Below are 100,627 nucleotides of genomic sequence, written 5' to 3' on the forward strand. Positions count from 1 at the left end.
GCCGCGCACCAGCCCGCCGACGATCCCGCCGCCCGCGCCGCGCGAGCTTCCGAAGATCGCCTTGGACACTTCGTTCGCCACCGCGCGGCCCGCCGCCGAGGAAGCGGAGCGGGTGGCCGAGTTGATCGCGCGGTTCCAGGGATTGTTCGCCGCCTCGCGCTCGGCCTGGCGCTGGGCCTGGGCGTCGAGCCGGGCCTGGCGATCGGCGTCGCGCTGATCGGCGAGGCGCTGGCGCTCGGCCTCCTTGGCGACCCGCGCATCCTCCTTGGCCTGGGCGGCGGCTGCCTTTTCCGCCGCGTCCTTGGCCTGGGCCTCGGCCGCCGCCGCCGCGGCTTCGGCCGATTTGGCGGCGAGCAGCTCCTCGGCGGATTCGCGGTTGACCAAAGTGTCGTACTTGGTGCCGATCGCGTCGGTCTGGATCAGGATCTTGCGCTCGTCGGGCGTGACCGGGCCGACGCGCGAGGCCGGCGGGCGGATCAGCGTGCGCTCGACCGGGCTCGGCGCGCCGTCCTCCTGCAGCAGCGAGACCAGCGCCTCGCCCACCTTGAGCTCGGTGATCGCAGTGGTCACGTCGACCCCGGGATTGGCGCGGAAGGTGGTGGCCGCCGCCTTCACCGCCTGCTGGTCGCGCGGGGTGAAGGCACGCAGCGCGTGCTGGACGCGGTTGCCCAGCTGGCCGGCGATCGTGTCGGGCACGTCGATCGGGTTCTGGGTGATGAAATAGACGCCGACGCCCTTGGAGCGGATCAGGCGGACGACCTGCTCGATCTTGTCGAGCAGCGCCTTGGGGGCATCGTCGAACAGCAGGTGCGCCTCGTCGAAGAAGAAGGCGAGCTTGGGCTTGTCGGGATCGCCCACTTCGGGAAGCGATTCGAACAGGGCGGAGAGCAGCCAGAGCAGGAACGTGGCGTAGAGCTTGGGGCTGGCCATCAGCTTGTCGGCGGCGAGGATGTTGACCAGGCCGCGGCCCTTGTCGTCGGTGCCCAGGAAATCCTGGATCGCCAGCGCCGGCTCGCCGAAGAAATTGGCGCCGCCCTGGCTGCGCAGCTGGAGCAGCGAGCGCTGGATCGCGCCGACCGACTGCTTCGAGACATTGCCATAGGTGGCGGTCAGCTCGTCCGCCCGCTCGGCGCAGTGGGCGAGCATGGCCTGGAGGTCGTCCAGGTCGAGCAGCAGCAGCCCGTCCTTGTCGGCGACGGTGAAGGCGATGGTGAGCACGCCTTCCTGCACGTCGTTGAGGTCCATCAGCCGGGCGAGCAGCAGCGGGCCCATCTCCGAGATGGTGGTGCGGATCGGATGGCCCTGCTCGCCGTACAGGTCCCAGAACTGCACCGGCGCATCGGCATAGGCCCAGTCGGCCAGGCCGATCTCGGCGGCGCGCGCCTTGAAGATCTCGTGCGTCTTGGCGGTGGGCGAGCCGGCCATGGCGAGGCCGGACAGGTCGCCCTTCACGTCCGCCACGAAACAGGGGACGCCGGCGTTGGACAGGCCCTCGATGATGCCCTGGATCGTCACGGTCTTGCCGGTGCCGGTCGCGCCGGCGATCAGCCCGTGCCGGTTGGCGCGCTTGAGGACCAGGGACTGCGGGTTCGCCCCGCCGGCGCCCGCCCCAATGAAGATGCCCGTCTCTCCCGCCATCCTTCGACTCCTAGCTTGGGAGTCTCGGGATAGAGGAGAAACGGGCATTCGTCAGCCCGAAGGGCCCGGTTTTAGTTGATGCCCACCGAGACGAAGCGGCCGACCGCGCGGCGCTGGACCCAGAGCAGGACATTGTTCTTGCCCGCGCTCTTCGCCGCCTGGACCTGCCGGGCGACATCGGCCGCGCTGGTCACCGGCTGGCGGTTGACCGTGGTGATCACGTCGCCGCGCTGCAGGCCCTTGCCCGCCGCGTCGCTCGCCTGGCTCACCTGGAGCACGACCACGCCGGTGGTGCTCGGGTTGACGCCGACGCTCTGGGCGATCTGCGGGGTGAGCGGCGCCACCTGCACGCCGAGCGAGGCCGCGGCCATCGTCTCCGTGTCGCTGCCGCCCGGGCCCGAATTATCGTCGTTCGGATCGAACTGGGCGAGCTGCTCCTCGGGCGGGCGGGTGCCGACCGTGATGCTCAGCGTCTGGCGCTTGCCGTCGCGGTAGAGCTCGAGCGGCACGCGCGTGCCCGGCTTCACGTTCGCGACGAGATAGGACAGCGTCTGGTCGGGCGTGACGTCCTTGCCGTCGACCTTGACGATCACGTCGCCCTGCTTGAGCCCGGCCTTCTCCGCCGGCTGGCCCGGCTCGACACGGGCGACGACGGTGCCCCGGCCCTTGGGCACGCCCAGGCCGTCGGCGATGTCGTCGGTCAGGTCCTGCATGCCGATGCCGAGATAGCCGCGGGCGATCTTGCCGCCCTTCATCAGCGTGTCGATCACCGGCTTGGCCTCTTCCGCGGGGATCGCGAAGCCGATGCCGACATTGCCGCCGGTGGGCGACAGGATCTGCGAGTTGATGCCGATGACGTTGCCGTTCAGGTCGAACATCGGGCCGCCCGAATTGCCGCGGTTGATCGAGGCGTCGGTCTGGATGAAGCGGTCATAGGCGCCGCCCTGGCCGGTGACGCGGTGCAGCGCCGAGACGATGCCGGCGGTGACCGAGCCGCCCAGCCCGAACGGATTGCCGATCGCGACGACCCAGTCGCCCACCCGGGCGCTCGTCGAATCGCCGAACTTCACGAAGGGCAGGTTGGTGCCCTCGATCTTGAGCACGGCGAGGTCCGACTGGGCGTCGTTGCCGATCAGCTTGGCCTTGAACTCGCGCTTGTCGGGCAGGGTGACCGTGATCGATTCGACGGTGGCGCCGCGCGCGCCCGCCGAGATGACGTGGTTGTTGGTCACGACATAGCCATCGGCCGAGATCAGGAAGCCCGAGCCGAGCGATTCGGCCTGGCGGGTGACCGGCTGGTTGCCGCCGCCGAACGCCTCGAACGGCGTGCCCGCGAACGGGTTGGCGTTCATCGTCACGCGCTGGGTGGTCGAGATGTTGACGACCGCCGGCTGCAGCTTGGCGACCATGTCGGCGAAGCTCATCGGCGCGCCGGCCTTGGGCGCGGCCGCCTGGATGGCGCCGGGCTCGTTCTGCGCGGTCTGCGCTCCGGCCGGCTGGTTGAGCGTCATCGTCGCGGCGGCGCCGCTCAGGAGGATGGCGGTAGTGAGAGCGTAAGCGTAACGCACGTGAGTCGGTCCTCTCAGACGAAGGAAAAGCGTTCGAACGGAATATTTGCGCCGAAATGCTGAACGGCGATTGAATATGAACGGATCGAAAGGCTCATCGTTGCCCCATGAATTCCTTCAGATAGGAATTGTTCGGCGACAGGATGATCGACGTATCGCCCTTGGCCGGATCGGTATTCAGGAACGTCGTCCGATATGAGCGCATCGCCCGCCAGAAATCGTAGAATTCCGGATCCTTGTTGAAGGCCTGGGCATAGATCTGCGCGGCCTGGGCATCGGCGTTGGCGCGGATGATCTGCGCGTCCTTCATGCCCTGGGCCTCGATCGTCTTGGCTTCCTGGTAGCGCGCCGTCTTCATCCGCTCGAACGCGCTGTCGAGCGGCGAGCCCGAGGGAAGCTCGGTCTGCTTGATCCGCACATCGACGATCGAGACGCCATATTGCGCAGCGAGCTGCTGGAGCGCGCCCTGGATATTGTCCATCACCTGGCCGCGCTCCGGGCTGAGCAGCACCGCGGAGGGCCGCTTGCCGAGCTCGTTGCGCAGCGCCGAGCGGAACAGCGGCTGGAGCTGGTCGCGCGCGCGCTCCTCGGTGCCGATGGAGACGACCATCTTGAGCGGATCGGTGACGCGGAAGCGGGCATAGGCATCGATCTGGAGCCGCAGCTGATCGGTGGAGAGCACCGGCTCGTTGGGCAGGTCGACCGAGAGCACGCGCTTGTCGACCCAGACGATCCGGTCGACGAACGGAATGCGGAAGATCGGCCCGGCATTGGTGCGGCCGAACGTCTCGCCCGAGCGCCAGGCATTGACCACGCGCTGGGGCTGTTCGAGCCGCAGGATCACCGCCTGCTTGGTCTCGGGCACGATCGCGACGGTGCTCATCACCACGATCACCGCGACGATGAGCGCGACGGCGATGCCGATGGGGCTGCGCAGCCAGGTCATTTCTGGTCTCCCTGCTGGGCCTTGCCGGCATCGGGGCGGATCCCCGGCAGCGGCAGATAGGGGGTGACGCCGGGCGCCTCGACGATGGTCTTGTTGGTGCGCGCCAGCACCTGCTCCATCGTCTCGTAATAGAGGCGGCGGCGCGTGACCTGGGGCGCGGTCTTGTACTGTTCGTAGATCTTGTCGAACTCGGCGGCCTCGCCCTGCGCGACGGCGATCACCTGCTGGGCATAGCCATTGGCGTTGTTGCGTGCGCCCTGGGCGCCCTGCTGCGCGGCCTGGACCGCCTTGAAGGCGTCGTCCACCTGTTCGGGCGCCGCCGCCTTGGTGAGCGCGACGCTCTGGATGCGGATGCCCGCATGATATTCGTCGAGGATCTTCTGCATCGCCGCCTGCACGTCGGACGAGATGCGGCCCTGGCCCTCGCCGATCGCCTCGGTGAGGGTGGTGGTAGCGATCACCGCGCGCATCGCGCTCTCGGCGGTGTCCTTCACCGTTTCCTTCGGATCCTTGATCTGGAAGGAATAGTCGGCGGCATCGGTGATGTACCAGTTCACCGAATAGGCGAGGTCGACGATGTTCTGATCGCCGGTGAGCATCAGGTTGGCGCCGCTCTCGGGGAATTTCTCGGTCCGCACGCTGCCGACATCGACGACATCGACCATCTGGATCGGCGCCGGCAGGGTGAACTTCACGCCGGAATCGAGCGTGCCGGTGTAGCGGCCGAGCGTGGTGACGACGCCGCGCTCGCGCGGGCCGATCGTGTGGAAGCTGGTGAAGATCACCCAGATCAGCAACAGGCCGACGATCACCAGCGTCCACAGCCGGGCGCCGCCCGGCGCGCCGGGAAAGCCGCCGCCGCCGCGCGCGCGGCGGAACAGCTCCTCGAACAGGCCGCCGCCTCCGCCGCCATTGCCGCCGCCGGGACGGGGGCGCCGGCCCTCGGGCGGGAAGGACCAGGGGTTGCGCGGGCCGCCGCCGGAGCCGCCCTTGCCGTCGCCCGAGCCGCCGCCATTTCCACTGCCGCCGCCGGAGCCCCAGGGGCTCTTGGGGGCTTCGTTCTGCAGAATGCCGGCCTTGCCCAGCCAGCTCATCAGGTTTGCCATTGCGCCTTTATAGGGGCGTGCGCGCGGATTTACAGTGGCGCGCGGCGATTGTGCGCCTATCTGGCACGCGATGACCGACAATGAAGCTCTTGCAGCCGCGCTCGAACCCGTCTCCGCCGGCCGCGCCACTGCCCGTCTCGAAGGGGCCCGCGCCAGCATCGTGCTCGACGTGACCGGCCTGGGCGAAGCCGCGCGCGCGGAGCTGGAGGCCGATGTCCGCGCCGCCGCCGCCGCCCTGCCGGGGGTCGACGCGGTGCGGGTGCTGATGACCAGCGAGCGCCGCACCCGGCGGCTGGTCGCGGTGGCGAGCGGCAAGGGCGGAGTGGGCAAGTCCACCATCGCCGCCAATCTCGCCATCGCGCTGCATGCGCGCGGGCGCCGCGTCGGGCTGGTCGACGCCGATATCTACGGCCCCTCGCAGCCGCGGCTGCTGGGCGTGGAGGGCGTGCGGCCCCAGGCGCGTGAAAAAGTGTTGCTGCCGGTCGAGACCCGTTTCGGCGTGCCGATGCTGTCGATGGGCGGGCTGGTGGCCGAGGGACAGGCGATCGCCTGGCGCGGGCCGATGGCGGGCGGCGCGCTCGGCCAGCTGGTCGACGCCGATTGGGGCGATGCCGAGCTGCTGGTGCTCGATCTGCCGCCGGGCACCGGCGACGTGCAGCTCACCATGATCCAGAAGCACAAGCCGGCGGGCGCGGTGATCGTCTCCACGCCGCAGGACCTGGCGCTGATCGACGCGACTCGCGCGATCGATCTGTTCAACAAGGCGGGCGTGCCGGTGATCGGCCTGATCGAGAACATGTCGGGCTATGCCTGCCCGCATTGCGGCGAGCTTTCCGACCCGTTCGGCGCGGGCGGCGCCGAGGCGGCGGCGGCGAAGCTCGGCATTCCGTTCCTGGGCCGCGTGCCGCTCGAAATGGCGATCCGCGCCGCTTCCGATGCGGGCGAGCCGCCCGCGGCGGGGAACGGACCCGCGGCCCAGCTGTTTGCCGGATTGGCGGGGCGGGTGGACGACTGGCTGAAAGGATGAAGCGATGCCGCTGACGCGGGACGAGGACATCAGGGCGCTGCTGGAAGGCGTGCGCACCATCGCGATGATCGGCGCATCCGACCGGCCCGACCGGCCGAGCTATGGCGTGATGGCCTTCCTCCAGCGCCAGGGCTACCGGGTGATCCCGGTCAATCCGCAGATCACCGGCGAGCATGTGCACGGCGAGTTCGTCTTCCGCGCGCTCTCGCAGATCGGCGAGCCGATCGACCTGGTCGACATCTTCCGCCGGCCCCAGGCCGCGGGCGAGGCGGTGGACGAGGCGATCGCAGCCGGGGCCCGGGCGGTGTGGATGCAGCTCGGCGTGATCAACGCGGAAGCCGCCGCGCGCGCCGAGGCGGCGGGGCTCCAGGTGGTGATGGATCGCTGCCCGGCGATCGAGATTCCCCGGCTGGGGATTCAGCCCGTCGCCTGATAGTCGGGCCGGACGCCCGCCGCTTTCCAGTAGCGGATCAGCCCGATCTCCCCGGCAAGGCGCGGGAAGCGCGGATCGGCGCGCATCGCGACGGTCGAGGGCAGGAACAGCATATGGGTGCGCCGGGCGGTGCGCCGGGTATAGGTGCCCTGCTCGGTGGAGAAGCGCAGCTCGCCCGGATCGAAGCCGCGGGCGAAATAATAGGCATTGGCGACGGCAAAGGCATCGTCGAGCCGGCCAAGCGCGGACAGGAACTGCATGCCGTTCTCGGCGAAGCCCGCGCCGCGGCGCGCGCCTTCGAGCGTGATGGCTACGGCCGCGTCGATATCGCGCGGCGCCCGGCTGAGCATCGCGCGCGCCACGGTGAGCACCTGCTCGAAATTCCAGTCCGGGATGCCGGTGGGGCGCGTCTCGCGATTCTCGCCCAGCGCGATCGCCTCGCGCATGCGGCCGGTGTACATCAGCAGGTAGAAGCGCGTGAACCATACCGCGAAATGGGTGGGGAACAGCGCGACCGCATCGTCCATCGCCTTGTCGGCCTCGTCGAGCCGGCCCGTGGCCCATAGGGACTGGACACGCGTATAGGCCAGCCCCGGATTGGGCGGGATGCGCTTCCAGATCCCGTCGAGCATGCCGGCGGCTTCGGCACAGCGGCCCACGCCGAGCATCAGGCCGGCCAGCGCGCCGATCAGCATCTCGTTGCCGGGATGCGGGACGAGGCTGGCGCGCAGCCCGCGCTCGGCGGCGAGCCAGTTGCCGAGCACCGGCTTGCCCAGCCCTTCCGCGGCGCGGGCATAGGCATTGCCGGGATCGAGCGCCAGGGCGCGGCGGCGCGCTTCCTCGGCGCGGGTGCGCATGTCCGCCTCGAACCGTTGCGGGCGGCCCACCGCCGCCGCCGAATAGGACAAGGCGAGCAGGCCCCAGCCATCGGCATAGTCGGGCCGCAGCATCACCACGCGGCGCAGCAGCCCGATCGACTGGTTGCTGCCCTCGACCGTGCCCTGGGTCATCGCCATCTGCGCCTGGATCATCAGCGGCGCGATGTCGTCGGGCGGCTTGCGCTGCGCGGGCGCGGGCGGCGGTGCCCCGAAGCGGCGCCAGGCGAGGAACCCGCCGCTCGCGGCCAGCGCCAGGCCGGCGCCGGTGACCATCGCGCGCCGGTCGAGCTTCAGGCGGTGCAGCTCGGTGCGCATTCCCTCCAGCGCGGCGTCGCGCGACGCGGGAAGCCCGGCGCCATCGTCGGCGCGCACCAGCCGATAGCCTACCTTGGTGACCGTCTCGATCCGGAAGCCGCGCTGGCCGATCCCCTCGGCCGCGCGGCGCAGGCGCGAGATCACGCGGTTGATCGCGTCCTCGCCGACGACGCGCCCCTCCCAGCAGGAGCGGGTCAGGTCGTCGCGGCTCAGGATCGCGCCGTCGGCCCTGGCGAGCGCGACGAGCACCTGCATCACTCGCGGCTCGAGCACTTCCTCGGCGCCGTCGTCGCGGGCGAGCTGGCGCAGCGCCGGGCGCACGTCGAGCGCGCCCAGCCGGAACCCTGCCTCATGTGCCAGATCGATGCGGCCCTCCACGGCCCTTCCATCTCCGTAATTCGCGTCGCGCGCCACCCTATCGGCGAATCATCGGCATTTCATCAGCTCTTCATCGGCTCGTCATCCTCTCCGCCGGGCGGTTTCCGGGCGATCAGGTCGAGGTCCCGGCACATGCCGGCAATTCCCTCGGAAAGGAGCCAGACATGCCCAAGTTCATCGCCGCCCTCGCCGCCGCCACGCTGATCGCCGCCCCGGCCCTGGCCGATGGCCGGCCGGACCGGAGCGTCACTGTCCGCCATGCCGATCTCGACCTGGGCAGCGCCGCCGGGCGCGCCGCGTTCAACCATCGCCTCGCCGCGGCGACCGAGCAGGTCTGCGGTTCCTATGCGGGGGCCGATCAGGACGATGTGCGCCGGATCCAGCGTTGCCGCGCCACCGTCGAGCGCGATGTCGGCCGCCAGCTGGCCGCCCGCTGGGGCGCCGCGCGGGTCGCCCGTCGCTGAGTTCCCTCACGGCCGGGCAGGGCCGCGCATTGCCCGCCCGGCCGCTTTTTCTAGCGGAGCCCGGCAAGCGCCTCGATCAGCTGCGCCACGTCGCGCGCGTCCTGATAGAGGCCGAAGCCGATGCGCAGCACGTCGCCGCGCACGTCGGTGATCACGTCCTCGGCCTCCAGCGCGGCCTTCCAGCGCTGGGCGTCCGGCGAGCGGAGCGCGAGGAAGCGCGCGGGGCTGCCCGGGTTGAGCAGCTCGGCCGCGATCGGCAGGCCGGCGAGCAGCTGCGCGCGCAGGCTATCGACATGCGCCGCGATCGCCGCGGTGGTCAGCCCTTCCTGGCGCAGCATGTCGCGCACCGCGACGAAGCGGTAGATGCCCGAGGGGTCGAAGGTCGCGCCCAGGAAGCGGCGGCCGTCCGGGGCATAGCCGATGCTGCCCGGCGGCAGCGACAGGTCCTCGAACTCGGCATACCAGCCGGTGACTTCCGGCCGCGGGCCGAAGCCGGGCGGCGCGTGGAGGAACGCGCAGCCTTCCCCGGCCATGGCGTATTTATAGCCGCCGGCGAGATAGAACACCCGGCCGGCCACCGCCGACAGGTCGGTCTCCAGCGCCATGAAGCCGTGATAGCCGTCGATCACCACCCAGGGGCCGTCGGGCCGGGCGAGCGCGGCGAGCTCGGCGATGCCCTCCAGCACATGGCCGGTGCCGAACTGGACCTGGCTGACGAAGATCAGGTCGTGCCCGCCCGCTCTGGCCCGCTCGGCGATCCGGTCGAGCGGCGCGCGCTCGACGATCGCCGTGCCCGCTTCCTCCCAGCGCGCGGCCTGGCGGCGGAAGCTGTGGAACTCGCCGTCGCTGGCGAGGATGCGCAGCGGCCGGCGCGGCAGCGCCGAGGCGATGGCGAGCAGCAGCGTGTGGGTGTTGGGGGCGAACACCAGCGTGCCGGGATCGGGCAGGCCAAGCTCGGCGGCGACATGCGCCTGGGCCGCGGGCCAGATCTCGCCCATCACCCGCTCCCATTTGCGGTCGGCGAGGCGCACGCCGTCCTCCCAGGCGGCGAGCTGGCCGACATAGGAGGCATCGGGCCAGAGATGGTGCGAATGCGCCGCGAAGTGCAGCCGCTCGGGCGCCGCCGCCAGCGCGCGCTGGAACAGGTGCTTGTAGCTGGTCACAACTGGGTCCGCAGCGTCCAGAGCTCGGGAAAGGCGCGCTTGGCCAGGGTCGATTCGAGATAGGGCACGCCGGGCGTGCCGCCGGTGCCGGGCTTCATGCCGATCACCCGGCTCACCGTGATGACGTGCTTGTGCCGCCAGGTGGCGAGCGCATCGTCGATGTCGACCAGCTTCTCGGCGAGCTGGTACAGTTCCCACCAGCGCGTCGTGTCGCGATAGACTTCGGCCCAGGCATCCTCGACTGCCTTGCTCGGCACATAGGGCGCGCGCCAGTCGCGCGCCAGCGCCTCGGCCGGCACGGCGAAGCCGGCGCGGGCCAGCGCGGCATTCGCTTCGTCCCACAGGCTGGGCAGCGCCGCGACCTGGGTGGTGAGCGGCCCCGGCACTCCGCCGCCGCGCAGGCCCAGCATCGTCTCGACCGCGCGGAACTGGTCCGACTGGAAGCCCGAGCTGGTGCCCAGCACTTCGCGGAAGCGCGTATAGTCGCTGGGCGTCATCGTCGCGAGCACGTCCCAGCTGAGCGTCATCACCGCCTGGATCCGGCTGACCCGGGCCAGCGACTTGTACGCCTCTACCGGCTTGTCCGCGCGGACCAGGTCGAGCGCGGCGCGCAGCTCGGCGATCATCTGCTTGAGCCAGAGTTCCTTGGTCTGGTGGATGATGATGAAGAGCAGCTCGTCATGCCGGTCCGACAGCGGATGCTGGGCCGCGAGCAGCTGGTCGAGGGCGAGATAGCGCCCATAGGTCATGCTTTCGGTCATGCCCCGGCATATCGCCTGGCGCAGGCCCCTGCATCCGTTTTCGTGGCTTTTGCGATTGAGCGGGGAAGGCGCGCTCCATAGCCTTTCCCGGCCGCCGATCCGCGGCGGGAAAAGGGGGCTTCATGTTTCGCTTCGGTGCCGCGCTGGCCGGCGCATTGCTGCTTTCCGCCTGCTGGGCGGACGATCGCGACGGCACCGTGACGGTGCGCCCCTCGGCCGATGCGCCGGGCGGATTCCGGCTCGTCTCCACCCTGGCCACCCCGACCTATCCCAAGTTCGCCGACCTGACCGGGGATCGCAGCTTCGTCTCGAGCTGCGCGAAGCAGATTCTCAACACCATGCCGCCCACCTATGGCGCGGCGACGCTGCCCGACCAGGGCCTCGCCTTCGCCTATACCGACGCGACCCAGGTCTGGGCGGTGACCGGCGACGGGCTGGGCCTTTCCTTCGGTCCGGCGAACGTCGACACCAGCCTGCCGGCGGGCTTCCAGGCCTGGGCCAAGCCCGGCATCGGCAGCTTCACCGACCGGCTGCGCTACCAGACGGTGGGCATCGTCGGCATCGGGCCGTTCGAATATATGCGGACGGCGCAGGTGATCACCAATGCGAGCGGCGCGTCGACCACCTATAACTGCATCATCGGCGTGCCGACCGAAGTGAGCGATGTGCCGGCGACTTCGCTCGTGACCTACCAGGCGGTCTATGGCGGCAGCGGCTACCGGACGATCACGGGCGGCGCGACCAGCCCCTTTCCGCTCGGCAGAAGCACCGTGGCGCTCCAGGCCGATCTGCTGACCGGCACGGTGACCACCACGATCCATTTCATCGGCACGCCCGCCTCGGGCCCCGATGTCGATCTCGGCACGGTGACCGGCACGGCTGCGATCGATCCGCTGACCGGCGCCTATTACGGCACCAGCTGGTCGAGCGCCGACATGACCGGCGTCACCGGCCAGTTCAGCGGGCGCTTCTACGGCCCCCAGGGCAAGGAGACGGCGTTCGTGCTCACGCTCGCCGCCAATTCGGCCGCCGCCAGCCCAGCCTACACGCTGCGCACGGCGGCAACCGTGATCGGCACCCAGTGAGGATCAGTCGCGCAGCAGCTCGTTGATCCCGGTCTTCGAGCGGGTCTGCGCGTCCACCGTCTTGACGATCACCGCGCAATAGAGGCCGGGCTTGCCCGCCTCGCCCGGGACCGTGCCCGGCACGACCACCGAATAGGGCGGCACATGGCCGCGATGGACCTCGCCGGTCGCGCGGTCGATGATCTTGGTCGAGGCGCCGAGATAGACGCCCATCGAGAGTACCGCGCCCTCGCCGACGCGCACGCCCTCGGCCACTTCGGCGCGCGCGCCGATAAAGGCGCCGTCGCCGATGATCACGGGGTCGGCCTGGAGCGGCTCGAGCACGCCGCCGATGCCGACGCCGCCCGACAGGTGCACGTTCCGGCCGATCTGCGCGCAGCTGCCCACGGTCGCCCAGGTATCGACCATCGTGCCCTCGCCGACATGGGCGCCGATATTGACGAAGCTGGGCATCAGCACCGCGCCCCTGGCGATATACGCGCCATGGCGGACCACCGAGCCGGGCACGGCGCGGAAACCGGCCTGGCGGAACGCGTCCTCGCCCCAGTTCGCGAACTTCGACGGCACCTTGTCGAACCAGTTGGCGCCGCCCGGGCCCTGGATCACCTGATTGTCGTTGAGGCGGAAGCTGAGCAGCACCGCCTTTTTCAGCCATTGGTTGACCTGCCAGCCGCCCGCGATCGGCTCGGCGACGCGCGCCCCGCCGCGGTCGAGCAGGTTCAGCGCCTCGGCCACCGCCTCGCGCACCGCGCCCTCGGTGCCGAAGCCCAGATTGGCGCGGTCTTCCCAGGCGGCGTCGATGGTCGTCTGCAGGTCGGTCATGCGGAAGTCTCCAGGATGCTGTGGAGCCACGCTCCGAGATCGTTGACGGTATAGTCGATGAAGCCGCGATCCATGTCGGGCGCCTGTTCGGAGCCGTTGTCGATCCATACCGTGGTCATGCCGATCGCCTTGGCGGGCTTCAGGTTGCGCGCCATGTCCTCGACGAACAGGCTGTGCGCCGGGTCCAGGCCATAGGCGTCGCACAGGCCCCGATAGGCCAGCGGGTCCGGCTTGGGGCGATATCCCGTGGCATGGACGTCATGGATCGCCTCGAAGGTGGCGCCGAGGCCGAGCCGGTCGAGCACCCGCGTCGCATAGGGTGCGTCGCCATTGGTGAAGACGAGCTTGCGGCCGGGCAGGCGGGCGAGCGCCGCGACCAGCACCTCGTTCACTTCGAGCACGCCCATGTCGACGTCGTGCACATTCGCCAGATAATGGTGCGGATCGGTGCCATGCTCGGCCATCAGCCCGGCCAGCGTGGTGCCGTGCGCGTGGAAATAGCCCTTCTGCACCTTGTGCGCCTCGGCCGCGTCGAGCCCGAGCAGATCCTGGACATATTGCCCGATCCGCGCGTCGATCATCGCGAACAGGTTGGCGCTCACCGGGTAGAGCGTGTTGTCCAGATCGAAGATCCAGTTGCGGATGTGCGACAGGGCGGGGTCCATGTCGGGGCGTCTAGGCAGTGGCGCGGGGGGAGGCAATGCCCCCTGTCGTCATCCTGGCTTTCGCCGGGATGACGGATATGGGCCGGAGCGACGGATGATTGCTTCGGCCCCGACGACGAAAACTTTATGGCGGACGCGGAGGGGCCTCCCCATCTGGCCGGTCATGACCGCCTATTCGCTGCTCGACCTCGTGCCCATCGTCCAGGGCGGAAATGCCGCCCAGGCGCTTGCCAATGCCGCCGATCTCGCCGCCCATGTCGAGGGGCTCGGCTATACCCGCTACTGGGTGGCCGAGCATCACGGGATGGACGGGATCGCCAGCGCCGCGACCGCGGTGGTGATCGCGCATGTCGGCCAGGCGACTTCGACGATCCGCATCGGCGCGGGCGGGATCATGCTGCCCAATCATGCGCCGCTGCAGGTGGCCGAGCAGTTCGGCACGCTGGACGCGCTCTTCCCCGGCCGCGTCGATCTCGGCCTTGGCCGCGCGCCGGGATCGGACCAGCGCGTCTCCGCCGCGATTCGCCGGGGGCTGGACAGCGACGGCAGTGAATTCCCGCGCGACGTGGCGGAGCTGCAGAGCTATTTCGCCGATGACGGCCGCACCGGCATCCGCGCCACGCCGGGGGCGGGGGCGAAGGTGGATATCTGGATCCTCGGCTCCAGCCTGTTCGGCGCCCAGCTCGCGGCGATGCTGGGGCTGCCCTATGCCTTTGCCTCGCATTTCGCGCCCGGCCTGCTCGACGAGGCGATGGACATGTATCGCCGCAACTTCCGCCCTTCGGCGGCGCTGGAGAAGCCGCATCTGATGCTGGGCTTCAACGTGTTCGCCGCCGATACCGATGCGGAGGCGGAATATCTCGCCAGCTCGCAGCAACAGGCCTTTGTCGCGATCCGGACCACCGGCAAGGGCATCCAGCTGCCGCCGCCGGTGCAGGGCTATCGCGAGAGCCTGGGCGGGCATGGCAATGCGATGCTCGATCAGGTGCTGTCGGCCAGCGCGATCGGCGGGCCGGACAAGGTGCGCGCGCAACTCGCCGCCTTCATTGCCCGTACCGGCGCCGACGAGCTGATGCTCACCAGCGCGATGTTCGATCACCAGGCCCGCAGGAAGAGCCTGTCGCTCGCCGCCGAGGCGATGCGGGGGCTGTGATCCCCGATATTCGCCGCCTGGTGTGGTGGCTCTGGTTGTGGGGCGCTAACCTCACGCCTGCCGGTCGATCACCCGGCCGGTCGCCGGGCCGCCACTGCCGTTCGTCCGAGCGTTGCCGCCATAAGTGGCCGAGCCTGACGCGGCGGCGTCGCGCAGCTTCTGGAGGAAGGCCGTCATCGCGTCGAGCTGGCGCGCTGCGGCTTCGCTGATCGGCGTGCCGGCCTCGTCGCCGGCGCGATCGCCGGCCGATGGCGGCGGGCCGCCGGAACCGCTATCGGGCCCCTGGGCGAAGAAGCGCCTCAGCTCGGCCGCCTGGCCGTCGCTGAGCGCGCCGCTTTTCGCCTGCGCGTCGATCAACCCGTCGATCCGGCGCTTCATGTCGCCCGGGTTGCCGCCGGCACCATCGGAGGCGGGGCCCGCCGAGGCGAGGCTGGAATCGATCGCGTCGAGCGCGCCACGCAGCGCATCGCGGTCGTCGGCGCTGATCGCGCCGGCCGAAGCCGCCGCCGCGATCCGTGCGTCCAGCCGGGCGCGCGGATCCATCCGCTGCGGTGTCGAGGAAATGGAAGTCATCGCTGATCCTTCGCGTCTGCAATCCCCGCCCGGAGCCTGGCATACGGAAGCTAATATATTGTAAATAAAGGATTATATCGCTTGGGATCGCGATTGGGCGGCGCCGGCCCCAGAAACCGGCGCCGCCACGTGACCCGACGGACAAAAGAGGGCAATCCGCGAGTTCGCGAACGCTTTGCGTCCAGTTCGTCGCAGTCGAATTTCAGTTTGTTGCAATCGCTTCAGCTGGCGGCGGGCAGGCGCAGGCGCACGAGCAGGCCGCCCAGATCCTCGCTTTCCTCGAGGCTGACGGTGCCGTCATAGATCTCGGCGACGTCGCGCACGATGGCGAGGCCCAGGCCGGTGCCGGGCTTGCCGCTGTCGAGCCGCACGCCGCGATCGAAAATGCGGATACGATCCGCCTCGGGGATGCCGCGGCCGTCGTCCTCGACAAGGATCTCGACGAACCCGGCCTGGACCCCGGCAGTGATGAACACGCTGCCGCCGCCATATTTGGCGGCGTTCTCGACCAGGTTGCCGAGCAGGTCGTCCAGGTCCTGCCGCTCGATATGGGCGACCAGGTCCTTCTGCCCGTCAATGTCGATGCGGACATTGGGATAGAGCCGGGCGACGGCGCGCTCGACCGCTTCGATCGACGGCCAGACCTGGGCGCGGCTGTGCGCCGAGCCGCGGCGGCCGACGGCGCGGGCGCGGGCGAGATGGTGGTCGATCTGCCGGCGCATCGTGCGCGCCTCGCGGATCACTGCCTGGGCGAGATCGGGCTGGCCGGCGGCCGCGGCGTTCATGATCACGCTCAGCGGCGTCTTCAGCGCATGGGCGAGGTTGCCGGCGTGGCGCCGCGCTTCCTCGGCCTGGCGGTCGTTATGCTCGACCAGCGCGTTGAGCTCCTCGACCATCGGCGCGACTTCGGCGGGCATCGCGCCTTCGACGCGGGTCGATTCGCCGGCGCGCAGCCGGGCGATCTCCTGGCGCACCCGGCGCAGCGGCAGCAGCCCGTACCAGGTCTGCAGCGCCACCATGATGATCAGGCCGAGCCCGAGCAGCACGAAGCTGCGCACCAGGGTGCGGCGCAGCTGGGCGATCTGCCCGTCCAGCGTCTCGCGGCTCTGCGCCACCTGGAAGCGCCAGCGCACGTTCGATCCCGGCAGCACCGCGTCGCGCTCGGCGACGCGCAGCAGCTGGCCGGGAAGCTGGCGGCTGTCATAGACATGGACGTTGGTGTCGCTGTGCTGCTGGTCGACCTTCAGCTTCTGGTCCCAGAGCGAGCGCGACGGAAAGGCTTCATGGCCCCTGCCGCTGATCTGCCAATAGGCGCCGGAATTATATTCGAGGAAGCGCTGGTCGGCGAGCTCGCGATTGAGCATCACGTCGCCATTCTGGTCGAGCTCGGCGGAGAAGATCATCGCCTTGAGCAGATAGTCGAGCTGGTCGTCGAAATTCTTGGTGACGGTGGTCACCAGCACCCGGTCGAGCGCAATGCCGCCGCCGACGAGCAGCAGCATGATCCAGGCGGTCGCGACCAGCAGCATGCGCCGGCTGACTGACCCGGTGGTGCGCACATAGTGGCGCGGCGGCACTTCGCCCGGCGCGACGGGCTCCGGCTCGGTGAGGGGCCGACCGAACAGGCGCCGGCGCAGCCCGCCTAGAGTCTGGGCGAGCCGTGCCATCCGCTCAGGCGTCGGCCGGCTCTTCCAGGCTGTAGCCCAGGCCGCGGATGGTGGTGATCACATCGGCGCCCAGCTTCTTGCGGATGCGCGTGACGAAGACTTCGATCGTGTTCGAATCGCGATCGAAATCCTGGTCGTAGATATGCTCGATCAGCTCGGTGCGGCTCACCACCTTGCCCTTGTGGTGGAGGAGATAGCTGAGCAGCTTATATTCCTGGGCGGTCAGCTTCACCGGCTCGCCGCCGCGGGTGACCTTGCCCGAGCGGGTGTCGAGCCGGATGTCGCCGGCGGTCAGCTCGGCCGAGGCATTGCCCGAGGCGCGGCGGATCAGGGCGCGCAGCCGGGCGATCAGCTCCTCGGTCTGGAACGGCTTGGCGACATAATCGTCGGCGCCGGCATCGAGGCCCGCCACCTTGTCCGACCAGCTGTCGCGCGCGGTGAGCACCAGGACCGGGGTGGTCTTGCCTTCCTTGCGCCAGCGGTCGAGCACCGTCAGCCCGTCGATCTCGGGCAGGCCGAGATCGAGGATGATCGCGTCATATTGCTCGTTGGAGCCGAGATAGAGGCCTTCCTCGCCATCGGTGGCGAGATCCACCGCATAGCCCGCGCCTTCCAGCGCATTGCGGAGCTGCTGCCCCAGGTTCGGCTCATCCTCGACGATCAGCAGTCGCATGTCATTCCCCTCGCCGGGCCCTAATCGCCCGTTTTGCGGACGATCGCGCCGGACCGGCCATCGACGTCCACCCAGATCACCGATCCATTGCGCAGGAACTTCAGCGTGTAAACTTCCGTTGCGGGATCATAGTCGAAACCGAGATATTGGGCCCCGGGCAGCCGCGGCACCACGCGCCGCTCGATCTCGCGTACCGAGAGCGGCGGCCCGGCCTGGCGGCGGGGCGAGCGGCCGTCCGAATCCTGGTGCCCGTCCGGCCGCGCAGCCGCGGCCCCGGCGGGCGCGAACGCCGCCAGGCAGGCGCAAAGGATGGGCGTTACCAACATCTTCATGGCAGATGGCATAGGGTCCGGGCATTGAATAGCCCCTGAACGCGCGCTTCAGCCGGCGGTAACTTGCCGGGCGGGCTCGCCACCCCTAGGTGGAGCCCATTGCGACGGCACCGGCCCACTCCCCACCCGGCCACCCATGGGATATTAACGTTGGGCGGCCGGGTGGGGAGTGGGCCGGTGCCGCAACCGATCAAAGGCACCATGGCTGCACCTGTCCTCGCTTATGAAAATCTCGGTCTCGTCCAGGGCCATGGCTGGCTGTTCCGCGGACTGAACCTCTATGTCGGCGAGCGCGACCGGCTGGCGCTGATCGGCCGCAACGGCGCGGGCAAGACGACCCTGCTCAAGCTGATCGCCGGCAGCATCGACGGCGACGAGGGCCGCCGCACCATCGTGCCGGGCACCCGGGCCGTGCTGCTCGAGCAGGAGCCGCGGATGGAGGGCTGCGCGACTCTGCTCGACTATGTGCTCTCGGGCAGCGACGCGCCGCCCCGGCACGAGGCGGAGGCCATCGCCGACCAGCTCGGCATCGACCTGGGCCGCGAGGCGAAGACCGCCTCGGGCGGCGAGCGCCGCCGCGCGGCGATCGCGCGGGCATTGGCGCAGAACCCCGATGTGCTGCTGCTCGACGAGCCGACCAACCATCTCGACCTCGCCGCGATCGAGTGGCTGGAGGACTGGCTGAGCCGCTTCACCGGCGCGTTCATCGTGATCAGCCATGACCGTACCTTCCTCACGCGCCTCACCCGCTCGACCCTGTGGCTCGACCGCGGCACGATTCGCCGCGCCGAGGTGGGCTTTGGCGGGTTCGAGGCCTGGACCGACCAAGTCTATGCCGAGGAGGAGCGCAACGCCCAGCGGCTCGACGCCAAGCTCAAGATCGAGGAGCATTGGCTCCAGCGCGGCGTCACCGGCCGGCGCCGGCGCAACCAGGGCCGCCTCGAGAAGCTCAAGGAAATGCGCGCCACCCGCGCCGCGATGATGGGGCCGCAGGGCGCCGCCAAGCTCGTCACCGCCGCCGACGACAGCAACACCAAGGTGGTGATCGACGCCAAGCACGTCACCAAGCGCTTCGGCGCCGGGGACGATCAGCGCACGATCATCAAGGACCTGACCTTCCGCGTCACCAAGGGCGACCGGATCGGCATCGTCGGCGCCAATGGCGCGGGCAAGTCGACCCTGCTCAAGCTCCTGACCGGCGAGATCCAGCCCGACGAAGGCACGGTCAAGCTCTCCAACACGCTGAACGGCGTGATCATCGACCAGCAGCGCAGCCTGATGGACCCCGCCAAGTCGGTGCGCGACGTGCTGGCGGACGGCGGCGACTGGATCGAGGTGCTGGGCGTGAAGAAGCATGTCCATGGCTATCTCAAGGAGTTCCTGTTCGACCCCTCGATCGCCGAGGCCAGGATCGCCACGCTTTCGGGCGGCGAGCGTTCGCGCCTGCTGCTGGCGCGCGAGTTCGCCCGCCATTCCAACCTGCTGGTGCTCGACGAGCCGACCAACGACCTCGACCTCGAGACGCTGGACCTGCTCCAGGAAGTGATCGCCGATTATGAGGGCACGGTGCTGATCGTCAGCCACGACCGCGACTTTCTCGATCGCACGGTGACGGTGACGCTCGGGCTCGACGGATCGGGCATGGTCGACGTCGTGGTCGGCGGCTATGCCGATTGGGAGGCCAAGCGCCGGCCCAGGCAGGAGGCGAGAAAGGCCGCGCCAAGGGCCGCGCCGGCGGCCGAAGCGCCGAAAAAGGCGACCAAGCTCAGCTACAAGGACCAGCGCGACTACGACCTGTTGCCCAAGCGGATCGAGGAGATCGAGGCGCAGATCGCCCGGGACGAGACCGCGCTGGCCGATCCGGACCTCTATGCCAGGGATCCGGGCAGATTCTCGAAGCTGAGCGACGGCATCTCGAAGCTGCGCGACGAGAAGGATGCGGCGGAGATGCGCTGGCTGGAGCTGGCGGAGATGGTCGAGACGCTGGGCTGAGCCGGAACGCGTCCGGACTTCGCCATTCCTGCCGCCGGATTATTTGAGCGGCCGGATTATTTGAGCGGGATGACCGTGAAGCCGTTGAGCGGCACGACGAAGGCGCGGCGCACACTTGTCTCGACCTTCACGTTCGTGCGGTTGCCGGCGGGGTCATAGCTGTAGTTCGCCCTGGTATCGCCCCTGGCGCTGCTTTCGGTCGTCACCTTCACCAGGCGACCGAGCGCATCATATTCATATTTGGTCTGTTCCGGCGCGGTCTGCGCAATGGCCGGCATAGAAAGTACGAACGGAATCACGGAAATAAGTTCACGTCTCATGGCATATCCGTGATCTGTGATGGAATTTACCTCTTGCGGGCCAATGTCCGACATGGCCGGCGATAATCAAGTGTGAAAAATGCATCCGGGAATGTCCGGGGGGTTGCATCGGAAACGGTGCTTGTTTCTTGCCCGTTGCAATATTTTAAATTGCGATAGGGCGTGACGCCAAGCATTCCCCGCACGAATCCTCAAGGCGGATGGGGCTCATGAAAATCATCGCAAAGCTGCTCGCACTTTCGACAACACTCGTCCTCGGGCTGAGCGGCGCCTCCGCCTCCGACCAGTCCGCCGGCCTCGTGACATCGGTCCAGCAGACCGGCAGCCGGTTCTTCTTCTACACCACGGGCGCGCGAACCGCGCGGCCGGGATGCGATTGCTGCGGTCGCTGGGAAATCGATCCGTCGACCAATGCGGGCCAGTCCCAGGTCGCGATCGTGCTCACGGCATATGCGACCCAGCGTCCGGTGGCCGTGGCGGGGACCGGCAGCTGTGTCGGTGGCGCGAACGATACCGAAGGCGTCAACCTGCTTATCGCCAACTGACGCGCGGGGCGCGCGGGCCGGTCGAGCCGATCCGCCCCTTCAGGCCTCCAGCACCACCGTGACCACCGTGCCGTCCGGCCCGGTCTCCGTCGTTGTCGTGCCGCGCGCCTGCCGGACGAAGCCGTCGATCAGCTTCTGGCCGAGCCCGCCGTCCCTGCGCGGCCGGGCGTTGGCGGGCATGCCGACGCCATCGTCGCGCACCACCAGCTTCCAGCCCGACGGGATGGCCGCGAATCGCACTTCGATCCGCCCGCTGTCGCGCCCCGCAAAGGCGTGCTTGGCGGCATTGGTGACGAGTTCGTTGACGATCAGCCCGATCGAGACGGCCCGGTCGCGCGGCATCGCGCCATGGTCGCACGCGCATTCGAGCGTGATCGCCCCGCGCAGGAACAGCGCCTCGGCCAGCGCCGCGCTCAGCTCGTCGAGATAGACCGCCATGTCGACGGCGCCCGGCGAGGATGCCGCGCCGCGATAGAGGTGCCGGTGGGCCCGCGCGATGCTCTCCACCCGGGCCAGCGCCGAGGACAGCGCCACCTGGGTCTCCGCGTCCCGCGCGCGGCGGCGCTGCATGTCGAGCAGCGCGGCGACCAGCGTGAAGTTGTTCTTCACCCGGTGATCGAATTCCTCGAGGAACAGGTCGCGCTCCGATATCTCGCGATCGCGCTCGTCCGAGGCGCGGCGCACGGCGCGGCGGAACAGCTCGGCGATCACGATCACCGCCAGATAATTCACTGCGGCGAGCACCAGCCGGGCGGTTTCGTCCGGCGACTTGAGCGCCATCGAGTGCCGCACCGGCAGCACGAAATACCAGCTGTAGAGCAGCGTGAGCACGCCGGTCAGCAGCCCCGCCTGCCACCGCCCGAACAGCGTCGCCATCAGGATGGCGGGAAAGCCGAGCACGAACGGCCCGGCGGCGGGGGCGACGCTGTCGATCGCGGTGCGCAGCCCGATGGCCAGCGCGGTGGCGAGCAGCCCCAGGCCCAGCTGCACGATCCATGTGCCGCGCCCGTTCGGCGCCAGCCGGTCGAGAAGATCGGTTTCGCCTATCCGCCCCATGGCGCGAGGAGGGACTGGCCGCCGACCAGAGTCAAGCGTCCTCGCCGGTCTTTTTGATCTGGATCAGTGCAATTACAGGTTGCGCCCCGATCTTCCCGCAAGATCAACCACATATTGCCATGCGACGCGCCCCGAGCGGCTGCCGCGCCGCGTCGCCCAGCCGATCGCATCGACCGGATCGAAGCCAAGGCCGTGCGCATCGGCATAGGCGCGGACGATGTCGACATAAGTGTCCTGGTCGACGACGTGAAAGCCGAGGCTGAGCCCGAACCGGTCGGCCAGCGCCAGCCCGTCGTCCGCCGAGTCGCGCGGATTGATCGCGCTCGATTGCTCGGCGATGTCGCGGACGACCAGATGGCGGCGGTTCGAAGTGACGAGCAGCCGCGCATTGTTCGGCCGCGCCTCGGCCCCGCCCTGGAGCAGCGAGCGCAACGCCCGGGCATCGCCCACGCCGTCGAAGCCGAGATCGTCGAGGAACACGGCAAAGGGACGGTCGGTCGCGCCGAGCAGTCCGAACAGCTCGGGCAGGGTGGCGAGCTCGGTGGTCACCGCCTCGACCAAGGCGAGGCGCCCGCCCTGCGCCTGCACCGCGGCGACCGCGCTCTTCACCAGCGCCGACTTGCCGGTGCCGCGCGCGCCCCAGAGCAGCACGTCCTGCGCCGCATGGCCGTCGGAAAGCCGGGTGAGGTTCGCCACCAGCGCCTCGCGCTGCGAATCCACGCCGCGCAGGATATCGATCGGAAGCGGATCGAACACGCGCGCGGGGGCCAGGCCGTGCCCGCGCCACACATAGGCGGGATGCGCCTCGAGATCGGCGGGTGGCGGCGGCGGCGGGGCCAGCCGGTCGAGCGCATCGGCGATGCGGGCGAGGATCTCTTCGTTCATGGGGGCGCTATAGCGAGGCACCGTCGCCGGCTCACCCCCAACTTCGCTATCAGCGCCTATGCGTGCGGCTTGTCGGGCATTGGCGGAGCCCGGCGCAATGCCGGGGTGCCGGCCTTCCCTTTCTCCCTCGACCGCACCCGCAACAGGGGCTCGTGCGCGCGGAAAGATCGATCCCCCGTAGCGTAAGCTTCCGCGGCCGGACGCCGCCGGTCAGCCGTTCGCCATCGCCTGTGCCGCCGCCCGGTCGGTGAAGCCCGGATCGGCCAGCGCGGCCTGGGCGTGCTGCTTCGCCTCTGCCTTGCGGCCCAGCGCCGCATAGACCTGGGCCAGGTGCCAGCGCAGGCCCGGATGCCGGGGGGCGAGGATCACCGCTTTCTGGAGCAGCTCGAGCGCGCCGTCCTTGTCGCCGCCGCGGAACAGCGCCCAGCCATAGGCGTCGACCACGGCGGGATTGGCCGGGGCGAGGCCATAGGCGGCTTCGCCGAAATCGACCGCGGTTCCGGTCTCGCCCGCGCCGGCATAGGCGGCGGCCAGCTCGGCGTTGAGCACGGCGTCGCCATCCCCGATGCGGGCACGGATGTCCTCCAGCGAATCGATCGCCGCGTCATAGTCTCCCGCGGCGAGCTGCCAGTGCGCCGAAAGGCGCAGCGCCGGGATGCTCACCGGATTCTGCGACAGGAACAGCGCGAGCGCGTTCGCCGCATCCTCGCGCCGGCCGGCGCGATCGAGCGCGTCGACCAGGCGGAGCAGGGTCGGCTCGTCGAAGCGCAGATCGGCGGCGCGGCGATAGGCGGCGGCGGCATCGGCCGGGCGGCCGAGCAGCATCAGCATGTCGCCCAGCACCACCTGCGCGCCGGCGGCGCCGGGGTTGCGGGCGGCAATGTCCTGGGCGCGGGCCAGGGCGCCGGCCCTGTCGCCGCCGGCGATCAGCGCGCGGATCAGCGGCAGCGTCGCCGCCGGGTCGCTCGGCCGCCGCGCCGCATCGGCGGCGAGCGTGGCGGTGCTGTCGTCGGCGCTGAACGCCGTCGCCTCGCCCGTTGCCGGGAAGGCGGCGCGGTCGAGGAAGCGGGCGGCGCTGTCGCGGTCGCCGATCCGCTCGAAGCCGCGCGCTGCCAGGGTCAGCGCATAGCTGTCGGCATCGGCGCGGGCGACCACCGGGCTCAGCATGTCGATCGCGTTGCGGGCGCGATCGGTGCGCAGCAGGGCGACGGCGAGCAGCTTGCGCGCGGTGATGTTCATCGGCTGCATGCCGACCAGGTCGGTCAGCTTCTCGATTGCCTGCTCGTAATCGCCCTTCTCCAGGTCGAGCGTGCCGCCGAGCAGCATCGCGCCGGGAAGCTCGTCGATCGCGCCGCCGGTCTTGTCGAGGATCGAGCGGGCGAGATCGAAACTGCCGGCCCGTGCGGCGATCACCGCCTGGAGGTAGAGCGCCTGCGGGCTGCCCGGCCGGGCGGCGAGCGCGCGGCGGGTGGCGGCGAGCGCGTCGACGGCGCGGCCGGCATCGCCCAGGGTCGCGGCATATTCGATCAGCGCGGCGTGGCGGGCGGGGTCGCGCTTCAGCGCCTGCTCGAACCAGGGCAGGGCGGCGACCAGCCCATATTGGCTGCGCACGACCTCGCCGCGCACGACCAGCGCATCGACCGAGCCGGGCGCGAGCTTGACAGCGCGGTCCGAAGCCTCGGCGGCGCCGAGAAGGTCGCCGGCGGCGAAGCGGAAGCGGGCAATCTCGGTCCACACGCCGGCGTCGTCGGGGGCGAGGTGCAGGGCCTGGTCGAGGGCGTTCTGGGCGCCGGCATAGTCGCCCGTCGCGGTCAGCGCGCGCGCGCGGATGCGCAGCCCATAGGGGCGCAGCTTTTGCGGCGCCTTGTCGGCTTCGGCGGGCGCCTTGTCGGTCTTGCCCTGGAGTATCCATGCCTCGGCGCGCCATTGCGGCACGGCGGCGGCGTCATAGCCGGCATCGACCGCGCGCTGGATCTCGCCCTCGGCGCCGACGCCGTCCTGCAGCGCGAGCAGCGCACGGGCGAGGACGATATGGGCGTTCTCATTGTCGGGATCGCCGCGCACCGCCTCCGCCGCGAGGTCGCGCGCGCCGGTGGCGTTGTCGGCCTTGAGCAGCGCCTCGGCGCGTGCGGTCGCCTCGGCGGCTTCGGCCCTGCCCATCCGGCCGGGGGCCAGCGTGAACCAGCCGATCAGCACGGCGAGCAGCACTGCCAGCGCGCCGCCGATTACCAGCACGCCGCGCACGCCGAAGCCCGAGGATCTGGCGCGGGCGCGCCTATGGCTGGAGGTCATAGGCCTTCATCAGGTCATAGAGGGTGGGGCGGCTGATGCCGAGCAGCCGGGCGGTGCCGGAGATATTGCCTTCGGCGCGGGCCAGCGCGTGGCGGATCGCCTTGCGATCGGCGAGCTCGCGCGCGGCCTTCAGGTTGACCGGCTCGGTGCCCGCCTGGGCGTCGAGGTCGAGATCCCCGGCGGTGACGTGCTTGCCCTCGGCCATGATCGCCGCGCGCTTCACGCGGTTCTCCAGCTCGCGGACATTGCCGGGCCAGCCCCAGGCGTCGATCGCGGCGAGCGCGTCGGGCGCGAAGCTGCGGGCGGCGGTGTTCATCTGCGCGGCGTATTTCCGCAGGAAGTGGCGCGCGAGCAGCCCGGCATCGCCCGGCCGCTCGGCCAGGCTGGGGATGCGCACGACGATCTCGGCGAGGCGGTAGTATAGATCCTCGCGGAAGCGATTGTCGGCGACCATCGCGTCGATGTCCTGGTGCGTCGCGCAGACGATCCGGGTGTCCACCGCGATCGCCTGGCGCCCGCCGACGCGCTCGATCACCCGCTCCTGGAGGAAGCGCAGCAGCTTGACCTGGAGCGGCAGCGGCACGTCGCCGATCTCGTCGAGGAACAGGGTGCCGCCCTGGGCCAGCTCGATCTTGCCCTCGGTCGTCTTCACTGCGCCGGTGAAGGCGCCCTTCTCGTGGCCGAACAGCTCGCTCTCGAGCAGCGTGTCGGGGATCGCCGCGCAGTTGATCGCGACGAAGCGGCCCTTGCGCCCGCTCTTGTCGTGCAGCCCGCGGGCGAGCAGTTCCTTGCCGGTACCGCTGGCGCCGAGCAGCATCACCGAGACGTCGGCGCTGGCGACCCGCTCGATCGTGCGGGTGACCTTGAGCATCTCGGGCGCGCCGGTGAGCATGCCGCCCAGCACCGCGCCGGCCTCGACCCGCTCGGCCAGGCGCCGGTTCTCCGCTTCCAGCGCATGGACGTGGAAGGCGCGGGCGACGATCAGGCCCAGCGCGTCGATGTCGATGGGCTTCTGGTAGAAGTCCCAGGCGCCGAGCGAGATCGCGCGCAGCATCGATTCGTGCGCGCCGTGCCCGGAGGCGACGATCACCTTGGTATCGGGGCGGAGCGACAGGATCGTCTCCAGCGTCGCGAAGCCCTCGGTGGTGCCGTCGGGATCGGGCGGCAGGCCGAGATCGAGCGTGACCACCGGCGGCTCCTCGGCGCGCAGCACGGTGATCGCTTCCTCGCGGGTGGAGGCAGTGAAGATCTCATAGCCGTCATAGGCCCAGCGCAGCTGGCGCTGGAGCCCGGCATCGTCCTCGACGATGAGCAGCTTCGGCAGCGACCTGGACAAAGCGGGAGCGTCGCTCATGCGGCCCTCCCCATGCCCAGGTCCGCGGGATGCGCGGCCCTCAGGATCACGCGGAAGCGCGTGCCCTTGCCTTCGCGCGACGTCACTTCGATGCGGCCCTCCATGGCATGCGCGAGCTGGCGGGCCTCGAAGGCGCCGATGCCGAACCCGCCTTCCTTCGACGAGACGAAGGGCTTGAACAATTTGTCGCGGATGAAGGCGGGCGACATGCCGGTCCCGAGATCGATCACGTCGATCGCCACCCGCTCGCCATCGGCCAGGACCGCGAGCGTCACCGGCTCGTTCGCCGGGCTCGCCTCGATCGCGTTCTGGACGAGATGGCCGAGCAGCTGCTCGAGGCTCGCCGGATCCGCATGGGCGATCGCGCTGCGCACGCCCGAAGTGACCACCGGATGCTGGCCCCGGCGCTGGGCGGCGACCCGTTCGACCAGTGCGACGATCTCGATCGCATGCGGCGCTTCGGAGCGGCCGCGATGATGCTGGGAGAGGCGGGCGAGCAACCCGTTCATCCGCTCGGCAGAGCTCTGCAGCGTCGCCACCATGTCGGCGCGGAACTCGGGCTTGTCGGCGTGGCGCTCGGCGTTGCGCGCCGTGAGGGTCAGCTGGCTCACCAGGTTCTTGATGTCGTGCAGGATGAAGGCGAAGCGGCGGTTGAACTCGTCGAAGCGCTGCGCCTCGGCGAGCGCCTCCTGCGCGCGGGCCTCGGCGAGATAGGAGGCGACCTGGCGGCCGGCCACCTTCAGCAGGTCGAAATCCTCCCAGTCGAGCGCGCGGTCGAGCGGCGGGCGCGCGAGCAGGATCGCGCCCGCGAGCTCGGCCAGATGCGGCAGCGGCACGATCACCCAGGCCTCGGACAGGTCGAGCATCCATTGCGGCACGACGGAAGCGTCGCGATGATCCTCGCTGCGGCGGACGGCGTCGAGCTCGATGATCCGCCCGGTCGCCCGGAGGTGCTCGCCCAGCGCCGTGTCGCTGGCGATCGGCAGCGTCGTGCGATCCCAGTTCCAGCTCGCGCCGACGCCGAGCCCGCCCGCATCGGGGACGAGCAGCACGCCCGCCGGGCTCTCGGTCAGGTCGGCGATCGCCTTGACGATGCGCTCGTCGAGCGCGGCGCCGCCCTGCGGATTGCCGAGCGTCTCGGTGAAGCGCATCCATTCGGTGCGATAATCATAGCGATGGCGGAAGAGATGCTTGGCGAGCTTGACCTTCAGCCAGGCACGCAGCCAGCTATTGGCGACCAGCGTGAGGATCGCCGCGGTCGAGCCCAGCACGAAGGCGGTCTGAAGGATGCGGGCATTGGGGCCGCCCACGGTGGCGATCGCGGAAGTGGCGAGGGCCAGCAGCGCGAAATAGACGCCCACCGCGACCAGCGAGAGCGACTGGTAGGTGACGGCGCGCGACACCTCTATCCTCCATTCGCCCTTGCGCTGGAGCGCGGCGCCGATCGCGAGCGCGATGGCGAGATAGGCGAGGCCGCGCAGCACCAGCGGCTCGGTCCGCCACTCGGCGGCGAGATAGGCGGTCGTGTAGAGCCCGAGCTCGGCGCACCAGATGCCGGCGAGCGCCAGCGCCAGCGTGCGCAGCGGCCCGCCCGCGGCCGGGCTCAGCGCCGACCAGAGCGCCTGGACCAGCACCAGCGCCGCGACGGTGACGAGCATGCGCAACAGCACGGCGGCGTTGGCGGTCTGCACGGCCACGATCGGCTCGGGATCGGCATAGGCGATGAGCGTGAGCCCCAGCGCGCCGATCTGCACCAGTGCGACGACGCCATAGACCGTGCCCAGCGCGATCGGCGGGCGCGTCTGCGCGTCGCGGCGGTGGAGCACCAGCATGAAGCCCAGCCAGGCCAGATTGCGCAGCGTCTCGGCGAACCAGCTGGCGACGTCCGTCGATCCGATGCCGGCGATGGCGAGCGCCCAGAGCGCGGTGGCGGCCAGCGCGAAGGCAAGCGGACGGCGCGGCAGCCCGGCCAGGTCGGCGCGCCAGGCCCAGAGCGCGAGTGCGCCGAACAGCAGCGCCGCGAGCGCATGCAGCCAGAGCAGCAGCGCGCCCATCTAGCGCGCGCCTTCGGGGAACAGCACGACGCGGATGGTCTGGAGCAGGATCAGCACGTCGAGGAACGGCGAATAATTCTTCGCGTAGTAGAGGTCGTATTCAAGCTTCTGGCGCGAATCCTCGATCGATGCGCCATAGGGATAGTTGATCTGCGCCCAGCCGGTGATGCCCGGCTTCACCATGTGGCGCTCGGCATAATAAGGCAGCTTGGTCTCGAGGTCCTCGACGAACTGGGGGCGCTCGGGGCGGGGGCCGACAAAGCTCATCTCGCCCTTGAGCACGCTCCAGCATTGCGGCAGCTCGTCGATCCGCGTCTTGCGGATGATGCGGCCGACGCGGGTGATGCGCGGATCGTCCTTCTCCGCCCACACGGCCTTGCCCCCGGCCTCGGCGTCCTGGCGCATCGAGCGCAATTTGATCACGTCGAAGCCGGTGCCGTACAGGCCGACGCGGCGCTGACGGTAAAAGGCGGGGCCCCGGCTCTCCAGCTTCACCAGGATGGCGGTGAGCAGGATGATCGGCAGCATCAGCGTGAGCAGCACCAGGCTGGCGCCGATGTCGAACAGCCGCTTGAACATGCTCGACAGCATGCGGCCCGAGGAGAAGCCGTCGGAGAAGATCAGCCAGCTGGGATTGACGCTGTCCAGGTCGACGCGGCCGGTCTCGCGCTCGAGGAAGGTCGAGATCTCGTTGACGTGCACGCCGGTGGTCTTGATCCGCAGCAGGTCCTTGAGCGGCAGCGCGTTGCGTCGCTCCTCCAGCGCGAGCACGACTTCGCTGGCGTTGAGCACCACGACATGGTCGGCGAGATTGTAGATCGCGTCGCGGGCGATCGCCTCGGGGATCACCCGATTGGCCTCGCTCATCGCGACATAGCCGACCACGACGAAGCCCGCGCCGGGGGTCTTGGAGAGATCCTTGAGGCGCTGTGCCCGCGCGCCGGCGCCGAGCACGACGATGCGGCGCTTGAACGCCTGGCTGCCCAGCGCCTTGCCGAGCAGGATGCGCAGGGCGATCAGCGACGCGATCGAGCAGCCCATCGCGTAGAGCAGGTTCGAGCGCCAGAAGCCGATCTCGGGGATCAGGAAATAGAGCACGCTCAAGCCGATCACGCCCAGCGAGATCGCCACGATCAGTCGGGCCATCGCATAGCGCAGCGACTGGAGCGAATCGGCGCCGTAGACGCCGACCGCGACCATCGCGATCTCGAGGAACAGCGCATAGCTGACGAGCTGCGGCCAGCGCTCCTGCATCAGCGGCAGGCCGATGCCGAGCTGATGGGCGCGCAGCATCCAGCCGAGCTCGCCCGACATCGCCAGCAGCAGGATGTCGAGAAAGCCGAGCAGCAGCACCGCGTTGGGCACGTAATGCTTGAACAGCCGGATCATGGAGACCCGCTGTAATGCGGAAGTGTAAACAAATCCGACATGGCGCCGCCTCGGGGCTCGCGGAAAAATCTCCGCCGTTCCGGCACCAATGCCGCGGCCCATGTGTTTGACCCGGGGGGCAAATCGCCGCATTGCGAAATCTTCAGGAGGTTCGAAGCACATGCCGGATTCGAAGCCGATCGTTCCTGTCATCCTGTCGGGAGGATCGGGCACCCGCCTCTGGCCGATGTCGCGGGCGGAGAAACCCAAGCAGCTCCTGTCGCTGACCGCCGAGGAGACGATGCTCCAGCTCACGGCGCGCCGCGCCGCCGGGGAGCGGTTCGGCCGGCCGATCGTCGTCGCCAACGCGCATCATGCCGACATGGTGGAGGAACAGCTCGCCGCCGCGGACAGCGCCGCGCGCGCGCTGGTGCTCGAGCCGATGGGGCGCAACACCGCGCCGGCCATCGCGCTCGCCGCGATCGCGGCGGGGGGCGGCGCCGAGCCGCTGCTGGTGATGCCGTCCGACCATGTGATCGCCGATGTCGATGCCTTTCACCTGGCGATCGAGGCCGCGCTCCCGCTGGTGGAGGAGGGGTGGCTGATCACCTTCGGCATCACGCCCGACGCGGCCGAGACTGGCTATGGCTGGATCAAGGTGGGCGAAGTGCTGGCCGACGGGGTGCACCGCGTCGAGCGTTTCGTCGAGAAGCCGGCGCGCGACCGGGCCGAGGCGATGCTCGCGGAGGGCGGGCATACCTGGAACGGCGGCATCTTCCTGTTCCGCGCCGATGCCTATCTGGGGGCGCTGGCCAGCTATGCGCCCGACATGCTGCACGCGGCGCAGCAGGCGATGGCGAAGGGCCGGCGCGAGGGCGCCCGGATCTGGCCCGATGCTGACAGCTTCGCCGCCAGCCCGTCGGACTCGATCGACTATGCCGTGATGGAGAAGGCGCCGCGCGTGGCGGTGGTGCCGGTCACGATGGGCTGGAGCGACGTCGGCAGCTGGGACGCGCTCCATGCGATCAGCCACGCCGATGACGGCGGCAACGTCGTGCGCGGCGACGCGGTGGTGATCGAATCGAGCAACTGCCTGGTCCGCGCCGAGCCGGGCAAGCGGGTGGCGCTGGTCGGCGTCGAGGATCTGATCGTGGTCGCCTCGGGCGATGACGTGCTCGTCCTGCCGCGCGGGCGCAGCCAGGAAGTGAAGAAGATCATCGAGGCGATGCAGAAGGGCGGCTAGGGCAGAAGGGCGGCTAGGCCGCGGTGCGCCGGGCCTCGAGCGCGTTGAAGACCGGAGCGAGATATTGCGCGGCGATGGCGCGGAGCTCGGCATCGGCCTCGCGCTGCTTGGCCTCGCCATCGGCCTGGAAGCGTGCCGCCGGGGCCTTGGAATGGCGACCCGCCACCATGGCCATGGAGTCCCGCGCCGCCGCGTCGGGGACGATGCCGAAATGAGGGAGGATCTGGTCGAAAAGCGCCTCGGGCAGCTGGGCGTAGTTGATCAGCAGCCCCTTGTCCGTACCATGCTCGGTCACCGCGCCGCAGGTCCGTTCGAGGATCCGGGCGATGAAGGCGCGCTCGGGAAGATGCGCATCCTCGGCGGTCAGGCCGAACCATTCGAGCGGCACCACGCCGGGAACGGTCTGCACGCCGCGCAGGCGCAGTTGCGAAACCAGCACTTCCACGGGATCGCGGTAGAGGAAGATCCACGGCGTCTCGGGAAAGGCGCGGCGCAGCAGCGGCAGCGCCCGGGTGTGCCAGCTGTCGAGCTTGACGAAGAGATGCTCGGCGCCGCGGCCATAGGCATGGACCAGCCCGCGCAACGCGTCGGCATGCATTTCGGGATCGGGGAAGCGATGCTGGATCATCGCGTCGAGCGGCGGCGCTTCGGAGATCGAGACGTGCCCCGGGGCGGCGCCGAGCATCTGCGAGACCAGGGTGGAGCCGCAGCGGGACATATGGAAGATGAAGCCCGAAGGCGCGCGGAGATCGGTACGGCCCAGGAAGCTGGCGAGCGGCGTGGCGGTGCGGAACAGGCGGTTGAACGGCCGGCCCGCCGCCTCGCGCACGGCATCCTCGAAAAAGGGCGTGTTCGGGGAGATGCCGGCGAAGTTGAACCATTGGACCGCCGGCTCGGGCGCGGCCGGGAAACTTATCGGCAGCCAGTCCCGGCACGGCCAGTCGTGCCGGGTGACCGGCGCCGGGAGAAAGCGGTGCATCCCGACGGGATCGGGGCGGCCGCCCTCGATCAGATCGGCCGCGGCGAGCGATAGGCCGCGCGCCGCGGCCCAGGCGAGCGCGCGCGCCTCGAAGATCGCGGGATCCTGGGGCTCGGCGAGATGCGCCTGCGCCGGCGGATCGGCCAGCACGGCGGCGCGGAACTGGTCGAGCGGGGTCGGTGGCATTGCAATCATCGGGGACCGGGATAGGCTCGAGGCGGAGGAAGGAGCAGGCTAATATGGCGACCGCATCCGCACAATCCGCCTGGCCCGATCGGGCGCGGCTGCCCCTTGTCTTCGATCCCGGGCCGCTGGCCGCCGATCTCGCCGCGCTCGAGCGCGGCGACTGGACCGCGCATTTCGTGCAGCAGAACTATGAGGGCGACTGGAGCGTGCTGCCGCTGCGCGCGCAGGCCGGCGCCATGCATCCGATCCAGATGATCTACTCGGCGCCGGGCGCCACTGCGTTCGTCGACACGCCGTGGCGGGCGCGGATGCCGGCGCTGTCGGCGGTGATCGACGCCTTCGCCTGCCCGGTCCTCGCGGTGCGGCTGATGCGGCTCGCGGCCGGATCGGTGATCAAGGAACATGCGGATTTCGATCTCGACGCCGCCGATGGCCTGGCCCGGATCCATGTGCCGATACAGACCAACGCGGATGTCGATTTCCGGCTGAACGGGACCCGGGTGGCCATGGCGCCGGGCGAGGCCTGGTATCTGCGGCTCGCGGACCCGCACAGCGTGGCGAACCGGGGCCGCGCCGCGCGCATCCATCTGGTGCTCGACCTGGTGGTGAACGACTGGCTGATGCGCCAGCTCGAAGGATGAGCGGGCGCGTCCGGCGCAAGCAGGTCGCGGCGGCGATGGAAGCCGTCGCGACCGCGCCGCTGCCCGAGGCCTGCGCGCTTTGCGGCCGCCCGCTCGGCCGGCGGACCGAATGGCATCATGTGCTGCCCAGGAGCGAGGGCGGCCGGGAGACCGTGCCGCTCCACCCGATCTGCCACCGGACGATCCATGCCAGCGCGAGCAATGCCGAGCTGGCGCGGCTCTATCCCACGCTCGAAGCGCTGCGCGAGCGCGAGGACATCCGCCGCTTCGTCGCCTGGATCGCGGACAAGCCGCCCGATTTCCATGCGCCGACGCGGAAGCATCGTTAGGCGGGACCAGCCCGCTCCCCCCCACCCGGCCACCCATGGAATATTGCCGTTGGGTGGCCGGGTGGGGGGGCGGGCTGGTCCCGCCGACAAGCTAGCCGACCAGCGCCTCGGCCTGGTCGAGCACGTTCTTGAAGTCCGCGATCAGCGCCTGGTACGGGGCCGGGCTGGCCATATCGAGGCCGGCGCGCTTCAGGATCTCGGTCGGATAGTCCGATCCGCCCGCCTTCAGCACCGACAGATAATTGTCGCGCTCCTTCGGGCCGCCCTTCAGGATCGACTGGGCGAAGAAGGTCGCCGCCGAGATGCAGGTGGCATATTGGTAGACGTAGAAGCTGTTGTAGAAATGGGGGATATAGGCCCATTCGTTGGCATATTCGGGCGCCAGGATCAGGTTCGGCCCGTGATAGGTGCGCAGCAGCTCGCCATAGACCTTGGTGAACTTCTCGCCCGACAGGCCCTCGCCCGCTTCCGCCATGTCGTGCGCCTTCAGCTCGAACTCGGCGAACATGGTCTGGCGGAAGAAGGTACCGCGATAATTCTCCATCTGCTGGCCAAGGTAGAAGAGCTTCTCTTCCCTGGTCTTCGCGTTCTTCATCAGGTGCGCGAACAGCAGCTGCTCGTTCAGGGTCGAGGCGATCTCGGCGAGGAAGATCGGATAATCGGCCTTGTCATAGGGCTGGGCCGAATTGGCGAGCAGCGAATGGAGCGCATGGCCCCATTCGTGCGCATAGGTGCTCATCCCGTCATATTTGTCGCTCAGGTTGAGCAGCAGATAGGGATGCACGTCGAACGCGCCGGGGTTCATGTACGCGCCCGGCCGCTTGCCCTCGCGGGGCCACGGATCCATCCACTTGGCCGCGGTCGCCTTGGCGATGCGCGCCTGATAGTCGGGGCCGAGCGGCTTCACCGCTTCCAGCGTGGTCGCGCGCATCTGGTCGAGCGTGTAGCTGCGGTCCATCGAGACGAGCGGCGGATAGATGTCGTAATAGCCGATGTCCGGCAGCTTGAGCATCTTGCGGCGCAGCTCGAAATAGCGGTGGAGCTGGGGCAGGCCCTTGTTCGCCTCGGCCACCAGCGTGCGGTACACCGTCTCGGGCACGTTGTTGCCGGAGAGCGCGCGGGCCAGCGAGGTCGGGTATTTCCGCGCCTTGGCGTAGAAGATGTCGCCGCGAACCTTGGCGCCATAGGTCGCGCCGAACGAGTTCTGGAACTTGCCGTGCGCGGTCCAGAAGGCGTTGAACACCGCCTTGCGGTCCTCGCGGTTGGGCGCGTCGCGGTTGAGCGAATAGCCCTGCGAATCGAGGCGCACCTGCTTGCCGGTCGACAGGGTGATCGTCGGCCAGGGAATGTCCGACGAGCGCAGCTGGCCCGAGATCTCGCCCGGCGCGGCCAGCGGCGATCCGGCGCTGGCGAGGATCGCCTCGCCCTCGGGCGAGAGCGTGTGCTCGGCCTGGCGCAGCGTGTCCGCCAGCGCGAAGTCGAAGCGGGTGCGCAGCGTCGCATTGGCGGCGAGGAAGGCGTCGATCTTCGCCTTGCCCAGCGTCAGCAGCTCGGGCGAGGTCCAGGAACAGGCCTCGCCGAACGCCGTGTAGAGGTCGCGCGCCTGCGCCAGCTTCTCCTGGTTGGCCGAGATGCGGACATCCTCGTCGCCCTTCAGGCTGGCATAGGTATAGATGCGGCCGATCGTGCGGCCGAGATCCGACTGGAGCACCAGTGCCTGGGCGAGCATGTCGGCGCTTTCGCCGAGCCGGCCCTTGAACCGGGCGACGGCCGGAATCGCGGCGAGCGCCTGCTTGCGGGCATCCTCCCAGGCGGCGTCGCCGGCATAGAGCTCGCTCAGGTCCCATTGCGCCCCGGCGGCGGGCGCGGCGGCCTGGCGTGCCCATGCGGGCAGGGCGGCGACGGCGCCGGCGAACGCGGCGGCGGCCAATGCCTCGCGGCGAGAAAGTTCGGTCATGTTCCAGTTCCCCGAGAGCGCGCCTGTAGGCCGGCGCTGTGGTGAGGCGGCCAATCTGTCGCGGTTTCGAGGGGAAAGGAAGTGCTTTGTCGACCTATGACGCCAGCACGCTTCGCTTCAGCGGGCGCCCTTGGGCGTGACGATCCAGTCGCGCTTGGCGCGCCGCGTCATGTGTACGCCGCAATACCGACACTTACTGACGAACTTCTCGACCTCGCCTACGCGTTGCACATGCTTTTCGGAACGCTCGTGTCGACCCCCGACGCAACGGATGCGCCCGGCAATCCAATTATACACCTAACCACCCCCATTGGCTGACCCATCGCTACCTCTTCCATCCTCAAAATGGGGTCAAGCAGGTAACCGCGCGAATTCGCGAAAATCGGAAATGTTCCGGAAACGATACGGATATGTTTCGCGCCCGTGCCGCGGGCTCCCGACGGACGAAAGGCCGGGGATCGCTCCCCGGCCTTCCTGGTTCCGGCGGGACGGAAGGACTTAGAAGTCCATGCCGCCCATGCCGCCCATGCCGCCACCCATGGGGGGCATGGCGGGCTTGTCTTCCGGCAGCTCGCTCACCGCCGCTTCGGTGGTGATGAGCAGGCCGGCGACCGAAGCCGCGTCCTGGAGCGCGGTGCGGACGACCTTGGTCGGGTCGATCACGCCGGCGGTGACCAGGTTCTCGTACACGTCGGTCGCGGCGTTGAAGCCGAGCGAGGTGTCGGTGCCCTCGATCAGCTTGCCCGCGACGACGGCGCCGTCATGGCCGGCATTCTGCGCGATCTGCTTGAGCGGCGCGGTGATCGCCTTGCGGATGATGTCGACGCCGCGGGTCTGGTCGTCGTTCGCGCCCTTCAGGCCCTCGAGCGCCTTGGTGGCATAGAGCAGCGCGGTGCCGCCGCCCGGAACGATGCCCTCTTCCACGGCCGCGCGAGTCGCGTGGAGCGCGTCGTCGACGCGGTCCTTGCGCTCCTTCACCTCGACCTCGGTGGCGCCGCCGACCTTGATCACGGCCACGCCGCCGGCGAGCTTGGCGAGACGCTCCTGGAGCTTCTCGCGGTCGTAATCGCTGGTGGTGACTTCGATCTGCTGGCGGATCGCGTCGGTGCGGCCCTTGATCGCATCGGCTTCACCGGCGCCATCGACGATGGTGGTGTTGTCCTTGTCGATCGTGACGCGCTTGGCGGTGCCGAGCATGCCCAGGGTAACCGACTCGAGCTTGATGCCCAGGTCTTCCGAGATGACTTCGCCCTTGGTGAGGATCGCGATGTCCTCGAGCATCGCCTTGCGGCGATCGCCGAAGCCCGGCGCCTTGACGGCCGCGACCTTCAGGCCGCCGCGCAGCTTGTTGACCACCAGCGTGGCCAGCGCCTCGCCCTCGATGTCCTCGGCGATGATCAGCAGCGGACGGCCCGACTGCACGACCGCCTCGAGGATCGGCAGCATCGACTGGAGGTTCGACAGCTTCTTCTCGTGGATCAGGATGTACGGATCGGCGAGCTCGACCGACATCTTCTCCGGGTTGGTGATGAAGTACGGGCTCAGATAGCCGCGGTCGAACTGCATGCCCTCGACGACGTCGAGCTCGAACTCGAGACCCTTCGCCTCTTCGACGGTGATCACGCCTTCCTTGCCGACCTTCTCCATCGCCTCGGCGATCTTCTGGCCGACTTCGACGTCGCCATTGGCCGAGATGATGCCGACCTGGGCGACTTCATTGGTGCCGGCGACCGGCTTCGAGCGCGACTTCACGTCCTCGACCACCTTGGTCACGGCGAGATCGATGCCGCGCTTCAGGTCCATCGGGTTCATGCCGGCCGCGACCGACTTCATGCCCTCGCGCACGATCGCCTGGGCGAGCACGGTGGCAGTGGTGGTGCCGTCGCCCGCAGTGTCGTTCGCCTTCGAGGCGACTTCGCGGATCATCTGGGCGCCCATGTTCTCGAACTTGTCCTTGAGTTCGATTTCCTTGGCGACGGTGACGCCGTCCTTGGTGATGCGCGGCGCGCCGAAGCTCTTCTCGATCACGACGTTGCGGCCCTTCGGGCCCAGGGTCACCTTCACCGCATCGGCGAGGATGTCGACGCCGCGCAGAATGCGCTCACGGGCGTCACGCGAAAACTTGACGTCTTTCGCAGCCATTGTTCCTACCTCTCAAAATTCGTTCAGAAAGTCATAAAAGCCACGACCCCATCGCACGCGGCGGGGCCGGAAACCGGATTCAGCCGATGATGCCGAGGATGTCCGATTCCTTCATGATCAGCAGGTCTTCGCCATTGACCTTGACCTCGGTGCCCGACCATTTGCCGAACAGGATGCGGTCGCCGGCCTTGACGTCGAGCGGAGTGATCTCGCCCTTCTCGTTCTTCGCACCCGAACCGGCGGCGACGACTTCGCCTTCCTGCGGCTTTTCCTGGGCGGTGTCGGGGATGATGATGCCGCCGGCGGTCTTGGCTTCGGCCTCGACGCGGCGGACGAGCACGCGGTCGTGCAACGGACGGAAGTTCATTGCCTGATCCTTACTTCAGGGTTGATCTCGGATTTGGCACTCGCTCAGGTCGAGTGCCAGCGGCCGCGATATGCGAAGCCGATCCGCCCGCGTCAACCGGCGCGCGCCATGCCGTTGCAAATTTAGGCGGCATCGACCCCGGCGCCCGGCCCCGCGCGGCATGCCGGCAAGGCTCTCGCTGCGAGACAGATGGTCGTGCTTCCGGAATGGCACGGGCATTTACGCGTCCGCCGCGATACTCTAGCACCACGGGCATATTCCTTCGCATGGGAGCGGCACGTGAAGCTTGTTCGGGGCGCCTGGAAGATCCTGGTGGGGATCAAGGACTTTCTGGTCCTGGTCTTCATGCTGCTGTTCTTCACGATGCTGTTCGCCGCATTGTCCGCCAAGCCCAATCCGGGATCGATCCGCGACGGCGCGCTGCTGGTGGCGCTCGACGGCGCGCTGGTGGAACAGCCCGAGGAAGTCGATCCCTTTTCCCGGCTCGGCGGCGGCGGCGCGGTGAAGCAGCAGCGGCTGCGCGACGTGGTGCGCGCGCTCGACGCCGCGAAGACCGACAGCCATGTGAAGGCCGTGGTGCTCGATCTCGATCGCTTCACCGGCGGCTATCCGGCCGCGATCAGCGAAGTCGCCGCGGCCATCGGCAAGGTGCGCGCGGCCGGCAAGCCGGTGCTCGCCTATGCGACCGCCTATGCCGATGACAGCTACGCGCTCGCCGCCAATGCGAGCGAGATCTGGGTGAACCCGCTGGGCGGCGCGATGTTCGCGGGCCCGGGCGGCACCCGGCTCTACTATAAGGGGCTGATCGACAAGCTCGGCGTCAATGCGCACATCTACCGCGTCGGCAAGTTCAAGTCGGCGGTCGAGCCCTATATGCGCAGCGACATGTCGCCCGAGGCCAAGGAAGCCGATCTGGCGATGTACCAGCAGATCCTCGACCAGTGGCGGCAGGAGATCGCCAAGGCGCGGCCCAAGGCGCGCATCGCCGACTATCTGGCGAAGCCCGCGGAGACGGTGACGGCGGCCAAGGGCGACATCGGTAAGGCGAACCTGGCGATGGGCATCGTCGACAAGCTGGGCGACCGGCTGGCCTTCGGCAAGCGCGTCGCCGAGATCGCCGGCGCGCCGAGCGGCAAGCCGGCGGGCAATTTCAACCGGATCAAGCTGGCCGACTTCGTCGCCGCGCACCCGCTGCCCACCGGCGGCGACGCGATCGGCGTGATCACCGTCGCCGGCGAGATCGTCGACGGCAAGGCCGGCCCCGGCAAGGCGGCGGGCGACACGGTGAGCGCGGCGCTGCTCAAGGGCCTGGCGGGCAAGAACCTGAAGGCGCTGGTGGTCCGCGTCGATTCGCCGGGCGGCTCGGCGCTCGCCTCGGAGCAGATCCGCCAGGCGATCCTCCAGGCCAAGGCCCAGGGGCTGCCGGTGGTGGTCTCGATGGGCAGCCTGGCGGCGAGCGGCGGCTATTGGGTGTCGACCGCGGGCGACACGATATTCGCCGAGCCCAACACGATCACCGGCTCGATCGGCATCTTCGGCGTGATCCCCACCTTCGAGAAGACGCTCGCCAAGATCGGCGTGGGCACCGACGGCGTGAAGACGACTCCGCTCAGCGGCCAGCCCGACATTTATGGCGGCACCAATGCCGAGACCGACGCGCTGCTCCAGTCGGCGATCGAGGCGGGCTATGCGCGCTTCGTCGGGCTGGTCGCCGGCGCCCGCAAGCTGACGCCGGAGCGCGTCAACGAGATCGCCCAGGGCCGGGTCTGGATCGGCGGCACCGCGCATCAGATCGGGCTGGTCGACCGGTTCGGCGGGATCGACGATGCGATCGCCGAGGCGGCGCGGCGCGCCAAGCTCGATCCGGGCAAGGTCCATGCCGTCTATCTCGAAAAGGCGCCTTCGGGCTGGGCCAGGCTGATCGCCAGCTTCACCGACGACAAGGACGAGGATGGCGACTGGGCCGATCAGCCGGCGGGCGCGGACCTGTTCGCCCGGGCCGCGATCGCCCAGCGCGCGCTGCTCGCCCAGGCGCTGGGCGATGCCAGGCGGCTGGCCACCGGCGGCTCGGTCCAGGCGCGCTGCCTGGAATGCGGGGGCTTCGGCCCGGCGACCGGCAGCCTCGACGACGCGCGCCTGTTCGATGCGATCGCGGCGCGGCTCGGCCTGTGATCGGCATCCGCGCAGCCACGCCGGACGATGCCGGCGCGATCGCGGCGATCTATGCGCCGCACGTGCTTACCGGCACCGCCTCGTTCGAGATCGAGCCGCCGGAGAAGGCGGAGATGCGCAAGCGCATGCACGCGAGCGAGGGCCTTTATCCCTGGATCGTCGCGACGACGGGCGGGGCCAGCGCCAATGATCCGGACGCGGGCGTGATCGGCTATGCCTATGCGGGCAAGTTCCGCGATCGCCCGGCCTATCGCTATGTCTGCGAGACCTCGATCTACCTGACCGACGCGTCGAGCGGTTCCGGTGTCGGCCGGCTGCTCTACGAAGCGCTGGTCGGCACGCTCCGGGCCCAGGGCTTCATCCATGCGATCGGCACGATCACCCTGCCCAACGACCGCTCGATCCGCCTGCACGAGGCGGTCGGCTTTCGCCGCCAGGGCGTCTATCGCGAAGTGGGCTTCAAGCACGGCCAGTGGATCGATGTCGGCTTCTGGCAGTGCGAGCTGAACGAACCGCGCGTGCCCCCGGTCGAGCCGCGGAAATTCGCCGATATGGGGATCGTGCGGGATTGAGGGTATCGGAGGCCGGCGGGTGTCGGCGCGGCCTCCCAGTGAACGAGTGCTCCGGTCGCCTATGCCTCACTCCGTTTCCCACAGCATCGCGTTCGATGCCGCCCGCAAGCTCCTCGATCTGCGGATCGGCGGGCTGGTTTCGCCCGAGGACGCGGCCTGGATCGGCGAGGAGCTGCGCGCCGCGATCCGCGCGCTGGGCCCCGATGTCGGCAAGCATGTGACGCTCTACGACGCCAGCGGGGTGCATGTGGTGCCGCAGGAGACCGTCGAGCTGATCAAGAGCACGCTCGACAATCCCGCGGTTCGTGCGCTGTGGGCGCGCAAGGTCGCCTTCGTGGTGAGCACCGCGCTGGCCCGGCTGCAGGCGCAGCGCCTGCGCGAGGTGCGAGCGGATATCGGCATCTTCGACGATCGCGCCGAAGCGATTGCCTGGCTGATGGAGGAATAGGGCCAAGGCCGCGGCTTGATCCGCAAACTCAGTCATCCCCGCCTGCGCGGGGATGACGATCATTCGCGGGGATGACGATCGAAGGCGGATGGCATGGCCGGATGCTTGTTCGGGTTCCTGCCCTAGCCGGCGAGCGCCGCGAGCTGCCGGTCGGCCTCGGCCACGCCGGTGTTTCCGCCGGGGAACAGGGGGCCGAGCGCGGCATAGAGGCCGCGGGCGTCGATCCAATAGGTGCGCGCCGCCTCGCGTTCGCCCAGTGCCGTCGCGAGGAGCGCCACGCCGCGCAGCATGTTGGCCATGGCGAGCGGCGGCGTCTCGGGATCGGCGCGATACAGGTCGAGCGCCTCGTGCAGGCATGCCGCGGCATTGGCCAGCCGATCCTGTTCGAGGAACATCTCGCCGGCATGGCGCAAGGCATGCGCGAGCCCGGGGCCGTCGCCCGCGCGCCGATGCAGCGCGATCGCCTCGACCTGGTCGTGCAGCGCCCAGTCGAGATCGCCGGCATCCCGCGCGATCTGCGCCTGGCGGCCGAGCGCCCGTGCCGCGCCCGAAAGGTCGCCCTCCCTGCGGAACAGCGCGAGCGCCTCGCCAAAGGCGGTGCGTGCCAGCGCGGGCTGCCCGCCGCGACGGGCAGCCTCGCCGCGCTCCAGCGCGTCCCGGCCGCGACTCGATTGCTCCATGCCGCCATCCTATGCCGCAAGCGGCGACGGGCAAAGGCTCAGCGCCGGCCCCGATAGGCGGGCAGGCCGAGCTTCCACACGATCGCCGCGGCGCGCAGGCCGAAGCCGGCACCGGCGGCGAGCAGTCCGGCGGCGAAGACCGGCAGTCCGGCCTGCGCCAGCACCACCTGGAGCATCGCGGTGAGCGCGGCGGCGGTGACATAGAGTTCGGGGCGCATCAGGATCGAGGGCTCGCCCGCCAGCACGTCGCGGATGATGCCGCCCGCGCAGGCGGTGACCACGCCCATCACCGCGGCCGGCACCGGCGGAATGCCATATCCCAGCGCCTTGGCGGCGCCGAACGCGGCATAGGCGGCCAGGCCCAGCGCATCGAGCCAGGCGAAGGTGGCGTCGTTCCACCAGCGCTGGGGCGTGCTCCATACGAGCACCGCCACGGCGAGGATCAGCGCCGCGACGGTCGCGTCGTGCACCCAGAAGACCGGCGCGCCGATCAGCAGGTCGCGGATCGTGCCGCCGCCCACGCCGGTGACCAGCGCGAAGAAGGCGGCGGTGACGAAGGTCTGGGCCCGGTGCGCGGCGGCGAGCGCGCCGGTCGCGGCGAACAGCGCGATGCCGAACATGTCGAGCCAGGGCAGGATCGGCCCGATGCGGGCGGCGGCGAGAGCGGCGTCCATCCGTCTTGTTTCTCTCCGGCAACGGCTTGCTGTCAAACGCGCATCCGGGGCATGAGTGCGGCCATGCAGCGTACCGAGTCTCCGCTAGTCGTCATCGCCATCTGCCTTGCCGCGCTGGCCGGCTTCGTCGATGCCCTGGCCTTTACCAGCCTGGGCGGCTTCTTCGCCTCGTTCATGAGCGGCAACAGCACGCGGCTGGGCGTGGGGCTGGGGGCCGGCCTGCCCGGCGATGCGGCGGTGGCCGGCGGGCTGGTGATGAGCTTCGTCAGCGGCGTGATCATCGCCAGCGTGGTGACGCGCTGGCGCCAGGCGCGGTTCCGCGAGAGCCTGATGCTGGTGGTGACGGCGCTGCTCGCCGCCGCGGCCACGCTCGCCAGCCTGTCGCCCGGGCCGCTCGTGCTGATCTTCCTCGCCATGGCGATGGGGTGCGAGAACGGCATCCTCCACCGCGAGGGCGAAGTGACGGTGGGCGTCACCTACATGACCGGATCGCTGGTCAAGCTGGGGCAGAAGCTGGCGGACGCGCTGATGGGCGAGCCCGATCGCTGGGCCTGGACGCGCTACCTGTTCCTCTGGCTCGGCTTCATCGCCGGCGCGGTGATGGGGGCGGCGAGCCATGTCCGCTGGGGCTGGACGGCGCTGTGGCTGGCGCCGATCGCCAGCGCGGCGCTCACCTTCGCGCTGGTGCGGATCCGGCCGAAGCTGAGCGGGCCCTGGGCGGTGCGGTGATGGAGGGGTGCTGCGGGCGGCGATGATGGCGGCCCGAGGCCCTATTTCCGCACTCCCTTCTGGTCGCGCCCGTTCTGGTGCAGCACCGCGCCGGTGACCTTGCCCGATGCGTCGCGCGTGAAGTCGATCTGCGCATCGACCGCGCGGTAGAAGAAGCGGTCCTGCGCTTCCGGGAACAGATCCAGCGGTCCCTGGCCCGTCGCCTGGGCGATCAACCGGTCGCCCTCGGCGCGGATGGTGATGCCGAAGCTCGGGTTTATTTCGTAGGTGCCTTCATAGGATTTGAGGATCGCGGGTGCGAGCTTCACCGCCTGGCGTTCGCTGGGCAACGTGACCGTGCCGCCGCGCGCCAGCGTCATCATCGCGCGGCCCAGCGTGCTTGCGCCATTGCCGTTGATATTGGCGAGCGCCACCACGGTGATCTTGCGATCCGGATCATAGCCGAGCCAGGTGTTGAAACCGTCGATCCCGCCGCTGTGCGAGATCGTGGTCGCGCCATCCCTGGTCACCGCGCCGATGCCGAATGCGTAATTGTTCTTGTACGGCGTGCGCATGGCCGCGAGCGATTCGGGCTTGAGCAGCTTGCCGCCGAACAGCCCGGTCTCCCATTTCAGCAGGTCGTGGGTGGTCGAATAGAGCGCTCCCGCGCCTTGGGGGATCGACATGTCGATATAGTCGGCATTGACCACCACGCCCTGGCGCGGGCTGTAGCCCGAGGCGCGATGCGGAATCACCCGCGCATGATCGTCATAGCCGCTGTCCGCCATGCCGAGCGGCTTGAAGAGGTTCTCCGCGACGAAGCTCGCATAGGACTGGCCGCCTGCCTTCTCGACGATCGCGGTGAGCAGGACATAGCCCGAATTCGAATATTTGAACTGCGTGCCCGGCTCGAAATCGAGCGGCTTGTCGCTGAACCGCGCGATCAGTTCGGGCAGCGTCACCGGCAGCGTCTTGGTCTTCTCGTAATTCTCGAACCCGGTGAAGTTGGGCACGCCAGCGCTGTGGGTGAGCAGGTGGAACACGGTCACCTTGTCCCAGGCCGCCGGCGCATCGGGCAGGTAGGTCTTTATCGGGGTATCGAGGCGCAGCTTGCCGCGTTCCTGAAGCAGCAGGATCGAAGCGGCGGTGAATTGCTTGGTCAGGGAACCGAGGCGAAACCGGGTTTCGCCGTCGTTCGGGATCTTCCATTCGAGATTGGCCGAGCCATAGCCCTTGTCGAACAGGATCTTTCCGTCCTGGGCGACGAGGATAGCCCCCATGAAGCCGTTCCTGTCGGCTTCGGCGCTGGCGGCCTTGTCCATGCGCGCCGCATCCTGGGAGAAGGCGGGCGCGGCGAGGGCGGTCGCCGCCAGCAGGCCGAACAGGATGTGACGCATGAAGAACTCCCCTATGTGTATTGTTTGAGTAACACGCACAGGGGAGAGCTGCAAGGGGTCGGATACCGGATGGTTGGCCGCAGCCTGCGCCGCCGCCGTCTCGGCTCAGATGTGGATCGGCTTGCCCTGCACCGCCATCGCGGCTTCCTTGAACGCTTCCGAATGGGTCGGGTGGGCGTGGCAGGTATAGGCGATGTCCTCGCTGGTCGCGCCGAACTCCATCGCCTGGGCGGCCTGGGCGATCATCGTGCCGGCGACCGAGGCGATCATCCACACGCCGAGCACGCGGTCGCTCTTGGCATCGGCGATCACCTTCACCCAGCCGTCCGGCTCATGGTTGGTCTTGGCGCGGCTGTTGGCGATCATCGGGAACTTGCCGACCTTCACCTCGGTGCGCTCCTTGGCCTGCTCCTCGGTCAGGCCGACGCCGGCGATCTCGGGCCAGGTGTAGACCACGCTCGGAATCACGTCATGGTTCACGATGCCGGTGAGGCCGGCGATGTTCTCCGCCACCGCGATGCCTTCGTCCTCGGCCTTGTGGGCGAGCATCGGGCCCGGCACGACGTCGCCGATCGCCCAGATGCCGGGAACCGAAGTGCGGAAGTCATGGTCGATCTCGATCTGGCCGCGCTGGTTGGTCGAGAGGCCGGCGGCCTCCAGGCCCAGGCCCGACGTGTTCGGGCGGCGGCCGATCGACACCAGCACCGCGTCCGCCTCGATCGTCTCGGCGGCGCCGCCGGCCGAGGGTTCGACGGTGAGCATGGCCTTGTCGCCATTGACCTGCACGCCGGTAACCTTGGTGGAGAGCTTCAGCTCCATGCCCTGCTTCTTGAACAGCTTGCCCGCTTCCTTGCGGACCTCGCCGTCCATGCCGGGCAGCAGCTGGTCGAGATACTCGACCACGGTGACCCTGGCGCCGACGCGGCGCCACACCGAGCCGAGCTCCAGGCCGATCACGCCGCCGCCGATGACGACGAGATGCTCGGGGACCTTGGGCAGCTCGAGCGCGCCGGTGCTGTCGACCACGACCTTCTGGTCGATCTCGACGCCGGGCAGCGGAGTGACCGAGGAGCCGGTGGCGATGACGATGTTCTTCGCCCGCACCTCGCGGTCGCCGACCTTGACCGAATCCTTGCCGGTGAAGCTGGCATGGCCCTTCAGCCACTCGACCTTGTTCTTCTTGAACAGGAACTCGATGCCGCCGGTCAGGCCCTTCACCGCGTCGACGCGCTGGGCGTGCATCGCGTCGAGGTCGAGCTCGACCGTCGGGGTCTTGATGCCGAGCTTGGCGAGCTTGCCGCTGGCGGCTTCCTCATAGAGCTCGGAGGCGTGGAGCAGCGCCTTGGAGGGGATGCAGCCGACATTGAGGCAGGTGCCGCCCAGCGTCGCGCGGCTCTCGGCGCACGCGGTCTTGAGGCCCAGCTGCGCCGCGCGGATCGCCGCGACATAGCCGCCCGGGCCCGAACCGATCACCAGCACGTCGAAATCATAGTCGGCCATTTGCTTCTCTTTCGTCTCTGCGACGGGAACTGGCGGCGGCGCGGGCGGAAGGGTCTCCGCGGGTGCCGGGGCCGGCTCGATCATCGGGGAGGCTGCTTCTTCCCGCCTCCGCTTGCGCTTCCACAACCACATAGGATGACCCGCCCCGCCTGCAACCCATGAGGGTTAGTGGCGGAGCAAGTCAGTTTTACGACCGCCTTACAGGTCGATCAGCAGCCGGGTCGGATCCTCGATCGCGTTCTTCAGCGCGACGAGGAAGGTCACTGCCTCGCGGCCGTCGACCAGGCGGTGGTCGTAGCTGAGCGCGAGGTACATCATCGGACGGATCACGATCTGGCCGTCGCGGACCACCGGGCGGTCCTCGATACGGTGCAGGCCGAGCACGGCCGACTGGGGCGGGTTGATGATCGGGGTCGACATCAGCGAGCCGAACACGCCGCCGTTCGAGATGGTGAAGGTGCCGCCCTTCATTTCTTCCATCTTCAGCGTGCCGTCCTTGGCGCGCTTGCCGAAATCGCCGATCGTCCGCTCGATGCCGGCGACCGACAGCGTCTCGGCGTCGCGGATCACCGGCACGACCAGGCCCTGCGGAGCCGAGACGGCGACCGAGATGTCGCAATAATCGTGATAGACGATCTCGTCGCCCTCGATCGAGCCGTTGACGCCGGGGATGTCCTTGAGTGCCATGCAGGCGGCCTTCACGAAGAAGCCCATGAAGCCGAGGCGGACGCCGTGCTTCTTCTCGAACAGATCCTTGTACTTGGCGCGCGCCTCGATCACCGCGGTCATGTCCACGTCGTTGAACGTGGTGAGCATCGCGGCGGTGTTCTGCGCTTCCTTCAGGCGCTTGGCGACGGTCTGGCGCAGGCGCGTCATCTTGACGCGCTCTTCCTTGCGGCCATTGGCCGAGGAAGCGGCCGGCGCGGCGGCGGGCGCCGGAGTCGCGGCCGGGGCCGGCTTGGCGCTGGCGGCGGCGATCACATCGTCCTTGGTCAGGCGGCCGTCCTTGCCCGTGCCCTGCACGGTCGAGGGGTCGACGCCGGTCTCAAGCACCGCGCGGCGCACCGAGGGCGAGAGCGCGGCAGCCTCGGTCGCGGGCGCGGCGGCCGGAGCGGGCGCCGGGGCCGGCGCCGCGGCGGGAGCCGGGCTCGGCGCGGTGGCGGCACCGCCTTCGCTCACCACGGCGATCACCGCGCCGACCTCCACCGTGTCGCCCACCTTGACGAGCTGCTCGCCCATCACGCCGGCGACCGGGCTGCCCACTTCCACGGAGACCTTGTCGGTCTCCAGGCTCGCGATCGGCTCGTCGAGCTGCACGGGATCACCCGGGTTCTTCAGCCATTCGCCGAGCGTGGCTTCGGTGATCGATTCACCCAGCGTCGGGACTTTAACGTCTGCCATTGTCTTTCCTCGTTCCCTGGGGACGGTCTCAGTTGTTGCGGGTGCGACGGATCTCGTCGCGGACATTGTGGCCAAGGGCATCGGCGATCAGCGCGCCCTGCTCGGCCTGGTGGCGCTTCATCAGGCCGGTGGCGACCGCAGCGGCCGGCGCGCGGCCGGCATAGCGCGGACGCCGCACCTTGCACTTCGCCTCGGCCAGGCTGGCCTCGATGAAGGGCTCGACAAAGGTCCAATAGCCGTTGTTCTTCGGCTCTTCCTGCGCCCAGATCACTTCCTCGACATTGGCCATGCGCGCGATGCGCTTGGCCAGCGCCTCGCCCGGGAAGGGATAGAGCTGCTCGATGCGGACGATCGCGGTGTTCTGGTCGCCGGCCGCGTCGCGCGCCTCGATCAGGTCATAGGCGACCTTGCCGGTGCACAGCACCAGCCGCTTCACATCGGCATCGGCCGGCGCGCGCGGATCCGACAGGATGCGCATGAAGTGGCTGTCGCCCAGGAAATCCTCGGCCCTGGACACCGCCATCTTGTGGCGCAGCAGCGACTTGGGCGTCATCTGCACCAGCGGCTTGCGGAAGTTGCGGTGCATCTGGCGGCGCAGCAGGTGGAAATAGTTGGCCGGCGTCGTGATGTTGACGACCTGCATATTGTCTTCCGCGCAGAGCTGGAGATAGCGCTCCGGGCGCGCCGAGCTGTGCTCGGGGCCCTGGCCCTCATAGCCGTGCGGCAGCAGCATCACCAGGCCGTTGGCGCGCAGCCACTTGGCCTCGCCGGCGGCGATGAACTGGTCGATCATGATCTGCGCGCCGTTGGCGAAGTCGCCGAACTGCGCTTCCCACAGCACCAGCGTCTTCGGATCCGCGAGCGCATAGCCATATTCGAAGCCGAGCACGCCATATTCCGAGAGCGGGCTGTCGAGCACTTCGAACGTGCCGTGCGGGATGGTGCTGAGCGGGATGTAGCGATGCTCGTCCCGCTGGTCGACCCAGACGGCGTGGCGCTGCGAGAAGGTGCCGCGGCCCGAATCCTGGCCGGACAGGCGCACGCCATAGCCTTCCGACAGCAGCGCGCCAAAGGCCAGCGCCTCGCCGGTCGCCCAGTCGAAATTCTCGCCGGAGGTGAACATCGCGCGCTTGGCATCGAGGACGCGGCCCAGCGTCTTGTGGATCTCGAGATCGGCGGGAACCTCGGTCAGCGTGCGGCCCAGGCTGTCGAACAGCTTCTTCTCGATGCCGGTGTCGACCGAGCGCCGCGCATTCTCGGTATCGGCAGGCGCCGACAGGCCCGACCAGCGGCCGCCGAACCAGTCCGCCTTGTTGGGGAGGTACGACTTGCCGGCCTCGAACTCGCCTTCGAGCAGCAGGTTGAACTGCCTGGTGCGCTCGTCGACAAAGCCCTGGTCGATCACGCCCTCGCCGATCAGCTTGCGCGCATAGACCACGCTCACCGACGGATGCTGGCGGATCGCCTTGTACATCAGCGGCTGGGTGAACGAGGGCTCGTCGCCTTCATTGTGGCCGAAGCGGCGATAGCACCACATGTCGATCACGACGTCGCGCTTGAAGGTCTGGCGGAACTCGATCGCCATCTTGCAGGCGAAGGTGACCGCTTCGGGATCGTCGCCATTGACGTGGAAGATCGGCGCCTGGACGCCCTTGGCGACGTCCGAAGGATAGGGCGAGGAGCGCGCGAATTGCGGGCTCGTCGTGAAGCCGATCTGGTTGTTGATCACGAAGTGCAGGCAGCCGCCGGTATTGTAGCCGCGAATGCCCGAGAAGCCGAGGCACTCCCACACGATGCCCTGGCCGGCAAAGGCCGCGTCGCCGTGCAGCAGCACGGGCAGCGAGCCGGTGTGCTGCTCCAGGTCGTTGGCGATCGTCTGGATCGCGCGGGTCTTGCCGAGCACCACCGGATCGGCGGCCTCCAGGTGCGAGGGATTGGCGACCAGCGACATATGGACGCTGATCCCGTCGAACTCGCGATCGGTGCTGGTGCCGAGGTGGTATTTCACGTCGCCCGAGCCGCCAACGTCATCCGGGTTGGACGAGCCGCCCGAGAATTCGTGGAAGATCGCGCGGTACGGCTTCGACATCACATTGGCGAGCATGTTGAGCCGGCCGCGATGGGCCATGCCGTAGACGATCTCGCGCACGCCGAGCTGGCCGCCATATTTGATGATGGCTTCCATCGCCGGGATCATCGCTTCGCCGCCGTCGAGGCCGAAGCGCTTGGTGCCGACATATTTCTTGCCGCAGAACTTCTCCCACTCCTCGGCCTCGATGACCTTGGAGAGGATCGCCTTCTTGCCGTCCGGCGTGAACTGGATGGCCTTGTCCTTGCCTTCCATCCGGTCCTGGAGGAAGCGGCGCTCCTCGACATCGGCGATGTGCATGTATTCCAGGCCGACATTGCCGCAATAGTTCGCGCGCAGGATGTCGACGATCTCGCGGACGGTGGCCTTTTCCAGGCCGAGCGCGCCGCCGAGATAGATCGGGCGATCGAGATCGGCGCCGGTGAAGCCGTGATATTCGGGCGTCAGGTCGGCCGGCACGTCCTGGCGGGCCAGGCCGAGCGGATCGAGCGTGGCGGCGAGGTGGCCGCGGACCCGGTAGGTGCGGATCAGCAGCATCGCGCGGATCGAATCGCCGGCGGCGCGGGCGATGTCGGCTTCCGACGCGGCCGGGCCGGCGGGCTTGGCGGCAGGCGCGGCGCCGCCTTTGGCGGGCTTGGGCGCCGGCTCCATCTGGGTCGGGTCGAGACCGGCGGTGAGGGCATCCGTATCGGCGAGCGGCCAGCGCGGGTTCGCCCAGCTGGGGCCCGAGGCAGTGTTCTCGAGGCCCTCGAAGAATTGCTGCCACTGCGGCTCGATGCCCGTGGGATCCGCCTTGTAGCGGCGGTACAGCGTTTCAACGAAGGCGGGGCTCACCCCACCGGCAACCTGCTCGAAATCCAGGCCCTCATAGCCCATCGTCAATTCCTCAATCGTCACCCCGGCGAAAGCCGGGGTCCCAGGCCGATTGCACGGCCTAACCGCACGAGATCCGGCCCGGACCGGGTCCGGGGCCGGATGACGGCCTAGTTGTTAACCCTTGAGCACTTCCACAAGGGTCGAGCCCAGCTCGGACGGGCTGGCCGCGACGCGGATGCCCGCCTCTTCCATCTTGGCGATCTTCTCCTCGGCGCCGCCCTGGCCGCCCGAGACGATGGCGCCGGCATGGCCCATGCGGCGGCCCGGAGGCGCCGTGCGGCCCGCGATGAAGCCGGCCATCGGCTTCTTGCGGCCACGCTTGGCCTCGTCGATCAGGAACTGCGCGGCTTCCTCTTCGGCCGAGCCGCCGATCTCGCCGATCATGATCATCGACTGGGTCGCGTCGTCCGCGAGGAACAGCTCGAGCACGTCGATGAAGTTGGTGCCGTTGACGGGGTCGCCGCCGATGCCCACCGCGGTGGTCTGGCCCAGGCCGGCATTGGTGGTCTGGAACACCGCCTCATAAGTGAGGGTGCCCGAGCGCGAGACGACGCCCACCGAGCCCTTGGAGAAGATCGAGCCCGGCATGATGCCGATCTTGCACTCGCCCGGGGTCAGCAGGCCGGGGCAGTTCGGGCCGATCAGGCGCGACTTGGAACCCGAAAGTGCGCGCTTCACCTTGACCATGTCGAGCACCGGAATGCCTTCGGTGATGCAGACGATCAGCGGCACTTCGGCGTCGATCGCCTCGAGGATCGAGTCGGCGGCGAAGGGCGGCGGCACGTAGATGACCGAGGCGTCGGCGCCGGTCTTGGTGACGGCCTCGGCGACGGTGTCGAACACGGGCAGGCCGATATGCTCGGTGCCGCCCTTGCCGGGGGTCACGCCGCCGACCATCTGCGTCCCATAGGCGAGCGCCTGCTGGGTGTGGAAGGTGCCGGTCTCACCGGTCATCCCCTGGGTGATGACCTTGGTGTTCTTGTTGATCAGGATGCTCATGCGTTCACTGGGCTCCAGGCGCTTTGGATTCGGTTGGGGAGGAGGAGCGCAGCACGACCCAGCCGCCATAGGCGGCGGCGGTCAGGCGAACGCTGTCTCGTGCGGAAGTGGCGACCGACGCGCCGACCGCGCTGGCGGTCGGCCGGGCGGTGAGGGGCACGCTATCCTCATTGGGGAGGACGACCTTGCGCGCGGCGAAATAATCGTCGTCGGACAGCGCGTGCCACAGCACGATGCAGCTGTCCCCGATCGGCACGCCGCTGGGCGCGGCGGTGGGCGGCATCAGATAGAGCTGGCCGCCGGCGATCCGGTAGATGGCGTTGGGCACCTGCGCGGCGGCGGGCGCGGGCAGCTTCTCCGCCTCGCCGCGCGTGGCGACCGTGCTGGCGCCGAGCGCGCGCCGCGCGGCGGCGGGGAGCGCGGCGAAGCCGACCGACTCCGCGACGCTCTTGCTCAGCCGCACCGCGCCGTTGACGCAGGCCGCCTGGAACAGCGGCACCGGCTCGGCCGGCGCGGTGGGCGTAGCCTCCTGCGCGGCGGCGGGGGCGGCGGCGAGGGCGAGCAGGCCAGTCAGGACCCGCATCCTTTTCATGCGCTGGCTCATTGCGCTCCTTGCAGCGGCAATTGGGTCGATCTGGTCCCGATGGTGATATCGAGCGCGCCTTCCAAGTGCTTGTCCCTGTGAAGGAGCAGGACGATGCCGCCTATCGCCCAAAGGGTATCGCCATCCTTCTCGTGAACGGGCTGGCTCTTCAGGGCATCAATCAGCGCGGCGCGAGCCGCCGCCTGATCGGTTCCCGCAACCAATTTGGCAACGACCACGCAGCCATGCGGTTTACCCGAAGGGCCGATTGCGGCCAGTATCACGCCATCGCCACGGCTGAATAGCGGGACCCAATCGCGGAAGGGACGTTCGGGCAGTTCTGCGGCACTATGACGGCTCCAGCCTTCTGCGACCAGCCCGTCCGGGTCGAACCTATCGATGGCCAGATGCCGCAGGCAGGCCGTTGCCGCCCCGGCAAACAGCTTCGGATCGGCGTCGCGCAACAAAGGCGATGCCGTCTGAGGTGCGAGCGCGAGCGCGACGAAGGCGATCGCGTTAAGCAAGGCTCTCGTCGATCGCCTTGCAGGCCACCAGCAGTTCCTTGACCGCGTCGACCGAGACCGTGAGGTTGGCCTTGGCTTCGTCGGTCAGGTTGATCTCGATGATCTTCTCCACGCCGTCCTTGCCGATGATGATCGGCACGCCGACGTACAGATCGTCGACGCCGTACTGGCCGGTCAGGTGCGCGGCGGCCGGCAGGACGCGCTTCTTGTCGTAGAGATAGCTCTCGGCCATCGCGATCGCCGAAGTGGCGGGCGCGTAGAAGGCCGAGCCGGTCTTGAGCAGGCCGACGATCTCGCCGCCGCCCGAGCGGGTGCGCTGCACGATCGCGTCGATGCGCTCCTTGGTCGAGAAGCCCATCGCGATCAGGTCGCTGACCGGGATGCCCGAGACGGTCGAATATTCGAGGACCGGGACCATGGTGTCGCCGTGCCCGCCGAGCACGAAGCTGTTCACGTCCTTCACCGAGACCTGGAATTCCTCGGCGAGGAAGTGGCTGAAGCGCGCCGAGTCGAGCACGCCGGCCATGCCGACCACCTTGGTGTGCGGGAGCCCCGAGAATTCGCGCAGCGCCCAGACCATGGCGTCGAGCGGGTTGGTGATGCAGATCACGAATGCATCCGGCGCATTGGCGGCGATGCCCTCGCCCACGGCCTTCATGACCTTGAGGTTGATGCCGAGCAGGTCGTCGCGGCTCATGCCCGGCTTGCGGGCGACGCCGGCGGTCACGATGATCACATCGGCGCCCGCAATGTCCGCATAGTCGTTCGAGCCGGTGATCCTGGCGTCGAAGCCTTCGACTGGGCCGCACTGGCTCAGGTCGAGCGCCTTGCCCTGGGGCACGCCCTCGACCACGTCGAACAGGACGATGTCGCCCAGGCCCTTGAGTGCGGCGAGGTGGGCGAGCGTACCGCCGATGTTGCCGGCGCCGATCAGCGCGATCTTCTTGCGGGCCATGGAAACTCCCTATGGGTCTGGTTCAACCGGACACAGACGCGCGTACCGGCGCGCCGGTGAAAGCGGTGGCGGCTTAGGCCCATAATAGGAGAGTCGCAACCCATGAAAGCGGAGGGCCGCGGAATATCTTTGCAACTAATTCGCAAGTGCAATAAGCAACTTACGCCTCTTCGCGGGCATCGACATAGCGCCGTTCGCCCGTGGCGGGATTGAACCATACGACCACGAGCCGGCCACTCTCCTCGTCGAGAAAGCGTTCCGCGGTGGGCTGCCAGCCGGCCGCGTCGGGCGGCGTGCCGGCGCCGCGATAATGGAAGCGTTCGAACAGCGTGCCGAGCAGCAGCAGCCCGGCGGCGACCAGCATCGGCCAGGCGGTGGCGTCCCACAGCGTCATCGCGACGGCGGCGGCGAACCAGAGCGCGGCCGCGACCGTCACGATCAGGCGGAGCATCCCGATCAGTCCAGCGGGGCCGGGTCGAGCACCACCGCCGTGCCATAGGCGACGACTTCGTTCATCGCCTGGGCGATCTCGCCCGAGTCGAAGCGCATCATCACGATCGCATTGGCGCCCATCGCATGGGCGTTGGCGACCATCCGGTCGATCGCGTGGCGACGGGCATCCTCGACCAGCCGCGTATATTCGGGGATCTCGCCGCCGACGATCGAGCGCAGCGAGGCGCTGATGTTGCCGCCGATGCCGCGGCTGCGGACGACGACGCCGAACACCTGCCCCAGGGTGCGGACGACGCTGTGGCCCGGAATATTCTCGGTAGTGGTGACGATCATGGTTCTACCCCGTGAGTCGGTGGCGCCATCCTGCCGGTGCGCGGACGGATTGCCAAGCGCCGCGCCATGCTGATAGCTCTCCGCCCCGAACAGGGGGGCGGGATGCACGGGAAGATCGATTTTTCGGTGCTCAAGGTGACGGCGGCGACTTCGGCGGCGCTGCTGGCGAGCGGCTGCGGGGGCGGCCAGCTGGTTGCGAACCAGCCGACCCAGCTGTGCGTCGACGCCGGCGGCCGGCGCATCGCCGATGCGAGCTGCGGCGGCGGGCGCGGCGGCGGCGGTGGCCTGGGCGGGGGGCATGCCTATTATGTCGGCCGCGGCCAGCGCGTGCCCGAGATGGGCGAGGTCGCCCGGGGCGGCTCGATCCGGCCGAGCGCCGGCGTCTCCTATTCGAGCGCGAGCAGGGGCTCGGTGTCGCGCGGCGGCTTCGGGCGCTCGGCCGGCTTCCATGGCGGCTTCGGAGGCGGGTGATGCGGCGCACCCCGGTCGCCCCGCGGCCGGACTGGCAGGCTCGGGTCGAGGCGCTGGGCCTCGTCTGGCACAGCATGGACGGCCGCCCCTATTGGGACGAAAGCGCCTGCTATCGCTTCAGCCTGAGGGAAATCGAGGAGATCGAGGCGGCGACGGCCGAGCTCTACCGGCTGTTCCTGGCGGCGGGCGAGCATGTCCTTGCCAGCGACCTGCTCGGCAGCTTCGGCATTCCCGAGCCGGCCTGGGCCGCGATCCGGCGGGCCTGGGACGAAGAGCCGCCCGCGCTCAATTTCGGCCGCTTCGATCTCGGCTATGCCGGCGACGGCCCGCCCAAGCTGTTCGAGTTCAACTGCGACACGCCGACCAGCCTGGTCGAGGCCGCGGTGATCCAGTGGGACTGGAAGGAAGCCGTCTTCCCGGCGCTGGACCAGTATAACGGCCTGCACGAGAAGCTGGTCGCGCGATGGCGCGACATCGCGCCGCTGCTCCCGGGCGGCCATGTTCATTTCGCCCATGTCGCGGACGCTGCCGGCGAGGACACGGTCACCATCGCCTATCTGCGCGACACGGCGCAGGCGGCCGGGCTCGCCACCGCCGCGATCCGCATGGAGGATATCGGCTGGAACCATGACGCGCGGCGCTTCGTCGACCTGCGGGACCAGGTGATCGAGAACTGCTTTCACCTCTATCCCTGGGAATGGCTCCTCGCCGAGGACTTCGCGCCGGCATTGCTGGAGAGCCTGGGCGGCACGCGCTGGATCGAGCCGATCTGGAAGATGATCTGGAGCAACAAGGCGATCCTGCCGGTGCTCTGGGAGCTGTTCCCCGGCCATCCGAACCTGCTCCCCGCCGGCCGGCGCCGGCTGCCCGGCGGCGACCAGGTCGCCAAGCCGCTGCTCGGGCGCGAGGGCGCGAACGTCTCGATCCTGCGTGGCGGCGAAGTCGTCGCCGAGACCGGCGGGCGCTATGACGAGAGCGGCTGGATCTACCAGGCGCTCTATCTCCTGCGCGACTTCGGCGGCGGCTATCCGGTGATCGGCGCGTGGATCGTCGATGGCGAGCCCGCCGGCATGGGCATCCGCGAGGACGGCCTCATCACCGGCAACACCGCGCGCTTCGTGCCGCACGTGATCGAGGGCTGAGCCCTCAGCCCTGGCCCGAAAGATCCTGGTAGAGCATCAGGGCATTGCCATCGGGATCGTAGAAGGTGAGCAGCCGGACCATGCCGGGGATCTCCTGCGCCGGCCCGTCCTGGCGCACGCCGGCCGCATCGAGCGCCGCCTTGGCCGCGTCGAGATCGACCACGCCGAAAGTGAGCGTCGCGCCGCCGCCCTGGATCACCTTCTCGACCTGGGCGAGGCCGACCGTCACGCGCGTGACCGGGCTCTCGAACTCGCACCAGGCGATCTCGTCCATCCGGTAGAGAAGGTTCATGCCCAGCACGTCGCGATACCAGGCGATGCCGGCATCGAGATCGCGGACGTTGAGCGCGCAGGTGAGGCCGCCGTCAAAGCCGATGGCGGCGCGGGCGGGGGCTTCGAGCGTGGTAGCCATGTCGATTCTCCGACTCTTGAGTTCCATTTGTATAGTCGATATGAATTTGGAGATGGAGTCAATGCCCCCCGAACCCGTGCCGCTGCTGCGCATGCTCGAGGCCAATCGCTGGGCGATTCCGGTGCTGGCGCTGCTGCATCGGGAGCAGGGCTCGCGCTTCGCGGTGATCGCGCGGGCATTCGGCCTGCCGCACAACAGCCTGGCGCGCTGCCTCGTCCACCTGAAGGCGTGCGGCTGGGTGATTCCCAATCCCGGCCATGGCCACCCGCTGCGCCCCGAATATGTGCTGACCGAAGCCGGGCTGGCGGCGGGCGCGCTGTGCGCGCGGATCGAGGCAGCGCGGGCCCGGCTGAAGCTGGAGGCGGGCGACCTGCCGCGCTGGTCGCTGCCGCTGGTCGCCGGGCTGGGCGCCGACTGGACGCGCTTCGGCGAGATCCAGGCGCGTCTCGCTCCGGTGACGCCGCGGGCGCTGTCGACCACGCTCAAGGCCGTGATCGACGAGGCCCTGGTGCGGCGGAAGCTGGAGGATCGCTATCCGCCGCTGCCGCTCTACGCGCTGACGGGCAAGGGCATGGATTTCGCGGCGGCAATGGCGGGCTAGTGTTCGGGAAGAAGGGTCAGCGCTCCGCCTTCTCCCGCTTCGCATAGTCCTCGGCCAGCACCGTAAAGGCCTGTTTGCGCTGGCCGGTCTCGGAGATCAGGCCCTTGCGGTTCCAGCCTTGCTGATAGACCGGGTGCTGCCGGCGCGGCGAGCGGAAGTCCTTGAGGATCCAGGGGCTCAGCCCGCGCAGGAACGGCACCCTGGCCGCCATCTCGAGCGTGCGGCGATAATATTCGGCCTGATATTCCTCGCTGAACTTGTGCGGGGCGGCGGCGATGTCGTGATAGCCATAGAGCGCATCGGCGCCGAATTCGGAGAAGATCAGCGGCTTGGTGGCCGGGCTCTGCCATTCGAAGCTCGGGAGCGCGGCGAGCGGATCGTCCGAGTACCAGCCATTATAGGTGTTGATCGCCATTACATCGAGATCGCCCACCAGCGGATCGTCGATCCGCATCACCTTGCCCTGGCGCGCGCTGAGCAGGGCGGCGGTGACCAGCCGGCTGTCGTCCAGCGCGCGGACATCGCCGATCAGCGTGCGCAGAAAGATGTTGCGGGCGTCGCTCACCGGCGTTTCGTTGGCGACGCTCCACAGCACGATCGCCGCGCGATTGCGGTCGCGGCGGATATTCTCGGCGATCATCCGGCGCGCGGTCGCCAGCGTATCGGCATCGCCCCAGGCGACGCGCCAATAGACGGGCACCTCGCTCCACACCAGCAGCCCCATCTCGTCGGCCAGACGCGTGGTGCCCTCGTCGTGCGGATAATGCGCCAGGCGCACGAAATTGCCGTGGAGCCCCTGCTTGATCTCGGCGAACAGGGCGCGGGCGGCGGCGGGGCTCATGGCGCGCACCGGATCCTTGCCCAGTTCCTCCTCGTGCATCGAGATGCCGCGCAGGAAGATCGACTTGCCGTTGAGCAGGATCCTGTCGCCCTGCACTTCGATCGTGCGGAAGCCGATCCGGTCGGTGAAGCGGTCCGCGCCGCTGGCGATCTCGACATCGTAGAGCTTCGGACTGTCGGGCGACCAGCGTTGGAGGGCGCGCGGGGCGGCGAGGCTGGCGGTCCAGTTGCCGTCGCCATCGGTGCGGCCCGCGAGCGTGGCGCCGAGCGCGGGGATGGCCAGGCGGATCGGCGCGCCGGCGGCCTGGGGGCCGAGCAGGCGGGCGGAAACCGCGATGCGGCCGTCCTTGCCCAGCCGCACGAACGCGTCGTCGACGAACGTCTCGGGCACGGTGACCAGGCGGATCGAGCGCGTGACGCCGCCATAGGTTTCCCAGTCGGTGACCGGCGGGGGCACGTCCTTGTCGGTCCGCGCGGAATCGATGCCCAGCGTGATCTGGTTGCTGCCGGGGCGCAGCAGTTTCGTCACGTCGAAGGCGAACGGCGTGAAGGCGCCGACATGCCTGCCCACCGGCTTGCCGTTCAGGAACACGCTGGCGGCATAGTCGGCGCTGCCGAAGCGCAGATACACCCGCTTGCCCATGCCCGGCGGCTGCCAGTCGAAGGTCCGCTGATACCAGACCAGCCCCTGATAATAGCGCATCTCGGGCGCATGGCCGATCCAGCTGCCGGGCAGGTGCGTGACCGGCGAGCGCTGCATGTCGAACTCGAACAGCGCGGTCGGGCGCTTCTCGGCCTCGTCGGCCTGGATCCTGTCCTGGAAGCGGGCGGTGCTCTCCCCCGGCGGGCCGCCATGGAAGCCGGCGACGCCGTCGCGATAGGGATCGACCGACCAGTGCCAGGCGCCGTCGAGGCTCAGGCCGGGGCGCAGGTCGGCGGCGGCCAGGGTCTGGGCATTTGCGGTAAACGGTGTCAGCGCCAGCGCGAGCGCGCACCATGATGTAGGGGTCGGCTTCAACTCACTCTCCCTGGGATGCGCTGCCCGGATGCGTGCCCGGGCGCTGCGGAATGACGAGGATCAGCACGAGGATCGCCGCGGCGAGCACCGCCGATGCCAGCGGGCGGCTGAAGTCGAGCCCGCCCTTGGCGAGCGGCTTGTCGAGGAAATCGCCCACCGTCGCGCCGAGCGGCCGAGTGAGGATGAAGGCGGCCCAGAACAGCGCGACGCGGCTGGTCCCGGTCCGGTAATAGAGCAATGCCAGCCCCGCGAGCGCGCCGCCGAACAGCATCGCGCCGCCGGCATAGCCGAGCCCGCCATCGTCCGCCGCCCAGTCGCCGAGCGCGGTGCCGAGCGTCTGCGAGAAAGTGATGGTCAGCCAGTAGAAGCCTTCGGCCCGGGGCGAGCGCACCGTGTCGACCGAGACCGATCCCAGCACCGCGTGCCACAGGCCCAGCGCGCCGAGCACGCAGGCGAGCAGCAGGGCCGAGCCGCCGGTATAGCCGATACCCAGCGAGCGCGTGGCGAAATCGGCCATGGTGGTGCCGGCCGTGGTCGAGGCGATGATGGTCGCCCAGTAGAGCAAAGGGTGGAAGCGCCGGGCCGCGATCTGCCAGGCGACGAGCAGGATCAGCGGGACGATGAAGATCGCGGTGCTGGCGAGATAGCCCATCTCCCAGGTCATCGAGACGGTGTCGCCACCCGTCTCGCCGAGCGTGGTGGCAAGGATCTTGATGATCCAGAAGCCCAGGGTGACCGCGGGCACCTTGGTCACGAAGTCGCGCTGATCCCGAGTCATGTGCCGTCTCCGCTGGCCGGAGTCGGCAGCCTATCGTTCGCCGTGGCCCTCCGCCAGATAGGCATCCGAGCGCATTTCCATGAGGCGGGAGACGGTGCGGTCGAACTCGAAGCGGCCGTCGCCGGCTTCGTAGAGATGCTGCGGCTCGGCATCGGCGGCGGCGAGCAGCTTGACCTTGTGCTCGTAGAGCGCGTCGATCAGCGTGACGAAGCGTGCCGCCTCGTTGCGGTTCTCGGGCCCCAGCCGGGGGATGCCGACCAGGATCACGGTGTGGAAGCGCCGGGCGATGGCGAGATAGTCGGCCGCGCCGCGCGCCTCGCCGCACAGCCGCTTGAACGAGAAGACCGCGACGCCCTTCAGGCATTTCGGCACGTGCAGCTCGCGCCCGCCCTGCACCGCGATGTCGCAGGCCGGCACGTGCGCGGCGTCCTCGACCGGATAATCGGTCAGGCGGAAGAAGGCGGCGGAGAGCTGCTTCGTCGCTTCGGGGCCGTTGGGCACCAGCCAGGTGTCCATGCGTCCGAGCCGGTCGAGCCGATAGTCGGTTGGCCCGTTGAGCGCGAGCACGTCCATCCGCGCCTCGATCAGCTCGATGAAGGGAAGGAACAGCTCGCGGTTCAACCCGTCCTTGTAGAGATCGCGCGGCGGGCGGTTCGACGTGGCCACCATGGTGAGGCCGTGGCCCATCATCTCGGTGAACAGCCGCGAGAGGATCATCGCGTCGGCCGGATTGTTCACCACCATCTCGTCAAAGGCGAGCAGGCGCACATCCTCGGCCATCGCATCGGCGACCTTCACCACGGGGTCGCGCGTGTCCTTCTTGCGCTCCTCGTTCAGCCGCTCATGCACTTCGAGCATGAACTCGTGGAAATGGACGCGGCGCTTCCGGCGGATGTTCACGCTCTCGTAGAACAGGTCCATCAGCATCGACTTGCCGCGGCCGACACTGCCCCAGACATAGAGCCCGCGCGGCGGCTCGGGCAGGCGGCCGAGCGCGCGCCACAGGATGCTGCCCTTTCTCGGCACCGCCTCCAGCTCGCCGGCGAGCTTGTGCAGCCGCTCGGCCGCGATCGCCTGTTCGGGATCGGGACGGAGCTCACCGGCGGCGACAAGGGCGCGGTAGCGTTCGATGACGCTGGTCATTGGGGCGGAGAACTCTTGCGGATGGTGCCGAGGAAGCTGGCGACGGTGATATCGCCCTGGCGGACGACGCCGCGCAGGAAGAGCATGCGGCCGGTCTCGCGCAGCAGCTCGACTTCCGCCTGGGTATCGATGCCGATCGCGCCGCCGGCGATGAACTGGATCGACATGTCGACGGTGGAAGCCGGGCCGGCGAGGATGCCGAGGCCGCGCGCGGCGGCGAACAGCGCCATGTCGATGAAGCCGGCCAGCGCGCCGCCATGGACATGGTCGCGCAGGTTCGAATGCCGGCGCTCGAAGCGGTGGCGGACCAGTGCGGTCCGCTCCCCCGTCGCCTTCACCGAAAGCGCGCCGATGAAGCTGTTGAACCGCCCCTGATCCAGAATCTGCCAGCGCTTCCAGCCCGGCAGGTCCGGATCGTCCTCGTAGAAGAAATGCTCGGGCGCAGGCTGGCTCACGGGATCAGAGCGTGCGCTCGGCTTCCATCTTCTTGATCTCGGCGATCGCCTTGGCCGGGCTCAGGCCCTTGGGGCAGACGTTCGCGCAGTTCATGATCGTGTGGCAGCGATAGAGGCGGAAGGGATCCTCGAGCTCGTCGAGGCGCTCGCCGGTCATCTCGTCGCGCGAATCGGCCAGCCAGCGATAGGCCTGGAGCAGGATCGCCGGGCCCAGGAACTTGTCGCTGTTCCACCAATAGCTTGGGCACGAGGTCGAGCAGCAGGCGCACAGGATGCACTCGTACAGGCCGTCCAGCTTCTCGCGATCGGCCGGCGACTGGAGGCGCTCCTTGCCCGAGGGCGTGGTCGACACGGTCTGCAGCCACGGCTTGATCGAGGCATATTGGGCATAGAAGTGCGTGAAGTCGGGCACCAGGTCCTTGATCACGTCCATGTTCGGCAGCGGCGTGATGCGGATGTCGCCCTTGATGTCCTCGATCGCGGTGGTGCAGGCGAGGCCGTTGCGCCCGTCCATGTTCATCGCGCACGAGCCGCAAATGCCCTCGCGGCACGAGCGGCGGAAGGTGAGCGTCGAGTCCTGCTCGGACTTGATCTTGATCAGCGCGTCGAGGACCATCGGGCCGCATTCGTCCAGGTCGATCTCGAACGTGTCGTAGCGCGGATTCTGGCCCGCATCGGGATCGTAGCGGTAGATCTTGAACTTCTTGACGTTCTTCGCGCCCGGATCCGCCTTGTGCTCCCGGCCCTTGGTGGAGATGCGGCTGTTCTTGGGAAGGCGGAATTCGGCCATCGAGGGGTTCCTTATGCTTGGGCGCGCGATAGCCAATCGCGCCGCGCCGCTCAACCTCTCAGATGATGTCGAGCACCAGGCCCAGCGAACGCGCCTCCTCGGCCTCGACGTACCAGCCGTCGGATGCCCGGGCGCGGAGGTCCTCGAAGGGCAGGCGCGTGCCCGCCACGAGCGCGCGGAAGCCCTCCTCCTCGATCCGCGCCGCTTCCTCGATCTCGTGCAGCGCGGTCTTCAGGGTGGCGGCGCAGCGATCGAGCGAGCCGGTCAGCGTCAGGTGGCGGTCGAGGATGCCTTCCTGGATCAGCAGCCGCGTGCCGCGGGTGAGGAAGCGCTTGTCGGCCGGGAAGGCGGCCATGAACAGCGTGCCCGCCGACTGGACCGCGACCTTGCCGATAAAGAGCATCTCGCGCCCCGAATATTCGCGCAGCAGCCGGATCTCGTCGCCCATCAGCCGCGCGACCTCGGGATCGCCGCCCGGCGTGGAGAGCGAGACGACGAGCATGCCCTGTTTCGGCGCGGCGGCAAGCTGTTCGCGGAAGCTGGCGTACATCGTCCGGTCGACCGGACCGGACAGCGCCACGTGCGGCTGGGCGAGCAGCGGGTAGCGCGTCGCCTGGGTGCCGTCGTCGGGCAGGGGGGCGGGTTCGTGCATGCCGGCAATCGCCGCGAGCACTTCGGGTTCGGGTATCGGCGGAAGCGCGGGCGCGGCCGGCCGCGGCGCCAGCGCCCGGCGCCGCGCCTCGCGTCGCTCGACCCAGCGGCGGACCATGAACGCGAAGCCGAAGGTGATGAGCAGGCCGAGGCCGATCTGCAGCAGCCGGTTGCGGAATCCGCCCGGAAGCGCCTTCTGGATCGCCGCGGGGATCTGATGCTCCAGGTCGCCCGGGATCAGTCGCTCCAGGAGAGTCTCCTGCTCGGCCATTTCATTCGCCGGTCTTGAGCGCATCGGTCGACGGGCGGCCGACGGGCGGGGTGTCGGTCTGGGGCATGCGCGCCTCGAGCGGGGCCAGCCAGGCCGCGACATGGTCGCCGATGCTGACCTGCGGATTGGAGGGAGGCACCCGCGCGGCGCCCTCCCAGTCGCCGATCATCATCCGTGCCTCGTCCGAGGCCTTTTCGAGCGGCTGGTTCTTGCGAAGCGCATGGTTGATCATCGCGTCGCCGAAGAAGGTCCAGTCATTATGGGCCTCGCAGCCGAAGCTCGGCCGATCCGAGGAGGCGGCGGTGAACAATGCGGTGTCGGGGCTGGAGAGCGGCCCGACGAAGATGCCCGAATAGCAGGCCGACAGGATCAGCACGCGATTGCGGATGCCGAGTTCGTCGAGCAGCGTCTGGAGCCGCCTGGGGCTCAGTATGCCATAGCCCTCGTCGCCGTCATGATAGGCGATGCCCACCTGGGCGCCGTGGCTGGTGGCGTAGAGGACGAGGACGTCCTGCTCCTTGTCCATCACCTCGGCGATCCGGGCGAGCGCCAGGGTGAGGCTGGTGAGCGAGCCGTTCGGCAATTCGCTCGGCATGGTGCCGGTGCTGCCGGCGAGGACGATGGTGCGCCCGGCGGCATCGAAGCGGCGCGAGAGCACCTTGCCCGCCTCGCGCGCCTCCCGCGCGAACACCGGATCGCTGTCGAGCGCGACCGAGACGATATAGGCGTCGACCAGTGCCTTGCGCTGCGGCTGGAGCGCGTTGAGCGCGACGTTCAGCTTGCGGGCATCGGCGAGCATCGCCCTGGCGGATCGCCCGCGCTGCAGCTCGGGGCCGGGATCGAGCCCCTCGATGCCGTCGCTGCCCGAGACCATTCCCGGCCATTCCGCCTTGTGCTCCGGCGCGCGAAACTGGGCGGCGGCGGGCGTGACGGCGAGCGCGGCAGCCGCGGCAAGGATGGCGAACGCGATACGCATGGCAGGCGCGAGACCCCCGGAGATCGTTAACGGCCCACTCTCGCGGGTGCGGGAGCGGTGTCAAGCGGGGACGGCGATCCCGGCCCGCTACCGCATCTGGGGATCGACGCCCTTCAATGCCAGACCGCGGCGAGCGGATAGAGCGGGATGAGCCAGGCGAGGCATCCGATCGCGAGCCGCCGTTCCCGCGTCAGGATGGCGAACAGGGAGACGGGAAACAAGGACCAGGTGCATGTCGGCAACCGGGAGAGTGGCTTAGGTCTTTCCGCCAAAGCAAAAGGCCCGCTCGCGCCTGGCGAACGGGCCTTCCGGAACCTGCTGTCGAAGGCTCAATACACCCGCTTCTTCGGCTTGATGTACTCGATCTCGTCGGTGAGGGTGTAGTCGTGGACCGGGCGGTAATCGATGCTCGTGGCGCCGCCCTTGCCGCCCCAGCCTTCGAAGGTGGCGACGGTGTGCTTCATCCAGTTCTTGTCGTCGCGCTCGGGGAAGTCCTCGTGCATGTGCGCGCCGCGGCTTTCCTTGCGGTTGGCGGCGCACTCGATGGTGACGACGGCCTGGCCGATCAGGTTGTCGAGCTCCAGCGTCTCGACCAGGTCGGTGTTCCAGATCAGCGAGCGGTCCTGGATGCCGACGTCCTGGAAGCCCTTGTAGACGTCCTGCATGTGCTTCACGCCCTCGGCGAGCAGGGCGCTGTCGCGGAACACCGCGCAGTGGCGCTGCATCGTCTTCTGCATATCGGCGCGGACCTCGGCGGTCGGGCGCGCGCCCTTGGCGTTGCGGAAGTGATCGAGGCGGCCGAGCGCGAATTCCTCCGAGCCCTTGGGCAGCTCGTTGTGCTTCATGCCGGGCTTGAGCAGCTCCTTCAGGCGCAGGCCGGTCGCGCGGCCGAACACGACCAGGTCGATCAGCGAGTTGGAGCCGAGGCGGTTGGCGCCGTGCACCGACACGCAGGCCGCTTCGCCGACCGCGAACAGGCCGGGGATCACCGCGTCCGGATCGCCATCCTTATTGTGGACGACCTCGCCGTGATAATTGGTCGGGATGCCGCCCATGTTGTAGTGGACGGTCGGCACCACCGGCAGCGGCTGGCGGGTCAGGTCGACGCCGGCGAAGATCTTGCCGGTCTCGGTGATGCCGGGCAGCCGCTCGTGCAAGATCTTCGGGTCGATATGGTTGAGGTGAAGGAAGATATGGTCCTTCTCCTTGCCCACGCCGCGGCCCTCGCGGATCTCCATCGCCATCGAGCGCGCGACGACGTCGCGGCTGGCAAGGTCCTTGGCCGAGGGGGCATAGCGCTCCATGAAGCGCTCGCCCTCGGAGTTGGTGAGGTAGCCGCCCTCGCCGCGCGCGCCCTCGGTGATGAGCACGCCGGCGCCGTAGATGCCGGTCGGGTGGAACTGGACGAACTCCATGTCCTGCAGCGCGATGCCCGCGCGCAGCGCCATGCCGTTGCCGTCGCCGGTGCAGGTGTGCGCCGAGGTCGCCGACTGGTAGACGCGGCCGCCGCCGCCGGTGGCGAGGACGACGGCGTGGCTGCGGAAGCGGTGGATCGAGCCGTCTTCCATGCACAAAGCGATCACGCCGCGGCAGGCGCCGTTCTCCATGATCAGGTCGAGCGCGAAATATTCGACGTAGAAGTCCGCGTCGTATTTCAGGCTCTGCTGGTAGAGCGCGTGGAGCATGGCGTGGCCGGTGCGGTCGGCCGCGGCGCAGGTGCGCTGCACGGGCGGGCCTTCGCCCATGTTCTGCATATGGCCGCCGAACGGGCGCTGGTAGATCGTGCCATTGTCGTTGCGGCTGAACGGCACGCCGGCATGCTCGAGCTCGTACACGGCCTGCGGCGCTTCGCGGACCATATATTCGATCGCGTCCTGATCGCCGAGCCAGTCCGAGCCCTTGACGGTGTCGAACATGTGCCACGACCAGTGATCGGGCGTGTTGTTGCCGAGCGAGGCGGCGATGCCGCCCTGCGCCGCGACGGTGTGCGAGCGGGTGGGGAACACCTTGGTGATGCAGGCGGTCTTCAGGCCGGCCTCGGCGCAGCCCATGGTGGCGCGCAGGCCCGAGCCGCCGGCGCCGACCACGACGGCATCATAGCTGTGGTCGATGATCTTGTAGGCGCCAGAAGAATTGTTTGGCATCAGAGCGCTGCCCCCGCCGTGAAGGCGATCTTGAGGATCGAGAAGACGGCGGTGGTGCCTGCCGCCAGCGTGAAGAAGTTGAGCAGCACCATCAGCACGATGTGCGTCTCGTCGTGCTGATAGTCCTCGATCACCACCTGCAGGCCGAGGCGGAAGTGATAGAAAGTGGTGAGGACCAGGAGGATCAGGGGCACGGCGACCTGGGTCTGGGCGATCCAGTGGCGCACGGTCTCGAAATCATAGGCCGGCAGCAGCGCGATGCTGAGCACGAACCACAGCGTCAGGATCAGGTTGGCGCCGGCGGTCAGCCGCTGGTGCCACCAATGGTGTGCGCCTTCATGCGCCGAGCCGAGGCCGCGGACCTTGCCGATGCTGGTGCCGTTACCCATTGGTCTTACCCCAGATGATGAAGCCCCAGAAGGCGATGGTGAGGAGGATCGCGGCGACATAGGTCAGCAGCGCGGTGGTCTTGTTGGCCTTGAGCTCGAAATTGGCGCCCTGGTCGAGGAACAGGTGGCGGATGCCCGAGCTCATGTGCTGGAAGAAGGACAGGGTCAGCCCGATGCCGAAGACATAGCCGGCGATGTTGAGCGCGCCGGACTTGACCGTGAACAGGTCGAGGAACGCCGCATAGGCCGCCGGGCCCGAGGCGAGGGCGACCAGCCACCAGACGAACAGGATCGTCCCTACGGTCGCCATGCCGCTGCCGGTGACGCGGTGGGTGATGGAGACCGCCATCGCGGGTCCCCACTTCCAGATCGACAGATGCGGCGACGTGGGTCGCGCTTCGTTGCGCACATTGGCCAAGATTATGTCCTTCCTCGGTCGGTGCCGTCTCCTTAATCCCGATGCCGCCGGATGCAAGCTGGCATGCGCAACCGCCGGCTTGGCTAACCCCGCCTTAACCACTTCGCCCGCATATCCCGGGGCAAGTGGCCGATCGTCCCGCGGCCGCAAAGGGGACAAGTTTCGTGACCAACGCCGTTTCGCTTGAGGATCTGCCGGCACCGGGCTCCACGGCCGCCCGCATCGACGTGCGCGCCCGTCTTCGCATCTTCGATTTCGAAGGGTCGCTGGCCGCCTCGGGCCGCGCCGCCTGGGAGGCGCTGGAGCCGGAGATCCGCGCGGTCTCGGAAGCCTATTGGCAGCAATGGCTGCGCTGCTTCGCCGACGAGCGCAGCTGGGCGCCCGACGATACGCAGAAGATGATCGATCTCGGCGTCGTCTTCCTCCGGAACCGCTTTCTGGACGCCGAGGGGAGGCCCTGGATCGAATCGATCGAGCGTTCGGTCGCCGCCGCCTATGCCGCGAACGTGCCGCCGATGGCGCTGCTCTCGATGATCAGCGCGAGCGACCGGGTGGCGCTCGAGATACTGATCCGCCGGGTCGGCACCGAGGACCGGCGACTCGCCGGGCTGATCGACACGCTGATGCGCCTCTCCGCGCTGGAGGGCGACATCACCGTCGAGATCTACAACATGTATCGCGAGCACAGCGCCCAGGCGGCGCGCGACCGGCTCGCCGAGGATTTCCGCGATTCGATCGGCGGCACCGTCCAGCGCGCCTCGCGCGAGGGCGAGCAGCTCCGCGTCCAGGCCAGCCACACCTCCGCTTCGGCGCGCGGGATGCTGGGCAAGGCATCGGAGGTTGCGGCGGCGGCGGAACAGTCTGCGGTGGCGATGCGCGAGGCGGCGCAGACGGCGGCTGGGCTGATCCGGGCGATCGAGGATGCGCGGATGGAAGTGGAAGCGGCGGCGGGGATCGCGACGCGCGCCTCGTCGCAGGCGACCGACGCGGTGGGGATGAGCGAGGCGCTGAGCGACCATGCCAAGTCGATCGAATCGATCCTGGGCCTGATCCGCGACATTGCCGGGCAGACGAACCTGCTGGCGCTGAACGCGACGATCGAGGCGGCGCGGGCGGGGGATGCGGGTCGCGGCTTCGCGGTGGTGGCGCAGGAAGTGAAGAGCCTGGCGAACCAGACGGCGCGGGCGACGGACGATATCGCGGCGAAGATCGCGGCGATCCAGTCGGCGACGAAGAGCACGGTGGAGACCAACGCCTCGATCCGCTCGACGGTGAGCGAGGTGCAGGAAAGCGCCAACCGCATCCGCAGCGCGATGGAGGTCCAGGCGCAGACCGTCACCGCGATCACCGCGGCGGTCGACGAGACCGCGCTCGCCGCCGACTCCATGTCCGCCACCATCGGCGCCATCCGCGAGGATACCGAGGCCGTGGCGAGCGAGATCGACCGGGTCGGTCAGGGCTTTGCCGCGCTCGAGGGCCAGCTCGGCAGCCTGAAGGGCAGCGCGAGCGATTTCATCGCCAAGGTCGCGGCCTGAGGGAGAGGGACAGATGGTAGCCACGCGCGAGCCCGGCCGCTGGAGCGGCGGCACCCGGACGGTGGAGGATCACCGCCGCGAATATGATTGGGACGGCCTGGTCGAAGCGGGCTGCCGCGAGATCGTCGCGCTGATCGGCCATCGCCAGCGCGAGATCGCGGAAGCGTTCTGGCGCCACTTCAAGGCGATGCCGGCCAGCCAGCCGATGCGCAGGATCCTGGACGACCCGCGCGGCTATGAGGAGCAGGTAGCGCACGGCGCCCGCTATGGCGCGACCAAGTTCGAGAAGCCGTTCAGCGAGGAATGGGTCGAGATGGTGTGCGGCTATGCCGCGCAGACCTATGCGGCGGGCATTCCGCTGCCGGCGGTGATCGCCGCCTTTTCCTTCGCGCACAGCGAGACGATGCGGGCATTGCGCGAGGCGCTGCCGGACGATGCCGAGAGGCTGGGCCGGCTGTGCGACGTGGTCATGCGCATGGCGATGGCCGAGGCCGATCTGATGGCCGGCCATCTCGGCGCGCGCGACGCGGCCCATGCCGATCAGGCGCGCCGCGACCGTTCGCTGCAGTTCAAGGCGAGCATCGCCGAATCGATCGAAGGGGCCACCGGCCTCGCCAACCGCATCCGGGTGCAGGCGCAGGGGGCCTCGGGCTCGGCGCGGGGGATGCTGGGCAAGGCATCGGAGGTTGCGGCGGCGGCGGAGCAGTCTGCGGTGGCGATGCGCGAGGCGGCGCAGACGGCGGCCGGGCTGATCCGGGCGATCGAGGATGCGCGGATGGAAGTGGAAGCGGCGGCGGGGATCGCGACGCGCGCCTCGTCGCAGGCGACCGACGCGGTGGGGATGAGCGAGGCGCTGAGCGACCATGCCAAGTCGATCGAATCGATCCTGGGGCTGATCCGCGACATTGCCGGGCAGACGAACCTGCTGGCGCTGAACGCGACGATCGAGGCGGCGCGGGCGGGGGATGCGGGTCGCGGCTTCGCGGTGGTGGCGCAGGAAGTGAAGAGCCTGGCGAACCAGACGGCGCGGGCGACGGACGATATCGCGGCGAAGATCGCGGCGATCCAGTCGGCGACGAAGAGCACGGTGGAGACCAACGCCTCGATCCGCTCGACGGTGAGCGAGGTGCAGGAAAGCGCCAACCGCATCCGCAGCGCGATGGAGGTCCAGGCGCAGACCGTCACCGCGATCACCGCGGCGGTCGACGAGACCGCGCTCGCCGCCGACTCCATGTCCGCCACCATCGGCGCCATCCGCGAGGATACCAAGTCGGTGACGCACGAGATCGACACGCTCCAGAAGGACGTGGCCGAAGTCGACGACCGTCTCCACAAGCTGCGTGTCGCCGCGGACAGTTTCTCCAGCAGCGTCGCTGCCTGAAGCGCTTCGTCATTCCCGCGAAGGCAGGGCTCCAGGGGCAAGCAGGACAGCACTTGCTACTCTGGACCCCCGCCTTCGCGGGGATGACGGGGACGGGCCGACGCGCTAGTCAGGCGCATGGCCACCCACATCCTCCTAACCGGCGCGAGCCGCGGCATCGGCGCCGCGATCGCCGAGAGCTTCAAGAACGACGCGGTGCGCCTGATCGGACAGGGCACCAGGAGCGGCATCCGCGCCGACTTCGCCGATCCCGCGGCGCCCCGGACCCTGTGGAGCCAGGCGCTCGACGCGCTCGACGGCCGCATCGACGTGCTCATCAACAATGCTGGCGTGTTCGAGAGCAATCCGCTCGACATCGAGCATGACGACTGGGTGGCGAGCTGGGAGCGGACGATGCGGGTGAACCTCACCGCTTCGGCCGAGCTCTGCCGCCTCGCCATCTGCCACTGGCAGGCCGGGGGCCGCCCCGGCCGCATCGTCAACATGGCGAGCCGCGCCGCCTATCGCGGCGACAGCCCGGCGCACTGGCATTATGCCGCGTCCAAGGCGGGCATGGTCGGCATGACCAAGAGCATCGCCCGGGGCTATGCGCGCAGCGGTATCCTCGCCTTCGCGATCTGCCCGGGCTTCACCATGACGGGCATGGCCGACGATTATCTCGCCAGCCGCGGCGGCGAGAAGCTGCTCGCCGACATCCCGCTCGGCCGGGTGGCCGATGCCGACGAAGTGGCCGTGCTCGCTCGCTTCTGCGCGCTGGCCGCGCCGCCCTCGATGACCGGTGCGGTGCTCGACATCAACGGAGCGAGCTATGTCCGATAGCCCCGGGCCCCGGCTCCCCCTGGCGGCGCGCCCGCCTTTCGTCGGCGGCCTCCTCGTCGGCGCGCTGGCCGTGGTCGGGGCGGGCATCGTGATCCTGGCGGGAGTCCTGATCGGCGGCGTGATGCTCACGCGCGGGCATCGCAATGCCGATGCCCCGGCGCAGGTCGAGGCCAAGGCCGCCAAGGAAGTGTACGCCGTCGCCGCCGTCAATCCGCTGCACGGCACCAACGCGCAGGAGATCGTGATCGCCACCGATTCCTCGATCCGGCGCGGCGATGCCGGCTCCTATTCGGGCGGGGGTGCGCCGGACGAGCGCAACGTGATCCTGCTCGACAAGGCGAGCGGTGCCAGCCGCAAGCTGCTGCCGGACAATGGCCGCCGGATCGTCTCCCGCGACTATCTGCCGGCGATGGCGGGTGCGGGGGAGGAAGGCGTGGACACGCAGAAGGCCCCGCTCGCTTATTATGTGTTCCGCGTCCGCGCCGCCGATGGCGCGCGTGAGGATGTGCTGGTCGGCGATCTCGCCACCGGGCGCCAGGCCTATCTGCTCGCCGGGATAGACGGGATCGACAAGGCCTGGATGCAGAGCCCGACCCGCCTCGCGCTGTTGATGCGCCAGGGCCGCAAGCTGCAATATCGCGCGATCGAGATCCCCGATCTCAAGGTGGTCGTCGCGCGTCCCGTGGAGATCGATTGATGTCGAGCTGGAAGCTCATCCTGCCCTGCACCCGCGCCGAAGCGGAGGCCATCGACGCCGATGACGAGGCGCTGTTCGGCATCGAGCCGATGCCCGTGCTGCTGACCAGCGAGCGGATCGAGGACGATCCCGACCATTGGCAGCTCGAGGCCTTTTTCGAATCGAAGCCCAACAGCGCCGCGCTCGACGCGGTGCGGGCGCTGGCGCCGAGCGCGAAGGGCGTGAAGGCGGTGGCCGAGAAGGTGCGCGACGCCGACTGGGTGACGCTCAGCCAGGCCGGGATCGAGCCCGTCCATGCCGGCCGCTTCTATGTCCATACCGCCACCAACAAGGGCAGAGTGCCCGCGGGCGCCACGGCCTTCCGCATCGATGCCGGCCTCGCCTTCGGCACCGGCACGCACGAAACCACTTCGGGCTGCCTGCTCGCGCTCGACCGGCTGAAGCGCGAGGGCAAGCGCTTCGAGAACGTGCTCGATCTCGGCACCGGCACCGGGCTGCTCGCCTTTGCGGCGCTCCATCTCTGGCCGCGCGCCTATGCCACGGCGTCGGACATCGATGCGCGCGCGGTGGCGGTCACCGCGGAGAATGCCGAACTGAACGGCGTGCGGCTCGGCGGCGGGCAGGGCGCGCTGGCGCTCGCCGCCGCGGCGGGGGTCGAGCATCCGCTGCTCATCGGCCGGGCGCCCTATGACCTCGTCATCGCCAACATCCTCGCCGGTCCGCTGGTCGAGCTGGCGCCGAGCGTGGGCGCGGTGCTGGCCGAGGGGGGCACGCTGATTCTCGCCGGGCTGCTGGCCGGGCAGGCCGAGACGGTGGCGCAGGCCTATCGCCGGCAGGGCCTGCGCCTCGTCCACCGTGCCGATCGCGGCGACTGGCCGACACTGACCCTGGCGAAGCGCGTGCGCTACGGGACGGAGCGGGTGACCCGGCTGAGCCGCGGCAAGGGCGAGGCGCCGGGGTTCGGGAGCTGGTAGGGCCGGGAAGCGCCACACCCCAACGTCATCCCCGCTTTCGCGGGGATGACGAGGCTAGCGTTTCGAGTTGGCATATTCCTGGGTGCCACGGGTGATCACCTCGTCGCCCGGCAGGATCTCCGCGATCGGGATGTCGGGCTGGCCGAGGATCTCGTCGTAGAGCGGAGCGAAATCGGTCTCCACCGTGGCGCGCAGCAGCTCGGCATAGCTCGGGATGACGAAATAATTCTGCTGGAAATCGTCGATCCGATAGTCGGTGCGCATCACGCGCTTCAGGTCGAATCCGATGCGGTTGGGACTGTCGCTCTCCAGCGCGAACACGCTCTCGGCAAAGGAAGAGACGATCCCCGCGCCATAGATGCGCAGATCGCCTTCCTCGCGGACCAGCCCGAATTCCACCGTGTACCAGTAGAGCCGGCCGAGCTGCTTCAGCGCACCCAGCTCGAGCGCCCGGTTGCCGCCGCGACCATAGGCCGCGAGATAGTCGGCGAACACCGGGTCGGCGAGCATCGGCACATGGCCGAACACGTCGTGGAAGACGTCCGGCTCCTGGATATAGTCCAGCTGGTCGGGCCGGCGGATGAAGTTGCCGGCGACGAAGCGGCGATTGGCCATGTGATCGAAGAACACATTGTCGGGCACCAGCCCGGGCACCGCCACCACCTGCCAGCCGGTGAGCTTCATCAGCCGCTCGCTCAGCTCCTCGAAATTGGGAATGCCCGATTCGGACAGGCGCAGCGCGTCGAGACCGTTGAGATAGGCCTTGCTCGCGCGGCCCGGCAGCAGCTTCGCCTGGCGCGCATAGAGCTTGTCCCAGGTCGCGTGCTCCTCGGCGGTATAGGCCTGCCAATTCTGCGGGATCGTCCAGTCGGCCGACGCGCCCTCAGGCGGGCGATCGAGCACATGCGTGTCGTGAGCCATGAAAATAGCATAGCATGCGATGGTGCAGGTGCGAAATGGGGGATGGCCGGTTGCGGGCGTTGATGCGGATATCGATACGGCTGATCGGAGTGCTGGTGCTGCCGGTGGCGCTCTATCTCGTGGCCGCGGCGCTGGGCGCGGGGTTCGCCGCGAATGGCGGGCGGGCGCCGCCGGCCACGGGCGTGCGCATCTATGTCGCCGACAATGGCGCGCATACCGATCTGATCCTGCCCGCCGCCGCGTTCCGCGACATTGCCCGGCCCGAGCATCTGGGCGATCCCCGCTACGGCGCCGAGCCCTATCTCGCCATCGGCTGGGGCAATCGGGACTTCTACCTCCACACCGCCCGCTGGCGCGACATCGATCCCTGGCGTACCGCCAAGGCGCTGGCCGGCATGGGATCGACTGTGGTCCATGTCGCCCATGTGCCCGCGCCGCGCGTGGACGGATCGGTGCGCGCGGTGCTGCTGCGGCCCGAGGAATATCGCCGGCTGGTTGCCTATGTCCGGGGCAGCTTCGCCGCGGGGCCGGTGGTGCGCGGCTATGGCGCGCGCGACGCCTTCTATTCGGCCAAGGGCGGCTATAGCGCGCTTCGCACCTGCAACGAATGGACCGGCCGGGGCCTGCGCGCGGCGGGCGTGCGGATGGGCATATGGACGCCGCTGCCCTGGGGAGTAATGCTGTGGCTATGATCCCGCAAACCGCCACCGAGCCGCCGCCCCGCCTTGCCTTCGCGCTCGAGCCGGCCCGCGCCGCGCTCACCCTGGCGGAGCTCGCCCGTTTCCGCATCGCCGGGCTGCCGCGGGGAGATGGCCGGCCGGTGCTGGTCTCGCCCGGCCTGGGCAACACCGATCGCTCCAACTTCGTGCTGCGCGGCATGCTGCGCCGGCTCGGCTATCGCCCCTATCCCTGGCGGCTCGGCCGCAATTTCGGCGTGCGCAGCGTGGGGCCCGAGTGCGAGAAGCTGATCGCCCGGGTCGAGGAGATCGAGCGCGAGACCGGCGGGAAGGTTACGCTGATCGGCGTTTCGCTCGGCGGGGTGATGAGCCGCATCGTCGCGCATCGCCGTCCCGATCTGGTCCGCGCCGTCCTCACCGTCAGCGCGCCTTTCGCCGGCCCGCCCGGCGCCACCAACGTATGGCGCGCCTTCCAGGCGCTCACCGGCGAGAGGATCGCCGATCCCGCCGTGACTCGCCGGCTGGAGGAAGCGGCGCGGCCGCTCCCGATGCCGTCGGCCGCGATCTGGAGCCGCAGCGACGGGTTCGTGAACGGGCTGATCTGCCGGGAGGGCGAGGGCGCCGAATGCCGGGCGGTCGAGGTGCGCAGCAGCCACCTGTTCGTCCAGATGAAGCCGCAGGTGCTCCGCGCCGTGGCGGAGATATTGGGAAGCTGGGACTGAACACCTAGGCCGGCCTGCCGCCATCCGCCTCGAACAGGGTCAGATCGCGATCGCCGATGCCGAGCCCGGGCCAGGCGGCCCGCCATGCCCGGATGTGCGGGCTGGTCCCGTGCGCCGCCAGCGTCGCATGGTCCGCCCAATGCTCCGTCACATGGATCAGCCCGGGATCGAACACGTCCTCGCCATAGCTGTAGTGGAGGCAGCCGGCCTCGACGCGGCTGGCCGCGACCATCGCCGCCATCGCCTGCCGCGCGGCATGGAGATTGGCGGGGGGCAGCCGGAAGGTGCCGGTGATGATCAGCATGGGCCGCCTATGCCGTCCGGCCGCGCGGCCAGCAGAGGAGAAGGAGCAGCGCTGCCGCCGCATGGCTGGCGAGGATCGCGGCGGGCACGCCGTTCCATACCGGCTCGGCGGGCAGCAGCGCGCCCATCAGCATGCGCTTGAAGAACAGGTCCCACAGCATCGGCAGCACGAGCAGGGCCGCGAAGCCCGCCATCCGGTGACGGCGGGGCAGCCGGCGCCAGGCAAGGAGGAGCGGCGGCAGCGCGAGCGCCACGGTGAGCGCCAGCATCGCGGGAAAGCCGAGGGCATCGCCGAACAGCGCCCTGCCGATGATCCGCTCGTCGCCGCCGCCCGTCGCCACGGTGACGATGCGCGCGAGCGGCAGGTTGGCGAAGATCAGGAACAGGCCCAGCGGACCGCGCAGCGCGGCGCCCGCATAGATCAGCAGCCAGCTGAGCGCCGGCCCGGCCAGCGCCGCGATCCAGGCGGCCGAAGCCGGGCAGGCATCGGGCAGGGTGAAGCTGGCCAGCGTCATGCCGCCCCAGGCACCGCAGACGACGCGGCCGGCGAGATGATGGGCCAGTTCGTGCGCGCCGAGGCAGAGCCACGAAAGCGCGGCGAGGAACGGCAGCGCGCGGGCGCCGGGCCAGCGGGACATGGCCCGGCTCAGGCGGTTTCGCGGTCGAACAATTCCCGGGCGTCGAGGCCGAGTAGCGCGATATGCTCCTTCACGCGCGGCCAATAGCCGGTGAGGAAGCGCTCGCGCTCGGCGATCCGCAGCTTCTCCACCGCGCCCGGCAGCACGAACATGCCGACGCCGCGACGCACCTCGACATAGCCGTCGTCCTGGAAGCTCTGATAGGCCTTGGCCACCGTGAGCGGATTCGCGCCGTGCTCGGCCGCCAGCGCGCGCACCGACGGAAGCTGATCCCCTGCCCGGTATTGCCCGCGCAGGATCGCCGCGGCGATGCTGGCGCGCAGCTTGAGGTAGACCGGGCTGTCCTCATGCTCTAGCGCTGTCATGCTGCGATAATACACCAATCAGGCGTCGGGTCCATACCCCGGATTCCACGTATGTACGATTTCGGACAGTAGGGGCCGCGGGCGCTCCTCCAGCGGCAGGGCGGGGGTGCCGATGAAGACGAATCCGGCGATCTTCTGCGGTGCGTTCCCGAACAGGTCGCGCACCGCGTCCGAATAGGCGGCCCAGCCGGTGATCCAGGCGCCGGCGAAGCCCATGGCGTGCGCGGCGTGGAGCAGGTTCATGCAGGCGGCGCCCGCGGAGAGCTCCTGCTCCCAGGCCGGGATCTTGTGCGGCACCACGGGCGCGGAGAGCACCACCACCAGCGCGGGCGCCTGGCTGGCGAACTGAAGCGCCGCCTCCTCGTCGCGTGCCGTGCAGTCGGGCTTCTCGCTACGCAATATCGCGACGAGCCGCTCGCCCAGCGCGGCCCGCGCCGCCGGGGGCACGATCACGAAGCGCCAGGGGAAGAGCTTGCCATGATCGGGCGTGCGTGCGGCGATCCCGATCATCGCCTCGAGCTGCTCGGGGCGGGGCCCGGGCCCGGCCATGTCGCGCGGCTTGCCCGAGCGGCGGGTGCGGAGGAGCGAGAGCGGGGTGGAGGTGTCGTTGAAGGCCATGGGGCGCATCTAGGGTCGGCTTGCGGGCGCGCCAAGCCGTGGAGTGCGATCGAAACGGTGGTAAAACGATTCGACTGCCCAATGGTTCGGCGGGAAGCTCGCCGCCGGAAGCCGGTATCGAGGAGGAAGGGCATGACCGAGGGCGAGGCGCTGGTTGCGGATCCGCGTTATCCGCAGGCCGGCAGGATCAAGGCCGTCACCTGGCTGGACGCAACCTCGGGCGTGATCACTCTCAATGGACCGCTCAGGACGCCATATCGGCAATTCGCGATAGCGGCCACCGTCTTTGCCGTCAGCAGGGCCAGCAGCGGTGCCAGACGGTTCGAGTTCTCCTATAGCGGCGGGCGATCGCCGGATCACATTCGCGGCCTGCTGAAGGTGGGCGCCACCATCGTGCTCCAATAGAGCGGGCTCGCATGTCAGCGCGTTGCTCCGATGCGCGCCGTCCGGGGATGCTGCGCACAACGGCCCATGCTTTACAGCCGCTTCATTCCGTCTAGTTTGGCCGCCCATGCGCCGGGTCCATGACCCGGAACCGATATCTAAAGGGCAATAAACCGCATGGTCGAAACTCCAACCGCCGACAGTCCGGCAGAACCGGACATCACCCACGTCAATCCCGCCGCGGAGAAGACGTGGTTCGGGCATCCCCGTCAGCTGGCGCGCATGTTCACCACCGAGATGTGGGAGCGCTTCGGCTATTACGGCATGCGCGCGCTGCTGACGCTCTACCTCACGCAGCATTTCATGTTCGGCGACCGCGAGGCGACCGGCCTTTATGGCGGCTATACCGCCCTCGTCTATCTCACCCCGCTGATCGGCGGCTATCTGGCCGACCAGTATCTGGGCTCGAAGCGTGCGGTGAAGTTCGGCGCGATCATCATGTCGCTCGGCTATCTGATCCTCTGCTTCGGCGGGCCCACCGCCAAGCCGCATGCGACGATCGACGGCCAGCGCTACGAAGTCTCGATCGGCAAGTCGGCGGAGGGCAAGGAAGTCCGCTACGTAGTCGACGGCGCGAAGAAGCTCGAGATCAAGGGCAATGACGACGGCACCGTCGACCTGCTCGATGCAGGCGCCGTCGCCCGCAAGGTCGAGAAGGGCAGCTTCGAATCCGGCGCGGACCGCAACGCCTTCTACGTGATGGTGATGCTGATCGCGCTGTCGATGGTGTCGGTGGGCAACGGCTTCTTCAAGCCGAACATCTCCACCATGGTCGGCGAACTCTACGAGCAGGGCGACCGACGACGCGACAGCGGCTTCACCATCTTCTACATGGGCATCAACACCGGCTCGCTCTTCTCGCAGATCCTCTGCCCCTGGCTCGCCGTGGCCTATGGCTGGAGCTGGGGCTTCGGCCTTGCCGCGATCGGCATGATGATCTCCTGGGCGCTGATCCAGTTCAACGGCGGCAAGCTCGACGGCTATGGCGAGCCGCCGGCCAAGCCGGGCGTGAACGCGCAGCAATGGATCATCTATGCGGTGGCGCTCTGCGTCGTGCCGCTCTTCTACCTGCTCTACGTCAACCTGATGCACTCGGCCGCGCCCGCCGCGGGTTCCGGCTTCCTCGGCTATGTCGCGTCGCTGCCGCTGATGGGCAAGCTGCTGTTCGGCTCGTTCCTGCTCGGCGTGCCGGCGATCCTGGTCTGGTCGTTCCTCGCGGGCAGCAGGACCGAGTTCCAGATGATGCTGGCGGCGATGGTGCTGATCGTCTTCAACGTGGTGTTCTGGACGCTGTTCGAGCAGGCGGGCTCGTCGCTCACCCTGTTCGCGGACCGCAACACCGATCTCTCCGTGTTCGGGCTGTTCACCATCACCGCGGGCCAGACCCAGTTCTTCAACGCGGCTTTCATCGTGCTGCTCGCGCCGTTCATGTCGATGCTGTGGACCGCGCTGGCGAAGCGCGGGCTGGAGCCGTCGATCCCGGTCAAGTTCGGCATCGCGCTGATCGGCGTGGCGGCGGGCTTCCTGCTGCTCGTCTGGGGTTCCCGCTATGCCGATGCCAATTTCCAGGTGGGCATCTGGTGGCTGGCCGGCCTCTATTTCATCCACTCTTTCGCCGAGCTGTGCATCTCGCCGGTCGGCCTGTCGATGATCACCAAGCTGTCGATCGCGCGCGTGGTCGGGCTGATGATGGGCGTGTGGTTCCTGTCGATCTCGGTGGCGCAATATTTCGCCGGCGTGATCGCGCAGTTCGCCAGCGTCGACACGGTGGGTGGCCAGGTGACCAACCTCAAGACCAGCCTCACCGTCTATGTCGACGTGTTCACCACCATCTCGATCGCGGCGATCCTCCTCGGCGTGCTGCTCCTGCTGCTGAGCTGGCCGCTGAAATACTGGATGCACGGCGTGAAATAAGCGCCGCGCATTCCGCGCAAAGGAAAAGGGCCCGCGCATGAGCGCAAACGAAAAGGGGGAGCGGCGACGCTCCCCCTTTTTGCGTGTGCTGGCGGCGCCCGGTCAGGCGGCGAGGCGCAGCTCGACCTGCTCGTCGGCGACGGGGCGGGGCGCCGGAACGGCGACCGGCAGCGTGACTTCGCGGCGAGCGGCGAGGAAGAGCGAGATAAGCGAGAACATCGTGAAACCCTCATGCGTGCATGCTTTGCTGCGATGCAGCATCGAGCAAATGGGTCAGGGTTGCGCTTTGCGCAACTGCAATGGGTTGGGGAGTGAGTTGCAGGAAGTGCAACCATCTCTCCTTCGGCATGCTGAACTCGTTTCAGCATCCAACGCGCGATGGGCGGGGCGCTTGCGCTTCGTGCCTGTCGCTTGCCGATAGCTGGACCCCGAAACAAGTTGGCGCTTATCCCCTTGGGCCAAGGACACCCCATTCCGTCATCCCCGCGAAGGCGGGGATCCAGGGCCAGGCGCGGCACAGGTGCAAGGAATTCCCGGCACTTCCGGAGAGCGTTCGCGCGGTGGCGCCGATATCCCGTAACTACCCTGGATCCCCGCCTGCGCGGGGATGACGGCGATCGGGCACTCCTTGTCTTTACGGGATAAGCGCCAACTTGTTTCAGGGCGACGGGGGAGCGGGGGATCCCGTCTGGCTTCGTTACCGCTTCCGCCCGAACCAGATCACGTGCCGCGGCCCCTTGCCGTTGCTGCGCGCGCGGACCGCGACTTCCTCCACCTGGAAGCCGGTATCCTTCATGCGCCGGGCAAAGGCGTTGTCGGGCGCGGCGGACCAGACCGCCAGCACGCCGCCGGGCCTGAGCGCCTCCCATTGCTTCTGCAGCCCGCGCGGCGAATAGAGCCGGTCGTTGGCGTCGCGGGTCAGCCCGTCCGGGCCGTTGTCGACGTCGAGCAGGATCGCGTCATACGTCGCGCGCGCGCGGCCGATCACCGCGGCGACGTCGTCGAGCACCACGTCGACGCGCGGATCGTCGAGGCAGCCGGCGGCCAGCTCGGCCATCGGCCCCTTCGCCCATGCGATGATCTCCGGCACCAGCTCGGCGACGGTCAGCCTGGCGTCCGGGCCCAGCGCCGCCTGCGCCGCGCGCAGGGTGAAGCCCATCCCATAGCCGCCGATCAGCAGATGCGGCGCCGCGCCGTCGAGCCGTTCGCAGCTCATCACCGCCAGCGCTTCCTCCGAGCCGCTCATCCGGCTCGACATCAGCTCGTTGCGATCGAGCACGATCATGAAGTCGCGCCCGCGGCGGAACAGGCGCAGCGCCTCGCCCCCGCCGGGGACGATCGCGGTGTCGATGAGTTCGCGTGGAGTCATGCGCCCCTTTGCCGCGCCCGGCCATGCGGTTGCAATGTAGGATTTCGTCCGATCTGCTGTCGGCGGCCGGCGCGCTGCCCGGCCGCTCTTTGAAGCCGTTGGAAAGATAGGATCAGCCGCGCGCAACGATATTGCGCCGGCACCCGGGCCGCCGCGCTCGCCATATGTCGGGACCTTTCGTGACTTTCCGCCGCCCGGGGCGCGCCGTTGCCCGAGTCGCGGGAACGCGCATGTAGGAAAACGAAAACGGCCCGGCATCGCTGCCGGGCCGTTTCCTTCGGCGAAGCCCGAGGGCTTACCAGATGTGCACGCGCTGCGCGGGCGCGAGATACAGCTTGTCGCCCGGCTGGATGTTGAACGCCTTGTACCAGGCATCGACGTTGCGGACGATGCCGTTGACGCGGAACATCGCCGGCGAGTGCGGGTCGGTCAGCGCCAGCTGGCGGGCGGTGCCCTCGCGCAGCTTGGTCTGCCAGGCCTGGGCATAGGCCAGGAAGAAGCGCTGGTCGCCGGTCAGCCCGCCGATCACCGGCGCCTTGCCATGCTCGGCCTGATAGCGCTGATAGGCGCCGTACGCCGCCTCGACGCCGCCCAGGTCGCCGATATTCTCGCCCAGCGTCAGCGCGCCCTGCACATGGGTGCCCGGCACGGCCTCATAGGCGTCATATTGAGTCGAGAGCGCCTTGGTGCGGTCGCCGAACGCCTTCTTGGCGCCGTCGGTCCACCAGTTCTCGAACTTGCCCGTGGGGCCGAACTGGCTGCCCTGGTCGTCGAAGCCATGGCCCATCTCATGGCCGATGATCGCGCCGATCGCGCCATAGTTCACGGCCGCATCGGCATTGGGATCGAAGAAGGGCGGCTGCAGGATCGCGGCCGGGAAGGTGATCTGGTTGGAGAGCGGGTTGTAATAGGCGTTCACCGTCTGCGGAGTCATGTCCCACAGGGTGCGGTCGACCGGCTTGGGGAAGCGCGACAGCTCGAGTTCGTGCTGGAACTCGCCCGAACGCATCGCATTGCCGAGCAGGTCGCCGCGGACGACCTTGAACGACGAATAGTCGATATACTTGTCCGGATGGCCGATGCGCGGCTCGAAGGCGGCAAGCTTGGCGAGCGCCTTCTGCTTGGTCCCCTCGTCCATCCAGGTCGAGGCGGCGATGCGCTCCTTGTACGAGGCGCGCAGATTCTCGATCAGCTCGGCCATCTGCTTCTCGGCCGCGGGCGGATAATATTTCGAGACGTAGATTGCGCCGACCGCCTCGCCGAGCGCGCCGTTGACCAGCTGCACGCCGCGCTTCCAGCGCTCGCGCTGCACCTTCACGCCCGACAGCGTCTGCGAATAGAAGGCGAAGCGGGTGTCGTCGAAGGCCTTGGGCAGGAACTGCGCATGATCGCTGACGAAGCGATAGGCGAGATAGTCCTTCCAGGCCTGGAGCGGGGTGGCGGTCATCAGCTTGCCGAGGGCGGTGACGGCGGTGTTCTGCGTCATCAGCACCTTGGGCGAGCTCTCGAGACCGGCGGTCTTGAGCATCAGCGCCCAGTTGAAGTCGGGCGCCTTGGCCTTGAGGCCGGCCAGCGTCTGCGGGTCGTTGAGCTTGGCGATGTCGCGGCTCTCGGCCGGCGACCACTGGACCTTGGCCATCGCGGTCTCGAGCGCGACGATCGCATCGGCCTTGGCGGCGGCATCGGGGATGCCCGCCAGCTCCTGGATCTTCTGGACATAGGCGCGATAGGCCTTGCGGAAGGCATCGTATTTCTCGCCTTCGAGCAGGTAATAGTCGCGCGGCATGCCCAGGCCGCCCTGGCCGGTGACCGCGGTGTAATGCGTCGGATCGGCAAGGTCGGGGATGATCCCCAGCTCGACCGGCGAGGCATAGCCGACGGTGGCGAACAGCACCTGCAGCGCGTCGAGGTCCTTCACGCCGTTGATCCTGGCGAGATAGGGCTTGAGCGGCGCGGTGCCGAGCTTCTCGATGCCGGCCTCGTCCATCCAGCTGGCGTAGAAATCGCCGACCTGCCTGCCCGAGGCGCCATAGGCCGAGGGGTTCTTCGCCATGTCGTCGAGGATCGCGCGGACATTCGCCTCGGCCTCGATCGAGAGCAGCGTGCCGAAGCCGGCCGAGGCGCGATCCGCGGCGATCTCGACGCGGTCGTTCCAGCCGCCGTTCGCGAAGGTCCAGAAATCGTCGCCCGGCTTCACGCTCGGCTTCTGCGCGGAAAGGTCGACGCCGAAGCTGCCATATTTCGGCTTGGCGGTCTGCGCCATCGCCGGCGAGACGGCGAGCAGTGCCACGCCGGCGGCCAGACGCACCATGTTGCTGATCTTCATGTTGAGGATTCCCCCGAAAGACTGTGTTAGCCGGATGTAACGCCGGGTAGTTACACTCGCAACGGGTTTCAGCTTCGCAATTCCTGTTCGTAGGCGGCCGTGATCTCGGCGCCGAACGTGGCGAAGATCAGCTGGAGCCCAGGGTCCTCGGCCAGCGCCCGGCGCGCCTCGGCCACGGCGATCCTTGTCGCCGCCGCGATCGGATAGCCATAGACGCCGCAGCTGATCGCCGGGAAGGCGAGCGTGCGGAAACCATGGGCGCGGGCGATCTCGAAGCAGCGGCGATAGCAGCTGGCGAGCAGTTCGGGCTCGCCCTTGCCGCCGCCTTGCCAGACCGGGCCGACGGTGTGGATGATGTGCCGGGCGGGGAGGCGATAGCCCTTGGTGAGCTTGGCGTCGCCGGTCTTGCAGCCGCCGAGCGACCGCAGCTTGCGGCACTCGTCGAGCAGTTCGGGCCCGGCCGCACGGTGGATCGCGCCGTCCACGCCCCCGCCGCCGAGCAGCGACGTGTTGGCGGCGTTGACGATCGCATCCACGTCGAGGCGGGTGATGTCCCCCGCGACGATCCGGATGCGATCCCCGCTCATCCCACCCGGTTCTTCACCAGGTCGTCGACCACCGAGGGATCGGCGAGCGTCGAGGTGTCGCCCAGCGACGAGACGTCGCCCTCGGCGATCTTGCGCAGGATGCGGCGCATGATCTTGCCCGAGCGGGTCTTGGGCAGGCCCGGCGCGAACTGGAGCGCGTCGGGCGTCGCGATCGGGCCGATCTCGGTGCGGACCCATTTGATCAGCTCGGCGCGCAGGGCATCGTCGGCGGTGCAGTTCGCGTTGAGGGTGACATAGGCATAGATGCCCTGGCCCTTGATGTCGTGCGGCATGCCGACCACCGCGGCCTCCGCCACCTTGGGGTGGAGCACCAGCGCGCTCTCCACCTCGGCGGTGCCCATGCGATGGCCCGAGACGTTGATCACGTCGTCGACCCGGCCGGTGATCCAGTAATAGCCGTCCTCATCGCGGCGGCAGCCGTCGCCGGTGAAATACTTGCCGCGATAGGTGGTGAAATAGGTCTGGAAGAAGCGCGCATGATCGCCCCAGACGGTGCGCATCTGGCCCGGCCAGCTGCGCGCGATGACGAGGTTGCCCTCGGTCGCGCCGTGCAGGACATTGCCTTCGCCGTCGACGATCTGCGGGTCGACGCCGGGGAAGGGGCGGGTGGCCGAGCCGGGCTTGAGCGGAGTCGCGCCGGGCAGCGGGGTGATCATGTGGCCGCCGGTCTCGGTCTGCCACCAGGTGTCGACGATCGGGCAGCGGCCCTCGCCGACCACGTCGTAATACCAGCGCCACGCCTCGGGATTGATCGGCTCGCCGACCGTGCCGAGCAGCTTGAGCGACTTGCGCGAGGTGGCGGTGACATATTGGTCGCCCTCGCGCATCAGCGCGCGCAGCGCGGTGGGGGCGGTGTAGAGGATCTCGACCTTGTGCCGGTCGACCACTTGCCAGATGCGGCTGGCATCGGGCCAGCTGGGCACGCCTTCGAACATCAGCGTGGTGCCGCCGTTGGCGAGCGGACCATAGACGATATAGCTGTGCCCGGTGACCCAGCCGATATCGGCCGCGCACCAATAGATCTGGCCGGGGCGATAGTCGAAGACCAGCTCGTGCGTCAGGCTGGCCCAGAGCAGATAGCCGCCCGACGAGTGGAGCACGCCCTTGGGCTTGCCGGTCGAGCCCGAGGTATAGAGGATGAACAGCGGGTCCTCGGCGCCCATCGGCTCGGCGGGGCAGTCGGCCGGCACCTCCGCGGCGGCGGCGTGATACCAGACGTCGCGGCCTTCCTGCATCGGCACGTCGCCGCCGGTGGCCCGCACCACGATCACCTTCTCGAGGCAGCGGACATGCTGGGCGGCCGCATCGACATTGGTCTTGAGCGGCACCTTCTTGCCGCCGCGCCGGCCCTCGTCGGCGGTGATCACCACGGCGGAGTCGCAGTCGGTGATGCGGCCCGCCAGCGCTTCCGGGGAAAAGCCGCCGAACACGACCGAATGGATCGCGCCGATCCGCGCGCAGGCCAGCAGCGCGAACGCCGCCTCGGGGATCATCGGCATGTAGATGGTGACGCGGTCGCCCTTGCGGACGCCCTGCGCCTTCAGCACATTGGCGAAGCGGCAGACCTCGGCATGGAGCTGGCGATAGGTGTAGCGCCGCGGCGCCTCCTCCGGCGCGTCCGGCTCCCAGATGATGGCGACCGCGTCGCCGCGCTTCGCCAGATGCCGGTCGACGCAGTTCGCCGCGACGTTCAGCTTGCCGTCCGCGAACCAGTTGATCCGGAAATCGCTTTCGTCGAACGACCAGTCGCCGGCGATCTCCGGGCGCTTGATCCAGTCCAGCCGGCGCGACTGCTCGAGCCAGAAGCTGCCCGGATCGGCGAGGCTCATGCCGTAGAGCTTTTCATAGCCTTCAGCATCCACCCGGGCGCCGCGCGCCCAGCTTTCCGGTACGGGGTGGACGCTGACGGTATCGCTCATCGCTACGGGCTCCTCATTTTATTGGCGTCTCTCTGCCCAAGCGCGGGCGCCGCGCCAAGCGCAGAATATGTTTCCGCGCATGATCCGGCATGAACCACGACAGACTGCGACAATATTCTTCTGGAACCGAAACGGCTTTGGAAACATCTAGAGTGCCATGGCCAATCGACTGCTGACCCCGAGCATCCTGCTCGCCCTGTCGCTGTCCGCCTGCGCGGTGGGCCCGGACTATCATCCGCGCGCCGCGAGCGAGCTGGGCGTGCCGGACGGCTGGTCCGTCTCCGCCGAGCAGAAGGCCCGGGAAGACCTGAGCCAGTGGTGGACGCAGTTCGACGATCCGATGCTGGCCGGCCTGGTGCAACGCGCCCAGGCGGCTAATCTCGACGTGGCCCAGGCCGTCGTGCGGCTCCGCCAGGCGCGCGAGTCGCTGGTCCAGCAGCGCGCGAACCTGCTCCCGAGCCTCAGCGTCTCCGGCGGCGTGTCGCGCAGCGAGCCGCTGCGCGGCGGCTCCAGCACCACGACATTGCCCGACGGCACGGTGACGAGCTTCTCGCAGGGCGGCGCGACCAGCTTCTCGCTCGGCGCCGATGCGAATTATCAGGTCGACCTGTTCGGCGGAGTGCGCCGCGGGGTGGAAGGCGCGCAGGCATCCTATGCGGCCAGCGGCTATGACCTCGCGACCGTGCTGATCTCCGCGGAGGCCGAGACGGCGCGCAACTATGTCCTGGCGCGCGTGGCCCAGGCGCAGATCGCCAATGCGCGCGACAGCCTGGGCATCGCGGACGACAATCTCCAGATCGCCGGCTGGCGCCTGCAGGCCGGCCTGGTCTCGTCGCTCGACCAGGAGCAGGCGCGGGCGAGCCGGGCGCAGCTTGCCGCATCGATCCCGACGCTCGAGGCGAGCTACAACAGCTATGTCTCGCGCCTGGGCGTGCTGACCGGCCAGGCGCCGGGCGCGCTCAAGGCCGAGATGGAGGCGGTGAAGCCGATCCCCACCGGCCCCGCCAGCGTCGCCGCCGGCATCCCCGCCGACACGCTGCGCCAGCGGCCGGACGTGCGGGCCGCGGAGCGCAACCTCGCCGCCGCCACCGCGAACATCGGCGTCGCCGCCGCCCAGCTCTACCCCCAGCTCTCGATCGGCGGCAGCATCGATGCGGGCAGCACCGCGCTCTCGTCGATCTTCGACGTGATCACCGGCCGGCTCTTCGCCAATATCGCCCAGACGCTCTTCGACGGCGGCCGCCGCGCCAGCCAGGTCCGCGCGTCCGAAGCCGCCGCGGACGGCGCGTTCCTCGCCTACAAATCGACCGTGCTGACCAGCCTCGAGGATATCGAGAATGCGATCGTCGCGCTGCAGACGGCGCAGCGCCGCCAGCGGGAATTCGCGGTCGCGCTGGAAGCGTCGAGCAATCAGGCGCTGCTCGCCCGCATGCAATATCGCTCGGGCCTGACCGATTTCACTACGCTCAACCAGGCCGAATCCGCGCTGATCTCCGCGCGCAACGGCGTCGTCTCGGCGCGGTCGGACGCGGCGACGGCGCTGATCCAGCTCTACCAGGCGCTGGGCGGCGGCTGGGACCCGAGCACCACTCCCACCGTTCCCACGACAGGCGGCACCGCGAATGGCAACTGATCCCCACCAGAATCTCGACGCCTTTCTGGGCACGCCCCCGCGCCCCTGGTGGCGGCGCTGGCTCAAATGGGGCCTGGCCGGCATCGTCGTCCTGCTGGCGGCGCTGCTCCTGTGGCACTTCTTCGGCAGCAGCAGCGAAGTCAAATACGCGACCGACGATGTCGCGCGCGGCAACCTGACCGTCACCGTCTCCGCCACCGGCAAGCTGGCGCCGACCAACCAGGTGACCGTGGGCTCGCAGCTGTCGGGCCAGGTCATCAAGGTGCTGGCCGACGTCAACGACCGGGTCACCGCCGGCCAGCCGCTGGCGCTGATCGATCCGTCGCAGTTCGACGACCAGGTGAAGCAGGCCGAGGCGACGCTCGCGGCCAACATCGCCGCCGTGGGTCAGGCGCGGGCGACGCTGGAGCAGAACAACGCCACGCTGGCGCGCTTCCAGGAAGTCAGCCGGCTCTCGGGCGGCAAGGTGCCGGCCAAGACCGAGATGGACGGCGCGATCGGCGATCGCAACCGCGCGCTGGCCAATCTGAATGCGGCCAATGCCAATGTGACGTCGGCCCGCGCCCAGCTGTCCTCGGCGCAGACCCAGCGCACGCGCGCGATCATCCGCTCGCCCGTGACCGGCGTGATCCTGGCGCGCCAGGTCGATCCCGGCCAGACCGTCGCCGCCTCGTTCAACACGCCGACGCTGTTCGTGATCGCGCAGGACCTGTCGCAGATGAAGCTGGAAGTGGCGATCGACGAAGCCGATGTGGGCCAGGTGCGCGAGGGGCAGGACGCGACCTTCACCGTCGACGCCTTTCCGGGCAAGACCTTCCCGGCGAAGATCACGCGCGTCGAGGTGGGCTCCAACCTGTCGGTGCAGGACGCGAGTTCCTCGTCCTCGTCATCGACTTCCAGCACCACCGCGAACCAGGTCGTGTCCTATGCCGCCGATCTGTCGGTCGCCAATGCGGACGAGCAGCTGCGCCCCGGCATGACTGCGACGGCGGACATCGTGACGATGTCGCGCCAGAACGTGCTGCTCGTGCCCAATGCGGCATTGCGCTTCACGCCGGCCGCGGCCCCCCAGGGCGCGAGCGGCAGCAGCGCCAAGGGCGGCATCGCCGGGGCGCTGGTCCCCGGCCGGCCGCGGCGCGGCGGCCAGCAGCAGAAGACGGCGACCAGCGATCGCGCTGGCGAGCGGAGCGTCTATATCCTGGGGGCCGACGGCAAGCCGCAGGAAGTGCCGGTCACGACCGGCAGCACCGACGGCACCGTGACCGAGATCACCGGGGGCAATCTGAAGCCCGGCGACAAGGTGATCACCGGCCAGCTCGCCGATGGCAGCTCGGGCCAGCGCCGCTCCGGCGGGCAGCGGCGGCAGGGTGGCGGCCAGGGCGGCGGCGGTGGCGGAGGCCAGCGTGGCGGACAGTGACGCACCGCTGATCCGCCTGCGCGGCGTCACCAAGAGCTATGGCGAGGGGGCGACGCAGTTCCAGGCGCTGAAGGGCATCGACCTCGACATCCAGGCCGGCGACTTCGTCGCGGTGATGGGCCCGTCGGGCTCGGGCAAGTCGACGACGATGAACATCCTGGGCTGCCTCGACGTGCCGTCGAGCGGCGAGTTCCTGTTCAAGGGCGTCCATGTCGAGAAGCTGGAGCGGGACCAGCGTGCGCTGCTGCGGCGCAAATATCTCGGCTTCGTCTTCCAGGGCTTCAACCTGCTCGCCCGCACCAGCGCGCTCGAGAATGTCGAGCTGCCGCTGCTCTATCGCGGCGATGGCAAGCAGCAGCGCCGCGAGACGGCGATGGCGGCGCTCGACAAGGTCGGGCTCAAGGAGTGGTGGGACCATACCCCCGCCGAGCTCTCGGGCGGCCAGCAGCAGCGCGTCGCCATCGCCCGGGCGATCGTCACCAGCCCCGACGTGCTGCTCGCCGACGAGCCCACCGGCAATCTCGATTCGGAGCGTTCGGTGGAGATCATGGAGCTGCTCACCGATCTCAACAGGACGAGCGGCATCACCGTGCTGATGGTCACGCACGAGCCGGACATGGCGGCGTTCGCGCACACCATCGTCCATTTCAAGGACGGGCTGGTCGAGCGGGTCGAGGACCAGCATCGCCAGGGCGAGGCGGTGGGGCACTGATGTTCGGCACCACCTTCATCCTCGCGATCCGATCGATCCTGCGCCACAAGCTGCGCTCGTTCCTGACGACGCTCGGCATCATCATCGGCGTCGCCGCGGTCGTCACCATGGTGACGCTGGGCAAGGCGACCACGGCGGCGGTGCAGCAGCAGATCTCGGCGCTCGGCACCAACATTCTCCAGATCCGTCCGGGCCAGGGCTTCGGCCGCGGCGGCGGCGGCCCGCGCCCGCCCGATTTCAAGGCGGACGACGTCACCGCGATCCGCGACCAGGTCGCCGGCGTCACCGCGGTCGCCCCCCAGGCGCAGACCACCGCGACCGTGATCTACAACGGCGCCAACTGGTCGACGACGGTCAACGGCACCACCAACGCCTATTTCCAGGTCCAGCCCTGGCCGCTGGTCGAGGGTCGCTACTGGACGCGGCCCGAGGAACAGGCGGGCAAGGCGGTGTGCATCATCGGCACCACGATCCGGACCAACCTGTTCCGCGGCGGCAGCGCCGTGGGCGACCGAATCCGAGTCAACGGCATCTCGTGCGACGTGATCGGCGTGCTCCAGACGCGCGGCCAGGCCGGGTTCGGCGGCGACCAGGACGATGTGATCATCATGCCGATCAAGCAGGTGCAGCGCCGCTTCACCGGCAATCCCGACGTGCGCCTGATGCTGGTCGGCACCGACCCCGATTACGACAGCGCCCAGGTCCAGTCCTCGATCACCGACCTGCTGCGCGAGCGCCGCAACATCACCGGCGGCAAGGATGTCGACTTCAACATCTTCGACACTGCCCAGATCAGCCAGGCATTGACCAGCACCACCACGCTGCTCACCCAGATCGTCGCGGCGGTGGCGATGATCAGCCTCATCGTGGGCGGGATCGGCATCATGAACATCATGCTGGTGTCCGTGACCGAGCGGACGCGCGAGATCGGCATCCGCCTGGCCATCGGCGCGGTGGCGAGCGAGGTGCTGATGCAGTTCCTGGTCGAGGCGGTGGTGCTGTCGATGCTGGGCGGCGTCATCGGCCTGCTGATCGCCCAGTTCGCGGTCGCGCTGATGGCGTGGCTGGGGTCGCTGCCCTTTCTGTTCGACGTGCAGATCAACGTGATCGCCTTCGCGATCTCGGCGATCATCGGCGTGGTGTTCGGCTATTTCCCGGCACGCCGCGCGGCCAGCCTCAATCCGATCGACGCGCTTCGTCACGAGTGACGGGCGCGGACGGCTGCCCGGGCAGGCCATCGGTACGCAGCCCGTAGCGCTCGCGCAGCGCGCGCAGATCCTCCTGCGTGTCGATGTCGACCAGTTCGGCGGGCGGGGCGATGACGTGATGGCCGCGCCGGATCAGGTCGCGCGCGCCGTGATCGCCCTCCAGCTTCATCAGCGCGGGGAACATGTCCTTGCCGAACAGGGCGGGCGGCATGGGCTGCACGCCGTCCGAGGAAGCGACGATCGTCGCCGGGCCGTCGGCGGCGTCCATCAGCCGGTGGACATGGGCGGCGGTGACGCGCGGCATGTCGGCGAGCGCGACGAGCACCGCCGCGCAGCCCAGTTCCTGCGCCCGCGCCACCCCGAAGCCGAGCGAGCGCGCCTGGCCGAGCGCGGGATCGGGATTCTCGACCACGTCATAGCCCAGGGCGGCGAAGTCGAGCGTGGTGGCGGACACGACGGCGATCCGCGCCTGGAAGGGCACGCGCTCCAGTGCCGTCACCACATGATAGGCGAGCGGCTTGTCCAGGAATGTCTCGGCGAGCTTGTCGCCGTCGTTGAAGCGGCGGGAGTGGCCGGCGGCGAGCAGGATCAGCGCGGTCTGTTCAGGCGTGAGCATGGAAGGTCTTCACCATGGCTGCGGCGATGGAAAGGGCGATCTCGGCGGGGCCGATCGCGCCGATGGCCAGGCCGGCCGGCCCCTGGATCCGGTCGAGATCGGCGGGCCCGACCCCGGCGGCGGCGAGCCGTTCGAGGCGCGCGGCATGGCTCCTGCGCGAGCCCAGCGCGGCGACATAGCCGGTCGGGAAACCCAGCGCCGCGACCAGCGCCGCGTCGTCGATCTTCGGGTCGTGGCTCAGCGTCACCACCGCCGTCGCCGGATCGGGGCGGAGAGCCGTCACGGCTTCATCGGGCCAGCGGTCGTCGAGCATCACGCCGGGAAAACGCTCGGGCGTCAAAAATCTCCCGCGCGGATCGATGACATGGGCGCGGATGCCGATCTCGCGGGCAAGGCCGGCCAGCGACTGGGCGATCTGCACGGCGCCCACGATCAGCAGGCGGCGCGGCGGATCGTAGCGATTGCGGAAACCGCCGGCGCCCTGCATCGACCGGCCGGTGGCAAGGTCGGTGCCGATATCGAACGGCACGCCGTCCGCCCGCGCCGCGTCGATCGCATCGAACAGCCCGGGCGGGAAACCCTCCGCCGAAACCGGCTGGACCAGCACCGCGATCTCGCCGCCACAAGGCAGGCCCACTTCCCAGGCGGCTGGATCGGCGACGCCATATTGCCTCACCACCGCGGGCGCGCCGGCGATCACCTCGGCGGCGGTCTGGAGGATGTCGGCCTCCACGCAGCCGCCCGAGACCGAGCCTTCGAACCGCCCGTCACGGTGGACGAGCATATGGCTTCCGGGCGGCCGGGGCGCCGATCCCCAGGTCGAGACGACCGTGGCCAGCGCCAGCGGCTCGCCTTTCCAGGCGCGGGCCGCCGCGAGCACGCTGTCGTTATCCGCCATATCGCCTCGCAACCGTCACATCCCGAGCCTAGGCCAATTTCGTAGCGAAGGGAGAGTTTCGTGACGAGATCGTTGATTGCGGCGCTGATGCTGATGGTGCCGGCCGCCGCCTTGGGGCAGGATCACGCGATGCATGGGAAAGCGGACAAGGTCATCGTCATCGCGCATCGCGGCGCTTCGGGCGAGCGCCCCGAGCACACGTTGCTCTCCTATCAGCGCGCGATCGAGCAGGGCGCCGATTTCATCGAGCCCGATCTGGTGCCGACCAAGGACGGCGTGCTCGTCGCCCGGCACGAGAACAACATCGCCGACACGACCGACGTGGCGGACCATCCCGAGTTCGCCGCGCGCCGGACGACCAAGACGATCGACGGCGAGAAGCTCACCGGCTGGTTCACCGAGGATTTCACGCTCGCCGAGCTGAAGACACTGCGTGCCAAGGAGCGGCTGCCCAAGCTCCGCCCGGGCAACACGAAATATGACGGCCAGGCCGCGATCCCGACGCTCGACGACGTGATCGCCCTTGCCAGGCGGGCTTCGAAGGAGACGGGGCGGACGATCGGCATCTATCCCGAGACGAAGCATCCGACCTATTTCGCCTCGATCGGCCTGCCGCTGGAGCAGCGGCTGGTCGACAAGCTCAAGGCGGCGGGCTGGGACCGCGCCGATGCGCCGGTCTTCATCCAGTCGTTCGAGGTGGACAATCTCAAGAAGCTGAAGACGATGACGCGGGTGCGGCTGATCCAGCTGATGGCGGGGAGCGGCGGCCCGGCGGACGGCGCCCAGCCCAGCTACAAGGCGATGGCCACGCCGGAGGGGCTTAAGGCAGTGGCCGCCTATGCCTATGGCATCGGCCCGGAGCGGACGATGATCCAGCCGGCGTCCGGCCCCGCCACCACTTTGGTCGCCGATGCGCATGCCGCAGGGCTCAGGCTCCATCCCTGGACGTTTCGGGCGGAGAACTTCTTCCTCCTGCCGGACTACCGCTCCGGCGCAAATCCGATGGACCATGGTCGACTGAAGGACGAGATCCTGTACTTCATCGGGCTGGGCGTGGACGGTTTCTTCACCGATTTCCCGCATGTCGGCGTCGAGGCGCGGGACACGGCGGCCGGGTCGCACGCGCGAATGGGGGGATGAGGATTACGATGCGCACGCTTCTGGTTCCGATCTGCGCGATGCTGCCGCTGCTCGGTGGCGGCTGCATCGCCAAGACCGTGGTCGATGTCGCCACCTTGCCGGTGAAGGCGGGCGCCAAGGCCGCCGACTGGGCGACGACCAGCCAGGACGAGGCCGATCGCAACTATGGCCGCAAGATGCGCGAGCAGGAAGCGCGCGAGGGCAAGGAACTGCGCAAGCTCTGCAAGAAGCATCCCGACGACGCGCGTTGCGCGGGCGGCGACAATGGCTTTCGTGCCGATCCGGGCGGCAATCGCAATCACTGACCGGCGCGGTCGTGCATGCCATGGCCGCGCACGACCGTCGCGATGCTGATCCGATAGTCGCGGAAGATTCCCGCACGACCTTCGGCCTGTGCCGCACGGTGCGGGCCGAACTCGCGCCAGGCCGCGATCGCGGCTTCGTCGCGCCACCAGGACAGCGACAGCAGCTTGCCGGGTTCGGCCAGGCTGGCGAATCGCTCGATCCCGAGGAAGCCGTCGATCGCCGCCAGTTCCGGGCCGAGCGCGGCGGCGAGATCGAGATAGCGATCGCCCCGGCCCTCCGCCGGCCAGGCTTCGAACAGCACCGCGATCATGGCCGCACCGGCGCCGGGGAAAGGCGGCGAAGGAAGATCCTGTCCTCGCGCCGGATGAACCGCTCGCGCGCGGCGAAATCATAATTGGCGCGGCCGGCGGGATCGTCGCGGAGGCGGGCGCGATAGGCTTCATAGGCGGCGAGCGAATCGATGTCGTAGACGCCGTAAGCCGTCGTCGCCGAGCCCTCGGCGGGCCCGAAATAGCCGATCAGGCCGGCGCCGCAGCGCGGGATCGCCTCGCCCCAGCCACGGGCATATTCGGCAAAGGCCTCTGCCCCGAAGGGCTCGATCTCATAGCGGATGAAGCAGGTCAGCATCGGATTTCTCCTCCGCCGCCCTTCTGCCGCACGGCCGCGGGCAATGCTTCGGCCGGCACCGTAGCATTGCCCCTCCCGCACGGGCATGATGCGCGGATGCAGCGCATTTCCGCCTTTGCCGAGACCGCCGCGCTGATGGGTGACCCCGCGCGCGCCAACATGCTGTTCGCGCTGATGGACGGCCGCGCGCTCACCGCGGGCGAGCTGGCGCGCTACGCCGGCGTGACTCCGCAGACTGCGAGCGGCCATCTCGCCCGGCTCGCCGAAGCGGGAATGGTCGCGCCCGCCGCGCAGGGCCGCCACCGCTATTTCCGCCTCGCTTCGCCCGGAGTGGCGCAGATGGTCGAGAGCGTGATGAGCGTCGCCGAGGAGCTGTCGCGCCGCCCGCTTCCCGTCACCGGGCCCCGCGACGCCGGGCTTCGGCGCGCGCGGACCTGCTATGATCACCTCGCGGGCGAACTCGCCGTCGCGATCGCCGGGCGCATGGCCGAGCGCGGGCAGCTGGTGCTCGGCCATGACGGCGCCGCGCTCACCGGAGCCGGCGTGTCGCTGCTCGGCGAGCTCGGCGTGGCGGAGGCAGCGCTCGACGCCCCGTGCCGCGCCTGCCTCGACTGGAGCGAGCGCCGCCCGCACCTTGCCGGCGCGCCTGCCACGGCGCTCTACCGCCATTTCGTCGCGCGCAGCTGGGTGCGGCCCCGCCAGGGCACGCGCGCGCTCGAAGTCACGCGGGCGGGGGAGGCGGCATTGGCGCGCTGGTTCGGCATTTCATTGTAAATCCAGCCAATTCGGCGCCAATAGCCGGCGAGTTGTCCGCGCGCTTCCGCTATGGTGCCATGCTCTAAAGGGGGAAGCTCTACGCGGCGAAGCCCTCGGCATCGACCGCGTAGAGCATTTCCGCCCTGGCCATGGCCGCCGGCTTGAGCCCCATCGCCTCGGGCACGATCTGGGCAACGTAGAAGCGCGCGGCGGCCTGCTTCATCTTCAGGAACGCCGGATCGCCCTCGCTGCGCGCCGCGGCGCGGCCGCCCGCTTCCATCAGCCAGCCGCACACCGCGGTGGAGAGCATCGTCAGGAACGGATAGCTGGCCGCCAGCCGGTCATCCATCTCGCTCGCCAGCAGGTTGCGGGCGACTTCCTCGCACGCGTCGATCAGGTTGAGCAGCCCGGTATCCTCGGCATCCTCGCGCATCTGCCCGATCAGGCCGAGCAAGGTGCCGCCATTGTCCATGGCGAGCTTGCGGCCCACCAGGTCGGCCGCCTGGATGCCATTGGTGCCTTCATAGATCGGCGTGATGCGGGCGTCGCGGAAATGCTGGGCGGCGCCGGTCTCCTCGATATAGCCCATGCCGCCATGGACCTGGACGCCCAGGCTGGCGACTTCGTTGCCGAGATCGGTGCCATGCGCCTTGGCGAGCGGGGTAAGCAGCTCGACGCGCTTCTCCGCCGCCGCGTCCCCGGCCCGGGCCCGGTCGAGCTGGCCGAAGGCGTAATAGACCAGGGCCCGCGCCGCCTGGGTCTGCGCCTTCATGCGCAGCAGCATGCGGCGGACGTCCGGATGCTCGACGATCGCCACCTGTTCGCCGTCGCGATAGCCCTGCACCCGCTCACGGGCATAGGCGACCGCGCGCTGGGTGGCGCGCTCGGCCACCTGCACGCCCTGCAGGCCGACATTGAGCCGGGCATTGTTCATCATCGTGAACATCGCCCGGATGCCGCCCAGCTCGGGCCCGACCAGCTCGCCGATGCAATCGTCGTGATCGCCGAAGCTCAGCACGCAGGTGGGCGAGGCGTGGAGGCCCATCTTGTGCTCGATCGAGACGGTACGCACGTCGTTGAATTCGCCCGGCGTGCCGTCTTCGTTGAGGCGGTATTTCGGCACCAGGAACAGCGAGATGCCCCGGGTTCCCGTCGGCGCCCCCGGCGTGCGGGCCAGCACGAGGTGGACGATGTTGTCGGCCATGTCGTGATCGCCGAACGAGATGAAGATCTTGGTGCCCTTGATTCGCCACTTGCCGTCCCCGGCAGGCTCCGCCCGGGTCTTGAGCGCGCCGACGTCCGAGCCGGCTTGCGGCTCGGTCAGGTTCATCGTGCCGGTCCAGGCGCCGGTGGAGAGATGCGGGAGATAGGCCGCCTGCTGCTCGGGCGTGCCGTGATGCATCAGCGCCTCCACCGCGCCGACGGTGAGGATCGGCGCCAGCGCGAAGCCCATGTTCGCCGTGCCGAGCGTCTCCAGCACCGCGATCGACAGGCTCACCGGCAGCCCCTGGCCGCCATGCTCCACCGGCGAGCCGATCGTGCCCCAGCCGCCCTCCACATAAGCCCGGTACGCATCCGCGAACCCGGCCGGCATCTTCACGCCGTCCGGCGTCCATCGCGGTCCGTCGGTATCGCCCAGCCGCTCCAGCGGCGCCCATTCGCCCGCCGCGAACGCGCCCGCGCCCTCCAGCACCGCATCGGTCATTTCGGCCGCCTCCTCGCTGATTTCGCCCAGGCGGACGATGGTCTCGAGCACGAAGCGCTGATCGGCGGTGGCGGGGATGAACATAGAGCCTCTCTTGTGGTCTGGTTTCGCGCCGTATAGCTCGCCCAAAGTGAGCCCGACAAATCCGCGCATCTTACCCTACGGCACGGCCGCCATCGCGGAGGCCGCCGCGCTGATTCGCGCCGGTGCATGCGTCGCGGTGCCGACCGAGACGGTCTATGGCCTCGCTGCCGACGCCACCGATTCGCGCGCGGTCGCGGGGATCTACGCGGCCAAGGGGCGGCCGAGCTTCAACCCGCTGATCGTCCATGTGCCGGACCTCGCCACCGCCGAGCGGATCGCGCTGTTCGACGAGCGGGCACGCGACCTCGCCCTGCGCTTCTGGCCGGGGCCGCTGACCCTGGTGCTGCCCGTGCGCCCGGATGCCGGTATCGCGTCGCTGGTCACCGCCGGGCTCGACACGATCGCGATCCGGGTGCCGCGCCACCGGGCGATGCAGGCCCTGCTGGCGGCGAGCGGCAAGCCGCTGGCGGCGCCTTCGGCCAATGCCAGCGGCGCGATCAGCCCGACTCGCGCCGCGCATGTCGCGCGGAGCCTGGCCGGCCGCATCCCGCTGGTGATCGACGACGGCGCGACCCCGGCGGGCGTGGAATCGACCATCGTGATGGGCGAGCGCATCCTGCGCCCGGGCCCGCTCGCCGCCGAGGAGCTCGGGCTCGTGATCGCTGCCGCCGACGGCAAGATCACGGCGCCCGGCCAGCTCGCCAGCCATTATGCTCCCTCCAAGCCGGTGCGGCTGAACGCGACCGAGGCGAAGGATGGCGCGTATCTCATCGGCTTCGGCGCGGTCGCCGGGGCCGAGACCTTGTCCGCCGGCGGTGACCTTGCCGAAGCCGCGGCGAACCTGTTCGACGCGCTGCACCGTGCCGATGCGAGCGCCGCGCCGGCCATCGCGGTGGCGCCGATCCCCGAATCCGGCATCGGCGTGGCGATCAACGACCGGCTGCGCCGCGCCGCGCACTAGCCCCGGCATCCGGCCGATTCGGGCCCGGCGCGCCGTGCGGAAGTCCACGAAACAAACGCTAAGGGGGCCTGTCTTCTCCGCCCGCACCTTGGACGGCGACGGTCCGACCGGAGTGGGAGAGGAAGCCGGTTCGCATCCGCCAGCATCGAGCAGGCGAAGCCCTATATTGCAAGGATTGCGCGAAGCGCCGGACTGGGGATCCAGACGAGCTTTCGAAACCATGCCGTCATCCCCGCCTTTGCGGGGGTGGCGATGGAGAATATGCGGTCCGGCTAACCGGCGACCAGCCTCAGCCAGCCCCGCGCGTCGGTCTCGACGGCGAGACCCCGATAGTCGGCGCGTTTCGGATGCGGGGTGTCGAGCGGGCCGTGATGCGTCTCGGTGATCACGATCGCGGCGGCGCCGGCCGCGTCGGCAGCGGCGAGGCCGGCCGGGCTGTCCTCCCACACCAGGCAATCACCAATGGCGACGCCGAGCCGATCGGCCGCCGCAAGGAAGCAATCGGGCGCGGGCTTGCCGTGCGCCACATCCTCGGCGGTGATCACCACCCGGGGCAGCGCCACGCCCGCCGCCGCGAGCCGGCGCAGCGCCAGCGCCCGCGGCGCCGAGGTGACCAGCGCCCAGCGATCCGCGGGCAGGCGGGAGAGGAATGCCGCCGCGCCGCCGATCTCGGCCAGGCCATCGATATCGTCGATCTCGGCCTGGGTGAGCGCTTCGGTCTCCGCCTCGGCATCCACGCCGGCGGGCGCAAAGCGGCGGATCGTCTCGATCGCGCGGACGCCGTGCAGGGCCGCCATCAGCGGATCGGCCGCGATGCCGTGCCGCGCTGCCCAGGCGCGCCACACCCGGTCGACCACGGCCATGCTGTTCACGAGCGTGCCGTCCATGTCGAACAGGAAGGCGGCGAAGCTGCGATCGGGAAGCGTCATCGCCCCTCCCTCACCACAGCCGCCGCCGTGCCGCAATCGCGATCCGCCGCGCTTTGCATTCCTGCCGCCAAAGACCTACAAATCTGCGCAGGTCTGGGGGTTTGGGAGAGAGACCGGATACAGCAGGAGGGCAATATCATGAGCAATGTGCAACGCGGGCTCGCCGAACTGATCGGCACGTTCTGGCTCGTTTTCGGCGGATGCGGCAGCGCCGTGCTCGCCGCTGCGTTCCCCGATGTCGGCATCGGGCTGGCGGGCGTCAGCCTCGCCTTCGGCCTCACGGTGCTCACCATGGCCTATTCGATCGGCCATATCTCGGGCTGCCACCTCAATCCGGCGGTCACCTTCGGCCTGTGGGCCGGCGGCCGCTTTCCGGCGAAGGACATTCCGCTCTACGTGATCGCGCAGGTGATCGGCGCGGTGATCGGCGCGGGGCTGCTCTGGTACATCGCCAGCGGCGGGCCGGGCTTTGCCGGCGGCCTGGCCTCCAACGGCTTCGGCGCGCACTCGCCGGGCCATTTCTCGTTCGAATCGGGCATGGCGATCGAAGTCGTGCTGACCTTCATGTTCCTGATGGTGATCATGGGATCGACGGACAGTCGCGCCCCCGCCGGCTTCGCGCCGATCGCGATCGGGCTGGCGCTGACGCTGATCCACCTGATCTCGATCCCCGTCACCAACACCTCGGTCAATCCGGCGCGCTCGACCGGCCCGGCGCTGCTCGAAGGCGGCATCGCGCTCCAGCAGCTCGTCTGGTTCTGGATCGCACCGATCGTCGGCGGGCTGCTCGGCGGCTTCGTCTACAAGGCGCTCGGTGCCGAAGCGGGCAAGCGCCCGCCGATCGAAGGCGAGGCGCTGCCGGCGGAATGAACTGAAAATCCTCCCCCGGTGAAGCCGGGGGAGGTCGTTTCGGGTCAGGCCGGCGTGCCTTCCTTGCTCCGGGCGGCGAAGCTCTTGCGGAGCTTGCGCAGCTTGGGCGGGATCACGGCCAGGCAATAGGGATTGCGCTGGCCGTCGCCCTGCCAATATTCCTGGTGGTAATCCTCGGCCGGCCACCATTGGCCGAGCGGCTCGATCGCGGTGACGATCGGCTCGGGCCAGTCGGGGCGGGCCCGGTCGATCGCGTCCAGCGCCTCGCGCTCCTGCTCGGCCGAATGCGGGAAGATCGCCGAGCGATACTGGGTGCCGATATCATTGCCCTGGCGGTTCAGCTGGGTCGGGTCGTGCGTCGCCAGGAAGATGTCGAGGATCTCGCCATAGCTGATCTGGTCGGTATCGAAGCCCAGCCGGATCGCTTCCGCATGCCCGGTCTCGCCCGAGCAGACCTGCTTGTACGTCGGGTTCTCCCGGGTCCCCCCGATATAGCCGCTTTCGACCGACTGCACGCCGATCACGTCGTTGAACACGGCCTCGGTGCACCAGAAACAGCCTCCGGCCAATGTTGCGGTCTCGATGGTCATCGCGAACTCCTTGCTATCGGCGCAAAGATAGGATTGAGCGCGCCAAGAGCAATGCGGAGTTGGACATGCGCGAAGGCACGGTGCTGGTCACGGGCGGGGCAGGCTATATCGGCAGCCATGCGGTGCTGGCGCTGCTCGATGCGGGCTGGAAGGTCGTGGTGGTCGACAATCTCGTCACCGGCTTCGACTGGGCGGTCGATCCGCGCGCGGCGCTGGTGGTGGCGGGCATCGAGGATGACGCGGCGGTTCGCGCCGCGATCCGCGCGCACGGCGTGACCGCGATCATGCACTTCGCCGGATCGGTGGTGGTGCCCGAGAGCGTGACCGACCCGCTCAAATATTATCGCAACAACACCGCGGCCAGCCGCGCGCTGATCGAAAGCGCAGTGGCGGAGGGCGTGAGGCACTTCATCTTCTCCTCCACCGCCGCGACCTATGGCATCCCCGAAGTCGTGCCGGTGCGCGAGGACAGCCCGAAGCAGCCGATCAACCCGTATGGCATGTCCAAGCTGATGACCGAGATCATGCTGAAGGACGTCGCCGCCGCGCATCCGATCAACTATGCGGCGCTGCGCTATTTCAACGTCGCGGGCGCCGATCCGCGGGGCCGCTCCGGCCAGTCGACCGCGGGGGCGACCCACCTGATCAAGGTCGCGGTCGAGGCGGCGACGGGCAAGCGCGGCCATGTCTCGGTCTTCGGCACCGATTTCGACACGCCCGACGGCACCGGCGTGCGCGACTATATCCATGTCAGCGACCTGGCCGCCGCGCATGTCGACGCGCTCGACCTGCTGATCGTGCGGCCGGGCGAGAGCCATGTCCTGAATGCCGGCTATGGCCGCGGCTTCTCGGTGCTGCAGGTCCTCGACGCGGTCGACCGGGTGACGAACCTGACGATCGAGCGCCGGCTGGAGGGGCGCCGCGCGGGTGATCCCGATGCGCTGGTCGCGGACAATGGCGCGATCCTGGCGGCGCTGCCGTGGCGGCCGCGGCACGACGATCTCGAAGGCATCGTCAAGGATGCGCTGGCCTGGGAGCGCAAGCTGGCCGAGCGCGGGGCCTAGGCGCCGCCGGGCCCGGCGCGGGCGAGCAGTGCCAGCTCGATCCGCCACCACAGCATCGCCCAGACGCCGCCGAACGCCCAGCCGGCGGCGACGTCGCTCGGCCAGTGCACGCCCAGATAGACGCGGCTGACGCCCACCGAGAAAGTGAGCACCAGCGCGACGACGAGCACGAAGGCGCGGATGCGGCGATCGGGCAATACCGGGAAGAGCAGGGTGGCGAGCGTGAGATAGACGATCGCGCTCAGCGCGGCATGGCCGCTGGGGAAGCTCTTGGAAGTTTCCTCCATCAGGCGCCCGACCAGGTCGGGCCGCGAACGGCTGACCAGCGCCTTGATCATCTCCACGGTGAGCGAGCCGAGCGTCGTCGCGCCGACGAGGAGCAGCGCGGTGCGCAGCCGGCCGGCGAGCCACAGGAAGATCGCGGCGACCAGCACGAGGAAGCTCAGCACCGTGGTGCTGCCCAGCGCGGTGACGTCGCGCACGGCCGAGGGGAGCCAGGCCGGGCCGATCGGATGCGCGCCGTCGCGCATCGCCAGCATGATCGCGCGGTCCATCGCGGCACCGTCGCCCTCGACCAGTTCGTGCCCGAACCAGATCAGCGCGAGCAGGAACAGCGCGAAACCCGCCACGGCGAGGATCGGCCAGGGCAGGCGGCGGGAGG

The 100,627-nt window shown here is 69.0% G+C and carries 100 protein-coding genes (1 of these 100 cut by a window edge); 36 read left to right on the forward strand and 64 right to left on the reverse strand.

The annotated features are described in order from the left end of the window. The 4 genes from OMP43_RS02245 to OMP43_RS02260 all read right to left on the reverse strand — a co-directional run. Positions 1-1,638: the 5' portion of a helicase HerA-like domain-containing protein gene (locus OMP43_RS02245; RefSeq protein WP_280277950.1), read on the reverse strand. It extends 30 nt beyond the left edge of the window; 1,638 of the gene's 1,668 nt are visible here — the first part of the coding sequence; it begins with the start codon at positions 1,636-1,638; its stop codon lies off the left edge, out of view. 71 nt (positions 1,639-1,709) lie between these two features. After that, the gene (locus OMP43_RS02250) at positions 1,710-3,206 is read right to left on the reverse strand and encodes a DegQ family serine endoprotease (RefSeq protein ID WP_280277951.1); all 1,497 of its coding nucleotides are present in this window, start codon (positions 3,204-3,206) and stop codon (positions 1,710-1,712) included. Positions 3,207-3,300: 94 nt separating this feature from the next. Then, positions 3,301-4,152: a protease modulator HflC gene (locus tag OMP43_RS02255; protein WP_280277953.1), complete on the reverse strand. Its 852-nt coding sequence runs from the start codon at positions 4,150-4,152 to the stop codon at positions 3,301-3,303. Further along, the gene (locus OMP43_RS02260; protein ID WP_280277955.1) at positions 4,149-5,258 is read right to left on the reverse strand and encodes a protease modulator HflK; all 1,110 of its coding nucleotides are present in this window, start codon (positions 5,256-5,258) and stop codon (positions 4,149-4,151) included. Before OMP43_RS02260 ends, OMP43_RS02255 begins: the two co-directional genes overlap by 4 nt. Positions 5,259-5,328: 70 nt before the next feature. Between OMP43_RS02260 and OMP43_RS02265 the strand changes: the two genes are divergently transcribed. Next, complete coding sequence (locus OMP43_RS02265) at positions 5,329-6,285, forward strand: P-loop NTPase (protein WP_280277956.1); 957 nt, start codon at positions 5,329-5,331, stop codon at positions 6,283-6,285. Positions 6,286-6,289: 4 nt separating this feature from the next. After that, complete coding sequence (locus tag OMP43_RS02270) at positions 6,290-6,718, forward strand: CoA-binding protein (protein WP_280277957.1); 429 nt, start codon at positions 6,290-6,292, stop codon at positions 6,716-6,718. Here OMP43_RS02270 and OMP43_RS02275 read toward each other — a convergent pair. Beyond that, a complete protein-coding gene (locus tag OMP43_RS02275; RefSeq protein WP_280277958.1) occupies positions 6,703-8,289 on the reverse strand; it encodes a winged helix-turn-helix domain-containing protein in 1,587 nt (528 codons plus the stop codon). The two genes, OMP43_RS02270 and OMP43_RS02275, sit on opposite strands and share 16 nt — an antisense overlap. A 164-nt stretch (positions 8,290-8,453) precedes the next feature. Between OMP43_RS02275 and OMP43_RS02280 the strand changes: the two genes are divergently transcribed. Beyond that, positions 8,454-8,753: a UrcA family protein gene (locus OMP43_RS02280; RefSeq protein WP_280277959.1), complete on the forward strand. Its 300-nt coding sequence runs from the start codon at positions 8,454-8,456 to the stop codon at positions 8,751-8,753. A gap of 50 nt (positions 8,754-8,803) precedes the next feature. On the opposite strand, the gene OMP43_RS02285 is transcribed toward OMP43_RS02280, so the two are convergent. Together OMP43_RS02285 and OMP43_RS02290 are read right to left on the reverse strand one after the other, a co-directional pair. Continuing rightward, positions 8,804-9,916, reverse strand: a complete 1,113-nt coding sequence (locus tag OMP43_RS02285; RefSeq protein WP_280277961.1) for a class V aminotransferase — start codon at positions 9,914-9,916, stop codon at positions 8,804-8,806. Beyond that, positions 9,913-10,677, reverse strand: coding sequence for a tryptophan 2,3-dioxygenase (locus OMP43_RS02290; protein ID WP_280277963.1), 765 nt, complete (start codon positions 10,675-10,677; stop codon positions 9,913-9,915). Before OMP43_RS02290 ends, OMP43_RS02285 begins: the two co-directional genes overlap by 4 nt. A 122-nt stretch (positions 10,678-10,799) precedes the next feature. Here OMP43_RS02290 and OMP43_RS02295 point away from each other — a divergent pair, with 122 nt between their 5' ends. Next, positions 10,800-11,762 carry a hypothetical protein gene (locus OMP43_RS02295; protein WP_280277964.1) on the forward strand — a complete coding sequence of 321 codons (963 nt, stop codon included), beginning with the start codon at positions 10,800-10,802 and terminating at the stop codon, positions 11,760-11,762. 3 nt (positions 11,763-11,765) lie between these two features. Here OMP43_RS02295 and dapD read toward each other — a convergent pair whose 3' ends face one another. Beyond that, positions 11,766-12,584, reverse strand: a complete 819-nt coding sequence (gene dapD / locus OMP43_RS02300; RefSeq protein WP_280277965.1) for a 2,3,4,5-tetrahydropyridine-2,6-dicarboxylate N-succinyltransferase — start codon at positions 12,582-12,584, stop codon at positions 11,766-11,768. Next, complete coding sequence (locus OMP43_RS02305) at positions 12,581-13,249, reverse strand: pyrimidine 5'-nucleotidase (RefSeq protein WP_280277966.1); 669 nt, start codon at positions 13,247-13,249, stop codon at positions 12,581-12,583. Before OMP43_RS02305 ends, dapD begins: the two co-directional genes overlap by 4 nt. Before the next feature lie 163 nt (positions 13,250-13,412). On the opposite strand from OMP43_RS02305, the gene OMP43_RS02310 reads away from it, so the two are divergent. After that, positions 13,413-14,402: an LLM class flavin-dependent oxidoreductase gene (locus tag OMP43_RS02310; RefSeq protein ID WP_280277967.1), complete on the forward strand. Its 990-nt coding sequence runs from the start codon at positions 13,413-13,415 to the stop codon at positions 14,400-14,402. Between the two features lie 51 nt (positions 14,403-14,453). Here the strand turns inward: OMP43_RS02310 and OMP43_RS02315 are convergent, their stop codons facing one another. The 4 genes from OMP43_RS02315 to OMP43_RS02330 all read right to left on the reverse strand — a co-directional run bounded on the left by OMP43_RS02315 (position 14,454) and on the right by OMP43_RS02330 (position 17,647). Beyond that, positions 14,454-14,975, reverse strand: coding sequence for a hypothetical protein (locus OMP43_RS02315; protein ID WP_280277969.1), 522 nt, complete (start codon positions 14,973-14,975; stop codon positions 14,454-14,456). 221 nt (positions 14,976-15,196) lie between these two features. Further along, on the reverse strand, positions 15,197-16,504 hold the full coding sequence (locus OMP43_RS02320) for a HAMP domain-containing sensor histidine kinase (protein ID WP_280278098.1): 1,308 nt from the start codon (positions 16,502-16,504) through the stop codon (positions 15,197-15,199). A gap of 142 nt (positions 16,505-16,646) precedes the next feature. Then, positions 16,647-17,315: a response regulator transcription factor gene (locus OMP43_RS02325; protein WP_086128141.1), complete on the reverse strand. Its 669-nt coding sequence runs from the start codon at positions 17,313-17,315 to the stop codon at positions 16,647-16,649. 20 nt (positions 17,316-17,335) lie between these two features. After that, positions 17,336-17,647, reverse strand: a complete 312-nt coding sequence (locus OMP43_RS02330; RefSeq protein ID WP_280277971.1) for a hypothetical protein — start codon at positions 17,645-17,647, stop codon at positions 17,336-17,338. 201 nt (positions 17,648-17,848) lie between these two features. On the opposite strand from OMP43_RS02330, the gene OMP43_RS02335 reads away from it, so the two are divergent. Next, entirely contained in the window at positions 17,849-19,639 is a 1,791-nt protein-coding gene (locus OMP43_RS02335) for an ABC-F family ATP-binding cassette domain-containing protein (protein ID WP_280277972.1), read from the forward strand. Between the two features lie 56 nt (positions 19,640-19,695). Here the strand turns inward: OMP43_RS02335 and OMP43_RS02340 are convergent, their stop codons facing one another. After that, positions 19,696-19,917, reverse strand: coding sequence for an RHS repeat protein (locus tag OMP43_RS02340; protein WP_280277973.1), 222 nt, complete (start codon positions 19,915-19,917; stop codon positions 19,696-19,698). Between the two features lie 251 nt (positions 19,918-20,168). Here OMP43_RS02340 and OMP43_RS02345 point away from each other — a divergent pair, with 251 nt between their 5' ends. Next, positions 20,169-20,504 carry a hypothetical protein gene (locus OMP43_RS02345; RefSeq protein ID WP_280277975.1) on the forward strand — a complete coding sequence of 112 codons (336 nt, stop codon included), beginning with the start codon at positions 20,169-20,171 and terminating at the stop codon, positions 20,502-20,504. A 39-nt stretch (positions 20,505-20,543) separates the two neighbouring features. Here the strand turns inward: OMP43_RS02345 and OMP43_RS02350 are convergent, their stop codons facing one another. From OMP43_RS02350 to OMP43_RS02375, 6 genes are all read right to left on the reverse strand, one after another. Then, complete coding sequence (locus tag OMP43_RS02350) at positions 20,544-21,560, reverse strand: sensor histidine kinase (protein WP_280277976.1); 1,017 nt, start codon at positions 21,558-21,560, stop codon at positions 20,544-20,546. A gap of 72 nt (positions 21,561-21,632) precedes the next feature. Beyond that, positions 21,633-22,445 (reverse strand): DUF815 domain-containing protein, encoded by an 813-nt coding sequence (locus OMP43_RS02355; RefSeq protein WP_280277978.1) that lies wholly within the window; start codon positions 22,443-22,445, stop codon positions 21,633-21,635. Between the two features lie 210 nt (positions 22,446-22,655). After that, positions 22,656-24,737 carry a tetratricopeptide repeat protein gene (locus tag OMP43_RS02360; protein ID WP_280277979.1) on the reverse strand — a complete coding sequence of 694 codons (2,082 nt, stop codon included), beginning with the start codon at positions 24,735-24,737 and terminating at the stop codon, positions 22,656-22,658. Further along, a complete protein-coding gene (prsR, locus tag OMP43_RS02365; RefSeq protein WP_280278099.1) occupies positions 24,721-26,073 on the reverse strand; it encodes a PEP-CTERM-box response regulator transcription factor in 1,353 nt (450 codons plus the stop codon). Before prsR ends, OMP43_RS02360 begins: the two co-directional genes overlap by 17 nt. Before the next feature lie 14 nt (positions 26,074-26,087). Next, entirely contained in the window at positions 26,088-28,145 is a 2,058-nt protein-coding gene (gene prsK, locus OMP43_RS02370) for an XrtA/PEP-CTERM system histidine kinase PrsK (RefSeq protein ID WP_280277981.1), read from the reverse strand. After that, entirely contained in the window at positions 28,146-29,534 is a 1,389-nt protein-coding gene (locus OMP43_RS02375; RefSeq protein WP_280277982.1) for a TIGR03013 family XrtA/PEP-CTERM system glycosyltransferase, read from the reverse strand. Positions 29,535-29,694: 160 nt separating this feature from the next. On the opposite strand from OMP43_RS02375, the gene OMP43_RS02380 reads away from it, so the two are divergent. After that, complete coding sequence (locus tag OMP43_RS02380; RefSeq protein WP_280277984.1) at positions 29,695-30,756, forward strand: mannose-1-phosphate guanylyltransferase/mannose-6-phosphate isomerase; 1,062 nt, start codon at positions 29,695-29,697, stop codon at positions 30,754-30,756. A 13-nt stretch (positions 30,757-30,769) separates the two neighbouring features. On the opposite strand, the gene OMP43_RS02385 is transcribed toward OMP43_RS02380, so the two are convergent. After that, a complete protein-coding gene (locus OMP43_RS02385; protein WP_280277986.1) occupies positions 30,770-31,921 on the reverse strand; it encodes a sulfotransferase in 1,152 nt (383 codons plus the stop codon). 53 nt (positions 31,922-31,974) lie between these two features. Between OMP43_RS02385 and OMP43_RS02390 the strand changes: the two genes are divergently transcribed. Further along, entirely contained in the window at positions 31,975-32,562 is a 588-nt protein-coding gene (locus tag OMP43_RS02390; RefSeq protein ID WP_280277988.1) for an aspartyl/asparaginyl beta-hydroxylase domain-containing protein, read from the forward strand. A gap of 35 nt (positions 32,563-32,597) precedes the next feature. Beyond that, the gene (locus OMP43_RS02395) at positions 32,598-32,891 is read left to right on the forward strand and encodes an HNH endonuclease (RefSeq protein ID WP_280278100.1); all 294 of its coding nucleotides are present in this window, start codon (positions 32,598-32,600) and stop codon (positions 32,889-32,891) included. 91 nt (positions 32,892-32,982) lie between these two features. Here the strand turns inward: OMP43_RS02395 and pepF are convergent, their stop codons facing one another. From pepF to groES, 3 genes are all read right to left on the reverse strand, one after another. Beyond that, positions 32,983-34,848: an oligoendopeptidase F gene (gene pepF, locus OMP43_RS02400; protein ID WP_280277989.1), complete on the reverse strand. Its 1,866-nt coding sequence runs from the start codon at positions 34,846-34,848 to the stop codon at positions 32,983-32,985. Between the two features lie 498 nt (positions 34,849-35,346). Further along, a complete protein-coding gene (groL, locus tag OMP43_RS02405; RefSeq protein ID WP_280277990.1) occupies positions 35,347-36,990 on the reverse strand; it encodes a chaperonin GroEL in 1,644 nt (547 codons plus the stop codon). 79 nt (positions 36,991-37,069) lie between these two features. After that, complete coding sequence (gene groES / locus OMP43_RS02410) at positions 37,070-37,357, reverse strand: co-chaperone GroES (RefSeq protein ID WP_086128153.1); 288 nt, start codon at positions 37,355-37,357, stop codon at positions 37,070-37,072. 279 nt (positions 37,358-37,636) lie between these two features. Between groES and sppA the strand changes: the two genes are divergently transcribed. The 3 genes from sppA (at position 37,637) to OMP43_RS02425 (ending at position 40,549) form a co-directional block, all read left to right on the forward strand. Beyond that, a complete protein-coding gene (gene sppA, locus OMP43_RS02415) occupies positions 37,637-39,529 on the forward strand; it encodes a signal peptide peptidase SppA (RefSeq protein ID WP_280277993.1) in 1,893 nt (630 codons plus the stop codon). Continuing rightward, a complete protein-coding gene (locus OMP43_RS02420) occupies positions 39,526-40,101 on the forward strand; it encodes a GNAT family N-acetyltransferase (RefSeq protein WP_280277994.1) in 576 nt (191 codons plus the stop codon). Before sppA ends, OMP43_RS02420 begins: the two co-directional genes overlap by 4 nt. A gap of 61 nt (positions 40,102-40,162) precedes the next feature. After that, positions 40,163-40,549: a hypothetical protein gene (locus tag OMP43_RS02425; RefSeq protein ID WP_280277995.1), complete on the forward strand. Its 387-nt coding sequence runs from the start codon at positions 40,163-40,165 to the stop codon at positions 40,547-40,549. Positions 40,550-40,671: 122 nt separating this feature from the next. Here the strand turns inward: OMP43_RS02425 and OMP43_RS02430 are convergent, their stop codons facing one another. Both OMP43_RS02430 and OMP43_RS02435 read right to left on the reverse strand, forming a co-directional pair. Beyond that, positions 40,672-41,229: a hypothetical protein gene (locus OMP43_RS02430; RefSeq protein ID WP_280277996.1), complete on the reverse strand. Its 558-nt coding sequence runs from the start codon at positions 41,227-41,229 to the stop codon at positions 40,672-40,674. A gap of 38 nt (positions 41,230-41,267) precedes the next feature. After that, entirely contained in the window at positions 41,268-41,903 is a 636-nt protein-coding gene (locus OMP43_RS02435; RefSeq protein WP_280277997.1) for a TRIC cation channel family protein, read from the reverse strand. Between the two features lie 63 nt (positions 41,904-41,966). On the opposite strand from OMP43_RS02435, the gene OMP43_RS02440 reads away from it, so the two are divergent. Continuing rightward, entirely contained in the window at positions 41,967-42,632 is a 666-nt protein-coding gene (locus OMP43_RS02440; RefSeq protein WP_280277999.1) for a YoaK family protein, read from the forward strand. A gap of 41 nt (positions 42,633-42,673) precedes the next feature. On the opposite strand, the gene OMP43_RS02445 is transcribed toward OMP43_RS02440, so the two are convergent. The 10 genes from OMP43_RS02445 to OMP43_RS02490 form a co-directional block, all read right to left on the reverse strand. Beyond that, positions 42,674-44,008, reverse strand: a complete 1,335-nt coding sequence (locus tag OMP43_RS02445) for a serine hydrolase (protein WP_280278000.1) — start codon at positions 44,006-44,008, stop codon at positions 42,674-42,676. A 105-nt stretch (positions 44,009-44,113) separates the two neighbouring features. Next, positions 44,114-45,508 carry a dihydrolipoyl dehydrogenase gene (gene lpdA / locus OMP43_RS02450; RefSeq protein WP_280278002.1) on the reverse strand — a complete coding sequence of 465 codons (1,395 nt, stop codon included), beginning with the start codon at positions 45,506-45,508 and terminating at the stop codon, positions 44,114-44,116. Between the two features lie 198 nt (positions 45,509-45,706). Next, entirely contained in the window at positions 45,707-46,909 is a 1,203-nt protein-coding gene (gene odhB / locus OMP43_RS02455) for a 2-oxoglutarate dehydrogenase complex dihydrolipoyllysine-residue succinyltransferase (RefSeq protein WP_280278003.1), read from the reverse strand. Positions 46,910-46,937: 28 nt separating this feature from the next. Continuing rightward, positions 46,938-49,874 carry a 2-oxoglutarate dehydrogenase E1 component gene (locus OMP43_RS02460; protein WP_280278004.1) on the reverse strand — a complete coding sequence of 979 codons (2,937 nt, stop codon included), beginning with the start codon at positions 49,872-49,874 and terminating at the stop codon, positions 46,938-46,940. Between the two features lie 114 nt (positions 49,875-49,988). Continuing rightward, complete coding sequence (gene sucD / locus OMP43_RS02465; RefSeq protein WP_183999614.1) at positions 49,989-50,873, reverse strand: succinate--CoA ligase subunit alpha; 885 nt, start codon at positions 50,871-50,873, stop codon at positions 49,989-49,991. A gap of 4 nt (positions 50,874-50,877) precedes the next feature. Further along, positions 50,878-51,465 (reverse strand): hypothetical protein, encoded by a 588-nt coding sequence (locus OMP43_RS02470; protein ID WP_280278007.1) that lies wholly within the window; start codon positions 51,463-51,465, stop codon positions 50,878-50,880. Positions 51,466-51,473: 8 nt separating this feature from the next. Continuing rightward, positions 51,474-51,980 carry a hypothetical protein gene (locus OMP43_RS02475; RefSeq protein ID WP_280278008.1) on the reverse strand — a complete coding sequence of 169 codons (507 nt, stop codon included), beginning with the start codon at positions 51,978-51,980 and terminating at the stop codon, positions 51,474-51,476. After that, entirely contained in the window at positions 51,973-52,935 is a 963-nt protein-coding gene (mdh, locus tag OMP43_RS02480; protein WP_280278009.1) for a malate dehydrogenase, read from the reverse strand. Before mdh ends, OMP43_RS02475 begins: the two co-directional genes overlap by 8 nt. Positions 52,936-53,095: 160 nt before the next feature. Beyond that, positions 53,096-53,386 (reverse strand): hypothetical protein, encoded by a 291-nt coding sequence (locus tag OMP43_RS02485; RefSeq protein ID WP_280278011.1) that lies wholly within the window; start codon positions 53,384-53,386, stop codon positions 53,096-53,098. A 5-nt stretch (positions 53,387-53,391) separates the two neighbouring features. Beyond that, the gene (locus tag OMP43_RS02490) at positions 53,392-53,721 is read right to left on the reverse strand and encodes a YbjQ family protein (RefSeq protein WP_086128170.1); all 330 of its coding nucleotides are present in this window, start codon (positions 53,719-53,721) and stop codon (positions 53,392-53,394) included. A gap of 102 nt (positions 53,722-53,823) precedes the next feature. Between OMP43_RS02490 and OMP43_RS02495 the strand changes: the two genes are divergently transcribed. Beyond that, positions 53,824-54,192: a hypothetical protein gene (locus OMP43_RS02495; RefSeq protein WP_280278012.1), complete on the forward strand. Its 369-nt coding sequence runs from the start codon at positions 53,824-53,826 to the stop codon at positions 54,190-54,192. Beyond that, on the forward strand, positions 54,192-55,334 hold the full coding sequence (locus OMP43_RS02500; protein ID WP_280278013.1) for a glutathionylspermidine synthase family protein: 1,143 nt from the start codon (positions 54,192-54,194) through the stop codon (positions 55,332-55,334). The genes OMP43_RS02495 and OMP43_RS02500 overlap by 1 nt, the downstream gene beginning before the upstream one ends. Before the next feature lie 4 nt (positions 55,335-55,338). Here the strand turns inward: OMP43_RS02500 and OMP43_RS02505 are convergent, their stop codons facing one another. Further along, positions 55,339-55,746: a VOC family protein gene (locus OMP43_RS02505; RefSeq protein ID WP_280278014.1), complete on the reverse strand. Its 408-nt coding sequence runs from the start codon at positions 55,744-55,746 to the stop codon at positions 55,339-55,341. Between the two features lie 61 nt (positions 55,747-55,807). Between OMP43_RS02505 and OMP43_RS02510 the strand changes: the two genes are divergently transcribed. Then, positions 55,808-56,347 carry a winged helix-turn-helix transcriptional regulator gene (locus OMP43_RS02510; protein ID WP_280278016.1) on the forward strand — a complete coding sequence of 180 codons (540 nt, stop codon included), beginning with the start codon at positions 55,808-55,810 and terminating at the stop codon, positions 56,345-56,347. A gap of 16 nt (positions 56,348-56,363) precedes the next feature. On the opposite strand, the gene OMP43_RS02515 is transcribed toward OMP43_RS02510, so the two are convergent. From OMP43_RS02515 to sdhC, 10 genes are all read right to left on the reverse strand, one after another. After that, the gene (locus tag OMP43_RS02515; protein ID WP_280278017.1) at positions 56,364-58,205 is read right to left on the reverse strand and encodes a glycoside hydrolase family 2 TIM barrel-domain containing protein; all 1,842 of its coding nucleotides are present in this window, start codon (positions 58,203-58,205) and stop codon (positions 56,364-56,366) included. Position 58,206: 1 nt separating this feature from the next. Beyond that, complete coding sequence (locus OMP43_RS02520; RefSeq protein WP_280278018.1) at positions 58,207-58,983, reverse strand: hypothetical protein; 777 nt, start codon at positions 58,981-58,983, stop codon at positions 58,207-58,209. A 30-nt stretch (positions 58,984-59,013) separates the two neighbouring features. Further along, entirely contained in the window at positions 59,014-60,126 is a 1,113-nt protein-coding gene (gene zapE / locus OMP43_RS02525; RefSeq protein WP_280278020.1) for a cell division protein ZapE, read from the reverse strand. Beyond that, entirely contained in the window at positions 60,123-60,581 is a 459-nt protein-coding gene (locus OMP43_RS02530) for a PaaI family thioesterase (RefSeq protein WP_280278021.1), read from the reverse strand. The genes zapE and OMP43_RS02530 overlap by 4 nt, the downstream gene beginning before the upstream one ends. 4 nt (positions 60,582-60,585) lie before the next feature. Beyond that, positions 60,586-61,371, reverse strand: coding sequence for a succinate dehydrogenase iron-sulfur subunit (locus OMP43_RS02535; RefSeq protein WP_280278023.1), 786 nt, complete (start codon positions 61,369-61,371; stop codon positions 60,586-60,588). 58 nt (positions 61,372-61,429) lie between these two features. Continuing rightward, positions 61,430-62,293, reverse strand: a complete 864-nt coding sequence (locus OMP43_RS02540) for an ATP-dependent Clp protease proteolytic subunit (protein WP_348538585.1) — start codon at positions 62,291-62,293, stop codon at positions 61,430-61,432. 1 nt (position 62,294) lies between these two features. After that, positions 62,295-63,269: a C13 family peptidase gene (locus tag OMP43_RS02545; RefSeq protein ID WP_280278025.1), complete on the reverse strand. Its 975-nt coding sequence runs from the start codon at positions 63,267-63,269 to the stop codon at positions 62,295-62,297. 329 nt (positions 63,270-63,598) lie between these two features. Further along, positions 63,599-65,413, reverse strand: coding sequence for a succinate dehydrogenase flavoprotein subunit (sdhA, locus tag OMP43_RS02550; RefSeq protein WP_280278026.1), 1,815 nt, complete (start codon positions 65,411-65,413; stop codon positions 63,599-63,601). Next, the gene (gene sdhD / locus OMP43_RS02555) at positions 65,413-65,802 is read right to left on the reverse strand and encodes a succinate dehydrogenase, hydrophobic membrane anchor protein (RefSeq protein ID WP_280278027.1); all 390 of its coding nucleotides are present in this window, start codon (positions 65,800-65,802) and stop codon (positions 65,413-65,415) included. The genes sdhA and sdhD overlap by 1 nt, the downstream gene beginning before the upstream one ends. After that, the gene (gene sdhC / locus OMP43_RS02560; RefSeq protein WP_280278028.1) at positions 65,795-66,220 is read right to left on the reverse strand and encodes a succinate dehydrogenase, cytochrome b556 subunit; all 426 of its coding nucleotides are present in this window, start codon (positions 66,218-66,220) and stop codon (positions 65,795-65,797) included. Before sdhC ends, sdhD begins: the two co-directional genes overlap by 8 nt. Before the next feature lie 191 nt (positions 66,221-66,411). Between sdhC and OMP43_RS02565 the strand changes: the two genes are divergently transcribed. The 5 genes from OMP43_RS02565 (at position 66,412) to OMP43_RS02585 (ending at position 71,626) form a co-directional block, all read left to right on the forward strand. After that, positions 66,412-67,755 (forward strand): methyl-accepting chemotaxis protein, encoded by a 1,344-nt coding sequence (locus OMP43_RS02565; protein WP_280278103.1) that lies wholly within the window; start codon positions 66,412-66,414, stop codon positions 67,753-67,755. Between the two features lie 13 nt (positions 67,756-67,768). Then, complete coding sequence (locus OMP43_RS02570) at positions 67,769-69,136, forward strand: methyl-accepting chemotaxis protein (RefSeq protein ID WP_280278030.1); 1,368 nt, start codon at positions 67,769-67,771, stop codon at positions 69,134-69,136. Positions 69,137-69,253: 117 nt separating this feature from the next. Further along, positions 69,254-69,955 (forward strand): SDR family oxidoreductase, encoded by a 702-nt coding sequence (locus OMP43_RS02575; RefSeq protein ID WP_280278031.1) that lies wholly within the window; start codon positions 69,254-69,256, stop codon positions 69,953-69,955. After that, positions 69,945-70,652: a hypothetical protein gene (locus OMP43_RS02580; protein WP_280278032.1), complete on the forward strand. Its 708-nt coding sequence runs from the start codon at positions 69,945-69,947 to the stop codon at positions 70,650-70,652. The genes OMP43_RS02575 and OMP43_RS02580 overlap by 11 nt, the downstream gene beginning before the upstream one ends. Further along, positions 70,652-71,626: a 50S ribosomal protein L11 methyltransferase gene (locus OMP43_RS02585; RefSeq protein WP_280278033.1), complete on the forward strand. Its 975-nt coding sequence runs from the start codon at positions 70,652-70,654 to the stop codon at positions 71,624-71,626. Before OMP43_RS02580 ends, OMP43_RS02585 begins: the two co-directional genes overlap by 1 nt. Before the next feature lie 54 nt (positions 71,627-71,680). Here OMP43_RS02585 and phhA read toward each other — a convergent pair whose 3' ends face one another. Next, entirely contained in the window at positions 71,681-72,547 is an 867-nt protein-coding gene (gene phhA, locus OMP43_RS02590) for a phenylalanine 4-monooxygenase (RefSeq protein WP_280278034.1), read from the reverse strand. A 62-nt stretch (positions 72,548-72,609) separates the two neighbouring features. Here phhA and OMP43_RS02595 point away from each other — a divergent pair, with 62 nt between their 5' ends. Both OMP43_RS02595 and OMP43_RS02600 read left to right on the forward strand, forming a co-directional pair. Beyond that, complete coding sequence (locus OMP43_RS02595; protein ID WP_280278035.1) at positions 72,610-73,239, forward strand: TIGR02117 family protein; 630 nt, start codon at positions 72,610-72,612, stop codon at positions 73,237-73,239. Next, positions 73,236-73,946: an alpha/beta hydrolase gene (locus OMP43_RS02600; protein ID WP_280278036.1), complete on the forward strand. Its 711-nt coding sequence runs from the start codon at positions 73,236-73,238 to the stop codon at positions 73,944-73,946. Before OMP43_RS02595 ends, OMP43_RS02600 begins: the two co-directional genes overlap by 4 nt. A gap of 4 nt (positions 73,947-73,950) precedes the next feature. On the opposite strand, the gene OMP43_RS02605 is transcribed toward OMP43_RS02600, so the two are convergent. Genes OMP43_RS02605 through OMP43_RS02620 form a run of 4 tightly spaced genes read right to left on the reverse strand, consistent with a single transcriptional unit; the run spans position 73,951 to position 75,870 of the window. Further along, the gene (locus OMP43_RS02605) at positions 73,951-74,250 is read right to left on the reverse strand and encodes a putative quinol monooxygenase (protein ID WP_280278038.1); all 300 of its coding nucleotides are present in this window, start codon (positions 74,248-74,250) and stop codon (positions 73,951-73,953) included. Between the two features lie 7 nt (positions 74,251-74,257). Then, positions 74,258-74,887, reverse strand: coding sequence for a hypothetical protein (locus OMP43_RS02610; protein WP_280278039.1), 630 nt, complete (start codon positions 74,885-74,887; stop codon positions 74,258-74,260). 8 nt (positions 74,888-74,895) lie between these two features. Continuing rightward, entirely contained in the window at positions 74,896-75,252 is a 357-nt protein-coding gene (locus OMP43_RS02615) for a GntR family transcriptional regulator (RefSeq protein ID WP_280278040.1), read from the reverse strand. Between the two features lie 18 nt (positions 75,253-75,270). Beyond that, complete coding sequence (locus tag OMP43_RS02620) at positions 75,271-75,870, reverse strand: nitroreductase (RefSeq protein WP_280278042.1); 600 nt, start codon at positions 75,868-75,870, stop codon at positions 75,271-75,273. Positions 75,871-76,002: 132 nt separating this feature from the next. Between OMP43_RS02620 and OMP43_RS02625 the strand changes: the two genes are divergently transcribed. Both OMP43_RS02625 and OMP43_RS02630 read left to right on the forward strand, forming a co-directional pair. Further along, positions 76,003-76,275 carry a hypothetical protein gene (locus tag OMP43_RS02625; RefSeq protein ID WP_280278044.1) on the forward strand — a complete coding sequence of 91 codons (273 nt, stop codon included), beginning with the start codon at positions 76,003-76,005 and terminating at the stop codon, positions 76,273-76,275. Positions 76,276-76,431: 156 nt separating this feature from the next. Continuing rightward, positions 76,432-78,228 carry a peptide MFS transporter gene (locus tag OMP43_RS02630; protein ID WP_280278046.1) on the forward strand — a complete coding sequence of 599 codons (1,797 nt, stop codon included), beginning with the start codon at positions 76,432-76,434 and terminating at the stop codon, positions 78,226-78,228. Between the two features lie 697 nt (positions 78,229-78,925). Here the strand turns inward: OMP43_RS02630 and OMP43_RS02635 are convergent. The 4 genes from OMP43_RS02635 to acs form a co-directional block, all read right to left on the reverse strand. Beyond that, positions 78,926-79,597, reverse strand: a complete 672-nt coding sequence (locus OMP43_RS02635) for a spermidine synthase (protein ID WP_280278047.1) — start codon at positions 79,595-79,597, stop codon at positions 78,926-78,928. 295 nt (positions 79,598-79,892) lie between these two features. Next, positions 79,893-81,923: a M13 family metallopeptidase gene (locus OMP43_RS02640; RefSeq protein ID WP_280278049.1), complete on the reverse strand. Its 2,031-nt coding sequence runs from the start codon at positions 81,921-81,923 to the stop codon at positions 79,893-79,895. 68 nt (positions 81,924-81,991) lie between these two features. Further along, entirely contained in the window at positions 81,992-82,510 is a 519-nt protein-coding gene (locus OMP43_RS02645) for an O-acetyl-ADP-ribose deacetylase (protein WP_280278050.1), read from the reverse strand. Then, positions 82,507-84,450: an acetate--CoA ligase gene (gene acs, locus OMP43_RS02650; RefSeq protein WP_280278051.1), complete on the reverse strand. Its 1,944-nt coding sequence runs from the start codon at positions 84,448-84,450 to the stop codon at positions 82,507-82,509. The genes OMP43_RS02645 and acs overlap by 4 nt, the downstream gene beginning before the upstream one ends. 157 nt (positions 84,451-84,607) lie before the next feature. On the opposite strand from acs, the gene OMP43_RS02655 reads away from it, so the two are divergent. Genes OMP43_RS02655 through OMP43_RS02670 form a run of 4 tightly spaced genes read left to right on the forward strand, consistent with a single transcriptional unit; the run spans position 84,608 to position 89,420 of the window. Continuing rightward, positions 84,608-86,083 (forward strand): efflux transporter outer membrane subunit, encoded by a 1,476-nt coding sequence (locus OMP43_RS02655; protein ID WP_280278052.1) that lies wholly within the window; start codon positions 84,608-84,610, stop codon positions 86,081-86,083. Then, positions 86,073-87,500: an efflux RND transporter periplasmic adaptor subunit gene (locus OMP43_RS02660; protein ID WP_280278054.1), complete on the forward strand. Its 1,428-nt coding sequence runs from the start codon at positions 86,073-86,075 to the stop codon at positions 87,498-87,500. Before OMP43_RS02655 ends, OMP43_RS02660 begins: the two co-directional genes overlap by 11 nt. Next, on the forward strand, positions 87,487-88,212 hold the full coding sequence (locus tag OMP43_RS02665) for an ABC transporter ATP-binding protein (RefSeq protein ID WP_280278055.1): 726 nt from the start codon (positions 87,487-87,489) through the stop codon (positions 88,210-88,212). Before OMP43_RS02660 ends, OMP43_RS02665 begins: the two co-directional genes overlap by 14 nt. Then, a complete protein-coding gene (locus tag OMP43_RS02670) occupies positions 88,212-89,420 on the forward strand; it encodes an ABC transporter permease (protein WP_280278057.1) in 1,209 nt (402 codons plus the stop codon). The genes OMP43_RS02665 and OMP43_RS02670 overlap by 1 nt, the downstream gene beginning before the upstream one ends. On the opposite strand, the gene OMP43_RS02675 is transcribed toward OMP43_RS02670, so the two are convergent. Beyond that, on the reverse strand, positions 89,389-90,036 hold the full coding sequence (locus OMP43_RS02675) for a nucleotidyltransferase family protein (RefSeq protein ID WP_280278058.1): 648 nt from the start codon (positions 90,034-90,036) through the stop codon (positions 89,389-89,391). The genes OMP43_RS02670 and OMP43_RS02675 overlap by 32 nt on opposite strands. Then, positions 90,023-90,934, reverse strand: coding sequence for an XdhC family protein (locus OMP43_RS02680; protein ID WP_280278059.1), 912 nt, complete (start codon positions 90,932-90,934; stop codon positions 90,023-90,025). The genes OMP43_RS02675 and OMP43_RS02680 overlap by 14 nt, the downstream gene beginning before the upstream one ends. A 93-nt stretch (positions 90,935-91,027) precedes the next feature. Here OMP43_RS02680 and OMP43_RS02685 point away from each other — a divergent pair, with 93 nt between their 5' ends. Continuing rightward, a complete protein-coding gene (locus tag OMP43_RS02685; RefSeq protein ID WP_280278104.1) occupies positions 91,028-92,074 on the forward strand; it encodes a glycerophosphodiester phosphodiesterase in 1,047 nt (348 codons plus the stop codon). 8 nt (positions 92,075-92,082) lie between these two features. After that, positions 92,083-92,379 (forward strand): hypothetical protein, encoded by a 297-nt coding sequence (locus tag OMP43_RS02690; protein WP_280278060.1) that lies wholly within the window; start codon positions 92,083-92,085, stop codon positions 92,377-92,379. Here OMP43_RS02690 and OMP43_RS02695 read toward each other — a convergent pair. Both OMP43_RS02695 and OMP43_RS02700 read right to left on the reverse strand, forming a co-directional pair. Then, positions 92,373-92,690, reverse strand: coding sequence for an antibiotic biosynthesis monooxygenase (locus tag OMP43_RS02695; RefSeq protein WP_280278061.1), 318 nt, complete (start codon positions 92,688-92,690; stop codon positions 92,373-92,375). The genes OMP43_RS02690 and OMP43_RS02695 overlap by 7 nt on opposite strands. Next, entirely contained in the window at positions 92,687-93,007 is a 321-nt protein-coding gene (locus OMP43_RS02700) for an NIPSNAP family protein (protein ID WP_280278062.1), read from the reverse strand. Before OMP43_RS02700 ends, OMP43_RS02695 begins: the two co-directional genes overlap by 4 nt. A gap of 96 nt (positions 93,008-93,103) precedes the next feature. Here OMP43_RS02700 and OMP43_RS02705 point away from each other — a divergent pair, with 96 nt between their 5' ends. Further along, positions 93,104-93,781: a winged helix-turn-helix domain-containing protein gene (locus OMP43_RS02705; protein ID WP_280278064.1), complete on the forward strand. Its 678-nt coding sequence runs from the start codon at positions 93,104-93,106 to the stop codon at positions 93,779-93,781. Between the two features lie 79 nt (positions 93,782-93,860). Here the strand turns inward: OMP43_RS02705 and OMP43_RS02710 are convergent, their stop codons facing one another. After that, entirely contained in the window at positions 93,861-95,552 is a 1,692-nt protein-coding gene (locus tag OMP43_RS02710; RefSeq protein ID WP_280278065.1) for an acyl-CoA dehydrogenase, read from the reverse strand. A gap of 46 nt (positions 95,553-95,598) precedes the next feature. Here OMP43_RS02710 and OMP43_RS02715 point away from each other — a divergent pair, with 46 nt between their 5' ends. Continuing rightward, positions 95,599-96,513, forward strand: coding sequence for an L-threonylcarbamoyladenylate synthase (locus OMP43_RS02715; RefSeq protein ID WP_280278067.1), 915 nt, complete (start codon positions 95,599-95,601; stop codon positions 96,511-96,513). 272 nt (positions 96,514-96,785) lie between these two features. Here the strand turns inward: OMP43_RS02715 and OMP43_RS02720 are convergent, their stop codons facing one another. Then, complete coding sequence (locus OMP43_RS02720; protein ID WP_280278069.1) at positions 96,786-97,442, reverse strand: HAD-IA family hydrolase; 657 nt, start codon at positions 97,440-97,442, stop codon at positions 96,786-96,788. 138 nt (positions 97,443-97,580) lie between these two features. Between OMP43_RS02720 and aqpZ the strand changes: the two genes are divergently transcribed. Continuing rightward, positions 97,581-98,312, forward strand: a complete 732-nt coding sequence (gene aqpZ / locus OMP43_RS02725; protein ID WP_280278070.1) for an aquaporin Z — start codon at positions 97,581-97,583, stop codon at positions 98,310-98,312. A gap of 44 nt (positions 98,313-98,356) precedes the next feature. Here aqpZ and msrA read toward each other — a convergent pair whose 3' ends face one another. Continuing rightward, complete coding sequence (gene msrA, locus OMP43_RS02730) at positions 98,357-98,902, reverse strand: peptide-methionine (S)-S-oxide reductase MsrA (protein WP_280278072.1); 546 nt, start codon at positions 98,900-98,902, stop codon at positions 98,357-98,359. A 65-nt stretch (positions 98,903-98,967) separates the two neighbouring features. On the opposite strand from msrA, the gene galE reads away from it, so the two are divergent. After that, positions 98,968-99,966: a UDP-glucose 4-epimerase GalE gene (gene galE / locus OMP43_RS02735; RefSeq protein ID WP_280278073.1), complete on the forward strand. Its 999-nt coding sequence runs from the start codon at positions 98,968-98,970 to the stop codon at positions 99,964-99,966. Here galE and OMP43_RS02740 read toward each other — a convergent pair. Further along, positions 99,963-100,627 (reverse strand): phosphatase PAP2 family protein (locus tag OMP43_RS02740; RefSeq protein WP_280278075.1); only part of this gene is annotated, 665 nt, incomplete at its 5' end. The two genes, galE and OMP43_RS02740, sit on opposite strands and share 4 nt — an antisense overlap.

Source organism: Sphingomonas sp. CBMAI 2297 (assembly GCF_029870595.1).
In the GTDB taxonomy this organism is placed as follows: Bacteria; Pseudomonadota; Alphaproteobacteria; order Sphingomonadales; family Sphingomonadaceae; genus Sphingomonas.

Bases quoted from the DNA above. Each gene is read 5' to 3' on its own strand.
- odhB (WP_280278003.1), bottom strand. From the start codon at position 46,909: ATGGCAGACGTTAAAGTCCCGACGCTGGGTGAATCGATCACCGAAGCC.
- sucD (WP_183999614.1), bottom strand. From the start codon at position 50,873: ATGAGCATCCTGATCAACAAGAACACCAAGGTCATCACCCAGGGGATG.
- OMP43_RS02315 (WP_280277969.1), bottom strand. From the start codon at position 14,975: ATGACTTCCATTTCCTCGACACCGCAGCGGATGGATCCGCGCGCCCGG.
- OMP43_RS02485 (WP_280278011.1), bottom strand. From the start codon at position 53,386: ATGCTCCGCCTGATCGTGACGGTCGCGGCCGCGCTCTGGTTCGCCGCC.
- OMP43_RS02260 (WP_280277955.1), bottom strand. From the start codon at position 5,258: ATGGCAAACCTGATGAGCTGGCTGGGCAAGGCCGGCATTCTGCAGAAC.
- OMP43_RS02430 (WP_280277996.1), bottom strand. From the start codon at position 41,229: ATGGAGCAATCGAGTCGCGGCCGGGACGCGCTGGAGCGCGGCGAGGCT.
- OMP43_RS02460 (WP_280278004.1), bottom strand. From the start codon at position 49,874: ATGGGCTATGAGGGCCTGGATTTCGAGCAGGTTGCCGGTGGGGTGAGC.
- OMP43_RS02585 (WP_280278033.1), top strand. From the start codon at position 70,652: ATGTCGAGCTGGAAGCTCATCCTGCCCTGCACCCGCGCCGAAGCGGAG.
- sdhA (WP_280278026.1), bottom strand. From the start codon at position 65,413: ATGCCAAACAATTCTTCTGGCGCCTACAAGATCATCGACCACAGCTAT.
- OMP43_RS02265 (WP_280277956.1), top strand. From the start codon at position 5,329: ATGACCGACAATGAAGCTCTTGCAGCCGCGCTCGAACCCGTCTCCGCC.
- phhA (WP_280278034.1), bottom strand. From the start codon at position 72,547: ATGGCTCACGACACGCATGTGCTCGATCGCCCGCCTGAGGGCGCGTCG.
- aqpZ (WP_280278070.1), top strand. From the start codon at position 97,581: ATGAGCAATGTGCAACGCGGGCTCGCCGAACTGATCGGCACGTTCTGG.
- OMP43_RS02270 (WP_280277957.1), top strand. From the start codon at position 6,290: ATGCCGCTGACGCGGGACGAGGACATCAGGGCGCTGCTGGAAGGCGTG.
- OMP43_RS02380 (WP_280277984.1), top strand. From the start codon at position 29,695: ATGCCGGATTCGAAGCCGATCGTTCCTGTCATCCTGTCGGGAGGATCG.
- OMP43_RS02645 (WP_280278050.1), bottom strand. From the start codon at position 82,510: ATGAGCGGGGATCGCATCCGGATCGTCGCGGGGGACATCACCCGCCTC.
- OMP43_RS02255 (WP_280277953.1), bottom strand. From the start codon at position 4,152: ATGACCTGGCTGCGCAGCCCCATCGGCATCGCCGTCGCGCTCATCGTC.
- OMP43_RS02695 (WP_280278061.1), bottom strand. From the start codon at position 92,690: ATGATCGCGGTGCTGTTCGAAGCCTGGCCGGCGGAGGGCCGGGGCGAT.
- OMP43_RS02335 (WP_280277972.1), top strand. From the start codon at position 17,849: ATGGCTGCACCTGTCCTCGCTTATGAAAATCTCGGTCTCGTCCAGGGC.
- OMP43_RS02355 (WP_280277978.1), bottom strand. From the start codon at position 22,445: ATGAACGAAGAGATCCTCGCCCGCATCGCCGATGCGCTCGACCGGCTG.
- OMP43_RS02710 (WP_280278065.1), bottom strand. From the start codon at position 95,552: ATGTTCATCCCCGCCACCGCCGATCAGCGCTTCGTGCTCGAGACCATC.
- OMP43_RS02290 (WP_280277963.1), bottom strand. From the start codon at position 10,677: ATGACCGAAAGCATGACCTATGGGCGCTATCTCGCCCTCGACCAGCTG.
- OMP43_RS02510 (WP_280278016.1), top strand. From the start codon at position 55,808: ATGCCCCCCGAACCCGTGCCGCTGCTGCGCATGCTCGAGGCCAATCGC.
- OMP43_RS02310 (WP_280277967.1), top strand. From the start codon at position 13,413: ATGACCGCCTATTCGCTGCTCGACCTCGTGCCCATCGTCCAGGGCGGA.
- OMP43_RS02295 (WP_280277964.1), top strand. From the start codon at position 10,800: ATGTTTCGCTTCGGTGCCGCGCTGGCCGGCGCATTGCTGCTTTCCGCC.
- OMP43_RS02685 (WP_280278104.1), top strand. From the start codon at position 91,028: ATGGTGCCGGCCGCCGCCTTGGGGCAGGATCACGCGATGCATGGGAAA.
- OMP43_RS02470 (WP_280278007.1), bottom strand. From the start codon at position 51,465: ATGAAAAGGATGCGGGTCCTGACTGGCCTGCTCGCCCTCGCCGCCGCC.
- OMP43_RS02595 (WP_280278035.1), top strand. From the start codon at position 72,610: ATGCGGATATCGATACGGCTGATCGGAGTGCTGGTGCTGCCGGTGGCG.
- OMP43_RS02540 (WP_348538585.1), bottom strand. From the start codon at position 62,293: ATGGCCGAGCAGGAGACTCTCCTGGAGCGACTGATCCCGGGCGACCTG.
- OMP43_RS02375 (WP_280277982.1), bottom strand. From the start codon at position 29,534: ATGATCCGGCTGTTCAAGCATTACGTGCCCAACGCGGTGCTGCTGCTC.
- OMP43_RS02680 (WP_280278059.1), bottom strand. From the start codon at position 90,934: ATGGCGGATAACGACAGCGTGCTCGCGGCGGCCCGCGCCTGGAAAGGC.
- OMP43_RS02330 (WP_280277971.1), bottom strand. From the start codon at position 17,647: ATGAAGATGTTGGTAACGCCCATCCTTTGCGCCTGCCTGGCGGCGTTC.
- OMP43_RS02700 (WP_280278062.1), bottom strand. From the start codon at position 93,007: ATGCTGACCTGCTTCATCCGCTATGAGATCGAGCCCTTCGGGGCAGAG.
- OMP43_RS02445 (WP_280278000.1), bottom strand. From the start codon at position 44,008: ATGCGTCACATCCTGTTCGGCCTGCTGGCGGCGACCGCCCTCGCCGCG.
- OMP43_RS02655 (WP_280278052.1), top strand. From the start codon at position 84,608: ATGGCCAATCGACTGCTGACCCCGAGCATCCTGCTCGCCCTGTCGCTG.
- OMP43_RS02345 (WP_280277975.1), top strand. From the start codon at position 20,169: ATGAAAATCATCGCAAAGCTGCTCGCACTTTCGACAACACTCGTCCTC.
- OMP43_RS02305 (WP_280277966.1), bottom strand. From the start codon at position 13,249: ATGGACCCCGCCCTGTCGCACATCCGCAACTGGATCTTCGATCTGGAC.
- OMP43_RS02280 (WP_280277959.1), top strand. From the start codon at position 8,454: ATGCCCAAGTTCATCGCCGCCCTCGCCGCCGCCACGCTGATCGCCGCC.
- prsK (WP_280277981.1), bottom strand. From the start codon at position 28,145: ATGGGCGCGCTGCTGCTCTGGCTGCATGCGCTCGCGGCGCTGCTGTTC.
- dapD (WP_280277965.1), bottom strand. From the start codon at position 12,584: ATGACCGACCTGCAGACGACCATCGACGCCGCCTGGGAAGACCGCGCC.
- sdhD (WP_280278027.1), bottom strand. From the start codon at position 65,802: ATGGGTAACGGCACCAGCATCGGCAAGGTCCGCGGCCTCGGCTCGGCG.
- msrA (WP_280278072.1), bottom strand. From the start codon at position 98,902: ATGACCATCGAGACCGCAACATTGGCCGGAGGCTGTTTCTGGTGCACC.
- OMP43_RS02435 (WP_280277997.1), bottom strand. From the start codon at position 41,903: ATGGACGCCGCTCTCGCCGCCGCCCGCATCGGGCCGATCCTGCCCTGG.
- galE (WP_280278073.1), top strand. From the start codon at position 98,968: ATGCGCGAAGGCACGGTGCTGGTCACGGGCGGGGCAGGCTATATCGGC.
- OMP43_RS02570 (WP_280278030.1), top strand. From the start codon at position 67,769: ATGGTAGCCACGCGCGAGCCCGGCCGCTGGAGCGGCGGCACCCGGACG.
- OMP43_RS02720 (WP_280278069.1), bottom strand. From the start codon at position 97,442: ATGACGCTTCCCGATCGCAGCTTCGCCGCCTTCCTGTTCGACATGGAC.
- OMP43_RS02505 (WP_280278014.1), bottom strand. From the start codon at position 55,746: ATGGCTACCACGCTCGAAGCCCCCGCCCGCGCCGCCATCGGCTTTGAC.
- OMP43_RS02500 (WP_280278013.1), top strand. From the start codon at position 54,192: ATGCGGCGCACCCCGGTCGCCCCGCGGCCGGACTGGCAGGCTCGGGTC.
- OMP43_RS02575 (WP_280278031.1), top strand. From the start codon at position 69,254: ATGGCCACCCACATCCTCCTAACCGGCGCGAGCCGCGGCATCGGCGCC.
- OMP43_RS02390 (WP_280277988.1), top strand. From the start codon at position 31,975: ATGGCGACCGCATCCGCACAATCCGCCTGGCCCGATCGGGCGCGGCTG.
- OMP43_RS02535 (WP_280278023.1), bottom strand. From the start codon at position 61,371: ATGGCCGAATTCCGCCTTCCCAAGAACAGCCGCATCTCCACCAAGGGC.
- OMP43_RS02350 (WP_280277976.1), bottom strand. From the start codon at position 21,560: ATGGGGCGGATAGGCGAAACCGATCTTCTCGACCGGCTGGCGCCGAAC.
- acs (WP_280278051.1), bottom strand. From the start codon at position 84,450: ATGAGCGATACCGTCAGCGTCCACCCCGTACCGGAAAGCTGGGCGCGC.
- OMP43_RS02670 (WP_280278057.1), top strand. From the start codon at position 88,212: ATGTTCGGCACCACCTTCATCCTCGCGATCCGATCGATCCTGCGCCAC.
- lpdA (WP_280278002.1), bottom strand. From the start codon at position 45,508: ATGGCCGACTATGATTTCGACGTGCTGGTGATCGGTTCGGGCCCGGGC.
- OMP43_RS02635 (WP_280278047.1), bottom strand. From the start codon at position 79,597: ATGACTCCACGCGAACTCATCGACACCGCGATCGTCCCCGGCGGGGGC.
- OMP43_RS02580 (WP_280278032.1), top strand. From the start codon at position 69,945: ATGTCCGATAGCCCCGGGCCCCGGCTCCCCCTGGCGGCGCGCCCGCCT.
- OMP43_RS02600 (WP_280278036.1), top strand. From the start codon at position 73,236: ATGATCCCGCAAACCGCCACCGAGCCGCCGCCCCGCCTTGCCTTCGCG.
- OMP43_RS02325 (WP_086128141.1), bottom strand. From the start codon at position 17,315: ATGCGACTGCTGATCGTCGAGGATGAGCCGAACCTGGGGCAGCAGCTC.
- groL (WP_280277990.1), bottom strand. From the start codon at position 36,990: ATGGCTGCGAAAGACGTCAAGTTTTCGCGTGACGCCCGTGAGCGCATT.
- OMP43_RS02625 (WP_280278044.1), top strand. From the start codon at position 76,003: ATGACCGAGGGCGAGGCGCTGGTTGCGGATCCGCGTTATCCGCAGGCC.
- OMP43_RS02630 (WP_280278046.1), top strand. From the start codon at position 76,432: ATGGTCGAAACTCCAACCGCCGACAGTCCGGCAGAACCGGACATCACC.
- OMP43_RS02690 (WP_280278060.1), top strand. From the start codon at position 92,083: ATGCGCACGCTTCTGGTTCCGATCTGCGCGATGCTGCCGCTGCTCGGT.
- OMP43_RS02520 (WP_280278018.1), bottom strand. From the start codon at position 58,983: ATGACTCGGGATCAGCGCGACTTCGTGACCAAGGTGCCCGCGGTCACC.
- OMP43_RS02340 (WP_280277973.1), bottom strand. From the start codon at position 19,917: ATGCCGGCCATTGCGCAGACCGCGCCGGAACAGACCAAATATGAATAT.
- pepF (WP_280277989.1), bottom strand. From the start codon at position 34,848: ATGACCGAACTTTCTCGCCGCGAGGCATTGGCCGCCGCCGCGTTCGCC.
- OMP43_RS02605 (WP_280278038.1), bottom strand. From the start codon at position 74,250: ATGCTGATCATCACCGGCACCTTCCGGCTGCCCCCCGCCAATCTCCAT.
- zapE (WP_280278020.1), bottom strand. From the start codon at position 60,126: ATGACCAGCGTCATCGAACGCTACCGCGCCCTTGTCGCCGCCGGTGAG.
- OMP43_RS02640 (WP_280278049.1), bottom strand. From the start codon at position 81,923: ATGAAGATCAGCAACATGGTGCGTCTGGCCGCCGGCGTGGCACTGCTC.
- OMP43_RS02705 (WP_280278064.1), top strand. From the start codon at position 93,104: ATGCAGCGCATTTCCGCCTTTGCCGAGACCGCCGCGCTGATGGGTGAC.
- OMP43_RS02495 (WP_280278012.1), top strand. From the start codon at position 53,824: ATGCACGGGAAGATCGATTTTTCGGTGCTCAAGGTGACGGCGGCGACT.
- OMP43_RS02660 (WP_280278054.1), top strand. From the start codon at position 86,073: ATGGCAACTGATCCCCACCAGAATCTCGACGCCTTTCTGGGCACGCCC.
- OMP43_RS02490 (WP_086128170.1), bottom strand. From the start codon at position 53,721: ATGATCGTCACCACTACCGAGAATATTCCGGGCCACAGCGTCGTCCGC.
- OMP43_RS02610 (WP_280278039.1), bottom strand. From the start codon at position 74,887: ATGTCCCGCTGGCCCGGCGCCCGCGCGCTGCCGTTCCTCGCCGCGCTT.
- mdh (WP_280278009.1), bottom strand. From the start codon at position 52,935: ATGGCCCGCAAGAAGATCGCGCTGATCGGCGCCGGCAACATCGGCGGT.
- OMP43_RS02320 (WP_280278098.1), bottom strand. From the start codon at position 16,504: ATGCTGCTGGTCGCGACCGCCTGGATCATGCTGCTGCTCGTCGGCGGC.
- groES (WP_086128153.1), bottom strand. From the start codon at position 37,357: ATGAACTTCCGTCCGTTGCACGACCGCGTGCTCGTCCGCCGCGTCGAG.
- OMP43_RS02385 (WP_280277986.1), bottom strand. From the start codon at position 31,921: ATGCCACCGACCCCGCTCGACCAGTTCCGCGCCGCCGTGCTGGCCGAT.
- OMP43_RS02440 (WP_280277999.1), top strand. From the start codon at position 41,967: ATGCAGCGTACCGAGTCTCCGCTAGTCGTCATCGCCATCTGCCTTGCC.
- OMP43_RS02395 (WP_280278100.1), top strand. From the start codon at position 32,598: ATGGAAGCCGTCGCGACCGCGCCGCTGCCCGAGGCCTGCGCGCTTTGC.
- OMP43_RS02545 (WP_280278025.1), bottom strand. From the start codon at position 63,269: ATGCGTATCGCGTTCGCCATCCTTGCCGCGGCTGCCGCGCTCGCCGTC.
- OMP43_RS02360 (WP_280277979.1), bottom strand. From the start codon at position 24,737: ATGACCTCCAGCCATAGGCGCGCCCGCGCCAGATCCTCGGGCTTCGGC.
- OMP43_RS02620 (WP_280278042.1), bottom strand. From the start codon at position 75,870: ATGGCCTTCAACGACACCTCCACCCCGCTCTCGCTCCTCCGCACCCGC.
- OMP43_RS02425 (WP_280277995.1), top strand. From the start codon at position 40,163: ATGCCTCACTCCGTTTCCCACAGCATCGCGTTCGATGCCGCCCGCAAG.
- OMP43_RS02675 (WP_280278058.1), bottom strand. From the start codon at position 90,036: ATGCTCACGCCTGAACAGACCGCGCTGATCCTGCTCGCCGCCGGCCAC.
- OMP43_RS02615 (WP_280278040.1), bottom strand. From the start codon at position 75,252: ATGACAGCGCTAGAGCATGAGGACAGCCCGGTCTACCTCAAGCTGCGC.